Raw genomic sequence first — 115,343 nt, 5'->3', positions numbered from 1 at the left:
CGAGATGCACCGCATAACCGTACCCGATGAACAGGCTAATATGAAGGCCACTATTTTGGGTGCTATCTTTCATTTAAAGATGCACAAGGTGGGCAAACTGTTAGAGAACCTGCGTAAGGAGCTGCAGGTTGCCGAAACTGCCGAAGAACAGGATGTTTTGCTTAGCCAGTATATGCGGATGAAGAAGGTGGAGAAATCAATATCAGATTACTTAGGCTCTGTTATATTAAAATAATGGCAAGCCATAATGATCTCGGTCGCAAAGGCGAATTAATGGCTAAACTTTATCTGGAGCAGCAGGGTTACGAGATAATGGACGAGAACTGGTGCCACGGCAAAGCAGAAATTGACCTGATTGCCTATAAGGACAAAGTAATTATATTTACCGAAGTAAAAACGCGTACAGGTAACGGGTTTGGTGAGCCGGAAGACTTTGTGGACAACCGCAAGCAACGTTTGTTAGCAGATGCAGCCGATGAGTACATTTACCTGATGAACCACCAGGGAGAGGTACGATTTGACATCATTGCCATTTTATTTAAAAACGAAGAGAATTATAAATTAAACCATATCGAGGATGCGTTTTGGCCGTCCGCCACTTAATATTATGAAAAGAATACCCGCGCTTTATTTAGCTGCCGCATTGCTCATCATCTTTGCATGTAATTTTGGATGTAACGAAGAGAAGCCCAAAGGACAGGACATAACCATTTCGCCAGATGCCGGTACCACCATTAAAGCTGGAACTGATGTTACTGTAAAGTTAAATTACCCAACCGACATGGTGCCTGATTCCATTGTGTATTTTATTGAATCAACAACTGTAGCATTAAAAAAGGATGCTTCAGCAATTGTAATTAAAACCGATACTTTACCCCTCGGTCCAAAAACTATTACTGCCAAGGTATATAAGTTGGGAGAAAGCCAGGACATATCTACTAATATAGTGTTACTGGCTGCCAAAGCGCCCGAGAAGCTTAGCTTTACTGTAGAGAAGGTGTATCCGCATGATATTTCTTCTTATACAGAAGGTTTGCAGTATTATGATGGGTATCTGTACGAAAGTGATGGTGGTTATCTTGATCCACCGCCAAACGATGTTGTTTTAGGCCCTTCAAGTTTACGCAAAGTTGACCTTGTTAGCGGTAAGGTTTTACACTCAATACAAAATGACCCTAAAGTATTTGCTGAGGGAATAGCTATTGTGGGTGATAAGATAATTCAGCTTACGTATCGCGAAAAGATAGGTTATGTGTATGATAAAAGCACTTTTAAATTGCTTAATACCTTTGAAAACAAAGTTGGGCTTGAGGGTTGGGGCATGACGTTTGACGGCAAAAAACTTTTAATGGACGACAGTACAAACCGTATCTGGTTCCTGAATAAAGATACCTACCAGGAAAACGGTTTTATTGATGTATATGATGACAAGGGGCCGGTAGCCGAAATAAATGAGCTGGAATATGTCGATGGCAAAATATTCGCCAATATTTATCGAACGAATGATATCATCATAATTGATGCAAAAACGGGCGCTGTTTTACAAAAAATAGATATGTCTGGTTTATATCCGGAAAAGAAACGCAATAAGGAGGCTGATGTGCTGAATGGCATAGCTTGGGATGCAAAAGGCAAACGCATGTTTATTACCGGAAAGTTTTGGGATAAGTTGTTTCAAGTTTCCTTCTCAAAGAAATAATTTCTTACAACCGTACTCTTAAAAAAAGAAAAGCCGCTCATTAATTTGAACGGCTTTTCTTTATTGCTTGCTATCCCCCGTTAGAGGGTTAGGGGGCAGGGCCTATCTCCAGGCCTTATACTGGTTGATCAAACCATTTGTTGATGAATCATGCGACGATACTTCATCGTTATTTTTTAATTCAGGGAGTATTTTGCCGGCCAATTGCTTACCCAACTCAACACCCCATTGATCAAAACTGTAAATGTTCCATATAATGCCCTGTACGAATATCTTGTGCTCATACATAGCTAATAATGATCCTAAGCTGCGCGGCGTTATTTTTTTAACCAATATAGAGTTGGTAGGGCGGTTACCCTCGAAAACTTTAAACTGAGCCAATTTTTCAATTTCTTCTTCAGATTTTCCGGCGGCCTTTAGCTCAGCAATAACTTCTTCGCTGGTTTTGCCGTTCATCAACGCTTCTGTCTGCGCGAAGAAGTTTGATAGCAACATATTGTGATGTTCGCCAAGCGGATTATGAGATTGTGCAGGCGCTATAAAATCGCAAGGGATCAATTTTGTTCCCTGGTGGATTAATTGATAAAACGCATGCTGGCCGTTAGTGCCCGGCTCGCCCCAGATAATAGGCCCGGTAGAATAATCTACAGGCTCGCCGTTGCGGTCAACATATTTACCGTTGCTTTCCATATCGCCCTGCTGAAAGTAAGCAGCAAAGCGGTGCATGTACTGGTCATACGGTAATATAGCTTGTGTTTCGGCGTCAAAAAAGTTGTTATACCAAACACCTAACAGCGCAAGTATTACAGGTAGGTTTTCGTTAGCCTCAGTTGTTTTAAAATGGTTATCCATTGCGTGCGCCCCGGCCAGTAACTCTTTAAAGTTATCAAAGCCCACGCTTAAAGAAATTGATAAGCCGATAGCGCTCCATAAAGAGTAACGGCCACCAACCCAATCCCAAAACTCAAACATATTTTTGGTATCAATACCAAACTTGGCAACACCTTCAGCATTGGTAGACAGGGCCGCAAAGTGTTTAGCAACATCGCTGTCAGCACCGCCGCTTTTAATAAACCAATCGCGTGCGCTGTTGGCGTTGGCCATGGTTTCCTGCGTTGTAAAAGTTTTAGATGCAACAAGGAACAACGTTGTTTCTGCATTTAATCCTTTAAGTGTTTCGGCTATATGCGTTCCATCAACATTAGATACAAAATGCAGGTTTAAATGATTTTTGTAAGCTTTAAGGGCTTCTGTAACCATAACCGGCCCAAGGTCAGAGCCACCTATACCAATGTTTACCACATCGGTTATCGCTTTGCCAGTGTAACCCTTCCAACTACCCGAAATTATTGCCTCGCTAAATTCTTTCATATGTGCCAGTACACTGTTAACATCAGGCATAACGTCTTTACCGTCAACATACACGGGGGTGTTGCTTTGGTTGCGCAAGGCAGTGTGCAACACCTGCCTACCTTCGGTTGCGTTAATAATATCACCGTTAAACATGGCGGCAACTGCATCATTTAACCTACACTCATTGGCCAGTTGTAGCAACAGTGCCAATGTCTCGTCATTGATCCGGTTTTTTGAATAATCAAGCAGGATATCCTCAAATTGCAGCGAGAATTTGGCAAATCTTTGATTATCAGCGATAAAAAGATCTTTCATGCTTGCTGCAGCCATATCAATGTAATGATCTGTGAGATATTTATAGGCAGCTGTAGTGGTAAAATTAATGTTTGGCAACATAGTTGATTAAAGTTTAATAGAAGCAAAATTATAATTTAAAATTTAGCCCAAGGGTTAAATTTTATTTAATAGCCAATTATAATTCGAACACGTTTTCAAATGGTGCAGTAACGGCAAAAATAAATTGCTATATTTAAATTTAATGGCGATTTTATTGTCTTTTAAAAAATGTTTGTATAACGTATTTGCTTTGTTTTTAATAGAATAACGATTTTATTAATAATTTATAAATTACCTTTTAAAGCGGACTGGTTATGTTTGAAAAACTTTTTTTACTTGTTAAAAATAACGCCGGGACGGCCGTTATAGACAATCCTTTAATTCCTGCTAAGCATCATGAAGCTATTATTAATGATGCATCGAGTTCCATTATCGACGTGTTAAAAGGTCAGATAGAAACGGGCAAGCTAAAGGATATGATCAAGTACTTTCAGTTCCCGGGCATTTACGGCAGCAATCCGCTTATTAGCACTACGGTTAATAAGTTTGCCAATAAACTGAACAACTACTATGGCTTAGAGCCTGCAGAGGCTCTTAAAACTGCCAAAAAGTTAATTCCGCAGGTTATGCAACATCTTATTGATCAATCTAAAAACGAGAGTGATAAAGAGTTTTCGTTACGCCACCTGTTAGAGATGCTTGGCGGAAGCAATACTAAAGCTGTATTAAATCAGCTTACTGCAGCTTAAAATATTTTTTATACTAAAGAGGCCTGCCTGTTAAAAATGGGCAGGTTTTTTTATGCAGCCCCTGCTAAATCCTCCCCGGGAGGGAGGACTTTGATTGATGCATAAATAAAGTGTCTCCGCCTGCGGGAGATTTAGAGGGGGCTTATTATATTTGCCACATGACTAAAGAACAGATCCAGGATTTAAGGGATAGATTAATTTCCCTGAGGAGGCATCTTTGACATCGATAAGAAACTCGATGCGCTAAAAGAAGAACAGGAAATAACCATTGGCCCTAATTTTTGGGATCATCCCAAAGAAGCCGAAAAGGTTTTAGCCTCTATAAAAACAAAAAAAGTTTGGACAGACCAATACCAGAAGGTAGCATCGGTAATTGACGATGCCGCCGTTATGTTAGACTTTTTTAAAAGCGGCGACGCTACCGAAGCAGAATTTAAGGAGCAATATGATCTTGCCGTTAAGGTGATTGAAGAGCTTGAGTTTAAAAATATGCTCTCGGCCGAAGAAGATCAGCTGAATGCCGTATTGCAAATAACAGCCGGCGCGGGTGGTACAGAAAGCTGCGACTGGGCCGGTATGCTTATGCGCATGTATATTATGTGGGGCGAAAAGAACGGTTATAAAGTATCCGAGCAGGATTTTCAAGAAGGTGAATCGGCAGGCGTTAAAACGGTAACCTTACAGTTAGAGGGCGAGTTTGCCTACGGTTATTTAAAAGGCGAAAATGGGGTACATCGTTTAGTGCGGATATCGCCATTTGATTCTAATGCCAAGCGCCATACCTCGTTTGCATCGGTGTATGTTTATCCACTGGTTGATGATACTATCGAAATAGAAGTAAACCCGGGCGATATTGAGTTTGAAACTTTCCGTGCAGGCGGCGCGGGCGGGCAAAATGTAAATAAGGTGGAAACCGCAGTGCGTTTATATCACAAACCGTCTGGCATTATTATAAAAAACCAGGAGTCGCGCTCGCAATTACAAAATAAAGAGAATGCTATTCGCTTATTAAAATCGCAGCTATACGAAATAGAGATGCGCAAGCGCCAGGAAGCATCTAATAAGGTTGAGGGTAATAAAAAGAAAATAGAGTGGGGGTCGCAAATACGTAACTATGTGCTGCATCCCTACAAATTGGTTAAAGATCTGCGTACCGATCATGAAACATCAAACGCACAAGCCGTGTTAGATGGTGAACTTGATGACTTCTTGAAAGCTTATTTAATGGAGTTTGGCGGAGACAAATAATATGATCTATATTTTGCATGTTAAACAGCTTAGCATGCAAAACATAAACCGTAAGTTAGGGTTATCAATTTAGCTACACTAAACTTTAAATCATGCATATCAAAAAAGTAATTATCGGTATTGATAACAGCAAAATAGCCGAGCACGCCGCACAATATGGTTTTGAATTGGCCCGCGCCTTTAAAGGGCAGGTAGGGCTGGTTCATGTTATTGAGCCTACTGTAATGCCGCTAACCGGCAATGTGGACCCAATGCTTGGTGGCACCATGCAGGATATGACCGGGAACGATGTAGAATTAATGGACATACAAAACCAGGCGTCAAAAAGGGTTGTTGAACACATTGTCGAAAAATTTGGCCAAGGCATATCGATTACCCACTTTACTGAATTTGGCGATACAGCCGATGGCATAATAGAAGCGGGCAACGAGTTTAATGCCGACATTATTGTGGTGGGCACCCACAGCCGCACCGGCCTTGATAGGTTGTTGATGGGTAGTGTTGCCGAGCACGTGGTGAGGCATGCAACAATACCGGTATTTGTTGTTCCGCTACCGCATAATGATGAATAATAAAAACTCAGGTTGTTAATAAAGCAATCTGAATTTTATTGTATGCTCAATAGCTTTCAGCTCATTTAATATTTCCGGATCATAACCTGTATTCACATCCGTTATTACATAACCTATCTGCGGGTTTGTAACCAAAAACTCGCCTACTATATTAATATTGTGGCGGGCAAAAATCTCGTTTATTTTAGCCAGAATGCCCGGCACGTTTTTATGGATATGTATCAGCCTGTGGGCATTGCTTATGCGCGGTGGTTGCAGATCAGGGAAATTGCAGCTGGTATGCGTTTTGCCTTCATTCATAAAAGCAATAACACGTTTAGGCAAAAAATCATCGTTACGCGGGTTATGCTTGGGGTCGTCAAAAATTATCACTCCGTTATCGCATGCCGCTTCTGATAGTTTACGATTTACTTTACCAAAACATCCAATTACTTTAAGGCGCCCCGCTTGTATTATTTGCTCAGGGGTAGGCTGGTTTTGTTCATCGCAAAACAGTATTCCGGCCTCTTCTAAGTATTTTTCCTCAATGGTTTCGCGTACGCGTAAATTATAACCTTCTTTGCGCATCTGCGCCAGGGCTTCTTCTTCAATATCACCAACAACAAGGCACTTTATGCGGTTTTTAGGATATGATATAGCACGTGGCAGCTTATTGATGTACAAAAACTCGTCAAAGCTTGGCGTAATATGATCTGCTTTTTCGGCAACTGATTTTCTTTCTATATTCTCTGTAAAGGCAAAGAACTTTTTTATCATACCCGATTCCTTTAACTGGAAGTCTGAGTATCCATCCCCTATGCCGTATATATCACCTTCAAGTTTCAATTCCTTAAGCAGTTTTACTTTTCCACCTTCCTGCGATAGCGGGTTCTCACGATCGTATCCTACTATGTTACCATCATCATCAAACACGAAAGTGTTTGCATAAATATTTTCCTTCTTAATATGATACTCCGTAACTACGGGGATGATAAATTCTTTAAATCCTCCGGATACGATAAGTACCTCGTCCTGATGATTTTTAAAGAAAATAGTATTGCGCGAAAAGGAGGTAGAAACCTTTTTCTTCAGGTGGCTTATCAGCAGTTTTAAATGCTCGCGGTTGGCCTGTAAAAGTTTAACACGGTTCTCTAAACTCTGGCTGAAAGACAAGCGGCCTTCCATTGATGCATTGGTAAGATCCTCTATCTGCTGATATATATTTTCGCGGTCGGGATGATTTTTTAAGGATATTCTGGCAAGTTCGTCCAGCGCTTCAACCTGAGTAAATGTGCTGTCGAAATCTATTATAAAATACTGACTCATTTTTTTGGGATATGCAAAGGTGCAATTTTTGCTCGACGTTTTTTAGTGATTGTGGCTAAACTTATATAAATGTTCAGTTACACTTAAACCTTCGCTTATTCAATTGTCTAATCAGCATATAAAAAAGATGTATAGCTATGAAAAAATTGCTCTTTTTCGCATTGGCAGTTATCACTTTATCTGCATGTTCAACGCGTTATAACTATTATGTTGCGGGTTTAAATAGAACTAACCTTAGCGCTTACCGAACGTTTGCCTGGATGCCGCCAGAAAACGGCACCGCATCAGAAAACAACATAGTAGCCGATACAAAAATTAAAGATGCTGCAACACAAGCCCTTACCCAAAAAGGATTAAACCTGCGACAGCGCGACCCAGATTTGTTGGTGAGTTATACAAGCGTTGTAGGCAGAGGCAGCCGTACTAACTACTACACCAATTATTATGGCGGTGGTTTTGGTTATAACTATGGCGGCTGGGGTTATGGCGGTATAGCCTGGAATAACTGGTACAGACCTAATTATTATGCTTTCGGTGCGCCATTTGCTTATGGGGGTACTTCAATTGAACGCGAGCATTACAAAGAAGGTACACTGATAGTTGATCTGATAGACAGGCGTTCTCAGCAGGTAGTTTGGCGCGGCTTTGGTGTTGGCGAAGTGCATAAAGACCGCCAAAAAGATGTTGATGCCTTACCTGATGTTGTTGCAGGAATATTGAACCAACTTAGTTTAGCTCCTTCATCGGCGGCACCTGCGGGTGGGAGCGGTGTGCGATACAACCGAGATCGCGCCAGGTAAAGAATAGATAGGATTATGCAGAAAAAAGGAAGCTACGCAATAGCTTCCTTTTTTTGTTTGTTATGTAAATACCAGGTAGCCAATATCAAACCGCCAATAACCAAAATTATCAGCCAATTATCAAGGGGTACATTTGCGCAACCATTTGGATCATATCCCGGATCATCAGGATCTCCGGAACATGGGATGGGATCGCCTGCAAATGTGGCAAGGCTTATAAATATAAAACAACTACACAGCGCTAAGGCTTTCCAGATTTTTTGCATAAGATATATTTTAAAGCTTGATGAATTTTGAAGTAGCAATTACTTTATTAACGCCATTATCAAAAAGCTCAACAGTGTATGGGCCGGGTATCAGCGATGATAAATTCTCCTGTCCGGTTTTTGAACTAAATTGTGATGATCTAACTATCCTGCCTACCGAATTGTAAATTGACATTTTTATTGAACCTTTAACTTCCGCTTTTATGTTAAACTGCAGCATATCGCTAACCGGATTTGGAAACACGCTAAATGTTGCATTTTCTGTAGGTTGTACTACTACTATAACCGAAGAATAGGTCACCACGTCATAAATATCAGTTTGTTTAAGGCGATAATAAACTAAGTGATCTGTTGAAAGATCTGTGAAACTGTAATTTCCGGTCGATGCCGATATAGAATTGTCAATTCCCACAAAGTTTTTATTGTCTAAACTTTTCTCTACTTGAAAATAAGTATAATTATACTCGTTTTGCGTACTCCATTTTAACACGTTGCCGGTTAAGGCTCTTTGCCCGTTAAATGTTATCAACTTGTACGGAGGTAATGTTTTTACGCTTACAACAACCTCAAAACGATTGTTTCCAAAAGTTGCAGCGTTATTTTTATCAATATCAAAGTTGTAAGTACTGTTGGCTCTTAGGTCTAAAGAGTCTTTTTTGTAATTATCCTTTAGCCATACATCATATTTGTCAGGAATATCCGTAAGGTTCATTTTATTCAAGGTAAAGGCCCCGCTTGAGTCATCATCAACACTTAAAGAAACAGCTGTTTTTTTCTTGTTTAATGGTTGCGACGCTGTGCTTACCAGATGTTTATCGGCTGTCATTGCCCCTAAAAACACTGTCTGACCGTTTGCGCTTAAATCGTCCGCGTCTTCCGTGTTAAGGTAATTTTCGTTATAATCGTTAGAGAAACGTAGCAGCGTAACGTCATAGTTAGCGCTATCCTGTACCATTTGCATTGTTATAAAGCCTTCTTTTTGAATTACAGGCGAAGTGCTCATTAGTAGCGGTATCGGTTGCGTTGCAGTTTTCATCGCCTCCGTGAAATTCAAATTGCCCGCAGTGGTAGCCTTAACAAAAAAACCCTGCCCGCTTGCGAGGCTGACACTTGTAACCCCTGGCCCCATGCTACTACCACCTGGCGTATATAGATAAAAGAAACCAGTGGCGGGCCCGGCGCTAAGTGCTGCATTTGTAACAGTAATAGCCGAGGGATAAGGATTGCCCAAGAGATTATATCCTGTGTTTGTACCCGCAGCTGTAGCTAACAGCGGGTAGCTAAAATTTTGTTGGTTAATCGCGCCTGTTTGTAGCCCTACAACGCCCGCTTCCGGGGTAGCAAAGTTTCCGCCTGACTTAACCAGTTTACTAAGAGGACTACTATTGTTACCTCTAAAATAAAAGTAGAACCCTTGCCCGGCCTTGCTGGTAGTAGAAGCAAATGTAGTAGGTACAGTAAAACTACCGTTACCGGTGTTGCTGTAAAGTAAAATAGTTGGGCCATTGGCAGTATATCCACTTGGCTGGTCCCAACCACTTGCGCTTCCACCCAAACCTGTTATTATCAAGTTTGTTTTTAAACTGGTGAAACTCGAAACAGTGCTGCTGGTAGGAGGAATAGCATTTCCACTGGTGTTTACAGGAAAGCTCATTAATCTCCAGCCTCTGTTACTTAAAGCTCCGCCGCTAAAATATCGCTCGACCGTTACATTGCCCGTTACACTCGCACCTGATGGGATTTGAGCGACAGATGCCGTACCGGTAGCGGCTGACTTAAGCGTAAGCCTACCTGCTGCAGCTAATATGGCTGTTCCTGTTAAGGTTACAACTCCGCTGCTCCTAACATTAAATGTACCTGGGCCTCCTAAAGTTTTTGTACCTGAAGTGCTGACTATTAAATTGTTAAACGTAACCGGAGTCGTGCTGTTGGTATTGTCAATGGCTTGCGCACCGCCTAAACTCAAGTTGACTGTTCCTGCTGACGCTGTAAAAGTACCCGGGTTGGTATTGCTAATGGTAGCTGCAACAATATCTATGGTGCCGCCAGATTGAGTTATCGTACCGGTGTTTGTGAAAGTAGCACCGTTAAAATCCAATGTTCCTAATGATGCCGTAACAGTGCCTGAATTAGAGAATGCCCCGGTTACAACCACAGATCCGCTGCCGCTATTTGTCATGGTGCCGCTGTTGGTTAACGCTCCCGCGTAAGTGGCACCGCCCGTTCCCGTAATATTAACTGTTCCCGCATTTGTACTTGTCCCGGTATTAGGCACGGTGAGCGTGCCTGCATTGTCTATAATGCCCGTTGTAGCGCTATTGATGAGCGCAGTTGTTGCTCCCGTCAAAATCAAACTTCCACCGCTGGCAATATTCATGGTGGTTGAGTTAGTAATTGGAGCCGAAGACGTTAAGGTCGTACTTGCGGCTATGGACGAGATGGCTCCTGCGGGAATGGTTATCACACCCGTTCCTGTTATAGTTGGATTGCCGGCAGCACCAACATTTGTAGTACTAATACCGCTATTTAAGGTAAATAACCCGGTGGTTAATGAAGCTGCTTTAGTTTTTCCGAATATAATTTGACTTAAAGTTGTATTTGCAGTGAATACTGGTTGATTTGTAAAAGTTACTACGCCAACCTGAACTACATCAAAATTACTAATACTGGTTGGTGCAGGGCCGCATAATGTAGCAAAATTGGCCATGTCATTCCATAAACCGCCCGCTTGCCCACCTATCCAATTTATGGTTTTAGCGATATTAAAACTTGAACCAGTTATACCATTGCCCGACTGATAATTAACAGAACCTGGCGCGATTATAAATGCCGGGCTTTGTGCAGTACCTATTGCGAATTGGATGGTACTTGAAGCAGGACAAAGCTCTGTATAATCCATTGTCACAAAATAATTTACTGTAGTAGCGGCCCCAGGAAAATTTTCGGTACAGGAAAACCTTGTGTTTGTACTATTAATTACTCCATCCGCTATAGACGAGCCAAAACCTGTTGGAAAAGATGTTGACGTGGTGGACCTATATAATTTTGCGTTAGTAAAGATTGCTTGCGCGTTATTAGCACTTGTAATAGCAAATTGATCAACCTGTAAGGCACCGGTTACTGTTACCGAAAATCCAAAAACAACTATACCGGTTTGACCATTCACCAGCGTACCAGTAGTTAAACCGCCGGTTAAATTAGTTACCGAAACAATTGGCTTGGCTAACGAATAAGTAGTTCCTAAAGCCGCGCCGGATAAACTATAGCTGGGAAAATAACCCGGCCCCTTTACAAATGACATGCTAAACTGAGTAGTGCTTGGCAGCGTTGCATAAGATTGAAAAACGCAATCTGCCACTAAGTAAAAGGTATATGTGGTGCCTGTAGACATCGCCTGGGAAAATCCCGTAATGGTTATATCGTCTCCATTGATGACGACTGTGGCTCCTGATACATTAGTGGCAGTTGCGTACGAGCCGGAAGTTGACATTTTTAAAATACCTGAATCAAAATAAGAGTTAGCTTTATTATTGCTACTCGAAAACTGCAAAGTTCCCAATGTTAAATTTGACGATACGGTCATATTCACACCATATAAAACCTGCGAAGTTAAACCGTTTCTTAAAGTGGAACTTGTTGTGAAATCAAAATCACTGGTGCAGGTGATAGTTTGCCCCACCGCTCCGCTAAAGCAAAACATACATCCTAAGAATAGAGCAGCGGCAAATAATTTAAAAAGTATTTTTTTTACCATAAACAAGACTGACCGATACAATAAGCAAAAATAATGCTGGCATAGTTTTTAATCCAGAAAAACCACCTGTTGTTGTGATTTTAATTTAAGCGGTTTAAAATGTCGCTGTGTGCTGATTTTTAAAGGATTTTGCTAATAAAGATAGGTAAAGTTTTTAATTCATGTATTAACGAGCCAGGGTAATATTTTGCTCGTATTGAGGTGTTTATTGCCCGTAAATTTCCCCATTTTAACAGATTAAAAATTTCTTAATCTGATTTAAAATGCAGAAACTTGTTAACTCCCGCTTACATTATAAGTTGCGGTTAATATGGTGTATGATTAAACGTTACGTTGGGCTTTGCTTCTTAATTTGCTGTGTTTTATTTGAGCCCGCAATGGCCCAGCGCCCGCTGGTGACAGACGCTAACAGGCTGCAACTTAACGGCATTGCTGTTAATGCCAATAATAAATTTTTGCAGGGGCAGCAACGCGCATTAACCCTGGCGCCCAACAGGGGATGGGCAATAACCAGGCAGATCCCAAATGGCGGCATCGTTTCTCTTCAGGGCATTGATTCATTGGGCTTCCCTATTTACCTTGTCACACATAACAATACAATAGCCGCGGCTACAACCGGCACTAATCAAGTGCAGCCCGGTGGTTCATCAGGCTTAAATTTATCAGGATCAAGTACTTTTTTAAACAACAAGTTGGCCATATGGGATGGCGGCCGGGTGTTGAGCACCCACCAGGAATTTACCGGAAAAACCATCACGTTTGGCGATAATGCGGCTGTTATAGATCATGCAACGCATGTTGCAGGCACCCTCATGGCAAAAGGCATCTACGCGCCTTCGCGCGGAATGGCCTTTAACGCTAACACACTGTCTTCCTTTGATTTTAATAACGACGTTGCAGAAATGAGCGCCGCTGCGTCTAACTTGTTGTTATCCAATCACTCCTACGGTGAAGTAGCTGGCTGGAATTATAATACCACTGACCTGAGGTGGGAATGGTCTGGTTTGCCGGGCGATAATGTTGATTATAAGTTTGGTTTTTATAGCGCCCGCACCCGCGATTTTGACCAGATAGCCTACAATGCGCCTTATTACTTAATTGTTGAATCGGCGGGTAATAGCCGCGACAGTAACGGGCCTGCAGTTGGCCAAACTTATTACGGATATTCAAGCGCCACTAACCAAAGTTTTGTTAATAAGGGGCCGCGCCCGGCAACTATAAGCAGCAACAATGGATATGATATTATAAGTGTTACCGCAAACGCCAAAAATATATTGACTATTGGCGCCATTAACCCATTGCCGTTTGGGCCTACATCAAGCAGCGACATAAGCATAGCCAGCTTTAGCAGTTGGGGCCCAACAGATGATGGGCGGATAAAGCCGGATCTGGTGGGCGATGGTGTGAATATGCTGTCAACAAGCAGCAATGGCACAGCATCTTATAGTGCGCTGTCAGGAACTTCATTTGCGGCGCCAAATGTAACGGGGTCACTACTCTTGTTGCAAGAGTATTATGCGCAAAAAAATGCCGGTAATTTTATGCGGTCGGCAACTTTAAAGGGCCTTGCATGCCATACCGCTTTTGATGCCGGCAATGCCGGGCCAGATTATATTTATGGTTGGGGCCTGCTAAACATGCCTAAAGCTGCGCAGGCAATTACAGATAACGGCGCTAAAAGTAGTATTAGAGAGCTGGTACTTACGCAGGGCCAGCAACAAACATTTACCGTAACAGCATCAGGCAATGGCGAACTGATGGCAACTATTTCGTGGACTGATGTTCAGGGTACACCAACAGCTGATGGCACGGTAAACAATCGTACGCCTAAACTGGTAAATGACCTTGATATTCGTATTACAGACGGCGCAACTACATTCCGTCCCTGGGTGCTTGATCCTTTACAGCCAACATTAGCCGCCATAGCCGGAGATAACATTCGCGATAATATTGAGCAGGTATATATACCCGGCGCCCAACCCGGTAAAACGTATACCATAACCGTATCGCATAAAGGAACGTTACAAGGTTCGCAGCTCTACTCAATAATCATTACCGGTATTGGTGGCACCGCTTACTGCGCTTCGGCACCTTTATCGTCTGCAGATTCGCGCATTAACCAGCTAACATTATCCAATGTAAACTATGCTGCCGGGTCAGGCTGCACATCATACACAGATAATACAGGATTAACTGTACAGTTAGAACGCGGCAAAACTTATCCCCTGAATTTAACGCTGGGTACCTGCGGCAATAACTTTAACAAGGCTGCCAAAGTTTTTATTGACTGGAACGGGAACGGAATTTTTGAAACAAGCGAGCTGGCGGCCACAACTAACGTTATTAATGGTACCGCTACTTTTAATGGCAATATTACAGTGCCTGGTACCGTTACAGCAGGCAACTATAGTATAATGCGGATTGTTTTATCAGAAACTAACGATGCATCGTCCATACAAGCCTGCGGTAGCTATGCCAAAGGCGAAACACAAGACTATCGCGTTCAGTTTTTGCAAACCGCCAATGATGCCGGTATTACAGCAATTGTAAATCCTGAAACATCAGGCACTTGTAGCGGTACGACACTTGTTACCGTAAAGATCAAAAACTTTGGCAGCATGCCGGCAAGTAGTATCCCGGTAACGGTAACTGTTAAAACTGCCGATAATGTTACAACTACGTTTAACGAAACCTACCCGGGCACACTGGCCCCACTGGCTGAGGACAATTTTACCCTTAACAGTATATTTAATGCAGTGCCGGGAACCACTTATACTATTACAGCCGCAGCCAACTTGCCCAATGATATTATCATAACTAACAATAGCGCATCTGTAATTACGCAAACGCTTGTATCTCCGCCGCCAACTAATCTTTCTGCGGTATACTGTACTGATACAAAAAAGTACCTGTTAACGGGTGCCGGAAACGGGCAGCTTTTTTGGTACCTGAATGCCAATGATGCGATACCATTTGCTTACGGACAAAACCTTACTACCAGCCAGGCGCCTGCCAACGGCACGTACTACGCAGGTTTAAACGACTTTAAAGCGTCTGTTGGTCCGGCTACCAAGAATGTGTTTTCAGGCGGCGGTTATAATCAGTTTACCCCTTCGGTTTTTGTAACTACGGCGGTACCAGTTGTGATACAAAGTGCGCGACTGTATATCGGTAATTCAGGTTTAATAACCTTTAATGTAAGCAATACCGACGGGCAAATAGTATCAACCAAAACTATAAATGCTGCCGCTACACGCAGCAACCCTGCACCGGGCGAATTGGCTAATGATCCGAACGACCAGGGTAGAGTTTACAACCTTAATCTTACTCTGCCTGCAGCCGGTAAATACACCATTAGCGTTGTTTTTGAAGGGAATGCCACATTGTTCAGAAATAATAGCGGCATTACGGGCTATCCTTTTAAAGCAGGCGATATATTCAACATTACAGGTAATGATGCCACGCCTGCATCCAGTACAGATACTGAGTATTATAAAAACTTTTACTACTATTTTTATGATATGCGGGTACAAAGTACCGGTTGCGCATCTGATCAGCGTGTTGCCGTTAATTTATCTAAACCTGTTATAACACAAACTTCTACAGCAACATTAAGTTCAAGCGCTGCAACAGGAAATCAGTGGTATTTAGATGGAAAGTTGATTGAAGGGGCCACCGGGCAGACATATAACCCCACTCAGAGCGGGAGTTACACCGTTAGTGTGCTGCTAACCAGCGGATGCACCTTGTTGTCTGATAATTTTGTGTTTGCACTAAAAGCCTTAAATCCTGATAAAAGCACGGAGATTGGATTGGCCACCTTCCCGGTGCCGGCAAGTAAGTTTTTGAATGTATTATTCGAAACAAAAGCCGCGGAGCAGCTTACCCTTAACCTGATTAACAGCGCCGGTAAAATTGTATATACCCAGTTAAAAACTATAGCTGCCGGTAGCTTTAGCACTTCAATAGATGTGTCACACCAGTCGCCGGGGACATACACGGTAAGGGTGATACTTGGGCAAAAAAGCTACAGCCATAAAGTGATAATAATTCCTTAATATTTCGGATTTCGGATATTCGATTTCGAATTTGTTTTGATTTATTATTCGAATCTCCTGTAGACAACAAGAAATTTGATTGGAAGCAAACTCTTGTGCCCACCCAAACATCCGAAAATCGAACATCGCAATTCGAAATTAAAAAGTGTATTTAACTCCCAGTCCGGGTGCAATGTCAAAAAATGGTCCTTTGGCTAATTCAACACGCGGATTAAGATCAAGGCTAACTGCTATAGGCGATTTTGGAATCACATACTCCAAACCTAAAACAGCATCGGCTCCTACCAATAAAGTGGCATCATAATATTTATTTTCCGCGCTGGCAAAAAAAATGTTCTCCCGTCTTCCGACAGAACCAAAGTGGGCACCAAAACCATAATAAAATTTTAATTTATCAACGCTAAATGCCGGTTGATGAATCTCGTAAAGGCCGGTTAATACTACGCCATGACTGCGGAAACCAATAATGCCTTCAAGCGCTACCCTGCTCTGCATAAAATATTTACCTGATATGCCGCTTTCATAGCCGCCAAATTTTAAGCCGGCGGCCCATTTATAATCCTGCGCATTTGATTTTGTAGTGATGAATAACAGGAATAGCGAAGTAAGTAGAATATAAAAAGCTCTTTTCATGCTGGTATAACGTCGTTTTTTTCAATTTATGGTAATTTATATGAAAAATTGGGGCAATCCTGCTGTGGCGAGATTTAAACGGCCGATATTTTTTATATTGCAGAAGCTTTAAACAACTGTTATAATGGGATTTTTTTTGCGCAGGCTTTTCATAATTTTTATAGGGGTTTTGTTGTTGAATTCGGTTAAAGGGCAGCAAAAAAATGAAGCGTACGCCAACGGCATGGTGGTATGCGCTTATCCCGATGCTGCCAAAGTTGGCCTTGATATTTTGAAGAAAGGCGGCAACGCTGTAGACGCAGCTGTAGCGGTACAATTTGCGTTAGCCGTTACCTATCCTCAGGCCGGCAATATTGGCGGCGGTGGCTTTATGGTGTTCCGGTCGGCTAAGGGAGAAACAAACACGCTTGATTTTAGGGAAAAAGCACCGGCGCTGGCATCTGTAAATATGTATCTGGATGCTTCAGGGAATGTTATTACAGGGTTAAGTTTAACATCACATAAAGCATCAGGTGTACCGGGATCGGTTGATGGTATGGTAGAGGCGCATCGTAAATACGGCAAATTAAAATGGGCCCAACTTGTACAACCGGCTGTAGACCTGGCGCAAAAGGGCTTTAACATTACCCGGCGCCTGGCAGGGGACCTGAATGGTTTGCAAGCATCTATTACAAAGCAAAACCCCGGTAAGAAATATTTTATAAAAGATACCCCCTGGCAGCAAGGTGATTTGCTGATACAACAAGATCTGGCCAAAACACTGACGTTGATACGCGACAAAGGCAGGGCGGGCTTTTATTACGGCACAGTTGCAAACGAGATTGCGGATGAAATGAAACAAGGCGGCGGACTAATTTCAAAAGCCGATCTTGCTGCCTATCACTCGGTTTGGCGTAAAGCCATTAAGGGCACTTACAGAAAAGAATACACCGTTATTTCTATGCCACCGCCATCAAGTGGCGGAATAGCGTTACTCCAACTGCTTAAAGCTGTAGAAAAATACCCTTTGCACAACTGGGGTTATAATGCAGATTCGACGGTGCAACTGATGGTAGAAGCGGAACGACGCGTTTATGCGGATCGATCTAAATATTTAGGCGATCCTGACTTTTACAAAGTACCTGTTGATAGCCTGTTGAAACCCCAATACATAACAATGCGTATGGGCAGTTTTACCTGGAAAGAGGCTTCAACAAGCAGCAGTATACAACCCGGGACATTCGCCGGCTATGAAAGCGACCAAACCACTCACTATTCTATTGTTGATAAAGAGGGTAATGCGGTGTCTATAACAACTACTTTAAATGGTACGTTTGGCTCAAAAATAGTGGTAAACGGGGCAGGTTTTTTATTGAATAACGAAATGGACGATTTTAGTTCAAAACCCGGCACGCCTAATATGTACGGCCTTGTGGGCGGAAAAGCTAATAGCATTCAGCCCGGTAAAAGAATGTTGTCGTCAATGACGCCGGCGATAATTGAAAAGAATGGAAAACTGTTTATGGTGGTAGGCACGCCGGGTGGCTCAACCATAATTACCTCGGTTTTTCAAACTGTATTGAATGTTATTGATTTTAATATGGATATGCAGGGAGCGGTTGCGGCACGGCGTTTTCACCATCAATGGCTGCCGGATAAGGTTGATATGGAGAAAGACGCCCTAACACCAACAACTATTAAAACGCTGGAGCAAAAAGGATATAAAATAGTTGAGAAAGGCTCACCGGGCCATGTCGACGCTATTTTAAAAACACAAAATGGCTACCAGGGCGGCGCAGATCCGCGTGGCGACGATACTAAGTTGGGCTGGTGATAAAAAAGTCATAAAAATTTGCCTACAATTGTGTGTTGCAAATCTGTCTATAACATCACCCATGCCTGCCAGCAAAAATAACCAGGAAACCATTGATTATTTGTTGAAAATTGTTTGGCAATCCATGGCCAATAAATACAACCTTATTGTAGCTGATTTTGGTATAACGCAGTCTATAGGTTATTTACTTATTAATATTGATGAGCATGAAGGCACCACTGTTTCGCAGGCAGCGGCTTTGCTTGGGCTTAAATCTACCAGCCTTTCGCGAATGCTGAATCAGTTAGAACAAAACGGATTAATTTACCGCGAGTTAAATAAGGGCGACCGTCGCTCAGTTAAAATCTATCTAACACCACTGGGAATTGAGAAAAGGAAACAGGCGCGTGTAGTGGTAAAGCAGTTTAATAATTATTTGAACAAGCACATTAATGAGAGCGACAGAGCGTATCTGATGAATATGCTAAAAAAGATAAATCGCCTTACCCTGAATTATAAACCAGAAGAGCCATTATAGCGTTCTAAATAGCCTTAGGTTAAGCGTTATGATGGCTTGTAAATGTTAAAAAGTGTTAACCCGCTGTTTTTGCGATATAAAAGAATAAATTTGCAGTCGGAAAATTGAGATGAACAGGGTAGCAATAATAATAGCAGTGTTGTTTTTTTGCTTTACTGCCTGCAAAAAATCTGATTTGGGGTCTGCGGCTGAAAAAGCCCAGGCTGCTATTGACGATAAAATAATCAGTGATTATCTGGCAGCTAATCCGGGCCTGGCGGCTAAAAAAATTGACACAACCGGCGTTTATTATATTGTAAACGACCCAGGGAGTGTAAATACCATTTTTACCAACGCCACCCGTATTACTATTGGATATACCGGAAGGATTTTAACCACCGGGCAGAAATTTGTAGAGTCTGGCGACTTTAACCCTACGTTTGCGCTTGGCGAAGTAATACGCGGCTGGAGGTTGGGCATACCGCAAATAAAAAAAGGCGGATCGGTACGATTACTGTTGCCTTCGCGTTATGCGTACGGGCCATATCCGCAGCCTCAGTTAGGCGCAGCGTTCGGTTTAAAAGACGGATTACCAGGCAGCGCAGTGCTTGATTTTGATATCAACCTGTACGATGCCGTAAATTGATGAATACTAATAAACGGAACTTTGGGCTTAAGCCGGAGAGTACCGGTAATAATAACAAATGAAAAAAATAATTCTTTCTGTATTAATTGCAATTGTTGCCGGCTTTGTATCATGCCGCAAAACAGCCACGGACCCTGATATAAACCAATATGATGAAGAACAAATACAGGCTTATATTAAGAGCAACGGCATCACCGGTATGCAACGCGATGCGTCTGGCGTTTATTATAAAGTTTTAAAAACAGGTACCGGAGCACGCTTTAATTATCCGGATAGTATTGGTCTGGTTTTTACCCTACATACTTTTGACGGACAATATGCGTCTGTTGATACTTTCGCTAATCATTATACAGGTTATCTTGGTCATATATCTGATTCGGGGTATCCTTTGCCTTTGGCATTACAGACCGCTATTTATGATCTTGTAAAAAATTACGGCGGTAAGATAAGGTTGCTTATTCCATCGCACCTTGGTTACGGAGCAAAAGGGATAGGTACTGGTAGCAGTACTACCGTTAATACCCGTATAACCGGTAACCAATGCCTTGATTATTACATAAACGTAATGAACAACCAACCCGGTGATAATCAAAGCACTTATGATGACCTGGTGATAAGAAATTATCTGACAGCCAACAATCTGACTGGCTTTCAGAAAACAGCGTCGGGAATATATTATCTTATTAGACGCCCCGGGGTTGGCACAACGCCCGTTACCGATAATTCTTACGTAAACTGTAACTATACATTTTTACTGCTTAACTCTTTTATTTTTAACCAGTATAATACAGGATCAACAGGCGCTCAGCTTGAAGTTCCCGATGTGATTCCGGGTGTTAGAGAGGCTTTTAAAAGTTTTGTAACTACAGGTACTAATATGACGGTTATTATACCCTCTACACTGGCCTATGGCTCCGCGGGTATTAAAAGCCAGGGCTTACCGGGAAACAGCTGCGTACGTTTTGATGTGCAGGTTTTTAACGTTGCACCGTAATTATTTACTTAGTGCCGTTTTAAAAGCCTTTAGGCAGCGATCACGCGCAAAGGCATGATCAATAATGGGTTTAGGATATTTGCTAAAATCGGCATATTCCGGAACCCATTTTTTTATGTACTTTAATTCGGGATCAAATTTTTTTGTTTGCGCATCAGGACTAAATATCCTGAAATAGGGTGCCGCGTCCGTACCAGATCCCGCCGCCCATTGCCAACCACCCACATTGCTGGCCATTTCGTAATCTAATAGCTTCTCAGCAAAATAACGTTCTCCCCAACGCCAGTCTATCAGTAAGTGTTTTGATAAAAAGCTTGCGGTAAGCATACGTATGCGGTTGTGCATAAAGCCCGTCCCATTCAGCTCGCGCATACCCGCGTCAACCAAAGGGTAGCCCGTTCGGCCTTTGCACCAGGCTTCAAACTGATCTTCGTTATTGATCCATTTTATCCTGTCGTATTCGGGCCTGAACGCATGGTCGACTGTTTGAGGAAAATGGTGGAGTATCATCATGTAAAACTCGCGCCATATCAACTCATTTAGCCATGTTTTCTCTTTCGCGCTATTAGCTTCGGTTGCCAATTGCCTTATGCTAACAGTACCAAAACGCAGGTGAATACCAATGTGCGATGTGCCTTTTATGGCCGGATAATCTCTTTTTTCAGCATAGTTGTCAATAACATCCCTGTATGTTTTACCCGGGATAGTTTGGTCGCTTCTTTCAAACCCGAGCGATTTTAATGCGGGTAGTTTTAATGCATTTGTTGGATAAAGATTTTTTAAATACTTTTTAATGGGATAAGAACTGAGATAAAAACTATTAAGCTTTGCCCGCCACTTACGACTGTATGGGGTAAAAACGGTGTAAGGCTTTCCGTCATCCTTTACCACCTCATCCTCTTCAAATATTACCTGGTCTTTATAAGTATTAAATGATATGTTGTGCTTAGCCAGCAAAGCGCGTATATCTCCATCGCGCCGTCTGGCGTAGGGTTCATAATCATGGTTAGTGTAAACTTCGGCAACATCAAAATCTTTAAGTACAGCTTGCCATGCGTTTTTGGGCGTATCATGTAGCACCAGTAAACTACTGCTGTGTCTTTCCAACTCGGTTTTCAAATCTGCAATTGCATCATAGATAAAAGTTACGCGCGCATCTTTTTCGTTATTCAGTTGCTCCAATATTTCCTTATCAAAAATAAAAAGGCACAACACCGGATACCGGCCTTTTAAGGCATGATACAAACCCGCATTATCATCTAAACGCAGATCGCGCCTAAACCAGAAAATATTAATTTTTTTGTTTGTCATGATTTGAAAAGGAATGGCTCAGAGCCGGGTGAGCTACCTGCATTATGCTTTTTTATAAAGATCCTTCAATGCATCACTTAGCTCTGGATAGCTAAAACTAAAGCCAGCTGCCTTAATTTTTTTTGCTGATGCATTTGTACTCCCTAAAACCACGGTACTCATTTCGCCCAAGGCTAATTTTAATGCCAACGCAGGCACATTAGGCATCCAAAAAGGCCTGTGCAGCACCTTTGCAATGGCTTGTGTAAACTGTTTATTGGTAACCGGTTCGGGCGCTACCATGTTGAAAGCGCCGCTTAGCTCTTCGTGTTCAAGGGCAAACATATACATGTAAATTACGTCCTGCTCATGTATCCACGGCATCCATTGTTTGCCGCTGCCCAATGCCGCACCAACACCCAACTTTACGGGTGCGGCTATTTTGGGCAATGCGCCGCCGTCTTTGCTCAAAACAACGCCTGTTCTGAATTTTACTATGCGCAATCCCAATTTTTCGCCTTCTGTAACAGCGTTTTCCCAAGCCACGCAGCATGTGCCCATAAAATCATGAGTCGGAGCGCAGGTTTCATTCATCACATCATTGCCTCTGTCGCTATAATAGCCAACCCCGGAAGCTGATATTACCGATTTAACATGGTGTGAATTCTTCTTCAATAAGCCATAAACCAGTTCTATTGATTTGGTACGGCTTTCTATGATCTCTTTTTTACGCTCTTCTGTCCAGCGTCCATCGGCAATGGCGCTGCCCGCCAAATGGATGATGGTGTCTACACCGTCAATACAATGCTCATCTATCTGTCCCTTTTCAATATCCCATAAATAGGTAGCTACGCGCGCATCGGTGCCGGGTTTTCGGCTTAAATGACTAACCTGATAACTTTTGCTTAATAAGTGCTCAGTTAGTTGTTTGCCTATAAGGCCTGTTCCGCCGGTTAACAAAATATGTTTGCTCATAAAGGCCGTGTTTGTTTAATAAAAGTTTACAGTAAAAGGTTCTTTGTTAATTGTTTTCAATACAAGTCTTTAAATCATTTAGCCTGATTTTTACATTGCGTTTTAGTATTTGTTTTATTGATGCAGCAGCAATATTAAACGGAAAACGTAAAGTAAACGAATAAAGAAAAACAACCTCAGTTATATGCGGGCCTAAAGTTTTAAAAGTCCAGGAGCCCAGAAACGCGCTGAACATATAGGGCCCTTTGGTCATTTGTATGGCTGTAGCTTTTGGGCGGTTAAAGGTAATGTATTCAGTAACCATGCCTAACCCATTCTTTGCCTCGCAATAGGCTTTAACGCCTTTGGCGGCACCGGCCGCACCATTCATTAAGTCGGCTTTTCTCAAAAATGTATCCCAGTTTAAGCGTGTTGAATAATCCTGTGTAAAGTCAAAAACCACATCGGCCGGCTTGTCAATTACAATCGTCTCTGTGAATTTTATCGACTTCATCTTTATTTAACAGGCACCACTTTATAATTCACTATTTGGTTAGCCATGCCTTTAAATATAAAAAAATGAAACGGAAACATGGTATACCAATATATTCTTCCCCATAAGCCATTGGGGCGAAAGGTGGCTATCTGGCTCAGATTGCGTTCGCCATCCTTATCAATTATAATAAATTCCAACCAGGCCTCGCCGGGTAGTTTCATTTCTGCGTATAGTAAAAGCCGGCGCGCCAGCTTATCTACCAGTAACACCCGCCAAAAATCTATGACATCGCCCGGCGAAACACTGATGTTGCTGGTACGCCCGCGACGCAGCCCAACGCCACCTACTATACGATCAAAGAAACCGCGCATACCCCAGATCCAGTCCCAGTAATACCAGCCACGCGAGCCGCCTATAGCCATAATATTATTAAGCACATCAACCGGATCGCGCTTAAAGGGCAGGCATACTTTATATTCAAGCGTGCCGTTTTGCGGCACCTTTATCTGGTCCATAAAATCAGAGTTAAGGTAGCCGTTATTTAATGCATCGCGCCAGCTGGACACAATAGAGTTTTGCTCAATCTTTTCAAAAGCAAGCTCCAGCGCCTCCCGATAGCTGAGGCAGTCACGTTTTACTACATCATCAATGGCGTGATCCTTCATTATCGTTTCGTTCTTCATGCTGTCAACCAGGCTTTGGGCCAACGAGTAACTTACCGATGTGACAAAATATAACCAATACGAAGACAGCTTGGGGGAGAGAAACGGAATAGTAATTATTTTTCGTTTAAGATGCCTTACAGCTGCGTAATTAAGCATCATTTGTCTGAATGATAATACATCAGGGCCACCTATGTCAAAGGTTTTATTATACGCCTTTTCGTTTAGCTTTACGCCGCTCAAATAAGCCAACACATCCCTAATGGCAATAGGCTGGCATTTGGTATCTACCCATTTGGGTACCGTCATAATGGGTAGTTTTTCTGTCAGGTCGCGGATGATCTCAAATGATGAACTGCCCGAGCCGATGATGATAGCAGCGCGCAATACAGTTAGTTTTGCTTTTGCCTCGCGTAAAACATCCTCCACATGGCGGCGGGATTTTAGGTGGTCCGACAGGTTATCATCGTTGGTTATACCGCTTAAAAATATCAGTTGTTTGCAGTTGGTTTTATCCAGTTGCTTAACAAAGTTTTCAGCAGACTGCGCCTCCAGTTTAGCAAAATCCTTGTCCTGCGACATGCTGTGAACCAAATAATAGGCCACATCAATGTTTTTAGGGAAAGGTTCGATATCTTCCTTTATTAGATCGCCTTTTAATAGCTCAACCTTATCGCTAAACTCGCTTTGCTCATGGAAACGGCGCTTATCGCGCACCAGGCAAACCAAATTATGATCTTCCTCCAGCAAAACCGGGATCAATCTTGTACCTATGTAACCGTTAGCGCCGGCAAGTAATATTTTCATATTGAGGTAACAAGAAAGGGGGGAGGGTGTTTTAGCCCCTCTAAATCTCCCCCGGAAGGGGAGAATTTAAAAAGCCCTACCTTACGGGGAGGGTTGGGTGGGGCTTACCCCAAGATCTCCTTAATATCCTCCGCCGTCAGCGATTTGATAAAGCTATCCTCGGTAGTAATTAGTGCGCGGGACAAACTTAGCTTGCGCTGTTGCAGTGCCAGGATCTTCTCTTCAACGGTATCCTTAGTGATGAATTTATAAATAAATACGTTTTTAGTTTGGCCTATGCGGTGCGTACGGTCTATGGCCTGCTGCTCAACAGCAGGGTTCCACCACGGGTCGAGGATGAAAACATAATCAGCCTCGGTAAGGTTAAGCCCCACGCCACCGGCTTTTATGGAGATGAGGAACACGCGGGTGTTTTTATCTTCCTGAAACTGCTTTACCACGTCGCCACGGTTTTGCGTGGCGCCATCAAGGTATACATAAGGAATTTTCTGTTCCTCCATGTGGTTACGGTATATGGTAAGCTGCTTTACAAATTGCGAAAAGATCAAAACTTTGTGGCCTCCGTCAAGCACTGTAGAAAGCGTATGTGTTACGTTTTCAAACTTACCCGAATCACCCTCGTATTCCTGGTCTATCATGGATGGGTGGTTGGCTATCTGCCGCAGCTTGGTCAAACCCTGCAATACCTGGATCTGTGTTTTGGCAAAAGTACCGTCTTCCAAACTCTTCAGCAATTCGTTTCGGTATTCTGATTTTACTTCTTCGTAAACAGATGCTTGTTCTTCGCTCATCTGGCAGTAGAACAAGTTCTCGGTTTTAGGTGGTAATTCCGTTGCCACCTGCTCCTTGGTACGGCGCATTACAAATGGCTTAATCAGTGCCTGCAATTTGCGGGCCTTATCCTCATCTTTTTTCTTTTCTATAGGTGTTACAAACTCGTTCTGAAAATATTGCTGAGAACCCAACAAACCAGGGTTAATGAACGACATCTGTGTCCACAGATCATTTACTGAATTTTCTACCGGCGTACCGCTCAGTATCAATTTATAGCGAGACTTTAACTGTTTAACCGACTGGAATGATTTTGACGAAGCATTCTTAATATTCTGACTTTCGTCTAATATGATGTAATCAAAAAAGTACTGTTTTAGCAGATCAATATCTATCCGGGTGATGCCATAAGTAGTAATCACTACATCATAGTTAGCAAATACCTCTGCAGATTTATAACGGAAAGTGCCGGTATGCACCATCAGTCGTAACTGTGGAGCGAATTTTTTAGCCTCATTAAGCCAGTTGTAAATAAGCGAGGTAGGCATAATAACCAACGATGTGCTTTTGCCTCCATCAGCCTCGGCATCTTCTTTATGTTTTTGCAGCAGGGCCAGCGTTTGTATAGTTTTACCCAAGCCCATGTCATCTGCCAAACAACCGCCAAAATTATAATTCTTTAAAAAGTGGAACCAGTTATAACCCGCCTGCTGGTAATGCCTAAGCAAGCCGTTAAAGTTGACGGGCATAGGTAGGTCTTCCAAAGCTTCAAAGTCAGTCAGTTTTTGCAGCTTGCGGCTCATGGTTACTTCGGCCATTTCGCCTTCTGCCAGGCTGTTTACCAACCCTATATGATGGCGGCGCAGTTTAAGCTTCTCGCCTCCTTCGCTAAAATGCAGCAGGTTGCCGTATTGCGAAAACCATTTTTCGGGAATAACCGCTATTTCGCCGGATGGCAGTGTGAATTCTTTTTTATGATTAAGGATATGATTGCGCAGTTGTATAAACGGAATTTGATAGGGGCCGAAGTGTACCACCGCATGAATATCAAACCAGTCGTTGTTTTCTTGAACCTGCAGATCAATTTTGCTTGAGCCGAAAACGTAACGCTTTTGTCCCTCGGGTTGATCTATCTCAAAACCCTCGTCTATTAATTGCTGATGGTGCTGGTTAAGCCACTCAAATACCGAGAAAGGATGATCGTCCTCATCGCTTACAGATGCAACCTCCAGATTTTGAAACAACGATGAAGCCGTTTTTAATCCTAACGATTCCAGTAGCTGCAATTTTCCCTTCTCCCAGCTAACGGAGCGTTTTATGCGATGGAAAGTGTAATCATCGTCTTTGCGCTCTATCCGTACAGAAATATGCCTGCCGTCACCATAGGGGAAAACATAACCCGCGTATTTAAAATAGAGCTGCAGCTGTGATGTGCCGCCCTCAACATATATGGGTTTAAGTACGGGCCGGGCATCATACTTTTCTGTGTTGATAGTAAAGCCTTCGGCATAAACGTTGTGCTTCTCAATAAGAGGCGCCACAAACTTTTCAAAGTAAGATTGCTCTGATGATTTTGGGATAGCTATGTAGCGCTTGTTTAAAAATGGCTGTAGTTTTTTACCTTCAATCTCTTTATCAAAATAGTAAAGCGTGTCGTCCATCAGCATCCATGCGGGATGGTTGCAAATAATCTCGGCATTTTTAAACATAAATTCAATGCGCATTCCCTTGTATTTAATAGTGGGGAAATAGCGAATTTCCTCCTCATTTCGCCTGAAATGGAACAGCACCGATGCCGGTTCTTCAGCAATTTGCAGCCTGCGCTCGGCGGGATAGCCCTCTTTGCTCATCAGGTAAATCTGTTTGCTGCCCATCAAATTAAAGGCCTCGGCTAAGCGCTTTTCTATTTTCGGTCTTATCGTCTCAAAAAGCTGCTCAGAAAATACTTTGGCAAAAAATTCTGACGGGCGAATCAGCTTTTTATAGTAGCGTTTTATAACGCTGCCCTGCTCAATTTCCTCCAAAAGCTTAATTAACTTCAGATCTGTATCGGCCAAACATTGACCAAATTCTGTAGCTGTATTAGAAAATAAACGCTGGTGGGTTAAAGAAAATTCGCCGTTGGGGTTAAGCTGAACTATGTGTGGTTCAATTACATAACCAAGATACTCATGCTTAGCAATGGAGTAAATTATCTGGCAAGGTTTTGAACTATCAACACGTAACATAGGCTTCTAACAAAAAATATTTAGAAGCTACATCAACAAAAAATTCAAACGTACTCAGAATTTGGGGTAATTAAAAGCGTTTGGGGTTAAATAATTGTTAAGTGTGAGCTTTAAGCTCGTTTACGCTTTCACCTCCACTTCCCCTCCAAAAACCAACTTAGCCGGCCCCTCTAAAAATATATCAGTAAACACCTTGCCATTGTAATTAAAGCGGATGTTCAGATCGCCGCCTAAAACTTTAACAGGCGTTTCAATGGTGCCGGTTTGGTTGTTGTGTTGAGCCATGGCTAAGGCTACAGCCGTAACGCCCGTACCGCAGGCGTAGGTTTCGTCCTCAACGCCGCGCTCAAAAGTGCGCACAAAGTAGCCTTTATCGGCAGGCTCAACAAAGTTTACGTTGATGCCCTTAACCTTGTAAGTATCATTATTACGGATGGCGCGCCCTTCGTGGTAAACATCTTTATCTTTCAACCCATCGGTAAGTGCTACATAATGCGGCGAACCGGTATTCAATATATAGGCGTCACCATCGCGGTTAACAGTATCAACATCAATCATTTGAAGGCTCACCCAATCTCCCTCTGCTGAAATTTTGGCATGGTGCGGGCCATCTACTGCCAAAAAATCGGTTTCTGTGTCAATAACACCTAAAAATTTTGCAAATGCTACAATGCAGCGTCCGCCGTTGCCGCACATGCTGCTGGGCTGGCCATCAGCGTTGTAATAAACCATCTCAAAATCGTAGCCTTCAACGTTCTGCAAAAACATCATACCATCGCCGCCAATACCAAAGCGTCTGTCGCATAAGCGCGAAATGAGCTGAGGATCAGTATGATTTACGGTTTTTTGACGATTATCCACCAAAATAAAATCATTGCCGGCACCCTGGTACTTATAAAATTGTATTTTCACGATGTAAAGTTATTGAAGGCTGCGCGTAAACAAGTATTTAAAATGTCAGATTAAATTTTAACATTTTTTAACAAAAGTTACTATAACTTATTGTTGCAATTGCCGTCTATATGGTATTAAATTTGAAGTTGAAATTAGGACAAAGCTAAAAAATATAAAGAGAGTAAATAATATGAAAAAGATAGGTTTAACATTATTGACCGCATTTGTTGGCGGTGCAATGGCACTGGGCACCTATAAGGTGTTTGAGAGTAAGTATGCTGATAACATGAGTCTGGAAGACAAGCAGAATGTTTATTTTGCCAATAACAAAGCATTGTCAAACATTACGTCGTCTGCAGGCGAGGCTGATTTTACACAGGCTGCAGCAGCGGTAACACCTGCGGTGGTTTATATCCGTACTACTTATGCTGCCAGTGCCAGTAATAACAGGCAGCAGGACATGATGGATCAGATGTTTGGAGATATGTTTGGTCAGCGCGCACAGCCGCGCCAAAACACGCCTAAAATGGCATCAGGTTCGGGCGTTATCATTTCGCCTGATGGCTACATTGTTACCAATAACCACGTGGTATCAAAAGCTGATAAAATTGACATTACCTTAAATGATCACCGCCACTTTAAAGCTAAGGTGATAGGTACAGATCCTAACACGGACCTGGCTTTGATAAAAATTGAAGGCACCAACCTGCCGGTTGTTAAGTTTGGTAACTCTGATGACGTGCGCGTAGGCGAGTGGGTATTGGCTGTTGGTAATCCGTTTAATTTAACCTCAACGGTTACAGCGGGTATAGTTAGCGCTAAGGGCCGTGGTATAGGCATACTTGACAGCCGTAATAACGACGAGGATGATGATGACATGGGCGGCAACCCTTTTGGTATGCGCATGCAACAACGCAGCCAAACCGCTAAAGCTAATACAGGTATTGAGTCTTTCATTCAAACAGACGCAGCCATTAACCCTGGTAACAGCGGTGGTGCCTTAGTTAACACCAAAGGCGAATTGATTGGTATTAACTCCGCTATCGCTTCGCACACCGGATCATACGAAGGTTATGGTTTTGCCATACCTGTTAACATGGCCAAGAAAATTTTAGGCGATATCCAAAAATTTGGCGCGGTAAAACGCGGTTATGTGGGCGTTCAATTTACTGAGTTGAGTGCAGACAATGCAGAGTCACTTAAAACAGACAAAACAGTTGGACTGTACGTACAGGAAGTATTGGCAGGTAGCGGTGCCGAGGCAGCCGGTATTAAAGTAGGCGATATCATCAGTAAAGTTGAAGGTAATACGGTATATGAATCATCAGATCTGCAAGAACGTGTTGCCCGCTTAACACCTGGCGACAAGATCAAACTTACCGTACTGCGTGATGGTGCTCCAAAAGACTTTGTGGTAACGCTTAAAGGTGAAGCTCCGGTAGCTAAAAAGACCGAAGTTGCAAAATCAGCAACCGAGTTATACAATAAATTAGGTGCCAGCTTTATTCCGCTGTCTGCCGAGCAGAAAGCCAAATTTAAGGTAAACGGCGGGGTATTAGTAACACAGATCCGTCCGGGCGGCTGGTTTGATCAAACTGATATGGCCACAGGTTCTGTCATCACCAAGATCAATCAGCAATCTATTAACAGCGTAGCAGATATTGATAAAGCTATAACCAACATTAAAGGCAGTAATTTGGTAATATCAGGTGTTAGTCCGGATGGCTATATGTTCACCAACACCTTTATGGTTAAATAACAATTGATTAAATATAAAATGAGGTAACAGGCTCCCCGATTTCGGGGAGCCTGTTTTGTTCAGCCCCCTCTAAATCTCCCCCGGCTGGGGAGACTTTTTTGATAATTAAGCTGAAACGGCCCAAGTCGCCCAGCGCGAATAGGAAATAAATCAGATAAAATTTACTTTTTTATTTACATACATAAGAAAATTATGTATACTTGTGGCATGAGTAACAACCCGTTATTAAAAGGCACCTTGCAAACCATTATTTTAAAATTACTGGCAGACCATACAGAAATGTACGGTTACGAAATTACCCAAATGGTAAAGGAAGTTACTGATGGCGAAATTATGATAACAGAGGGAGCCTTGTACCCCGCCTTACATAAATTGGAAGCCGAGGGCCTCCTGGAAACCTTTACCCAGATAGTTGATAACCGCGTGCGCAAATATTACCGCCTTACAGAGCATGGCGGGCAGCAGGTGTCTGACAAGCTAAGCGAAGCCGCTGCTTATATTAATCAATTGCAACTTTTACTAAACCTTAAACCTGCATCAAAATGAAACTTAGCAAGGACGATGTTGTCTACCTGAATAATTTTTTAAATAAAGAACTGGTATACCGCGAAACCTATAACGAAATGCAAGATCATATCCTAAGCGCGTTAGAAGAATACCCCGACAATGCAACGTTTGAAACGGCGTTCCACGATATTATAAACACACAATTTAGCGGAATTGCCGGCTTGCGCGCCATAGACAGGCAGTACCGCAAACACGGCGTTACCGAAATGCGTAAAAAGTATCTCAATCACATAGCAAATATGTTCAAGGCACCTTCGGTTTTTTGGCTGTCTATAACGTCAATAAGCGCATATTTTCTTTTTAATTATTTACAGAAATCCTCGTATTGGACTGTCTTTTTATGTGTTGCAGTTGTACCGGGGCTCATCAATGGTTTCAGATACATCAGAATGGGTTACTTCTACGGCACTATTAAACGATCAGTTTCTGACGACGGTTTCAGGCTGTTAAAATACTTGCCGGGGTTATTATTCACCTTTTTTATGTTTTTCCATTTTGTATTGCTGAATGAAAAGCCTAACGTTTGGATAAATACCGTACAACCGGGTGCTGCAAGCATAGTGTTTATGATTTATTTTCTGCATGCGGTATTTTTCTTTAAAATGTATAAAGAGGAGTTTAAGGTTAATATTGCCAGATAATTTATACAGAATAACTTAAAGCATGCTTTAAAAATGATACTGTCAGACGGAGATTTAAACTGGGTAAAAGATCGTATGGCCATATACGATATAAAATATCAGGAGATATATGACGAGCTACTGGATCATATATTAACCGCCATTGAGGGCAAGCGCAAGGCGGGTGATGTTAAAGAGATATCGGTGCTTTTTCAAAACGTGGTAGATGAGCAATTTGGAGGATATGCAGGCATTGAAGACTTGGCTCAAACGCAAGAGAAAATGCATCAAAAAAGCATTAGGCAGATTTTTTTTAACAGTCTAAAAAGCAGGTTTAACTGGCAAACGCTGCTCATTACCATAGTTTTGCTGGCCGTATCAGTAAAAATTCCGCACAGCAGGCCCGTGCATATCTTCTTTGGCTTAACTGTTTTTTTTCTTGTGGTTTCGCCGGTTTTATATGCCTATAGTTTGTTAGCGGGCAAAATAAAAACCATTAAAGGCAAAAGGTCATTATTTAAGGGCCATTTATTAACGCAAATGGCTGTGCCGTTAATGTTGCTGAACTCGTTTATATATATCCCTAATTTATTCGACGAAGCAAGCGGCCGTAAAGAATTCTCATCAGTAAAAAGCCTTAGCCCCATGGCCATGATGGGTATAATTATATTTTTAGTAATTGTTAACCTGAGTTATATACAAACCTGCCGCCAGATAATTGAAAAGAAACTTAATTCATTGAGGGTGTATTAACATCTTAAGCAGGGTATATTGCTGCATACGGCATCCTTTTTATAAGATGTTAGTAGTTTTTAGCATCAAAGTAACTTTAAAAAATATTTAACATTTTTTAACAAGCCTGCAATGATCTTATTATCAGCTATATATTTTATGTAAACGTAAATTTACGTTGTAGCACTAAAAAAATAGTTGCTTTTGAATAGTAAACCTGTTATGTTTGAGATGTACTTATTGCAAAACAATGCAGTGGTACAATAAAACCTTAGACAGACCGTTTTTACCGAACTTATAAACGCTAAACCTTATCACACATGAATATCAAATCTTTGATATTATTTGCATTTTGCTTGTGCACATTATCTGCTTTCGCACAAAATAACCACAGTATTAAAGGTATCACTGTTGATACTACTTCAAAAAGCAGAGTAAGCGGTACCATTACCATTCTTCGTCCCGATTCAATTATGCAGGCATTTGGGTATGCCGGCAATGATGGTTCTTTTACCATTAGCGGCCTGCCGGCAGGTAAATATGTTCTTTTAGCTACTTTCCCTGAGTATGCAGACTTTTCGCAGGAGTTTTCGGTAAGCCCTGCAGAGCCTGTGCACGATTTCGGAAACATCAATATGACGCTTTTGTCAAAATTATTGAACGAAGTTGTTGTTAAAGGGAATATAAACGCCTTAAAAATAAAAGGCGACACATCTGAATTTAACGCTAAAGCATTTGTAATACAACCCAATGCCAAGGTTGATGACCTGCTTAAGCAGATCCCCGGTATGGAGATAGATCAAAATGGTAATATCAAATTCAGGGGCGAGGCTATTAAGAAAATAACAGTTGACGGCGAGGAGTTTTTTAGCGATGACCCGGTGCTGGTGAGCAGGACCTTACGTGGCGACATGATAGACAAAGTGCAGGTTTTTGACAAGAGGAGCGATCAGGCCACTTTTACCGGTGTTGACGACGGACAGCGGACAAAAACGATTAACCTTAAACTGAAGGAAGACAAAAAAGTAGGCGTTTTTGGTAAGGTAGACCTGGCGGGCGGGCGCAGCAGTGATCAACGCGGCATGTATGCCGGGCAAGTGCAGTTTAATCGCTTTAGAGCTAACGAGAAATTATCTCTTTACGGCACTATGGCCAACACGGGTAAGGTAAATCTTAGTTTTTCTGATGCCAGTAACCTGGGCACCCAAAACTTAACTGCCCTTGGCGACGGCGTGTTCCTGGTAAACGGGATATCAGATGAGTTTGACAATGCTTCTTTTAATGGAAGGGGTTTCCCTACGGCTAAAACCGGCGGAGTGCACTATGATGTTAAATGGAGCGAGGGTAAACAATTAATCAATACTAACTACCGCATAGGGTCTATATCTAATGATCTGTTTCAAAACTCTATCACAGATCAGCTTCTTTCCAACCAAAGATCAAACAGAACCACCAATAGGTCAGAGTCTCACACATCTGCATTCAGGCAAAAGTTGGATGTAGGCTATCAAAAAAATACTGCTACTACCAATTTAAGGATAAATGTTGATGCTGCGTTGCGCAATAATGAATCGTCAACGGCGGGCAATAGTTTCCAGGTAGACCAGGACAATAAATTTGTTAACCGGTCAAGCACCAGTAACAATAGCACCGGCGAAGTCAGGTTGTTTAACGCCAGCGTGTTTTACTCAAAAAAGTTTGCTAAACCGCGTCGCACCATTAGCTGGAACCTTGCCGAAAACTATAGCGAAAATAAAGTTGAGCGTTATGCTAAAACAAATATAGAATACGCCAATTTGCCTGCCAGCGTGGTAGACCAGTATAAACCAGAAAGAAGCACCAGTACTGTGTTAAGTAGTAATTTTACGTACACCGAGCCACTTGCCGAAAAGTTAACGCTTACATTTAACTATCTGTTGGGCATCAACAACAGCATATCACGGCTTGAATCATACAATAAATCGGCATCAGGTAATTACGATCAGATAGATGAAGTGACAACGAATGATTATAAGTACAACATATTGACCAACCAGTTTGGCGCAACGTTTGGCTATGTTACCGCAAAAACCAATCTAAATTTTGGCACACGTGCATCTAATATCAATTTTAACCAGATTGATGAAAGAAGAATGCGAAAAATGAACAGGAGTTATCTAAACTGGATGCCTCAGGTTAATTATCAATATAGAATAAGCCCCGCCAAAACCATAAGTATAAACTACAGCGGTAATACCCAACAGCCTTCGCTTAACCAAATACAGCCGGTTGTAAATAATCTTAACCCCTTGTATGTTACTGTAGGCAACCCTAATCTTAAACCATACTTTTCGCATTCTGCGCGCCTATTCTATTCATCGCAATCAACACTAACCGGGTCGTCTTTTTCAATTAACGGTTCTTATGGCTTTACTGCCAACGCTATCATCAGCAGCCTTACATTTAATGCTGATAGTGGTAAAACAACCACCCGGTATGTAAACCTTACAGATAGAACGCCGCGTAATTACAGCGTAGGTTTGCAAATAGGGCGTAAAATACAGGGTTGGGATATGAATATTTACCCGCAGTTTTCTTTCTCGGGCTCTACTTCTTACACGTATACAACCGATGCCGGAATTGTTGGTTTAAATGAGTCTAACGGTAATTCTTTTTCTGCCGGACTGCAATTTTCAAAAAGCAAAATAAAAAAGTACACACTTAATCTTTCCGGGGCATTAACTGGTAACAGAAACCGTAATTCGTTTACAAAACGTAGCGACTATAGTGCAATGGGGGCCAACGTGTTTGGATCAGGTACTGTGTATCTGCCCGGCAAGTTCGAGATGTTCTCATCGACCTCTTATTCCTACACAGGCCCAAGTAACGGTTTTGGCGGAATACATCGTACCATCTGGAATGCAAGCGTGAGCCGCACCTTCTTAAAAGGAAATAATTTAAAACTATCCATAACCGGAAACAACCTGCTTGATCAGGATCAGAACACCCGGAGTGCGAATGGTAGTACCATTACACAAAACAGTTATAATGTTATAAAAAGATACTTTATGTTAAACCTGGTGTGGGATTTTACCAAATTTGGCACCATGCCATCAAAAAATTAACAGCTATGAAAACTATAATTACATCCTTACTTTGTTTTTTAATTGCCGGTAATTTATCAGCGCAAGACAATAAACTTGTGTTAAACGGAACTATTGAATATACCAAGACCATCAACATACATGCTATAACTAAGCAGGAAATGGGACCAAAGCCCGATGCGCTTTCAGTGCAAATGTTTGATGAATATAAAAAAAGCAAACCCCAGTTTATAAATTTAAAAAGCACGCTGGTATTTGATAAAGGCAAAACCCTTTTTACGCCAATACCGCCAACAGAACGTATTTATACATTAAATAATAACCCTATGGGTACGCAATTTAATAAGGTTTATACAGACCATTCAAAAAAAGCCGTAACCACTGCAAAACAAATTTACGCTGATGAGGTGTTGGTACAAGACAGCGCACGGAAGGTTACATGGCGCTTAACCAACGAAACGCGGGAGATAGCTGGCTATAACTGCCGCCGTGCAAACGGACTTTTTATGGATTCAATTTCGGTAGTGGCTTTTTATACTGATAAAATACGGGTGAGCGGCGGCCCTGAATCATTTGCGGGCTTGCCGGGTATGATACTTTGTTTAGTTGTACCGCACGAAAACGTGCGATTTGATGCCACTAAAATAACAGTTAACACTGCTGATGCTGCTAAGATCGTTCCGCCGGCATCTAAATCAAAACCAATAACCTACAAGCAGCTGGATGCTTTATTGCAGGGAATGGTAAAAAATTGGGGTGCCACAGGTATTTACGAGAAAAAGGTTTATTCTTTGTGATGTGTTAAGATGTGGCTTTAAGACGATGTAAAGCATAGTAAGTCGGACGACCATTATAGGCGGTAAGTTTTTAAAAAATTGGGACAAAAAATGCTGATTTGATTTGACTGCTGATAATGAGTTGTTTAACTAATATCCACAGCTAAATTTCCTGACTTATAAGTAGTCTCAGTTTGTCCCACGCTGAAAGTTCAACTTTTTAATTGTCAGGTATTTACAGAAAACACTGTCCCATTATGTTTCACACTGTCTCACACACACGTGGGACAGTAGCAGCCTAAAACGGATAGCCTATTGCCAGGTTAAACACCAAATTCTGGCCTCTCCATGCACTGCTGCCAAAGTCTATCTGGTTGATCACCCAGCGCTGGCCGTCGGGCAGCCAGGGCTTGCGCAGCGGGAAGCCCAGGTCAGTACGCAGCACCAGCACGGTAAGGTCAAAGCGCAGACCTACGCCGGCGTCAACAGCTATCTCCTTTAAAAACGTCTTACCGAATGCGCCGCCGGGGAGGCCATCATGCGGCCTTACATTCCAGATGTTTCCGGCATCAACAAACACGGCGCCGTTCACTATGCTAAACAGTTTGGGCCGCCACTCAACATTGGCCTCTAACTTAATATCACCCGATGCATCAGGCAAAAAGCCGGTTTTAGACCGAAGCTGGTCGGGGAAGTAGTAAGTACCCGGCCCAAAGGAGCGCGCCCTGAAACCCCGTAAACTATTGGTACCTGCAATAAAGAACTGCTGGCTATAAGGCATTATAGTTGAGTTACCGTAAGGCAGACCCGCGCTTGCTATAAAACGCGCTGCTAAGGTGCTTTTTGGCCCCAGTTTATGATAATAACGGAACTCGTTCTCCAGCTTTACATACTGGTTAAAAGGCGTACCGAATACGGTACGTACTTTACCCGCCAACGTATCAGCACCGGTTATCAGACCCAGCAAATTGGCAGACAAGCTAACCTCTGTATTATAGTACCACGTGTTGGTACGATTGGTCTCCATGGTGTTGGTATAGGTGTAGCTATAGCTGGGGCCAAACGTAAGCTGGGGATCAATAACATGGCCAAGGGTAGGGTTGCCTGTTTTAGCTATGCTGTCGCGATATTGCTGCGTTACATTTTCGGGCCGTACATAGTTGATGTTGGTAAGGTTAAGATCATGCTGCCTGTATGCATCTGATTTCCACGAATAACCAAACGATCCATTGAACGAACTTAAGGTGTATAGGTTGGTACGGTTAATCAGCGTGTAGCCTAACGTTAAGTTGGTACGCGGTATATAGGCATTGTCATTTTTGAAATCTTTAGGGCTTATAAAACGCGGCCACGATAGGGTAGCGGTACCACCCAACTGATAAACATTATAACCACTGTTCTGCCCGGAAAACTGCACATCCGAACTACCGAATGCGGTTAGGGTTAGGGTTTCAGCGCCTTTAAAGGCGTTCCGGTTTTTCCAATTGATACTTACCTGTGTACCGGTAAAGTTGGCCGATGTGGTGCGACCCAATACGTCAAACTGTAGGGACTTCTTAGGGTACTTGGTCAGGAAGTAAAACACATCCAGTTTAGATGAGTCGGCTGACACATCTTCAAAACGGTTCTTAACATACCTGAAAGGCCCCAAATTAATGAAACGATTCAGGCTGTTGGTGTGCTTGGTTCGGTTATATACCTCGCCGGGGCGCATCAGTACCGTATTTTTGAAGGCGTAAGGCGTAACCGATTTTCGTGGATCAACCACATTATACCAGCGATATTTCACCGCCGAGTCAAGCTTAAGCGACGTGTCGCGAAGTGAGTAGCTTGGGTATACGTACAAGTTGTTGATGGTGTAAACACGGCGTGCCCTATCGGCCGTTGTAGGTTTTACTTTAACAAATACATCTACCTGATGGCTCTTTCCTGAGCTGTCCACCCGCATTATCAGATCATCGTCAGAAAAGTAAAAGAAGCCCTTTTCTTTTAGTCGTGTATCAATACGCAGGCGCTCTGTTTTGATAACGTCCAGACTATATTTTTGGCCGGGCTTGAGTAAGGTTTCATCGGCGGTAGCGGCAACTGCGGTATCAAGTATAGCGCCTTCCAAAGGGAATATCACTTTCCTTATCTTGTATCCCGGGCCGGGTTGTACTGTAAAAACGGCTTTTGCCGAACGGCCTTTACTCACAGTATCGCCATTTACCTGGGATTGGAAATAACTTACATTCTGCAAACGGTTTTGCATTATACTGCTGTTCTTCTCCAAGTCAACCTGGCTCACCAATACCGGTGGTTCACCAAATTTGGTATTGATCCAATGCTTTAATCCTTTTGTTTTGGTGGTACGCGTTTTATTATAGATCCAAAGTTTAATGCGTAGACCTAATATAGAGGAGTTGGGCTTTGGCCTAACTAATGACTTCAGATCATCGGTTAATACGGTCCGTTCGTTCTTGGTGGTATTGCTGTCTGCCGCAATATCAACCTTGGCCCCGGTGTATAACTTCTCGTTTTTAGGCAGATATTTAGTATTGCAACAAGCGTGAAGCGCCAGCGCGACAATTAAAAAGTATCGTAATTTTTTTATCATAGATCACACTATAGTTTAACAGCCTTTGGCTGTCTTGTTATTGTTGGCCGCTTCTCACAGAATCTGCCTTAACTGCCTCGTTCTTTTGTTGCTGATCGCGGCGCTCTTCCATGTTTTCGCGACGATCTTCCTGTTCTTTGTATCTGCGTCTTGCCTCTCTGTCTTCCCTGCTTCGCCTAAATATCTGTATAAACTTGTTATAGTCTACCGTTAGTGTAAAGCCAACGCCTGTTTCCACAATCTGCCCCTGTATAACTACATACTGCTCACGACGGTAGGCACGTAAGGTATACCTTCCGTCTTTACTTAACTTATAATTTACCGAAAGGTTTCCGGCTATATTGGTGGTTTTCTCGCCCTGTTGCGCACCCTCCAGGTTAAAGTTATTGCCCACCGAAACTGTCAATCTATCGTCAAGGAAACGTTTTGAAAATCCAAGGTTAAGGTCCGTTCGGTTAGTGGCCGTGCCCGATGAATAGTCTTCCCCGGATGTAAGGCCAAAGTCCAGGTCAACCCCTTGTATCAGATCCCCCGCTAACTTGTTTAACTGATCAGAAAGTAAACCGCTAACACTATTACGTACAACGCCGCTTACCGTGGTGCTGCCGCCCTGGCTGGACAGTGGGTTATCGCCAATAAAGTGCCCGAGCACCAGAACGCCCAATACTTGTTTATTGAGTTCATTAGGGTCCTGTCGTATTTGGCTTAGCCGCGCGTTAATGGTAGTAACAACCGTTGGTGATACCGTGTAAGTACTATCTGGCAATACAATATCAAAACTGATATCAGGTTTCATTAACTCGTTCTTTAAGTTAAGGTTTACGTTAAATGGCAGTTTTTGCTTGTATTGCACCTGGTTCTCTGATCCGGCTAACTGATCTGCAACCAGATCAATCGGCGGAACGTTTGCCACATAAGTAGCAGTAAGATCTACATTAGCGCTGGTTGGATCGCCGGTCCAGGTAATGGTGCTTCCTTTCTTAAAAATAAAGGTTCGTTTTACGGTAGCGTATGACAGGTTGTACGATCCCTGCTCAACCTCGTAGGTTCCGGTCAGGCTTATCTTTCCGCTTTTATCAATGCCTCCGTTCAGGTTGGCCGATCCGCGCAAGCGCACCACATCACCGTTCCGTGGGTCAATAACGATATTAAAATTAGCTTCTTTTTTTATAATGACAGTTGCTGTAACATCCATGCCGGTAAGCTCTGATTGTTTGAGCGAATCCAGTTGCCGCGCTATGAGGATGGAATCCAATTTTTCAGAACTCTCATCAAAAAACTCAACTACCCCTTTACGGTCTTCAACCCCCGGGTCGTTACTTGGCAATACAACGGTAAGGTCCGTCTGTTCATTCACAGTAATGCGCGCGTCGACTACTGGTAGAGACTGTGTACCTCGAATTTTGATCTCGGTATCTAAAAATAACTTACCATAGTAAAGCTTATTATCAGCGCGGGTAGAGTTCATCACCCTAAAATTTCTTGAGCTGATATCCAAGCCGAACCTAAAATCGGTAAAGGTTTTGGTGAAAAGTTTTCCGCTGATTACAGCTTTATTATTGGTTGAATCTACCAGCGTAAATTCATTAAATACTATACCCTCTTCATTAAAAGTTATACTCTCCCGCGGCATGGTGAAATACGAATTGAGCATGGCTACATTGAAACCAACGTTATTGAAATTAACGTCGCCACGTACCGCTGGTGCATCCGTTGTTCCGGTTATACGCAAGGTGCCGGTAACATCCCCTTTTGAGTTGCGGATAGCACCGAAGCTGAAACCCTCTACGCTTTTCACATTAAGCTTTACAATATTAAGCGTCATATCCAGCTTACCTGCCGGTTCGGTATAATACAAGCCGTTCAGATCAACCTGATTGCCTTTACCTGTTATGCTTGTGTTAACAGCGTAAGCATTTGCTGTTTGGTTGTTTACTTTTAGGGCGATATTGCCTACAGTATCACCTTTAAAACTAAAATCGGCTATGTTCAGGTCGGCAGTAAACTGCGACGTAGCTGCCTTAAAATCGCTTACACGCGCTTCGCCATTTATTACGCCGCCAACCTGTAAAGAGTCTTGTTGGGCAATGGTTGTAAGCGTTTCTATATGAAAATTACGGAAGTTGACCGTAATAGGCGAATTCATTTCTACAGAACTACTGTTTACGCTCAATACCTGGTCGGCATTTGTCAAGTTTAAATTCCGGGCGTTTATACCTTTGTTTCCAAATAGTAAAGCATTATCAGCGTTGACTGCCCAGGCCACGTAATTAAGCAGTAATCCGTTTTGCTCAAAGCTGAATTGGTACTGGTTAGGTAAAACGTTCAATGCTCCCGCTATGCGATAGCGCTCTTTTTTGTCAATATCCCTTACTTGCAAATTAACATTCAATTTATTGTTTTGAGCGAAGCCGGTAACGCTGGTATTCAACAGGTCGATAGATGAAGATGCTTTTATTTCGTCGGCTGTTAAACTATAATTCAGCGCATTGTTTGCCGTATTAATATTCAATTTTGTGTTATTGATAATATTACTGCCGTACACAACTTTGGGTATAGCGCCATTAACTATCAATTCGCCGGTAGCGCTATTAAATCTTCCAATAATATTAACAGGTTCAAGCTGTTTTAAATCTGGTGCAAATTGCTCAAGCAATGGAGTTTTTACTACCCGTATGCTGAACCTTGCCTGTTGAGGCTGGTAACCCGGTTTAGCTGCTATAACGGTTGGCGTACCTGTGGTTGCCAAGCCTGTATCAAAATATTTGTTAATAACATCCTGCACTGCCGTACCTATTTGAGTAAGCTGATATTTGCCACTCATGTTAACACTAACAATTGATGATTTAAGCGCAAGTGTACTGCTATCGGCATTAGCGGTAGATATAAGGCTTATCGTATCCATCCTGATGCGCTGGTCTTTGTTTACCACCAATAGGTCAGTAGCTTTTATTGTAGCATTCAGGTAGTCAGGATCTGCCGTTGGTACATCAGCAATTATTTTACCATGCAGGCGTAGTACATCTTTTGTAAAACCCAGTTTTTGCAGGTCAAGGCTATCTATATTAAACGTTCCGCTAACCGACGGATATTTTTTGTTCATGTTTGCTTTGGCATCCATTGCGAAGGTAATATTAGGATCGCGCATGGTTGCCTTAGCCGTGTAGCTGCCATTGGTACCGGTAGCTTTGACAGCGAGGTTTTTGTAAGTGTAGCCCTTAACATAAGCTGATGCCACATTACCGTCAAGGTTTATGCTGGCAGTTTTTGGGTCCAATCCCCGGCCTTTTACTTTCGCGGTCATGGTAACCATACCCACCATTTGTGGTTGCTTGGTTAGCGCGCCAATATTTAATTGGTTGGCCCTTATGTCGGCAGCGTAAGTGGCGTTTTTCTTGCTGCTGCCGTTTTTCATGGCAGCTATCAGGTCAACCGCGCCGTAACTCGAGCGCAGGTTAAGCTTGGTGTTAAAGCTATTCATGCTGCCCTTAAAAGTGCCTTTAAGATTCATAGCAGCAGGTATGCTTATATTGGATGGTATTGTTCCAGCCGGAACCAGTTTGGCAATATCGCCGCTGGTGGTCCTCAAATCGGCAATGTTAACATCAAAGTATGCCTTATTCATATCGGGTAAACCTTTAAGTCGTGCCGATGCTTTGATATGCGTGTTGCTGAACCCGCTGATCTCTAATTGTGGAATGTTAAGATTATTAACACGACCCGCAACTCGCCCGTCAATACGGATAACTGCATTTGGAGAGCTTTTAAAAGGCTCCATGCTACGCATGGTTGGCATAAGCAATAAAACGTCTTTTAAAGCCAATTTACTGCCGTTAAGGTTGGCGTTGATATATAACTGACCAATGTTTTTGCTGATGGCTGCAATTGAAGAATAAGTAACCTGCACTTGTTTTTGGATAACTGTTTGCGGTGTTTCAAATAAAAGGTCGTTCATGTAGGCACTCCTAGGGCCGTATAAAAACGCGGTACGGAAATTTTTAACTATTAATCCGCTTTGTTCATTAAAGCTTACCTGGTTAACCTTACCTGATATAGTATCCGGACTGTAGGCCAGATCGGTAAGGTTTACATTGAGGTTGCGCAGATGCATGTGGGCAAAATCAAGTCCTTTGCGTAAAGGAGCCTGGGCGTCGTTGTCAAATGCAATATTGTTATTCACCACGCTAATTTTACCCAGCGATGCGCGCCATGCCGATTTATTAGGGTTGGAGGCAAGCGTATCCAATTTTTTAACCGCTTGTTCTACCGCTTTTGTTACTGTTTTGGGTTTGGCAAATCGTAATGTAGTACTTGAGCTGTTTAGCTCTATGTTTTTTACAGCTATGTTTTGATTTTTAAGATCGATCTTATCCATCTCAACCAAGAACTGACCCATATCAACGCTGGCATCCATTTCGGTACCGCGGTAGTCTACCTTTATCTTTTTAAAATCTATTACCCCTAAACTCAGATCAAGATTTAACGGCTTTACTGCAGTATCAACAGATGCAGTTTGCATTACAGTTGATCCTGCCGGCGTTTGTATAATTTTAGCATTGACATTTGAAAGGTTGATACGTGGGATAGTGAACTTCATCTTGTCCATATCAAAATCTTTAATACGCGTATCAAAATGGCCCAGGCTGAATTTAACATCATTACCGGTGGTAAGGTCCTTATAGGATACGTTGATACGATCCAGTATGATCTTATCAACAGAAAATTTCATAGTAGAAGTTGTGTCAGCGGGCCCGGGTTCTTTCTTTTGTTCGCCCGCGAAAGCTTTTACAATATAATCGAAGTTAAATACGCTGTCTCTGCCCCGGTATATTTTTGTGGTGATGCCCTCCAGGTTTATCTCATTTATTTCCACCTGGCTGCTTAATAGTTTAAGCATGCTGATATCAACCTTCAGCTTATCGCCGGCTAAAAGGGTGTCTTTTTTTTGATCTTCAAAATAAACATCTTCTAATACCAGCAACTTAGGCAGACCCAGGCTGATGTGTCCGATTTCGACTTTTGTATGAATTTTATTTTGTAAAAAACTTACTGCCCTGTTTTTTACAAAGTTTTGTACGGCCGGTACTTGTATTAAAACAACTACAAGCAGCACCAAAATAATTACACTTGCAATTATCCAAAGAATGGTTTTTAAAGCTATACGTCCAAATCGTCCCAATTTTGTGGCTATTTCAAGGGTTAAGTACTTTATGTGTAATATAAACAAAAAGTATGCTAAAAGTTTGTGCGATATGCGTTGTTTATACTTAAAGAATAGCGAATTCGTCAAATGGCAAACAAAATCCACCCAAAAGCATATTTATAACCTCAAGAAATAAAAAACAAATATTAGTAATACTCACTTCAGGAAAATTTGATATTTGTTACCTTAGTCAAAAAACAGCTTTTATGTCTAAAACATTGTATCCTTTAAAATTTAAAACTATTTACAAAGACAAGATCTGGGGAGGCCAAAAGATCAAAACTTACTTGCATAAAGACTTTGGCAACCTGCCCAATTGCGGCGAAACCTGGGAGATATCGGGTGTTAAAAGCGATGTTTCTGTGGTGGATGGGGGCGCATTGGATGGCGAATCACTAGCCGACCTTTTGGAGCAGTATGGTGCAGAATTGGTAGGGCAGAAGGTGTATGATCATTTCGGTAATATCTTCCCGCTGCTGGTAAAGTTTATTGATGCCAATGAGGATCTTTCCATACAGGTGCACCCTGATGATAAACTGGCCAAAGAGCGCCACAATTCTTTCGGGAAAACGGAGATGTGGTATGTTATTGAAGCGGATCCGGGTTCTACTTTAATTGCTGGTTTCAATCAGGAGCTAACGCAGGAAAAGTATCTTGAGGTGTTTAACAGCGGCCATTTAACGGATGTGCTGAACAAAGAGGATGTAAGCGCGGGCGATGTTTTCTTTTTACCTGCCGGAAGGGTGCATACCATTGGCAAGGGATTGCTGATTGCTGAAATACAGCAAACATCAGACATCACTTACCGCATTTATGATTTTGACCGTGTTGACGATAAAGGCAACAAGCGCGAGCTGCATGTTGAAGAAGCGTTGGCGGCTATTGACTATAAATTCTATCCTGAATATAAAACCAAATATCAGCCTGAAAAGAATGAGACAGTGCATTTGGTTACCTGCCCTTATTTTACCACCAATATTTTAGATTTCACAGAGAATATCGCTAAAGATTACAGCAACCTTGATTCCTTTGTGATACATGTTTGTGTAGAAGGCGCATACAACATTAAATGTAATGGCGAGACCTACACGGTTAAAATGGGCGAGTGTATATTACTCCCAAAAACTATTGATAAGATAGAACTGGAAACTACCGCCGGTTTTAAAATATTGGAAAGTTACATTGAGTAAAAACTCAATTTGTCATTCCGAGCGATAGCGAAGAATCTGGTAAACGATGCAGGGCCTGCGCTCAGTTGCAAAGCTTATAAGATGCTTCGCTATCGCTCAAAACGACAATGATGTAGATAGCAATCTATTTATACTTCCAATGTCTTGACTTCCCCTCTGATAGCCATTCCAACGCAGTGGCTACTCGTTTTTCGCGGGTGGCATCTGTTTTGGCTTCGGTTATCCATTCCAGGTATTCTCTTTTATGAGATGGGCTAAAATTTTCAAATGTGGTTAACGCTTTGGAATCATTAGAAAGCGCCTCGGCGAAATAAGCCGGCATGGGTATTTCAGCTTTTGGCGTGCCGGCGGCTGTTTTCATATTTCCTTTAACACCGCTCTCGTTCAATTGGATGGCCTGGTTAATAAAATCAACAAGCACCTCATCAGATGGCAGGTCAGACATTTGGGTAAGCTTTCCAAAACTACCGGCTGCTGCTTCGCCGGGATTTATAAGGCCTTGCGGATCATTTAGCGAGGTTGCTTTCCAAAATCCAAAAGCACAATGCTGCTTAAAGGATGCAATCTGGCAAACCGGGCCTTTATAATCAAAAAAAGGCATTCCCCATTTTACGGTTTCCGTTATTTGCGGGGCAGCGCCATGCACCAGCTGACGGACGTGCAGCAGGATAGGTTTGGCAAAGTCGGCAGCCTTTTCTATATAGGCGTCAACGCGTGGGTCGTATTTTTCCATGATACCAAGATAAGAGGTTTTTAGAAAAATAAGAAAAGCAGCTGCAATAATTGAAAAATCCGCAACGAGCGGTAAAATTCTTCTGAAAAACGCGGTGTTGCAAAAAATATGCATCACCAAAAAATGAAAATATAATTAGTTGAATATCAATCCATTAGATGATCTACACCCACTTACTTAGTCGTCAGGAAAATCAGCTGTAAATTGATTGTAAATGTTTGATTATAAGGCTTCTGTAAAAACTAAAAATTGACGCTTTTTTGGCTTTTTATGCAACACTTTAACAACAGAAAAGCAACACTTTTGCAACAGCTTGGATCAGTGATATTCTTTCTGCGTAATTAAAAAACCGGCCCGCTCTTCTTTATGGAGTGGCACGTCCCAATTACCCTGGTAACTGATCTTAGCGGGAAGTAATTTATCACGAAAGGGAACAAGCTCAATATTCATCTTCACATCAAAATCAAACAGCAGGTTGCTGTACTTCATATCCACATAACGGCCAAGTATCTTAAAATCGCGTACATCAAATATAGTGGTGAGCTCATTTATCATCACGTCATCATCATCAATGCTGGGCTTACGGATTACCTTAAAGCGATAAACAGGAATAGAATCCAGATAAGTACCCCGCGAGAACTGATAAAAATAAAACTGGCGCATATCTTTACCAAAGATCTCTGTCTTTTTACTTAAAAAGGGGATCCCGCTTATTTTCCGTCCCGGCTGAAAGATCAGCAGTTTCAGCTTATCCTTATACGATCCATTTTTACCATTTGTAGCAGGCAATGATTCACCGTTGGTAAAGTCGGATTTATAAGCGTTATCAAAAATATAATCAAACATCTCTAAGGTGTAAAGATCATATTTGCCATTCTTTTTATACAATTTACCTTTATCCTGTTTTACAAGGTACTCCACTTTTGCTTTATTACCCGTCATGGTGCGGCGTACCTTACGGTAAATTTCGCCCTCAATTTTATTCTTTTTATCGTAAGTGTAAAGGTGATTTTCGGCCAAAAAGCTATACCGTTTCATATCGCGGAACGCTTTATAAAAGCCTGTATCTGCTACCACAGCATCGATAAAATCCTGTTCTGTAAGTTTATGTGCTTTGATGTTGACTACCGCCGTATCTATAACAATGGTAAGTGTAGTATCCGGATTATAGCGCCCCGTTTCCTGCGCATTTGAGCGAAAAGCTAAAAGCAGAAAGACTAAAGCTAAAAGGTGTCTTAATTTCATGCTATTTTTCCATGATCTATTAACCATGAACTATGATCTATCAACAACGAACCAGCAATCAATTGCCCAATTGTTTTACTGCAAGGTAGGCCATCAGCCCAACACTGGTTTCCAATGCGGTTTCTTCAACATCAAAAGTTGGGGTGTGTACAGACGAGGTAATACCCCGGCTTTCGTTACGGGTACCTAAGCGATAAAAGCAGGCATCAGCCACTTGCGAGTAGTAAGCAAAATCTTCTGCCGCCATCCATATATCCAGGTCAAGCACATTCTCTTTGCCTAAATAATCTTCGGCAAAACCGCGCACGTTATTGGTTAGCACGGGTTCGTTTATCAGGAAGGGATATCCCTTAACAATGTTAAAATCAACAGTACCACCCATGCTTTCCACCAGGCCTTTGGCCATTTTTTTCATTCTCACATGTGCTTCGGTACGCCATTCCTCATCCATTGTACGGAAGGTACCTTCAAGGTAAACCTCGTTAGGGATAACATTGGTAGCGCCGTTGGCGATAACTTTTCCGAACGACAATACACAAGGGCTTTTGGGATCAGAAAAACGGCTAACTATTTGCTGCAGCGCCGTAAGCATGTGAGCAGTAATTATTACCGGATCAATATTTTGCTGTGGCTGAGCGCCATGGCCGCCTTTGCCCTTTACGGTAACATATAACTCATCTGTTGAAGCCATGTACTTGCCTGCGCGGAAACCTACTTTACCGGCATCAATTAATGGCATAACATGCTGACCAATTACTGCCGATGGTTTTGGGTTTTCCAACACGCCTTCTTTTATCATGAGACTTGCGCCGCCGGGCAGCTTTTCTTCAGCCGGTTGAAATATCAGTTTAATGGTGCCGCCAAATTCGCTTTTGAGTTCAGTTAGTATAGATGCTACGCCTAATAACGATGACGTATGCACATCATGTCCGCAGGCGTGCATTACGCCTGCATTTTGCGATTTGTAGGTTACATCGTTAGCTTCGGTAATAGGCAAGGCATCCATATCGGCGCGTAGCGCAATCACTTCGTCTGATGGCTTTTCGCCTTTCAGCAAAGCAACCAAACCATTATCAGCCATTCGCTCATAAGTCAGGCCAAGGCTGTCTAAGTGTTTTGCAACAAAAGCAGAAGTTTCCACCTCGTGAAAAGATAATTCTGGGTGGCTGTGTAAGTGGCGGCGATTGGCCACTACATCATTAAAAATGTTCTTCGCAATCTGTTGTATCTTATCCTTGATCATGGTGTTTCTGCTTTAGGCGGATTAATTCTTGCCGGGGTTATAAAAAGGCGTTGGTAACGGTATTTCATATCCTGTACCTGTTTTTCAGCCTCAAGGCGGGTTCTGAAATCGCCTGCGTGTACTTTAAAATCTGGTGTTATGTAGGTTATGTACGTACGCATCCCGGGATATTCTTCCAGAAAACGTGCCTGTATACTGTACGCGTCCCGGCGGCTTGCCCCACTAAAAATTTGAATGCGGTAACCTTGGGAGGAAAACTTTGCAACCCCGCTGCCTTTAATACTTTTAAGCCCGTTACGGTGCGCAATTAAGCTATCAATGCGTGCATCTTTAAAAACCTTTACCGTACCGCGGGTTTGCGCGGTACAAAATGCCGGAATAAAAATACATATAAATAAAAAGCATCTGATCATAAGGCTAAATTTTGCTTTATTAACAGATGCTTTCTTCATTTTGTTATTTGTCTGAACTATGATTAAAGGATTATTCAAGCTAATCGCAGTATCCTTTAATCATGGTCCGGCTTTACGCCATACCTACACCGTGGCAGTTTTTATATTTTTTCCCGCTACCGCAAGGGCAGGGGTCATTTCTGCCAATTTTCTGCTCAACTCTTACCGGCGATGCTTTTTGCATTTCACGCAGTTCGTCAGGTAAGCCGCCACCATCACCTTCGCCAACCAACTCAGGTTTTGAGGTGCGCATTTTACGCATATCTGTTTTAGGCTGAGGCTTTGCTTCCTGTACCTGATCCGGCTCTTGTTGCGAAGCTATCCCGCCTCTGAAAAGGAAACTCACTATTTCTTTATTTACAGTAGCCAGCATCTGACGGAAAAGTTCAAAAGCTTCAAACTTGTAAACCAATAACGGATCCTTTTGCTCATAAACGGCGTTCTGTACAGATTGTTTCAGTTCATCCATTTCGCGCAGGTGTTCTTTCCACGCATCATCTATCAGGAACAGGGTAACATTTTTTTCAAATGATTTTACCACTTCCAATCCGTTGTTATCTACCGCTTTTTTAAGTGGAACAGCTACCTGTATGCCGTGCACACCGTCAGTAAATGGCACCATAATGTTTTCTATAACGTTACCGCGCGATACAAACACATCCTTTAACACCGGGAAAGCCTGGGCAGCTATAGCTTCTGATTTACGGCTGTAAAAATCAGTAACTTCTTCAAAAACCTTATCTAGCAGCTTATTTACAGGTGTTCCTGTAAAATCATCCTGACTAAGGTCGGTATCAACAGAGAACAGGCGGATCAACTCCAGCGTAAAGCCTTCATAATTGTTTTGTTCTTTGTATTCTGTTACCACATCCTCAACCACATCAAACACAGTATTGTTCAAATCCACATCCAAACGCTCGCCAAACAAGGCGTTTTTACGTTTAGTGTAAACAACGGTACGTTGCGAGTTCATTACGTCATCATACTCCAGCAAGCGTTTACGTATACCAAAGTTGTTTTCTTCTACTTTTTTCTGTGCGCGCTCAATTGAGTTAGAGATCATGGAGTGCTGTATCACCTCGCCCTCTTCAATGCCCATACGCACCATCAGATTTGAGATCCGCTCTGATCCGAATAAACGCATCAGGTTATCCTCTAACGACACAAAGAACTGAGATGAACCCGGATCGCCCTGACGACCTGCACGGCCACGCAATTGGCGGTCAACACGGCGGCTCTCATGGCGCTCTGTGCCCACAATGGCTAAACCACCGGCTTCTTTAACGCCGGGGCCTAATTTTATATCTGTACCACGGCCAGCCATGTTGGTGGCAATGGTTACCGTTCCGGTTTTGCCGGCTTCTGCAACTACATCAGCCTCTTTTTGGTGCATTTTGGCATTTAACACGTTGTGTTTAATACCACGCAGCTTAAGCATGCGGCTTAACAATTCTGATATCTCTACCGAAGTTGTACCTACCAGTACCGGTCTGCCCTCGGTAGTTAATTTAACTATCTCGTCGGCAACGGCATTGTATTTTTCGCGAACGGTGCGATAAACCAGATCCTGCAAGTCGGCACGACTCGTTGGTGTGTTAGTTGGTATCTCCACTACGTCCAGCTTGTAGATTTGCCAAAACTCACCCGCTTCTGTAACTGCAGTACCCGTCATACCGCAAAGTTTGTGGTACATCCTGAAGTAGTTTTGCAGGGTGATTGTAGCGAAGGTTTGGCTCGCGTCTTCTACTTTAACATTCTCCTTAGCTTCAATAGCCTGGTGCAAACCGTCAGAGTAGCGACGGCCATCCAGCACACGGCCGGTTTGTTCGTCAACTATCTTTACCTTGCCTTCATCAAGGATATACTCGGTATCTTTTTCAAACAGCGTATAAGCTTTCAGCAATTGATTAACCGAGTGGATACGATCAGACTTGATTGAAAAATCGCGCATCAACGCATCCTTAGTCGCCAGTTTTTCTTCGGCAGAAAGGCTTGATTTTTCAATCTCAGCAATCTCTGTACCCACATCAGGCATGATGAAGAAGCTTGGATCTTCGCCAGAGGCCGTGATCAGCTCTATACCTTTTTCGGTCAGTTCAACCTGGTTATTCTTCTCGTCTATAACAAAAAACAATTCGGCATCAGCTTTAGGCATTTCCTTGTTTTGGTCCTGCATGTAATAACCTTCCGTTTTTTGCAATAAGCTGCGATTACCGCCCTCGCTTAAATATTTTATTAAGGCTTTGTTTTTAGGCAAACCGCGGTGCGCACGCAATAAGGCCAAGCCACCTTCCTCTACACCGGTATTACCGGCAGCAACGGCTTTTTTAGCTTCGTTTAATACACCCGTAATGTAATTACGCTGTGCGTTAACCAAACGCTCAATACGTGGTTTCAATTCGTAAAATTCATGCTCATCACCGCGCGGTATTGGGCCAGATATGATCAAAGGTGTCCGGGCATCATCAATTAAAACCGAGTCAACCTCATCCACCATTGCGTAATGCAATTTGCGTTGTACCAATTCTTCTGGGCTGCGTGTCATATTGTCACGCAGGTAATCAAAGCCAAACTCGTTGTTGGTACCAAAGGTAATATCAGCTAAATAGGCTTTGCGGCGTGATTCCCCGTTAGGTTCGTGTTTATCAATACAATCAACAGATAAACCGTGGAACTCGTACAAGGGCCCCATCCACTCAGAGTCACGACGTGCCAGATAGTCATTCACCGTTACAATATGCACACCCTGACCGGCAAGCGCGTTCAAATAAGCAGGCAAGGTAGCTACCAAAGTTTTACCCTCCCCAGTTGCCATTTCTGATATTTTACCCTGGTGTAATACCACACCACCAATCAGCTGCACATCATAATGTACCATGTTCCAGGTAACTTCATTGCCTGCCGCCAGCCATTTATTATGGTGGATAGCCTTATCGCCTTTTATTATAACGTTTTGTTTACGGCCGGCCAAATCGCGGTCAAATTCAGTAGCGGTAACTTCAAGTGTTTCGTTCTCCTTAAGCCTGCGGGCAGTTTCTTTAACCACCGCAAATGCCTGCGGAAGAATATCCATTAATATTACTTCCAGTTCTTTATCCCTGTCTTTCTGTAGCTTATCTAACAGGGTGTATAGCTCAACTTTCTCGCTTACTTCCAGTTTAAGATCTTCTTCACTGCGGGTTTTTACCTCCAGTATTTCAGCATCTATTTTAGCCAGACCTTCTGCTATGGTTTCTTTAAAATATATGGTTTTGGCCCGCAGTTCGTCATTGCTTAACTGATCAAGCTTGGCAAACTCAGCCTTTATTTTCTCTACTATGGGCGCAATAGCCTTTACGTCCCGTTCTGATTTGCTTCCGAAAAGCTTACTGATAAAATTTAACATATTATTTGGTTGTTGCAGCAGCTAACTCAATAACTGCGCCATTGGTAATCAAAAAGTCATTATGGCAGGCAAAGATAAAATTAATGTGCAGATGTGCGAATATGCAGATGTTAATGATGTGCAAATATGCATATGCGAAGATGTGCAGATGTTTGTTAATTCAGATATCAATGCCGAGCTGTAAAATAGTAATTGTGAACTGAACGATAACGGTATTTTCCAAAATTTCTTATTTGCACATCTGCATATCTGCACATCCGCTCATCTGCACATCAAAAAATTATATATTTGCCGCCATGAATATCCTCATCATCGGTTCGGGCGGCCGCGAAAGCGCTTTTGCCTGGAAGCTATCACAAAGCCCACAATGCAGCCAAATTTTTATTGCCCCCGGTAATGCCGGCACGGGCCGGTATGGCACCAATGTTAATATTGCTGTTACTGATTTTGAGGGCCATAAGCAATTTGCTTTGGCTAACGCCATTGATATGGTTTTGGTTGGCCCCGAAGAGCCTTTGGTTAAAGGTATACATGATTTTTTTCTGGCTGATGAGCAGATCAAGCACATCCCGGTAATTGGTCCGCAAAGCGAAGGTGCGCAATTAGAAGGTAGTAAGGATTTCTCTAAACAATTCATGACCCGCCATAATATTCCTGCGGCAGCTTCAGAAACCTTTACTAAAGATACCCTGCAGCAAGGCTTGGAATATGTAGCTACCATCGGTTTGCCTGTTGTTTTAAAAGCAGATGGTTTAGCCGCGGGAAAGGGAGTGTTAATATGCCTTACCGTTGAGGAAGCACAGTTAGAATTAATTGAAATGCTGAGCAACGCCAAATTTGGCGCGGCAAGCGCTAAGGTAGTGGTTGAACAGTTTTTGCAGGGTATTGAGCTATCCGTTTTTGTACTGACCGATGGCAACAGTTATAAAATACTACCATCAGCCAAAGATTACAAACGAATAGGAGAGGGCGATACCGGTTTAAATACAGGCGGCATGGGTTCGGTTTCGCCGGTACCTTTTGCTGATGAAGCGTTTATTAAAAAAGTAGAAGACCGCGTTATCATCCCGACCATTGAGGGTTTGAAAAAGGACGGCATATCCTACAAAGGCTTTATTTTTATTGGCCTGATGAACTGCGACGGCGACCCATACATGATTGAATACAACTGCCGCATGGGCGACCCGGAAACCGAGAGCGTACTGCCACGCATTGAAACCGACCTTGTTGAACTGCTAAAAGGTGTTGCAGATGTTAATCTGCACGAAAAGGAAATTGTAATATCCAATAAAATTGCTGCTACGGTTGTTTGTGTTGCAGGCGGTTACCCCGGTGAGTATTTAAAGAACAAAGTTATATCGGGCATTGACAATGTTCGCGGTTCGCACGTTTTTCATGCCGGAACATCAAGTAATGCCGATGGGGAGGTTGTAGCTACCGGGGGGCGTGTATTAGCAATTACTTCTTTGCAGGATAATTTGTTTGATGCCTTACAGCAAGCCACCGCAGATGCCAGTCGTATTTATTATGACGGTGTTTATTTTAGGAAAGATATAGGGTTTGATCTGATATAAATTTCAGTTTGTCATTGCCGTAAAGGTCAGATAATTCTGTTACAGATTTATCTGACCTTTACAGCAATGACAAAAAATAGTTAAACTGAAACCTGTTTAGCAGCCTTCTTTTTTCTATAAGCGAGTATCGCAAAAGTACCCGCGCCTATAGCTATAATAAACGGCCATAAATGCAGCACGCCGATACCTAATTCTGTAAAGTAGAACCAGCCGGCTGTTAAGGCCAAACCTATGCGCTTAAATAAAGGCAGGCTGTAAGCACTTAAATCCTCATTAGGTAAAACCTCGGCCTTTACTATGTTATTCTCGTACAGGTTAAGTGTTACGGTGCTATAATTTGCAGCTTGTTCCGTCCGCAGGTTGTTTATCTGCCTATCTACAATATTATCCTCCACACGTAATATGCTGTCTGTACCTTCATGGGTAGTTGGTTTTATCTTCTCGCGCAGCTTTACAGATTTTTCCCTGTTTTCGGTTTTTAAAATTTCAGCTACGTGGTCAATGGTCCGGTCCTCAATATCCATGCTGCGTGTGTCGACATAAGTACTCAAATGATTTACTGAATCCATAAATGCTTCAATAAAGCGGGAGGGTATTTTAACGGTCATATCCGCATTGGCATTAAAAACTGTCAGTTTCTTTACTGAGTCGTCGCTCAATTTTATTTCGCGGCTGCTAACAATTTCCGATTTCATGTTGTGGTGCATCACCATGCCTTCTTTTGCGGCAACCAGTGTTGATATTTTCTCTGCGGCGTGCTGCACGTTTTTTACTTTAAGGCGCATATCCGCAGTTTTAACCAGCATGGTATCCTGCATAAGGCTGTCTAATGCTATTTCTGTTTCTGAACCTTTGCATGCGGCGAGCATGGCGATGCCGGCCAGCATCACAAATAATTTTGCTTTCATAATGTTTAAGATTTTAATGTAGGTTTAAAAATCCCTTATGTACCGGCCGGTCTTTTTGGGTTGTTGTCCGTTTTTTAATTGATACCGCAGAAGGATAAAAAGTAACCCTATAACCATTAAATAAATTACTATACAACAAAAAAGGCTTCCACATCGGAAGCCCTTCTTTTTCAATTGGTAGATAGAAATAAGTTACTTAGGCATTAATACAGCGTTCACTACGTGTATTACGCCATTACTTTGAAAAACATCAGCAATGGTTATCCATGATTTTCCGCCTTTTTCATCAACCAGGTACACTTTGCCGCCTTCTTCTTTTGCCCAAAGTTTACCGCCTTGTACAGTTGTTATTTCAAAAGAACCTTTACCGGCTTTAATTTTTGCAGCAACTTCTGCAGCGCTCCATTTACCTGCCACAACGTGGTAAGTTAAAATTTTGGTCAGTGTAGCTTTGTTTTCTGGTTTTACCAAAGTTTCAACAGTTCCTTTTGGTAATTTGTCAAATGCCTCGTTAGTTGGCGCAAAAACTGTGAACGGCCCTTTGCCTTTTAACGTTTCTACCAAACCTGCAGCTTTAACGGCAGCAACAAGCGTAGTGTGATCTTTTGAGTTTACAGCGTTATCAACAATATCTTTTGTTGGATACATGGCCGCGCCGCCAACCATTTTAGTTTGAGCGAAAGTTTTTGGGCTAATTGCAATAGCTGCTAAAGCAAACGCCGCGATAAATAATTTTTTCATAGGTGTTTAATTTCTTATTTGTTAGCAGATACGACACATATGCAGAACGCAGTTTTTTTGAAGCTCATGTTTCGCAGAGCAAAAGGGATTAAGTTTTTTTAAACCAAACAGTCATTAAATGCGTACGTACGCGCACTTTATCAAGTAATTGGTTAACAGTGGTTTGATTAAAAAAACAGGTCTGCCGCAATAGCGTCCGCGTAGAGTTTACCGGTTTGGGTGAGGTAAATAATATTTTCTTTTTGGGTTATCCATCCCCTGTCAAAATAAGAATAGGCGGCTTTTAACAGCACCGTTGCCGATGCCGGAGCTATTGCGTTCAGTTTTTCCAGATCCAGCCCCCACATGGTGCGTAAGGAGGTCATGATATACTCGTTCAAGCGGTTTTCTTCTGTTAATACTTCTACTTCCGCAGGGATAATGTTATGTTCAATAGCGTGAATGTACTTAGCATTATTAGCCACGTTCCACTGGCGGCTATCGCCGTTATAGGCATGCGCCGACGGCCCGATGCCCAGATATTCTACCCCGCGCCAGTAGTTAGCGTTGTGCCTGGAGTAGTGCCCCGGTTTGCAAAAATTAGAGATCTCGTAATGCTCAAAACCATGTGTAGCCATGGCATCTGTAAGTTGTTCAAACTGCCGGGCGCTTTGCTGCTCATTCAATGGGGGGTAAACTTTTTTGTTGATGAATGACGCAAGCGCGGTTTTTGGCTCAACCGTCATAGAATAAGCCGAAACATGGGGTACGCCTAGCTCGAACGTTTTATCTAAATTGGTTTTCCATTTATATTCGCTTAGCAAAGGGTAGCCGTATATCAGGTCAATGGTTATGTTTTCAAAACCCGCATCCTGTGCTCTTTTTACCGATTCTTCTGCTTCATCGCCGCGATGAACCCTGTTCATCCACAACAGATCATCATCAAAAAAAGACTGGATCCCAATACTGAACCGGTTTATAGGCGTTTGCCTAAGGGCGTTAATCTTTGCTTTATCCAGGTCATCAGGGTTAGCCTCTAACGTTATCTCAGCGCCGGATACTATTAAATGGTTGCTCTGTATGGCATCTAAAAGCCTGTTAAGCTCGCTTTCATGCAGAATAGAAGGTGTGCCGCCGCCAAAGTAAATGGTCTCTATGGTTTGGCCCTGCAGGTAGTTTTTTTGCAATGATATCTCTTTAATAAGCGCCTGCAAAAGTTCATCCTTATATTTTAAAGAGGTGCTGAAATGGAAATCACAATAATAACAAGCTTGCTTGCAAAACGGAATGTGTAGGTAAATACCGGCCATTGCGGCAAAGGTAGTATAATGTGCAGATGTGCTGATATGTAAATGTGCAAATGCTTGCCCGATAAGAACATAATTTAGGTATTTTTGCGCCAAATTGCTTCTAAGGCTTGCAAATGCGTATCATTCTCTTTTTTCTGTTGTTTACTGCTACTGCATCTGCAACTTTTGCACAACGAGACACGCTGCGTGCCCGCAGAACGTACAGAAGTTTGATAACAGATACAGGAGGGCTTTCTGTGCTCGACTCGATGGTGTTAGCCAGCCAGAACAGACAAAACCTTATTGCGGATTCAATAGCCATGCAGTACGTACGACTGCCCAGCGAAAGTACCACCAACAGGTACGTAGCTGAATACTTGAAAGAAAAGTTATACCACGGCCGCAATTTTTTAGATCTGTCTTATAAAAGTAAAAGCAGGTTAGGCATGGGCCACATCCGCTATGCGCGGGATAAATGGGTAATAATAGTTTTGCTGGCGCTTTTACTTTACGCGGCAATGCTCAACTTAATATGGAATGCCGAAATAAAACAGGTGTTTCGGTCATTTTACAGCAAGCGCAGTTTATCGCAAGTAAGCGGTAAAGAAGAAAGTACAATAAGTGCAGGGGCGTTTATAGGCTTATTTGTTTTGTTTGGATTAACGTTTGGTTTGTTTCTATACCAGTTGGCCAGTTACAAAAGTGTTTATTACAGCATAAGCGGCCTGGGGCTGTTTTTATGGCTGGCAACCATTATAGTGATATTGTTTGCAGCCAAATTTGTGGTGCTGAAAGTGTTGGGTTTTATTTTCGATGCAAAAAATGTAGTAAAAGAATACATATCCCTACTATACCTTACTTATTTTAACGCCGCCTTTGTTTTTTTACCTGTAACACTGTGTTTCAGCTTGTTAGCTTCTGTATTTATACCCGTATTATTAACAATAGTGTTTGTTTTATTGGTTGTGGTTTTTGCCTGGCTTTACCTTAGAAGCAGCATGAATATTATTTCAAATATTCGATTTCATAAATTTTATTTATTTATCTATCTTTGTGCCCTCGAAATTTGCCCTATTTTAATTTTGATCAAGGCGCTAAAATATAACATTTAAGAATTGGAAGAGAGAAAGAAAAAGGTAAAAAGCATATTGGTTACATTATCAAAACCCGAAAATGATAAGAACCCTTATGCCGAGCTTGCTAAGAAGCATAATCTGAAAATTGATTTCAGATCTTTCATACATGTGGAAGGCGTACCAGCTAAAGATTTTAGAAAGGACAAGATAAACCTTGCTGATTTTACGGCGGTTATTTTTACCAGCCGTAATTCGGCTGACCATTTTTTTCGCATTTGCGAAGAAATGCGTTTTGAAGTGCCGGTTGATATGAAGTATTTCTGTCTTTCGGAAACAATTGCGCTTTATCTTCAAAAATATATCCAGTACCGCAAGCGCAAAATATTTTTCGGTAAACAAACAGCGAGCGATCTGGCCGAAGTATTGAAAAAACATTCTGGCGAGAAATTTTTATACCCATGCTCTGATGTAGCAGCCGAAGAAACCCAAAAGTTTCTGTTAGAAAACGGTTACGACTTTACACCTGCGGTGCTTTTCCGTACTGTTTGCAGCGATCTGTCAGACCTTGCCGAAGTTTTTTACGATATCATAGCTTTCTTCAGTCCGTCAAGTATTCAGTCGCTTTATAAAAACTTTCCTGATTTTAAACAAAATAACACCCGTATTGCAGCTTTTGGTGCTACTACACACAAAGCTGTTTTAGAGGCTGGTTTAATATTGGACATACCTGCACCAACTCCGGCCGCGCCATCAATGACCATGGCAGTAGAGCAATATATTAAACAGGTGAACAAATAATTCCGCTAATTTTATACCTTGCACAAACTTTTTGGCGTGTTTCTCGTATAAATGGTAGACATTAACGCTTAAAGAGTTGATAATAAGCAAAGGAAAACCTTGCTCATATGTTTTAAATGCAAAACATATTTAGCTGTTAAAATGATAAATTATGTTATTTTAGCAACGATTTTGCGTTTGAGTAAACTATTTTAATATATTAGAGGAGCCATTAACAATAACGGTTGTTATTTAACGGTTTGATTTGTTAGAAATGAAGCACATTTATTTTTTGATTGCTGTTTTATCTGTTGGTGCGTTGGCCGGATGTACCCGTGGCGGCGCAGATCGTGGTGAAGTAGTCGGGGTCCCGGCCAGGGCTTTTAGGGCCGAGGTGCCATATGGCATGGTGTATGTACCAAGCGGCAGCTTTTTAATGGGCCAGACCGATCAGGATGTTACATTCGCGCAAATTGCCCAAACAAAGCAGGTTACTATACCTGCCTTTTTTATGGACCAAACCGAAATAACCAACAGCCAGTATCGTCAGTTTGTTAATTGGGTTCGCGATTCCATCGCTATAGTCAATTACCTTCAAGATCCTAAATACTATATAACACCCAAGGGCGCAACGGCTCCTACCGTAAGCACGGGTGGCAAGCAATATATCAATTGGGAGTATGTACGCAGAAACCCTATCTGGGCTGCTGCGCGCAAGGGGCAAGTTGATAACAGGCAAAAACTACAAGCCATGTTTTATCAGGCCGACGACAGGATCTTTGACAGAGATGAGTTGGACGTAAGATTGGTTAAATACAACTACGCCCTGCCGTTGTTACGTGAAGCTGCCAATAATAAAAATGATAAAACCAAAAGACGCTCAGACTTTATAATGCGCGACACAGTAGCTATTTACCCTGATACGTTGGTTTGGCTGAGCGATTTTTCGTATGCGGCTAATGAGCCAATGGTTGAAGGTTATTTTTCTCACCCATCTTTTCGAGATTACCCGGTAGTAGGCGTAACATGGCGCCAGGCACGTGCTTTTACAGTGTGGCGCACCCGTTATAACGAAGCGTATAAAGATTCAAGACACCAGCCTAAACGCTCGGCTTATGATCTGCCTACCGAAGAAGAATTTGAGTACGCCGCACGTGGCGGCAGGATAGGTACCGCCTACCCATGGGGGGGGCCTTACATAAAGAATGCTAAAGGCTGTTTGCTGGCCAACTTTAAACCCGGCCGTGGTAACTACTCTGACGATGGCGGTACTTATACCGTTAAGGTGCGCTCTTATTTCCCGAATGATTTTGGCTTATATAATATGGCAGGCAACGTAGCCGAGTGGACATCGTCAGCATATGATGCTTCTGCATCTACATTCGTAAACGACGTTGCACCTACATTCCATTATGATGCTAAATCCAATGACCCTGAAGTGATGAAACGCAAGGTGGTTAGAGGTGGCTCATGGAAAGATATAGGCTACTTTCTGCAAAACTCATCGCGTACTTACGAGTTTCAGGATACTGCAAAATCATATATCGGATTTCGTTGCGTAACACACTTCCAGGGCCGCGACCTTTTGGACAGACGATAATTTAAAAAACCTAAAATTTCAACTACTCAGTATTTTATTATGGCAGGAAAAAAACAACCATACGGAATTAACAATATAGTTTCTTGGGGTGCATCAATAGTAATTGTTGGTTTAATGTTTAAAATTCTACATTGGCCTAATTCAACCTACTTTATTGCAGGCGGATTAACTGTAGAGGCCATTTTATTTTTCCTGCTGGGTTTTCAGCGTGAAGAAAAGGAGATAGACTGGACGCGCGTTTATCCTGAGTTAAATGAAGATTTTAGCGGCGAATTGCCTAAATCGTCAGCAAAAGTAATTAGTGGCGGCGACAGTTTCTCAAATACAGCAGCATTGGATAAAATGCTTGCCGACGCTAAGATTGGCCCGGAGTTGATAAGCAGTTTAGGCGAAGGTTTAAGAACTTTCGGCGACAAAGTTAAAGGCATTGCTAAGGTTACAGACGCTGGTGATGCTACTGTAGCTTTTACAGAGAAAGTAAAAAGCGCCACTGCTGGTTATGATAAGTTAAGCGTTGCCTTTGAAAAGGCTTCAACAAATTTAACAGACCTTGCCGGATCTGAAGGCGACTCAAAGGCATACCATGAACAGGTAAATAATTTAGCTAAAAATCTTTCTGCATTAAACGCTGTGTACGAACTGGAATTACAGGATTCAAGCACTCATCTAAAATCAATGAACAAGTTCTATCAGAACCTTTCATTAACGATGAACAACTTCAATGAATCATTAGAAGACTCTAAACAGTTTAAAGACGAGGTAGGCAGGTTAGCTAAAAACCTGGCATCATTGAATGCCATTTATGGCAACATGCTGACGGCTATGAATCAGCCCCGCGTTAATTAACAAGACCATTATTCACTTATATAGTATAAGATCATAACACATGGCGGGAGGCAAACAAACCCCAAGGCAGCGAATGATAGGCATTTTGTACCTGGTTTTACTGGGACTTATTGCTTTAAACGTGCCTGATAGTTTATTGGACGCTTTTAAGAATATTACAGATAGTTTAGATAAATCAAGAAGTAATGTTACTACAAGTATTGAAAATACCTATAGCGCTTTTGAGCAAACTAAGTTAAAAGAGCAACCGGAGCGCGCTAAACCCTTTTACGCACGGGCAAAAAGTGCCAGCCAGGTAGCCGAGGAATTGAATGCTTATATTGAAACATTAAAAAAGAAACTGATTGAAGAAGGCGGTGGCATAAATGAAACAACAGGTGATGTTGACTCACGCGACAACCTGGATATTTCTCCTCGAATAATGATCAATCAGAAGAACGGGGCAACCTTACAGCAAAAAATAGACGAAACCCGCGACAAGTTATTGCAATTACTGGACCCTAAGGACCGCGCAGGTATAAACTTTTCGCTTAGCGCTGTCGATCCGCCAAGGCATGGTGATATTAAGAAAAGCTGGGAAGAAGCCTATTTCGGCGAAGGTATTCCGTTGGGAGCTTCGTTAACTACATTAGCTAAGATACAGGCAGATGCAAAAAATGCCGAGAGCGAAGTAGTTAAAAAGATTTTAGGAAAGGTTGATCAGGCTGTAGTTAACCTTGATCAGTTTTCGGCGGTAGCGGTTGCACCAAGCAGCTATGTGTTGGTAGGCCAGCCTTACACCGCACAAGTATTTTTAACTGCATCTGATTCAAAATCTTCTCCGGATATTACGGTAGGCGGTTCAAGACTGCCCACAGCAGAAGGAAGAGGAACATATCAAGGCAGCACAAGCAGCGAGGGCGTACACACCTGGATAGGTGAGATAGCCGTTAAGCAAACAGATGGTAGCATAAAAAATTACAAAACACAGCCACAAACTTATACTGTTGCGCGGCCGTCAGCAGTAGTATCGCCAGATAAAATGAATGTGTTTTACATAGGCGTGTCTAACCCGGTTTCGGTATCGGCACCCGGAATAGCAAAAGACAAGTTAAGACTAAGCATAACAAGCGGAAGCATAACAGGCAATAACGGCCAATATACCGTTACGGTAAGCAACCCAGGCACAGCTACAGTTAGTGTATCTGGCGAGTTAGCCCCGGGTAAAACATCAGTGTTAGGTTCAACTTTGTTCCGTGTTAAGCGTATACCGCCGCCTAAAGCGCAGTTTGCAGGAAAATCTGGCGGAACAATGAGTGCCGCGAATATAAAAGCACAAGATTACCTTGTAGCCAAGCTTGACGGATTTGATTTTGATGCCAAATTTAGGGTTACGCGTTTTACTTTACTGATAGCCAAGCCAAGACAGGATCCTATTAAGCAGGTAGCCACCGGCGATGAATTGACGGCTGCAATGCACCAGGCAATGAATAGTGTTACGCCGGGTACCACGATAGTATTTATGGATATACTGGCAGTTGGGCCGGATGGCGTGACAAATGGCTTGGATCCTATAGTTATAAATGCAAATTAAAAAGCATATGAGAAAGAGATTATTAATAGGAGTGCTGTGTTTAGCTTGTGTAACTTCTTTTGCTCAAACTAAAAAGAAAGCCGCAAAGCCTGCTCCTAAAAAAGATACGCCCGCAGCAAGGGTTGCCGCCGGCGCCTCGCAACGTGACAATACCATAGCGCCGCTTGACACTACCCCCAAAGTAGCTATAACACCTGTAACTGCCCAACCGCCAAAACCATTTGACAGGCCGGTAGACGGCTATTATAAAAAAGAAAGTTTTGCACAGGCCAGGGCAACTCCTTATGCTAACTTGCGCGAATCAGACGTAGCATTTGCCAAACGTGTATGGCGCGAAATTGATGTGCGCGAGAAAATGAACCAGTATCTGGTATCGCCAAAAGCAAGGTTGATAGATGTTTTAATGGACGCCATAAAAGCAGGAGAACTTACTGCTTATTCGCCTATTCCTACTAAAGAAGATCCTAACGGTGATAGTTTTTCTGTACCGTTGACGCCTGAGAAAGCCTTTTCAACAATGGCCGATAGTAGCTTGGTTGAAAAAAGAGACAGAGACGGTAATATAATAAGCTCAGCTATGGTTGCCGGTGAGTTTAACCCTGACAGTGTAATAAGGTTCAGAATTAAAGAGGATTGGATATTTGATAAGCAACGCGGCGTTATGGAGCCTCGCATTATCGGTATTGCCCCTATGATAAAAGAAAAAGCGGCGGGTCTTAACCTTGGTTTGGATTACCAGCCTGCGTTTTGGGTATACTTCCCTGCTGCGCGCCAAATTTTGGTTACTAAAGAAGCCGTTAACCGTAATAACGATGCTACCAGCTTAAGCTTTGACGATATGTTTATGAAACGCATTTTTACCAGTGTTATTGTTAAAGTTTCAAATGAAAGGGATGAGCGTATAAAGGATTACGCTGTGGGCATAGACCGCTTGTACGAATCTGAACGCCTTAAAAAAGAGCTTCACGATTGGGAACTTAACCTTTGGCAGTATTAGGATTAAAGAAACTTTTTATAATATTAGAAAGCGATGGGTTTAAACCTGTCGCTTTTTTATTTTAGCTCCCCAATATTAACCATATCCATATCGCTGTAGTCCTGGTTTTCGCCGCCCATGCCCCATATAAACGAGTAATTGCTTGTTCCGCAGCCTGAGTGTATAGACCACGGCGGACTGATAACCGCCTGATGATTATGCACAGTTATATGTCGCGTTTCCTGTGGCTGACCCATAAAATGGAAAATAGTTTGGCCATTCGCTACGTCGAAATAAAAATAAGCTTCCATTCTGAGGTCGTGCGTATGGGCGGGCATGGTGTTCCAAACGCTGCCGGTGTTTAAAACGGTTAGGCCCATTACCAGCTGACAGCTTTTTATACCATCAATAAAAATGTATTTGTATACCGTGCGGTGGTTAGATGTTTCTGCTGATCCTACGGTCATGAGGCTGGCATCTGCCGCTTTCATTAACCGTGTAGGATAGTCCATATGTGCAGGTGTTGATAGGATATAGAACACAGCGGGTTCGTCTGCGTTAGCCGAAACAAAGCTTACATCCTTGCTGCCTCTGCCAATGTACAGACAATCTTTTTTTTCGAGATCGTATTGAGTTCCGTCTACTTTTATTGCGCCGGCACCACCCACGTTAATAACGCCCATTTCGCGCCTTTCCAAAAAATACTCAGCCTTTAGCATCGCTACGTTTTTGAGCGGCAGGGCTTCAGCCTCAGGCGTGGCACCACCAATAATTACCCTGTCGTAATGGCTATACGTAAAGCATATTTTGCCGGGCTTTATCATGTCTTCAATCAAAAACTGTTCTCGCAGCTCGGCGGTGTTCATACCCTTTACTTCGTTACTGCTGTTGTGGTATCGCTGTTGCATAACAAAAATTTTAATAGGTAGATTGTAGATTGGCTTATGTAAAGTTACAACTATTACAGAAGCAGTTATTTTGACTATAGAATTTTATTTTATTTTCAAGACTAACTATAACCTATATTGTAACCATGATACCCAGAGGTAAGCTTTACATTAGTTACAGCGAGTTGTTAACCGGTCTTTACTATTGTTTAAAACCCGGCAGCGAAAAGGCGGTTCAGCCAGAAGATAATAACCTGGTTTGCCTCTCTGTGCGTACGGGCTTTGATATGTTGTTAAGTGTGCTAAATTTTGCGCCGGGATCTGAGATGTTAGTCACTGATATCAACATACCTGACATGTTCCGCATCATAGCAGCGCATGATATTAAAGCGATTGGCCTGGCGGTTGAGAAGCATACGTTGAATATAGCTGCCGCGCAGTTTGAAGCCGCCATTACACCCAATACAAGGGCTATTTTGATCACTCATCTTTTTGGCGGGATAATGGAAACGGATGAGATCATCGCGATAGCAAAAAAGCATAAACTGATAATATTTGAGGATTGCGCGCAGGCCTATGCAGGCGATGTTTATAAAGGCAACCCGGCGTCGGATATAGTGATGTTTAGTTTTGGTTTTATTAAAACTAATACTGCGGTTAGTGGCGCTGTCATTAAAATAAACGATGAAGAATTGTATACCAAGGCAACCGCATTAAATGAGCAATACATCAGGCAGAATACTTCTCGCTACTTTAAAAAACTGCTAAAAGTATCTTTTGTTAAACTACTTAACAGCAAAGCAATATACACGCTGTTTTATAAGTTGGTGATGGCGCTGGGTAAGAATTTTGAACAAGTGCTCAGCGGTTTCACAAAAGGTTTCCCGGGCGATGATATTTTTACGCAGATAAGATTCCGTCCCTGTATAGCCAACAAGCTGCTTCTTCAAAGAAAGTTGAAAGGCTTTAGTCAGCACAGTATTACTGAAAGAATGCAACTGGCGAATGATGTGCTAGAAAACATTCCGGATCGCTATAAGATAGGGTCAAAAAATATAAAACAAACTTACTGGGTGCTACCCGTTGAAACCAATGATCCGGATGGTTTGATAAATTACCTCCGCAGCAACGGTTTTGATGCATCGCAAAAAGCATCCAGTTTAGTACATCTTGAGTCGGCCCGCAATACTATCGGCCCTGATGATCTGAATTTGGAGAAACTCGTTTATTTACCTTCTTATCCAGCCATGAGTAGAAGTGAACGCAAAAGACTAGGAGAACTAATAAGCAATTTTGCTTAACAAAAGGAAAGATCGGCGTAAAATCACTCCCCATTTTTGCCTCAAAAATCGTATTTTTGCGGTCTTATGAGTATTGTTAAAACCTATTCGCCAAAACAGGCCGAAGAAAAATGGTACAGTTACTGGCTGCAACATAAATTTTTTAAATCGGTGCCTGATGGGCGCGAACCTTATACCATTGTAATGCCTCCGCCTAACGTTACCGGGGTGCTGCACATGGGCCACATGCTTAACAATACCATACAGGATGTACTGATACGCCGCGCGCGCATGAAAGGCAAAAATGCCTGCTGGGTGCCGGGTACAGACCACGCCAGCATAGCTACCGAAGCCAAGGTTGTTGCCATGCTTAAAGAAAAAGGCATCAGCAAAAAAGACCTTACCCGCGAGGAGTTTTTGGCTTACGCCTGGGAATGGAAAGAAAAATACGGCGGCATTATACTTGATCAGTTAAAAAAGTTAGGCGCATCATGCGATTGGGACCGTACCCGTTTTACAATGGACCCTGACCTGAGCGATGCCGTGTTGGATACTTTTATCCACCTGTACAAAAAAGGCCTGATTTACCGAGGCATCCGCATGGTAAACTGGGACCCGCAAGGCAAAACCGCGGTGAGTGACGAAGAGGTTATCCGTAAAGAAGTAAATCAGAAACTATATTATATTAAGTATCAAGTAGCGAGTAGCAAGTATCAAGGCGAAACAGAAAGTTCTGGCGGTTTGATACTTGATACTCAATACCTAATAATAGCTACTACCCGTCCTGAAACCATAATGGCTGACTCGGCTATATGCGTTAATCCTAACGATGAGCGGTATATGCATCTGCATGGTCAATCGGTTTTTATCCCATTGATCAATCGCGAGATACCTGTTATACTGGATGATTATGTAACAATGGATTTTGGTACAGGCGCACTAAAAGTAACGCCTGCTCATGACCTGAATGACTATGAGCTTGGCCAAAAGCATAAACTGCCGGTAATTGATATTTTAAGCGATGACGGCACGCTGAATGATAAAGCACAAATACTGGTTGGGGAGGATCGTTTTGCGGCGCGCAAAAAAATCGCGGTGATGTTGGAGGAAGCGGGAGCTTTAGAGAAGGTTGAGGAATATAAATCGCAGGTGGGTTTTTCTGAGCGTACCAATGCGGTTATTGAGCCTAAGCTATCTATGCAATGGTTCTGCAAAATGGGTGATATGGCCAAACCGGCCTTGGATTATGTGCTAACCGGCGAGGTTAAGCTAATACCCGAAAAATTCACTAATACTTACCGCCACTGGATGGAAAATGTGCAGGATTGGTGCATAAGCAGGCAACTATGGTGGGGGCAGCAAATACCCGCCTGGTATTTACCAACCGGAGAATATGTTATTGCTAAAACAGCCGAAGAGGCATTAGAAGAAGCTATAAAGCTGAAAGGTGAAAGCGTAGAGCTGAAAATTGAAGATCTAACACAAGAGGAAGACGTTGTTGATACGTGGTTCTCATCATGGCTATGGCCAATTTCTGTTTTTGATGGATTTAAAGATCCGGAGAATGCGGATATAAAATACTACTATCCCACTAATGACCTGGTAACGGCGCCCGAGATATTATTCTTTTGGGTAGCGCGGATGATCATGGCGGGGCACGAGTTCAGGGGCGATCTGCCTTTCCGTAATGTTTACCTTACCGGTATTGTTCGTGATAAACAGGGCAGAAAAATGTCAAAATCATTAGGTAACTCGCCTGATCCCTTAGATCTGATAGATCAGTACGGTGCAGATGGTGTACGCGTAGGCATGCTTTTAAGCTCGCCTGCCGGCAACGACCTGATGTTTGATGAAAAGGACTGTTTGCAGGGCCGAAACTTCTTTAACAAGGTCTGGAACGCTTTTCTGTTGATAAAGGGCTGGGAGGTTGACGAGACTTTACAAAACCCGAATACGGTAACCATTAATTGGTTTGAAAGCCGCTTTAACCAGGGGCTGCAGGAAATTGAAGATGCCTTTGCACAATATCGTTTATCAGAAGCTTTAATGGCCACGTATAAGCTGGTTTGGGATGATTTCTGTGCGTGGTATCTGGAAATGATAAAACCCGCTTATCAGCAGCCAATTGACCGGGAAACCTACAATCAAACGATCAGTTTCTTCGAGAAAATATTAAAGATACTGCATCCGTTTATGCCATTCATAACCGAAGAGCTATGGCATGATGACCTGTTTGCTGAACGTTCTGCCGGCGATTGCTGCATCGTTGCTCAATTACCAACAATTGGGGAAATTAATTCCCGCCTGTTAAGCGACGTTGAGCTGGTAAAACAAATTATTGCGCAGGTTAGAAATATTCGTCAAAATAAACAAATATCGCCTAAAGAAACTTTACAGCTTTTAGCAAAGTCAAATTCTGGGGTTGATTATAATGCCTATAAATACATTATTGTTAAGTTGGCCAATTTAAGCGAGCTATCATTTGTAAACGAGAAGGTTAGCGACGCAGTGGGCTTTTTGGTATCAACAGATGAGTTTTTTATACCGATGGAACAAACAGTTGATGTTGAAGCGGAGAAAGAGCGTTTAGGAAAAGAGAAGATCTACCTGGAGGGTTTCCTTAAATCTGTTGACGCAAAGCTCTCTAATGAGCGCTTTATGGCCAACGCCAAACCCGATGTAATTGATAACGAACTGAAGAAAAAAGCCGATGCAGAAGCTAAATTGAAAATAGCTAATGATAACCTGCGCGAATTGGCAGGCTAATTGCCTTATCTTAAACGCTATAATTCGAAATTAATAAGTATATGATTGTATATTTTATTAGTTTTAGGAAACAATATTTATAGCATAAAGCTAAGCCATTGAAAATGAGCCATACCGCAAGTTTTTTTAACTTTTCTATAAATAACATATTGTCGGACAAACAGTCTACAATGGACAGTGCCCGCATAAAGCTTTTATATTACGGTTTAGCGCTTTCTTTCTTTACCTCGTTAATGTTATTTTTCGAGGTCCTTCAGAACCAGTATTTTATTATAAGTATTATAATTGGCAGCTTAACGCTCGTATCGGCTATTTTATTTAAATATTTTACCTATAGACCCAATTATCGTGTTGTCTCTCATATCGTACTTGTTACAGGTACAATTGCTTATTTAGTAAATATCTATGTGGCCAAGCAAAATGCAGATGCAATAAGCATAAGTGTAATATTGCTAATGGTTTTGTTTAGTTTTAACATGCTGGGCCAAAAAATGGGCTACATATATTCAGCTTTAAATATTGTACCAACGTTGCTGTTACTGCTGTTACAACACGGCAATAGTTTCCTGATAACACTTAAGCCGGAAAAAGTTGATGAGGCTACATTCATAATGAGCTTATCGGCCTGTTTGGTGTTAATAATATTTGTTTACAGCCACTTTTATACCTCGTTTAAAAAGGCCCTGACCCAACTTTCTGATACTACCGAGCAACAGGATGCTCTCGCTGCTAAGTTTGAAAAGGCAATAGAAAAAGCTAATAAATCTTCTGAAGCTAAATCAGAGTTTCTTTCTACTATGTCTCATGAGATACGGACGCCGCTTAACGCTGTTATTGGTATGACCGATCTGTTGATGATGGGCGGACCGCGTCCTGATCAAAAGGAAAATCTTGAGGTGCTTAAATTTTCTGCGGGTAACCTGCTTTCAATTGTTAATGATGTACTTGATTTCAACAAGATCGAATCGGGTAAGCTGATATTTGAAAGAGCACGTTTAAACCTTTACGATCTGATGAATAGCATTTGTGGAGGTCAAACCATTATAGCCAGGCAAAAAGGACTGAAGTTTACACTTGACGTTGACAATGCATTGCAGAGGAAAACCTTATTTGGCGACCCTACCCGTATTACGCAAATAGTTTTTAACCTGGTAAGTAACGCGATTAAATTTACTACGCAAGGCGATATACTGGTTAAGATAGCCTGCGTTGAAGACCGGCACGACCGGTTAACCGTTAATTTTATGGTGAAAGATACCGGTATAGGTATCCCCAAGGATAGGCTGGATGCTATTTTTGAACCGTTTACCCAAGAATCTGTAAGTACTACCAGACAATACGGGGGCACAGGTTTGGGTCTGGCTATTGTTAAGCGCCTGCTTGAATTGCAAGGGCTAAAGATCAGTGTAAATAGCAGGGTTAACAAAGGATCTGAATTCTCATTTAACATGGAATTCCCGGTGGCAACCGAGAAGCAAGTAGTTGTAAGCAAAAAAACACCAACAGTTATTCAGACAGAAGCAGAGGCTTTCAGTGCTATGCGGGTGTTAATTGCCGAGGATAACCCGGTTAATGTAATGCTGATGAAGAAACTGCTGTCTAAATGGAACATTTCGCCGTTTATTGCAGAGAATGGAGAGCGCGCCGTTGAGTTTATGCAGTACGGTAACTTTGATATTATTCTAATGGACCTGCAAATGCCGGTTATGAATGGTTTTGACGCCGCTATTGAAATACGCAAAATGGCCGATCCTAAGAAAGCTAATGTCCCTATTATAGCGTTAACTGCGTCGGCACTGTTTGATATAAAGGAGCGTGTATATAATTCAGGGATGAATGATTACGTTTCAAAACCGTTTAAGCCGGATGAGCTTTACGATAAAATATTAAATCTTGTAAGGTTAGCCCCCGATGTTAAATACCCGCATATTCCGGTAGCTCTGTAATAAACCGGTAGCTCTCTTCCTCAAAATTAATTGTACAGAAATAATGTTGTAGCCCGTTGGTAACCGCCAGCAGTTCAATTTTATGTACCATGTTATAACGGGCTATTTGATCAAACACCTTTTGATCAATGGCTATCCCAGGGGCTTTACATTCCACCATTAAAATTTTGCGTCCTTCTTTATTAAAAATAATGATATCTGATCGTTTAGGCATTCCATGTAGTTTATGGCCGCCTTCAAGCTTTATAAGTGTCTTAGGATATTTTTTCTCTTTAATAAGGAATTGAACAAAGTGCTGGCGCACCCACTCCTCGGGTGTTATAATGATGGTTTTTTTCCGTATTTCATCAAATAGCGTTAACTGTCCGTTAAACTCCGTTATTTTAAATGGATGCGGTGGCAGATTAAGCGGCTGGAGTTGATGCATTAAAAGTCAAAAGTCAAAAGTAAAAATTCAAAACCAATAACATCTTAAATTTAATTCTCCTGCACAAGCTTTTTGCCTTTTGAATTTTTACTTTTGACTTAAATGACCGTTGCTGATATTCTAAAAGATTTAAAAAATCGAAAGTATAAACCTGTATACCTTTTACATGGCGAGGAACCCTATTTCATTGATCAGGTAAGCGATTTTGTTGAGCATAAATTACTGCCCGAGGCCGAGCGTGGCTTTAATCAAACTGTGCTGTATGGAAAAGATACCGATGTAATGACCGTGCTTAATGCTGCCAAACGCTACCCCATGATGGCGGACTACCAGGTAGTGTTGATAAAAGAGGCACAGGACATGAAGTGGGGTAATGACAGTGATGATAAAAAGGGCATTAACCCGTTTTTGAGTTACCTGGAAAACCCGCTGCCAAGCACTATGCTGGTTTTTTGTTATAAATACGGAAAGTTTGATAAACGTAAGAAAACCTATAAAGCGATAGAAAAGCACGGACTGGTATTTGAGTCGGCCGCGATGTATGATAACAAAATACCTGCCTGGGTTGAAAGTTATTTAACAGATGCCGGCTACCGTATAGGCCAGCAAGCCACATTGATGGTAGCCGAATACTTAGGTAACGATCTATCGAAAATTGCAAACGAACTGGATAAACTAATGCTGAATGTTGCCAAAGGGCAGGAGATCACCTTAAAACACATTCAGGACAATATTGGCATCAGTAAAGAATATAATGTGTTTGAGCTGCAAACAGCACTTGCTAAAAAGGATGTTTTTAAAGCTAATCAGATAGTTAATTATTTTGCCGCTAACCCGAAGAACAACCCAATAGTATTGGTGTTGGGTAATCTGAATAACTATTTTACGCGAGTATTGCTGTACCACTATGTAAGAGACAAGTCGCCGCAAAATGTGGCTAAAGAAATAGGGGTAAACCCGTTTTTTGTAAAGGATTACGAGCAGGCGGCGCGTAGCTACAACTACGCAAAGTCGATACAGATAATCAGTTATCTGCGCGAATATGATTTAAGGAGCAAAGGGGTTGATTCAATCACAGATCACGGTGAACTGTTGCGCGAACTGATGTTTAAGATACTGCATTAGAATCGTATGTTAAATTTTCAAAACCACATCATCGCTTACCGGGTGCCCCGTACAAGTTAACACCCAGCCCTCGGCCAGGTCGGCCTCCAGCAAAACATCGTTTACAGACATTTCCACTTTACCCGAAATGCATTTTGCTGTACAGGTTGAGCACATACCGGCACGGCAGCTATAGGGCAAAGCAATATCATTTTGTAGGGCGGCCTGTAAAATAGATTGATTTTCGCCAACGGCAATACTATACACCTCGCCCTTAAACTCGAGCTTAATATTTTGCGGTGGATATATAATTGAAGTATGAGCAACCGGGATTGTCTCTAATACAAAATTTTCCTTACGAATCCTGGCCGATTCAACACCAAGAAACGACAACGTGAGGCGTATCATCCGCATATAAGCAAACGGACCGCACATGTAATATTGCGCCTTGCCGATGCCGTTCTGTAAATGCTGTTTCAACAATGCTTCAAGGTTGACGTTGGTAAGCCGGTTGCCTTGATTACTGATTAGGTATACAACTTTAAGCCTATTAGGGTTTGCATTTTGAAGTGCGTTTAATTCTTCATTATAAAGGATATCCGAAGAATTATTGTTACTATAGAACACAACCACTTTGCTATCACCGGGTCTTGCCAAAAGATACTTTATTTGAGCGTATATAGGTACAATACCGCTTCCGGCAGCAAAGTATACAAGGTTAATTGCCGTAAACGCATCACTACTTAAAGTGAATTTTCCGGCCGGTGGTACGGCATTGAGTATGTCGCCTTTTTTTACTTTTGCCAGCATAAAGCGCGATATCTCCCCATTGTCTACACGTTTAATGGTAATAGCCGCGCACTTTTCATCCGGCGATGAACTGAGCGAATAGGAGCGTCTCGTCTCTTCATCGTGATGATTAAAAATCAACGTAAGGAACTGACCTGCCAGATATAAAAGTTGCTTACCGCTTACATCTGATAAATAGAAGGTAGCGGTATCGGTAGTTTCTTGTTTTATATCTTCAACTCGCAGTTGTAGCATAGCTATGCTCTAAGTACCAGTTTCCCAAATTGTGGCGAAGTTCCCATTTTTTGTACAACTTCTCCTGCAGTATGTAATGGATAAACCTCATCAACTACGGGGACAATATTGTGTGCGTTCATCATGCTTAACATCCCTTCAAAATCAGATCTGGTGCCCATGGTGGTACCCAGCATCTGCAATTGCTTCCAGAATATCTTGCGCCCGTTTATTGCCGGTAAATCGCCCGCTGTTCCGCCGAAGAAAACTATTCGTGCACCGGGTTTACAAATGTCGGGGAATTTGGCAAAACCCTCGCCTAAAGCGCTGTCTATTATTACATCAAACCCACCCGACAAATGGAGCAATTCTTCGGCCCAATCCTGTGCCTTATAATTCACCCCTGCCAACGCGCCAAGTTGCCTTGCCTTTTCAATCTTTTCGCCTGTGCCTGATGTTACAAAAACTTTACAGCCCAGTGCTACCGCCCATTGCAACGCAAATGTGCCCGCACCGCCCCCAACTCCTGATATCAACACCGTGTCGCCTTTTTTTGCACGCCCTTTAACTAACAGCGCGCGGTAAGCCGTTACACCAGCAAGCGGAAAAGCAGCGGCTTGTTCCCAGGTTAAATAAGCGGGTTTCTCAAATAAATACTCAGCACCTATTTTAACATATTCGGCAAAGGTACCATCTTCGGGTAGGCCCAGTATTTTAAAGTCCTTCCCCTGAAACTCTTCACTATCGCCCCAATTAGTGGCAGCATTAATTACTACCTCCTTATTCAGCCAGGCTTTGTCAACGCCGTCGCCAAGCTCGACAACAATACCTGCCCCGTCTGAACCTAAAATTGTGGGATATTTTATCCCTGCATACTTGCCAATAGTTATCCAGTAGTCGCGGCGGTTAAACGCAGCTGCTTTAATTTTTACTAAAACTTCGCCCGGGCCGGGAGTAGGGGTTTGTACCTCTTTCCAAACCAATGGCTTGTCGGCGGCTTCTAAAATGTTAGCTTTCATAGCGAGTAGTGTTATAACAAAAACGGCGGCAATTAGCCGCCGTTCTCAAATATAAATTTCAATTACAAAATCGAATTCCGAATTGCACATTCGAAATCCGAAATCAATTATACCGCTTTTGCGTACAACTCAGCAACGTGGTTCCAGTTGATCACGCTCCAAATAGCAGCTAAATAATCAGGACGACGATTTTGGTATTTTAAATAGTAAGCGTGTTCCCAAACGTCAATGCCTAAAATTGGAGCACCTTTCACCTCAGCAATGTCCATTAAAGGATTATCCTGATTAGGAGTTGAAGTTACAGCCAGTTTTTTATCAGCAGTAACAATTAACCATGCCCAACCCGATCCAAAACGGGTAGCGCCGGCGTCAGACATTTTGGTTTTTAACTCAGCAAATGATCCGAAAGTGCTTTTGATAGCATCGCCTAAAGCGCCTGTAGGTTCGCCGCCACCGTTTGGAGATAAAAGTGTCCAGAACAGCGTGTGGTTATAGTGGCCACCGCCGTTGTTACGCACAGCAGGGGGGAATTTAGAAATGTTTTTTATAATGTCGTCAATGTTGCCATCAGCTTCAGGTTTACCTTCTAACGCTTTGTTAAGGTTGGTTACATAAGCCTGGTGGTGTTTTCCATGGTGAATTTCCATGGTTGCTTTATCAATGTGCGGTTCCAATGCATCAGTTGCGTAGGATAACGCCGGTAGTGTAAATGCCATAAAATTATTTTTAAAGTTTAATGATCGTACAGCAAATATAAGTTGTAAAGGCGGATATTGTTCTAAATAAATCTCAAATTTTGCGTGTTGAAAGTCATAAAAATTCCGGGCCGGTATTCTTATCTGTTCCTTAATTCGCGCAGCGCATCTGTCGCTATCCATTTAGCGGCCCTACTGTTCTGTTGTAAAATGCGTTCTGTGGTAGCAATAGCCAGGGGCTTTAGCGTATTGTTACGCTTGCCAATTTGCCGTAGCGCCCAGTTAACGGCTTTTTTTACAAAATTTCGCTCATCACGGGCTTCGCGTTCTATAATTGGAAAGAACTGTAAAAACACCATATCGTCTGCCTTTTTATCATGTATTGCTAGTTCCGCCATCAAAACAAAACCGGTGCGCTTAACAAATTCCTCCTCACGGGCACTAAACTCAAGCGCTTTTTCTACGGCAAAAGGTGTCCTGTCGAACAAGTTGCCGCAGGCCTGGTCGCATAAGTCCCATGTTTCAAAATCAAGTACCCATTTATCAATTTGTGTTTTGGTTACCTGTTTTGGGTCGTCTATCATGGTGGCAAGCAATCGCGCCTCATGTATGTCAGTATCCCAAAGCTGTTGGGCAAGGTGATGATCCTTTTTTATTTCCTTAGCCAGTTTGCGCAGCTGCGGTACTTTTACGCCCAATGCTTTATGGTTGGCTATGCCAAAACGAAGCATTCCTTCGCGGTAAACCGGCGAGGCCATTTGTTTTAGCCTATCAATAACAATAGATGCGTCCATATTTCAAATCACAATTATGTTAAATTTAACCGAACTTTGAGGCGTTAAGATCGTTATTCCTCTAAAAAACGATGTCTATGCTGAAAACCTTATTTTTTTCGTCGATGCTTATGTATAGTACTGCGGTGTACGCGCAATCAAAAACAGACAGTTCCGACACAAAATCTCCTGTGCGTACATTAACCCGCCAGCAGTATGACGCATATTTAAAGGGTGATGCCGCTAACGAAATGGGCGCTGTAGGCGAACTCAACCATTACCCTATGCCCGATAAGGTGTTGAAACTAAGCAATCAGCTTGACCTAAGCCAGGCGCAGATACGGAAGATAACAGATATAAACACCATTATGCATCGTCGCCGGCTACAGATAGGTGGCTCAATCATCAGCAACGAAAAGATGCTGGATAGCTTGTTTAAGTATAGAAAGGTAAGCGATGGCAATCTGATCTTCTATACCAACCGCCATGGTCTGTACCAAGGCGAACTGAAGAACGCTATTTTACAAGCCTGTTTGGCTACAGAGAAGTTGCTTTCGGCCCAGCAAATAGCAAAATTAGAAGCGCTGCAAAAAAAATAGCTTGTTGTTAAGGCAGTATGACGTGATTATTAACATGGAAATTGCCGTTTGATTTGTTTATTTTAGCGCCCTCATTAACAGATATGAAAATAACGTTTGATTTTGAAAAGCCTTTGGCAGAGCTGGAGCAGCAGATAGAGAAGGTGAAGCAGATGGAAGACAAGAACAAGCTGGACATGTCTGCCACTATTAACGAACTGCAAACCAAGCTTGACGAGGCACGCATTCAGGTATACGGCAACCTTAACGGCTGGCAGAAGGTACAAATTTCACGTCACCCTGAGCGGCCATATACTTTGCAGTATCTTGAGCTGATGTGCGACGATTTTATTGAGCTGCACGGCGACCGTACCGTTGGTGACGATAAAGCCATTATAGGTGGCTTTGGAACGCTTAACGGGCAAACGGTTATGTTCATTGGTCATCAAAAGGGCCGCAACACTAAAGAGCGCCAGTACCGTAATTTTGGGATGGCCAACCCAGAAGGTTATAGAAAAGCCTTAAGATTAATGCGTTTGGCCGAAAAGTTTAATAAACCCGTAGTTACGCTGATAGACACACCGGGAGCATTTCCGGGTTTGGAAGCTGAAGAACGCGGTCAGGGTGAAGCTATAGCGCGCAACCTGCTGGAAATGTCAATATTAAAAGTGCCCATCATTTGCGTTGTTATAGGCGAGGGGGCATCTGGCGGTGCGCTGGGCATTGGAATTGGAGATAAGGTAATGATGTTGGATAACTCCTGGTACTCTGTAATATCGCCTGAGAACTGCTCGACCATTTTATTTAAAACCTGGGAGCAAAAAGAACGCGCAGCCGAAATGCTGAAACTAACATCAACAGAAATGTTGAAGAATAAATTGATAGACGGCGTTATTAAAGAACCGCTGGGCGGCGCTCATCAAGACCCGGTTGTTATGGCCGCCACGTTAAAAAAACAGTTGTTAAAGGATCTGAAAGTTTTAAAGGATCGGAATATTGACGAGCTTGTAGCAGAGCGTATTGAAAAATTCTGCTCTATGGGTGTGGTTGTAGAATAAAGCCCCCTCTAAATCTCCCCCGGTAGGGGAGGCTTTTTTAACAATTTTAAAAAATGAAAAAGCGAAGTGACCCAATGGCACTTCGCTTCTTTTAAATAACAAGCTTTTTAAAGTCTCCCCTACCGGGGGAGATTTAGAGGGGGCCGGGGCTTACATTCCTAAACCAAACTTGGCCGAGAAATCTTTAACCTGCGCGGCGTATTTGGCGCTCAAACCGGTTTTATTACCTGTTTTGGCAACACCTACCATGCCGTTAAGCAATGATAGACCTAATTGGATATCATTATTGTCAAGCCCGGTTTTGCCAGCCTTAAACAAGCCATAATTAAAGTTTAACGAGTTAACAAGATAATTATCTATCAGGGTAAGCAATTTATCGCCGGTTGCGGTTTCGCCTAATTTATAAGCGGCATCAGCCAAATAGAATTTCCTAATAGCGGCTTCCTGCACAGGTATAGTGTTGGGTAGCTCATTCATATATTTATTCAAAGCCAGTTTCGCTTCGGCTGTTTTTCCTTCTTTCATCTTACTTTCTATCAGACTAAGATAAACACGACTTATAAGCGGATAAAACATAGTTAACGATTCATGATCCAAATATTTAGCTTCTTTCAACTTACCCCATTTAAATTTGTTCATCACGTTATCATACATAGCCGTTGGATTAACATTTTCCGAAGCATTGGCAGATGTATCAGGTTTTAGAGGCATTAATCGCGAGGCAAAACCTTCGTTATATAGATACTTGTCTAAACCCATCATAACACTGCTTGGCGCAGTTACAGTAAAGTAAATAGGGCGTTTCCAGTTATTATGCACCAGTATATCCATCAGCGCAAGGTTATCCTTTGCCACATAATTACCGGGGTAGTTAAATGTCATGGTGTCAGTCAAACGGTTCTGCATGTCTGCAGATACGGTATTGTTTTTCAATACATCGGCCTTGTTTACCGTAATTTTTAAATTCTTGGTAGGCAAATAATTGGTTTCATCGCCGTTTTGATATTGGAGTTTGGTTTCTTTTCTGTCTGACAGCATAAAGTCAAACACTTCCTTCAATTCAACAGCACCCGCAATCTTTTCATCGTTATAATAAAGCACATCGCGCACACCGCTTTTAAACTGTTCGTTAGACATGGTAAGCGGTAACGGAGCCGAATCGTTCATCTTCTCTTTCATTTGCCTGATGTACCAATCAGTACCCAAAAGGCTCAGGTTAACAATACGCACATCAGGGCGTACGTTTTCAACTTCTTGTATGTACCAAAGCGGATAAGTGTCATTATCGCCATAAGTAAACAAAATTGCATTTGGCGCACACGAGTTAAGATAATTATAAGCCATATCGTGCGGGGTAAGTTTAGTTGAGCGATCATGGTCGTCCCACTCCTGGTTGGCCATTAATATTGGGCCAACAGCCAAACATACCACAGTAGCCAGTATGGCGGCATTCTTTGTAGCTGCTTTTTTGCTCACCAGTTCAACTATCGCGGGTACTGCCAAACCTATCCATATGGCAAAGGCGTAAAACGAGCCCGCGTAAGCATAATCACGTTCACGTGGCTGTAAAGGATCCTGGTTAAGGTATAATAAAATAGCAAAACCTGTAAAGAAGAAAAGTACACCCACAACTCCCGCATCGCGCTGTTTTCTTTTAAAGTGATAATATGCGCCTAACAAACCTAAAATAAGAGGCAAAAAGAAAAGGCGGTTGTAAGACTTGCTTTCTGTAACCGAGTAGGGGAGTTCTTTGCTAAAGTTCCATCCGCTTATCCAATCGCCGTCAATACCACCCTGTTGCCCATCCATTTCGTTGGTGCGGCCCACAAAATTCCATAAAAAGTAGCGGGTATACATTTGGTTAACCTGCCAGGTAAGAAAAAAGCCCAGGTTGGTTGCAAATGTTGGCTGCTGACCTTCGGCTAATTGCGACCAGCTGCGGTAAAACTCTGGGTGCCCGGCCTTGTCGCTAAACATGCGCGGAAAAATTGTATTCCGGTCATATTCGGTCCTTAATTTTTTACCTGCAACTTCGTATTTGGTTAAGCCGCGTCTGTAAAGATTAGCGCCCTCTGTTTGATCGGTTGGTTTTGAGTCGAAAAACTGGCCGTACATTAATGGTGTATCGCCGTACTGGTCGCGGTTAAGGTAGCCGTTTAATGCAAAGGCGTCCTGCGGATCGCTATTGTTTAAGTTAGTGCCAGCCTTGGCTCTTATAACAATCATTACAAAAGAGCTGTAACCAAAAAGGATAAAGGCTGTGCAAATTAAAAACGTGTTAAGCGCAAAACGCTTTTCGCGAATTTTAACAATGTATTCTAACAAAGCAACAATAGCAAGCGCAACAATAAAGCCTACTATACCCGCGCTTATGGTAAGCGCTAATATGAAGCATACTGCAGTAACTATAATAGCAATGGTTGATGGTTTTACCGTATAATAAATACCTGCCACAATGGTACCTGTAACCAACAGGAAGAACACTACTGCACCACTACCGAAGCCCATGCCCAGTGTGTTTACAAAAAGCAGATCAGAAAAGGCTGCACCTTTAACTGTAAACTGTATAATACCCCATAAAACGGTACCTACTATTACTACACCCAACAGGAATGACCATACCACGCCACTTGCTGTAATGTTTTTTGACCTGCGGAAGTATATAACCAGCGCTATGGCCGGTATAACAAGCAAGTTTAGTAAGTGGATGCCTATAGAAAGGCCCATTACGTAGGCTATAAATATTATCCATTTATCAGAACCAGGCTCGTCAGCATGAGCATCCCACTTTAAAATGGCCCAAAAAACTATGGCAGTACACAATGATGATAAGGCATAAACCTCAGACTCAACTGCCGAGAACCAGAAAGTATCAGAAAAAGTGTAAGCTAAAGCCCCTACTAAACCGGCGCCTATAATGGTAATAACGTTAACAAGTGTAATCTCTTCGCCCTTTTTTACCAATATTTTTTTAACCAGCGCTGTTATGGTCCAAAAAAGGAACAGAATTGTAGCAGCACTTGCCAGCCCTGAGCCCATGTTGGTCCAATAGGCAACTTTTGTATTATCGCCTAAAGACAGAAGGGAAAAAACCTTACCTATCATGGTAAAAAGCGGCGCGCCGGGTTGGTGGGCAACTTCTAAGCGATAGATACAGGCAATAAATTCGCCGCAATCCCAAAAGCTGGTTGATGGCTCTAACGTTAAAGTGTAGGTTATGGCAGCTATGGTAAAGGCCAGCCAGCCAAAAATATTGTTGATCTTATTATAATTCATTGCAGAAATTTACAATTGATGACGATTTAATGAGCCGAAAATAGTAAAACTATTAGGATGTATTAAAACAAAGGACAGTAATTTAACACAATTTAACGCAATTGGCAGCGTTCAAGCGCTTTATATACTTTTTTGAATTTTGATTTTGATTTGGAAAATTTCGTCTTATATTTGCATTCCTTTTCAGAGCGTATGTTTTGAAGGTGGAGATTGCCTGATAGTATAATGGTAGTACGACGGTTTTTGGTACCGTTTGTCTAGGTTCGAATCCTGGTCGGGCAACAATTCAATTTCGGATTTCGAATTTTAATTTCGGATTTAGGTCTGATAACTAAAAAAAGGAATCCGAAATTGTTTTTTTATAGCACAGCCATAAAATAAATTCGAAATCGAAATTTCGATATTCGAAATAAATAAAAATGCCACAGCAATCCAATCCGGTTAAATTGTTTTCAGGTTCAGGCTCAATAGCTTTGGCCGAAAAAATTGCTGATGCTTATGGCCGCGATCTTGGCGATTATTCACTATCGCGCTTTAGCGATGGCGAGTTTCAGCCTCACTTTAACGAGTCTGTACGAGGAAGTGACGTTTTTTTGATCCAGTCTACACACCAACCTACCGATAATTTAATGGAGTTACTAATGATGGTAGATGCCGCTCGTCGTGCATCGGCTCATTACGTAAACGCTGTTATACCTTATTTCGGGCTGGCTCGTCAGGACAGAAAAGATCAGCCACGCGTAGCCATTGGCGCAAAGCTGGTTGCTAATTTATTGGTTGCTGCGGGTATTAACCGCATTATGACCATGGACCTGCATGCTGCGCAGATACAGGGATTTTTTGATGTACCGGTAGATCACCTGGATGCATCAATAATATTTGTGCCTTACATTAAGAGTCTTGGGCTGCAGCATTTAACCATCGCATCGCCAGATATGGGCGGCTCATACCGTGCCCGCAGCTTCGCGAAGTTTTTTAATGCCGAGGTAGTAATATGTGATAAGCGCCGTAAGCGTGCTAATGAGATAGAATCAATGACCCTGATAGGTGATGTTGTAGATCAGGACATTGTTTTGATAGATGATATTTGCGATACCGCGCGCACCTTGGCTAAAGCTGCTGCTTTGATTATGGAACGCGGTGCACGCAGTGTAAGGGCAGTTTGTACGCACCCGGTTTTATCCGGCGATGCTTACGAAACTGTAGAAAATTCAGCTTTAACAGAATTAATAGTAACAGATACTATCCCGTTAAAGCGCCAGAGTGATAAAATAAGAGTACTGTCAACTGCCGATCTGTTTGCCAAAGCTATCATTAACGTGAATGAGCATGGTTCAATAAGTCAGCTGTTTCAGGTATAGGGTTTAGGGTCCATGGTCAATAGTCCATGGTCAATAGCAACTGTTCTTTGATAATAATTAATATTCTATGGTCAATGGTCTATCGACTATGGACTTTTTAAAACAAATAAATTAAAACAAATAAAAAATGAAATCAATTGCTATTAGCGGTTCTCCAAGAGAGAACGTAGGGAAACGCGACGCTAAGGAACTGCGTTATGACGGCAAAGTGCCTGCAGTACTTTATGGTGGGGCTACTCAAACCCACTTTGCAGTGTCCGCAGCTGATTTGAAACCCGTAGTTTATACTCCGGATGTTCATTTCATCGACATTGAGGTTGCTGGTGTTGTATCACAAGCTGTTATTCAGGATATCCAGTTCCATCCGTTAACTGAGAAGATTTTACACGTTGACTTTTTGGCTTTAGATCCAAACAAACCTATCGCCATAGAAATTCCTGTTAAATTAACCGGTACTTCTCCGGGTGTTAAAATGGGTGGTAAATTAGTTCAAAAACTAAGAAAATTGCGCATTAAAGGCTTGCCTAAGGATCATTTAGACACAATTGACGTTAGCATTGAAGGTTTAGAAGTTGGTAAATCTGTACGTGTAGGCGAGATTAAATTGCCTAACCTTATAATTACCAATGCAGCCGAAGATACTATCGTATCTGTAACCACTTCACGTGCGTTGCGTCAGGCTGAGCAGGAAGCTGCTTCAGGCAAAAAATAATTGAGGATTCCACTGATTTTTTAGTGATTTCACCGATTGAAAAAGCGACAAGTTTTATACTTGTCGCTTTTGTTTTTTTAAGAAGTTATATATTCGCAGCAGGAGTGCAACCGGTGAAATCACATTTTAATCGGTGTCATCAATTATAAAATGAAATATCTGATAGTGGGATTAGGAAACATCGGGCCCGAGTACGCCGATACACGGCATAACATAGGTTTTATGATACTGGATGAACTGGCTAAACGCGAGGGTGCCAAATTCAGCCATATGCGCCTTGCTTACTATACCGAAGTATCGCACAAAGGCCGTATGTTATGCCTTATAAAGCCTACTACTTACATGAACTTAAGTGGTAAGGCGCTTAACCATTGGATGAAGGACCTCAAAATCCCGATAGAGAATGTACTGGTTTTGGTTGATGATCTGGCCCTGCCTTTAGGCACGCTTCGCCTTAAACCTCAGGGCAGTGCAGCGGGGCACAACGGCCTTAAACATATAGAAGAAACTTTGGGTAATAACAAATACGCGCGCCTGCGTTTTGGTATCAGCGATAACTATCCCAAAGGCCGCCAGGTTGATTATGTATTAAGCGGATTTGACGATGATGAATTGCCGGAGTTACCTGCTTTAATTGACAGATCCATCGAAATGATAAACAGTTTCGCTACTATTGGGACGGAACTCACCATGACTAAGTTTAACAAATAGCTCAGTATTAGTTAAATGATGTTAAACAGCGTTAAATAACTGTTAAATCTTCTTTTTTATGTAACGGTTTGGGCAACTTTGAGTCTTATACCCGAACATATTACGCTATGAAAAAAATTATACTGATTCTTATCACCCTGTGCTTTTCTATTTCCTTATCCGCACAAACCGTTCCTAACTTAATTACTGTTAAAGGCATTGCCATTGATTCAGTCACTAACAAGCCGCTTGACTTTGTTACAACTGCTTTGCAAGATCCGCAAACAAAGGCGCCGGTTAAAAGCATGCTTACCAAAGAAGACGGCAGTTTTGAACTTTCTGCACCTGCCGGCAAAAGCTATCAACTTGTTTTAGCATTTGTTGGGTATGGAACAAAAATTATCAATATCACTAAAACCGATGGCGATACAGATGCGGGCAAAATACTATTATCTGTCACCACCAGCACATTAAACGAAGTATCTATTACAAGTGTTAAACCTTTAGTAAAGCGCGAGGTTGACCGCATTGCTTACAACGTACAGTCTGATCCTGAAAGCAAAGCCATAACAGCGCTGGATATGATGCGTAAAGTGCCTATGCTATCTGTTGATGCCAACGATAATATTAAGCTGCGCGGAAGTGGCAGTTATAAAATATTGATCAATAATAAAGAATCTGCGCTGATGGCGCGTAATCCGTCTGATATACTGAAGGCCATGCCAGCCAGTAATATTTTACGAATAGAAGTTATTACAACGCCTCCTGCCAAGTACGATGCGGAAGGGTTGGCTGGTATAATTAACATTATCACCAAAAAAGATGCGGCTCAGGGATATAATGGCTCGGTTAATACCGGTTACAATACTGTTTGGGGTTATCGTGCCAATTTAAACCTTACTGTAAAGCAGGGCAAATTTGGTTACAACGGCTACGTTGGCTTTAACAAGCGCAGGGCGCAAACATCACCGTTTGAAAATGGTAGCACCTTTTATGAAAAAGGTACAGAAAAAATTATCGGAACATTAAGTCAAAACGGTACCCGCACCAACAGCAACCGTAACGTTTATACCGGCAACGAGCTGAGTTTTGAATTGGATACCCTTAATTTATTTACCGGTACATTTAACCTGTATGATGGCGGCAATAATAGCGGCAATATGCAGAGCACAATTGAGTATGATAAAAACCAAATACTTAAAAGCAACTACAGTACGCAGAACGATGGTACAAGTAGCTGGAAAGGTGTTGATGCAGGTGTAAACTATCAGCATGGTTTTAAGCGTAATAAAGAGCAGTTGTTAACGCTGTCTTATAAATACAGTAATTCGCCCAGCGAGCAGCAGAGTTACATTACATCAAACGGTGGCTTGGGTAGCAGACCCAATTATATGCAGTATAATAGTAACGGCACCAAAGAATATACTACTCAGGTAGACTACGTGCACCCGATGAAGGCTTTAACAATTGAAGGTGGCGGTAAAATGATATTGCGCAACAGTTTCAGCAACAGTACAGCTAATATTACACAGGCGGCTAATAACTTTCTTTATCACCAGGATGTATATGGCGTATATAACACCTATTTGCTAAAATATACTAAGTGGTCTTTAAAAGGTGGGTTGCGTTTTGAGCGCACAAACGTAAACACCGAAGGAGGCTCGGTAAATCAGGCTTACAATAATTTGGTGCCGTCATTTTCTGCGCAAAGAGTATTAGATAGTGTAAGCAGTCTTACTTTTGGCTTTACGCAACGCATTCAGCGCCCAAGTATCTACCAGCTTAATCCTTTTATTGATACGTCAAACCCGCAATATTTGTCTGGAGGTAACCCTGATCTGCGCCCGGCAGTTAATAACAATTTCGAGCTGGCTTATTCAAAAACAGGTAAAGGCTCGCTCAACATCACCGCGAGCTATTCTTTCGCCAATAATACAATAGAAAACGTAGCAACTGTTAATCCTAACACAACTATAACTACAACAACGTTCTCTAACGTAGGGCAAAACCGCAGATTGGGCATAAATACCGACTTTAATTATCCTATAACCAAAAAATTGAACATTAATATTAATGCACAATTATTCCGTGTATGGTTGAGAGGTACATACAACGGCGACTTTTATTCTAACAGCGGTTATCAAGGATACATTTTTACATACACCAGTTATAAATTTGACAACGGGTTACGCATTGGTACCAACTTAGGATTTGATAGCCGCTACGTTATGCTGCAAGGCACGGACAACTACTGGATAGACTACTCGTTTAGCGCTCAGAAAGAATTTTTTAAGGGTAAATTAAACGTTTCGCTTTCTGCAAATGATCCATTTAAGAAATTTATCAAACTTGATTTCTCTACCAGAACGCCTGATTTTCATAACTATAATATTAACTACAACTTTTATCGCACATTCAACTTTGGCTTAAACTACAAATTTGGAGGCTTAAATGGTTCTATTAAAAAGAACCAGCGAGGCATTAGTAATGATGATACAAGCAGCGGTAGCAAATCTCAATAATGTTTTTTAGCTACAGGTATATATTGCGGCTATTATAGTAAATTTGCAGGTATGAAAGTTTATGGGATACCCAATTGCGATACGGTGAAAAAAGCATTGAATTGGTTTAAGGCCAATAATGTGATGTATGAGTTTTACGATTTTAGAAAATTGGGACTTACAACACAAAAGCTGGAGGAGTGGGACGAGAAAGCAGGTTACGAGAAGTTTTTAAACAAGCAATCAACTACCTGGAAAGAACTGGATGACCATGTGAAAGATAGTATAAAAGCCAGTGCCGACGCCTTACAATTGCTTCAACAAAAAACAAGCATCATAAAAAGGCCGGTTATTGAAGATGGCGATTTTCTCCATTTTGGCTTTGACGAAAAGGTTTATACCGAACATTTTAAGGCATAATTTAAAAACCATGCAATGAAAGACACCAAAACGGTGTCTTTTTTATTTAAAGGCGAATATTATGCGCCATAATTTTTAATTTAGAGCTTTTAATAAAAATATTAACTGATGAGATTGAAACTAATTGCCGGGTTAAGCCTGGTTGTGTTTGGCGTTACTACCGCCATTGCGCAGCGCCCAACGCTGCAAGCTCCTGATCCGAATGCTCCACCAACTAAGTATGATTATCACGAGACATTCGGCCCCAATTTTTATACAAAGAACGGAAACGAGTATCGTGCGGCTACCGGCGAACCCGGCCCTAAATACTGGCAAAACCGCGCCGATTATCAATTAGACGTAAAGCTTGATGAAGAGAAGAACGAGATAAGCGGCAGTGTAATACTTGCCTATACCAACAACAGTCCGCAAAAGCTTGATTTTATTTGGATGCAGCTTGATCAGAACCTGTTTAAACAGGAATCAAGAGGTACAGCGATAGTTGCGCTTCAAAATGGCGTTCCTGTGAGCCGCAACTGGGGCAGGGGACAGGCATTTGATGCCGGCTATAAGATCAAATCTGTTAAAATGTTAAGCGGCGCTAAAGATGAAAAGGCCGTTGATGTTAAGTATTTGATAGATGATACCCGCATGCAGGTGTTTTTGCCAACCGGTGTTGCACCATCAGGTGGCAAGCTTAAGCTTAAAATAGAATACTCTTTCGTATCTCCGGAATATGGATCAGACCGCATGGGCGTAATGAACACTAAAAACGGGAAGATATTTAATGTAGCGCAATGGTACCCACGTATGTGTGTATTTGACGAAGTAATGGGTTGGAACACCCTGCCATACAGTGGCCCGGGTGAATTTTACCTGGAGTACGGCAGTTTTAATATTAACATTACTGCACCAGCCAAAGTTATTGTGGTTTGCTCCGGTCAACTGCAAAACCCTGCTGAGGTTTGGACCGCTGAGCAAATAAAACGCTGGGCGCTGGCAGAAAAAAGCGACAAAACTGTTATCATCCGCTCGGCTGAAGAAGTTACAAGTGCAGCATCTCGTCCGGCCGGCAAAGCAATGCTTACCTGGAAATATAAGATTGAGAACGCACGCGACGTAGCCTGGGGTGCATCAGCATCATTTATAATTGATGCAGCAAAAATGAACATGCCAAGCGGCAAACAGGGTATGGCCATATCAGCGTATCCGGTTGAAAGTGATGGCGTTGGCGCCTGGGGGCGTTCAACCGAGTATGTAAAAAAATCAATTGAATATAATTCAGCCAAATGGTTTGAATTTCCGTATCCTAATGCTACAGCAGTTGCAGGTAATGTAGGCGGTATGGAATATCCCGGTATTGTTTTTTGCAGTGCACGGTCTGCGGGCAGATCTTTATGGAGCGTTCACGATCATGAATTTGGCCACACCTGGTTCCCGATGATTGTTGGCTCTAACGAGCGCATGTACGGCTGGATGGACGAAGGTTTTAATACTTTTATTAACACCCTATCTACCGCCAGCTTTAATAACGGCGAATACAAGCCGGCTGCTGCGGTGGATTTTGAGCGCACCTCGCAAACTTATACCCGTCCGGGTTTAGAACCTATGATGAGCCAGCCAGCCAACCTTAAAGAACCAAATACCGGTACACTATTATACAGCAAGCCGGGCGCCGGACTTACATTATTGCGTGAGCAGATACTGGGCCCTGAGCGCTTTGACTACGCCTTTAAAACCTATATTAAACGCTGGGCATTTAAACACCCTACGCCTGATGACTTTTTCCGCACCATGGAAAATGCCGCGGGCGAAAACCTGCAATGGTTTTGGAGGGGATGGTTTGTTAATAACTGGCGACTTGATGTTGGCGTGCGCGAAGTGAAGTATATTGACAACAGCCCTGCTAAAGGCGCGCTGATAACCATTGATAACCTGGAGAAAATGGCTATGCCGGTTGTTTTAGATATAAAAACTAAAAGCGGCAAAACCGACAGGGTTAAACTACCTGTGGAGATATGGGAACGTAATACCAGTTGGCAGTTCAGGTACCCATCAACAGAAGAAATTGAATCGGTAACTTATAACCCCGACAAACAACTGCCCGATTTTAATGCGGCAAACAACGTTTGGAAGAAATAAAATTAAACAACCCCTGAAATAGTTCAGGGGTTGTTTTTTATACACTCTTGCCACCTCACTCTCTCAGATGCTTGGACCTTGACCGGTAGACATAGAGTAAATTCTCCAATTGATCCATTTCTATGTCAAATGAATCAATGATGATGGCTACCTGTCCGTGGGGACATTCATAATTGAAATACGTTACCACGCTTTTTCCTTCACGTTTTCTTTCAACTACATCATTTGTTATAAAATGCCATTCATAAAATGGAGCTTTAGCGGTTTGAATTCCGTTGTTATCAATTATAATTTGTGGTTTATTGTTTCTTATCTTCAAGTAACCTGTAACCGATACATATCCCCCTATTATAAGAAAAATTAAGCTAGACGCTACGTTTTCAGATAGCAAGAAATAGATTGACGCGCAAATTATAAGACAACCAATAATGCACCGATTTACGGATTTGTCTTGCGAGTAATGTACTATTGTTTTCAACGGCACAACATCATTTTCAATGAAAATATCATCCCTGTCAAATTTGGCGGTTAACTCCTGCCATTTTTGGCGTTGATTTTTAGTTCGTATTTCGGTTTTCTCAAAGAAATTGCCGTCCGGCCATATGAGTTTTTTCCTTATAGCTCGTTCTTTTAACTCGTGTACATTTCGTACATTTTCAAACGCCCACAACCTCCAGTGTGTAATAGAAATACTCCAATATAGCCATGCTAAACCGATGGCCAATGCAGCTGTAACACCTATGGCCCAACCAGATAGCCAATTGTTGGTTAATATTATAATGCCTAAGGCCAAAAGGCCATACATTATTGCAAGCACAGGTAAGTTTACTATTCGCTGTCCTTTTTTTATAGCGTCGTCAACAGAGACAGTTTCTTGGATCATGGTATATAAGGATTAGTTAATCAATTATAAAAAAAAATATTTTCAGAACGTTGATGACCTAATTTTTTAGATAGTTAATCTTAGTGAGTAACAAGCACGTTCACAATTGCAATAATCCCCTCTAAATTTTACCTTCGCAATTATAATCCTCAATAAAAACCTCTATTATGAAACATCTTTCAAAAATTTGCTTGTCAGCATTGTTAGCAGCAGCAACTTCGGCGGCAGTAGCACAGCATAAAGTAGACAAAATATGGGAAACTGAACCTTTGTTAAAAGTGCCTGAGTCGGCTTTATTTACTAAAAACGGCATTTATGTTTCAATTATTGACGGCCAGCCATGGGAAGCTGATGGTAAAGGCGGCATAGGCAAAGTTGGTAAAGACGGTAAGATAATCAGTCTGGATTGGATAACAGGTTTAAGCGCTCCAAAAGGAATGGCTATTGTGGGCGATCTGCTTTATGTTGCCGATATTAAGGATGTGGTAGCTATCAGCATCAGTAAAGGAAAAATAGACCACAAAATTACAGTTGCTGATGCAGGTGGATTTAATGATGTTTCGGCTGATAAAAATGGCGTAGTTTGGGTAAGCGATTCGCAAAAAGGACAGATCTATAAAGTTGAGGGTAAAACAGCAACTTTATTTATGGATAACATACGCGGTATTAACGGCATTAAGGCAATTGATGACAAGCTTTATGTATTAAACGGAAAAGAAATGTTTGTTACCGATGCTTCAAAAGCAAAGACTACAATAGTAGCGCTGGAAAAAGGCGGAGATGGCATAGAGCCGGTTGGTAACGGCGATTATATTGCTACTGCTTGGGCAGGTTATATGTATTATATAAATACAGCTAAAGGCACTAAAGATCTATTGCTGGATACACATGAAAAGGCAAACACCGCCGATATAGGTTTTGACCCGGCTACTAAAACTATCTATGTGCCTACATTTTCTGGCAACTCAATAGCTGCTTATAAGTTGAATTAGTATTTCATATTTATATAGAAAAAATGCCTGGTGTTGCCAGGCATTTTTGGTTTCAAGAATTAGTTTAAGATAATTGATGATTGTAAATAGAATTTGCCAAAGATTCCAATATAGCTGTAGGTATAACCTTGCCATATTTTTTCATCAACCGTAGTGCCTCCGGATTGCGAATAAGTACTGAATATAAAATAGTTTTCTCTGCGGATAGTTTCATGAGAAGATCGATTGGAATCTTTCTTTTTGAGGTACTCAGTAAAACTCTGCGTGCTTGGATTAGTACAGGCTAGAATTATCGAAATCAATACAAGGACTATGGCTATTCCATAAAGTATCTTCTTCATTTAGTAAAGTTATTTTGTTTGATTGTATTTCCAACCTTGTGTTAAGTACTTAATACAACAAGGGTGGCTCAGAGCCGGGTGAGCCACGCTGAGCCCTGTGAGCCATCCCACAAATTCAATGCACAATTCGCTGCGAAAAAGCCTGCCCACTTCCAACTAAAAACTGCCAACTTTTTCGCCCGCCAAGCCAAATTTAGGCAGAATTCCGGCTACTTGTTATGCATGCATAAAAATCATACTGAATACCGTTTTGAACTTTGGTATAGTATGATACAAATTATATTCTTATAACATGTGTTTTTTAAGAATTTATAAATTGTTTTGTTCGTTATTTTGAAATAATATTAGTATTTTAAATTTATATTTCTGGCTATTGCCAGTTTATAAGGCTATCTCTATCTTACAGAAACAGAATTTAAGGGTTTTATACCCCAAGCCTAAAGCGAATAAAATTTTAATAAGAATGAGTTTATCTAACATCAGTAACGGAGTGGAATTGAATAAGTATAGCAAAACCTTTACCCAGGATCCAACACAACCTGCGGCTCAGGCTATGCTTTACGGCATTGGTTTAACTGATGAAGATATGCAAAAAGCCCAGGTTGGCGTTGCCAGTATGGGTTATGATGGTAACACTTGTAACATGCACCTTAACGATCTGGCTAAGATAGTTAAACAAGGTATTTGGGCCGAAGATCTGGTTGGATTGATCTTCCATACAATAGGTGTTAGCGACGGCATGAGCAACGGTACCGAAGGTATGCGCTACTCGTTGGTTAGTCGTGATGTTATTGCAGATTCAATTGAAGCTGTTACGGGCGCCCAATATTATGATGGCTTAATTACCCTGCCGGGCTGTGATAAAAACATGCCGGGTTCTATTATGGCTATGGGGCGTTTAAATCGTCCATCTATAATGGTATACGGTGGTACAATAAAACCGGGTCATTGGAAAGGCGAGGACCTTAACATTGTATCAGCATTTGAGGCTTTAGGTAAAAAGATAGCCGGCCAGATCACTCCCGAAGACTTTATAGGTGTAATTAAAAACGCTTGCCCCAGCGCGGGTGCCTGCGGTGGTGTTTATACCGCTAATACCATGGCTGCTGCTATTGAGGCTTTAGGTATGAGCTTGCCTTATTCATCAAGCAACCCTGCTTTGAGCGAAGAGAAGAAAGCAGAGTGCTTAGCGGCAGGTAAAGCCATTAAAATACTTTTAGAGAAAGACATTAAGCCAAGTGACATAATGACCCGCGAAGCATTTGAAAATGCTATGGTGATAATTATGGTATTAGGTGGAAGTACCAATGCGGTATTGCACATGATAGCCATGGCAAAAAGCATTGGTGTTAAGTTAACGCAGGATGATTTTCAGACAGTAAGTAACCGGATACCGGTACTGGCAGATATGAAGCCAAGCGGTAAATACATGATGGAGGATCTGCATAATGTAGGCGGTGTACCTGCTGTAATGAAATATTGCCTTGCACAAGGTTGGTTGCATGGTGATTGCCTTACCGTTACCGGCAAAACCATTGCAGAGAACCTTGCAGAGGTGCCTGAGCTATCATTTGATGCACAAAAAATTATATGGCCGGTTGAAGCGCCTGTTAAGGCTACCGGTCACCTACAAATACTTTATGGCAATATCGCCATAGGTGGGAGCGTAGCCAAAATAAGCGGTAAAGAGGGAACTCATTTTGAAGGGCCCGCCCGTGTATTTGATGGTGAGTTTGAATTAATTGCAGGCATATCAAGCGGCCGAGTCAAAAAAGGTGATGTGGTGGTTATCCGCAACGTTGGCCCTAAGGGCGCGCCGGGTATGCCAGAGATGCTTAAGCCAACATCAGCCATATTTGGCGCAGGTTTAGGCAGCTCGGTAGCATTGATCACCGACGGCAGATTTAGCGGCGGAACACATGGGTTTGTGGTGGGCCACATCACCCCAGAGGCATATGACGGTGGGGAGATAGGTTTAATAAAAGACGAGGATAAGATTATAATTGACGCAACAACCAATCAGATCAATGTGATACTATCTGACGAAGAAATGGCCGCCCGTAAAGCTGCATGGCAGCAACCGGAACTAAAAGTGAGCAAAGGCTTGCTTTACAGATATGCCAAAACCGTAAAATCAGCAGCAGAAGGTTGCGTTACGGATGAGTTTTAATTGAGGTAAAAGGTTAAAGCTGAAAGGTAAAAGACTTTAATAAATTGATAGGAAAACAAATTCGAAATTGAACATTCGATATTCGAAATAAAAAATAGAGGTATGGAAGTTGCACAACAGGAAATACTAAACAAACCGGCTAAAGAGACTGTAAACATTACAGGATCGGCAGCGGTATTAGAAGCATTAATAGCAGAGGGAGTTGATACCATTTTTGGTTATCCGGGCGGGGCAATTATGCCTATTTACGATGCTTTATATGATTATAACGAAAAGCTGAACCACATTTTGGTTCGCCACGAGCAAGGTGGTATACACGCCGGCCAGGGTTATGCGCGTACATCAGGCAAAGTGGGTGTGGTATTTGCTACCAGCGGACCCGGTGCTACTAACCTGGTAACCGGTTTAGCCGATGCGCAGATAGACAGCACGCCTTTAGTATGCGTAACCGGTCAGGTTTTTGCGCATTTATTGGGTACCGATGCGTTTCAGGAAACAGATGTAATTAACATCACTACCCCGGTAACCAAATGGAACTACCAGGTAACTGATGCTACAGAGATCCCCGAAATAATGGCCAAAGCTTTTTACATAGCAAGAAGCGGCAGACCCGGCCCGGTATTGATAGATATTACCAAGAATGCTCAGATCCAACTTTTTGATTACGAAGGTTACACGCCATGTCACCACATCCGCAGTTACAGGCCAAAGCCAATAGTGCGGTCGCAATATGTAGAGCAGGCAGCGGCATTGATCAACCAGGCTAAAAAGCCATTTATTTTATTTGGTCAAGGTGTTATTTTAGGTAGCGCCGAGCAGGAGTTTAAAGTTTTTGTTGAAAAAAGCGGGATCCCCGCTGCATGGACAGTGTTGGGCGCAGGTGCTATACCAACTTCACATCCGCTTAATGTAGGCATGTTGGGTATGCACGGCAATTATGGCCCTAACGTTTTAACCAACGAGTGCGATGTTTTGATCGCTATCGGGATGCGTTTTGACGACCGTGTTACCGGCCGTTTAGATAAATATGCTAAACAAGCACAGGTAATTCACCTGGATATTGACCCTGCCGAGATTGACAAAAACGTAAAAGCAACCGTGCCTGTTTGGGGCGATTGTAAGGAAACCTTGCCAATGCTTACTGCTTTGGTTGAGGAGAAACAACATACTGAATGGGTGAATCTGTTTAATGACTACACCAGGAAGGAAGTTGAGGCCGTTATCCATAAAGAATTGAACCCTGCAGAAGGTGAGATGACAATGGGCGAGGTGATAAAACAATTAAATGATCTTACCCATGGCGAAGCGATTATAGTAACTGATGTGGGCCAGCACCAAATGGTTGCCTGCCGTTACGCTCAGCTTAATAAAACGCGTAGCAATGTTACAAGCGGTGGTTTAGGTACTATGGGTTTTGCACTACCTGCTGCTATTGGTGCCAAATATGGCGCGCTGGATCGTACGGTAGTTGCTATTACAGGAGATGGCGGTTTCCAGATGACTTGCCAGGAATTAGGTACCATAATGCAAAGCGGTGTTGATGTTAAGATCATTATCCTTAATAACCATTTTCTGGGTATGGTGCGGCAATGGCAGGAGTTGTTTAACTCGCGTCGTTATTCATTTGTAGACATTGAAAGCCCTGATTTTGTTGCCCTGGCTGCAGCTTACCGGATCCCGGGTAAAAGCATAACAGAGCGCGAAGATCTGCAAGGTGCCTTAAAAGAAATGTTAACCACAAAGGGTTCATTCCTGTTAGAGGTTAATGTTTTGAAAGAGAACAACGTGTTCCCGATGGTACCACAGGGATGCAGTGTAAGTGAGATAAGACTTAAGTAAAGTAGAATGTGGTTGATTAGGTTGATTAAGTGAGTAGTTAACCTAACCATCCTAAGATTGAAAGTAAATTAAGAGTATTAGTGAGGGTAAATTTGACGAAATAACTTAATCAACCCAATCAACCACTCACCATTTAACTAAAGAAACAATGAGCGATCATCAGGATATAGAACAGAAAGAGTTTAATATTACCATCTATACAGAAAATCAGGTAGGGTTATTAAACCGTATTGCTATCATATTTACGCGCCGTAAGATCAATATAGACAGCTTAAACACTTCGCCATCTGAAGTGGAGAGCATACACCGCTTTAATATAGTTATTACCGAGTCTGAAGAAGTGGTGCGTAAACTTACCCGCCAGATAGAAAAGCAGGTAGAGGTATTAAAAGTTTATTATAACACTAACGAAGATATTATCTGGCAGGAACTGGCACTTTACAAAGTGTCTACCGATGTAATTGCCGAAAAGGTAAGTGTTGAGCGTTTGCTGCGCGAAAATGGCGCACGTGCGGTAGTTATCCGTAAGGACTATACTGTGTTTGAAACAACAGGCCATCGCGAAGAAACTGATAACCTGATAAGCATATTACAGCCTTATGGCTTAATAGAGTTTGTACGCAGCGCAAGAGTAGCCATCATTAAAAATAGCGAGGGCTTTAACACCAAGCTGCGTGAATTTGAAAGAATGGAACCGGGCGAAGATGCAGTGGAGAATGAATATTTGAACAAAGGGCAGAAAGTATTTACCATGTAATGCAATGGAGTTTTTACTTGAAATAGCAAAACATACCCGCTTAAACTTCATCAAACTGATGGATGGTTTAACCATTGACCAGTTGAATGTTATACCGCATGGTTACAACAACAACATAGCGTGGAACTTTGCGCACATTGTGGCAGCTCAGCAAACCCTCTGCTATATACGGGGCCATGTTGATGCGCGTATACCTTTAGATATGATTAGTAAGTATCAAAGAGGCACCAGCCCGCAAGGATTAATTAGTAAAGAGGAGCTTGACTTTTATAAAGAGCATGCCTTTACACTACTTGATGAGGTAAAGGCTGATGTTGATGCGGAACTATTTGGTAACTATGAGGAAATAACAACCATGTTTGGCGTAACGCTAAGCAACGTTAAAGATGCCATAGCTTACTTTGTGACGCACGACAATTTGCACTATGGTTATGCTTTGGCTTTACGCAGAGCAGTTTTAGCAGAGAGTAATGCTAAACAGAATGAAACAACGGAATTAGAAAACACAATTAATAATAATTAAACCAAAATCAGTGAGGTCACAATAAGATCAGTGAAATCACAATAAAAACAAAAACAATGGCAAAATTAAATTTCGGTGGTACTGAAGAAAATGTAGTAACCCGCGAGGAGTTTCCTTTGGCAAAAGCACAGGACATCCTTAAAAACGAAACCGTAGCAGTTATTGGTTATGGTGTTCAAGGTCCTGGCCAAGCGCTAAACCAAAAAGACAATGGCATTAACGTAATTGTTGGCCAACGTAAAAATTCAAAAACATGGGATAAAGCCATTGCTGATGGTTTTGTACCTGGAGAAACCCTTTTTGAAATTGAAGAAGCTTTAGAAAGAGGAACTATAATTTGCTACTTGTTGAGCGATGCTGCTCAAATAGCTTTGTGGCCAACTGTAAAAAAACACTTAACCCCGGGTAAAGCATTATACTTCTCTCATGGTTTTGGCATCACTTTTAACGAGCAAACAGGTATTATTCCTCCTGCTGATGTTGACGTGTTTTTGGTTGCTCCAAAAGGATCTGGTACTTCATTGCGCCGTATGTTCTTGCAGGGCCGTGGCTTAAACTCAAGCTACGCTATCTTCCAGGATGCTACTGGCAACGCTTTTGACCGTGTTATAGCTTTAGGTATTGCTGTAGGTAGCGGTTATTTATTCGAAACTAACTTCAAGAAAGAAGTATATAGCGATTTGACCGGCGAGCGTGGTACACTAATGGGTTGTATCCAGGGTATCTTCGCTGCTCAGTACGAAGTATTACGCAGCAATGGCCACTCACCGTCTGAGTCATTCAACGAAACTGTTGAAGAGTTAACTCAATCATTAATGCCATTGGTTGCAGAAAATGGTATGGACTGGATGTATGCTAATTGCTCGACTACTGCTCAACGTGGTGCTTTAGATTGGTGGAAAAAATTCCGTGACGCTACTAAGCCTGTATTTGAAGACCTGTACAAAAGTGTTGCAACAGGTGTTGAATCGCAACGTTCAATTGATTCTAACAGCAAAGATGATTACCGCGTAAAATTAGATGCTGAATTAGCAGAGCTACGCGAAAGCGAATTGTGGCAAGCAGGTAAAACAGTACGTAGCTTACGCCCTGAAAACCAAGCTGTAGAAGCATAAATTTTTAGTAGCAAGTATTTAGTAGCAAGTATCAAGACACTTGTTGCTGAATACTTGCTACTTGCTACTTGATACTGAAAATAAGGACTCGTTATTATGCAAACAGTTAATAAAGACATCAAACGAGATCCGGACACGAATAAGATCTTCGACGCGCGTAATCTGGATAATGATTACGCAACGTTGAAGAGCCTGTTAAAACCGGGCATGCAGGTTTTAGATGTTGGATGCGGAACAGGCGCAATATCAAAAGACATAGCAAAAAAGGTAGGGCCGCAAGGGCATGTTACCGCGATTGACAATACGGAGCATTTTATTATCAGCGGAAAAGAAACTTATAGGGAAGTTGAAAACCTGGAATTGATCCATACTGATCTGTTTGAGTTTGATACCGATAAAAAGTTTGATCTGATAGTAACAGCCAGAACCTTGCAGTGGTTAAGTAACCCCGTACAAGCGCTGGCTAAAATGAAAAGCATGCTTAAGCCCGGCGGATGGTTATCTGTTTTAGATTACAACCATACGGCGATAGAATGGCAGCCTGAACCGCCGGCAAGTATGTTGGTATTTTACGCCGCATTTTTAAGGTGGCGCAACGATGCCGGAATGAACAACCGCGTAGCTGATGATGCTGCCGGATATTTTGATGAATTAGGCATTAAAGGCGTTGAGGTATTTGATGCTGCCGCAACTTATAAAAAAGGCGAAAGCGATTTTGCAAGTAAAATAGGAATATGGTCAAAAGTGGCCCAATCAACTCAAATGGTTGATGAGGGCTATATTACCAACCAGGAGCGGTTAAAGGCTATTGAAGATTACGATAATTGGATAGCAACTGATGCCGAGCTAATGGTAATGAAATTAAAAGAGACAAGAGGCCAGGTTTAAACGCCTGTTAATAATATTAAGGACAATAGAGAAAAAGATATGTTACACGATCCCAACCGAGTCTACGTTTTTGATACCACGCTGCGCGATGGCGAGCAGGTACCGGGTTGCCAGTTGACAACCCCCGAGAAAATAGAAATTGCCCGAGAACTGGAGGCGCTGGGCGTGGACATTATTGAAGCAGGCTTCCCTATATCAAGCCCGGGCGATTTTCAGAGCGTGGTAGAAATATCAAAAGCTGTAAAAAACCCAACGGTGTGCGCACTTACCCGCGCTAATAAAGGCGACATTGACGCCGCTGTTGCAGCACTGCAGTATGCCAAACACCCCCGCATACACACGGGCATAGGCTCATCAGATATGCACATCAAACACAAATTTAACAGCACCCGCGAAGAGATCTTAGAGCGCGCTGTCGAAGCTGTTAAGTATGCTAAAAAATCAGTTGAAGATATTGAGTTTTATGCCGAAGATGCCGGCCGTGCAGATGTTGTTTTCCTTGCACAAATGGTTGAAGCTGTCATTGCAGCAGGTGCTACAGTAGTTAACATTCCTGATACGAATGGCTATTGCCTGCCTGATCAATATGGCGCTAAAATAAAGTTTCTGAAAGAGAACGTTAAAAATATTGATAAAGCCATTATCTCCGTTCACTGCCACAATGATTTAGGCTTAGCTACAGCTAACTCTGTAGCGGGCTTGCAAAATGGTGCCCGCCAGATTGAAGGCACCATCAACGGTATTGGCGAACGCGCAGGTAACACTTCTATTGAAGAGGTGGTGATGATCTTAAAAACGCATGGTACATTGGGCCTGCATACCAACATCAACAGCAAGAATTTTTATGAGATAAGCCGCATGGTAAGTATGCAAATGCGTATGCCTGTGCAGCCAAATAAAGCCATTGTTGGCAGCAACGCCTTTGCGCACAGCTCAGGTATTCACCAGGATGGTTTCCTGAAAAACAGGGAAAATTACGAGATCATCCGTCCGGAAGACGTTGGTTTCCCAAGTGCGACTATCGTACTTACTGCACGCAGCGGAAGACACGCGTTAAAGTACCATCTTGAACGTTTAGGTTACAACCTGAACAAGGAAGAACTGGCTGATGCTTACCATCGTTTCCTGACACTGGCAGATGGCAAACTGGATATCAACGATGATGATCTGGTTGCCTTGATGGCTGGTGAAAAGGTGAATGGTTGATCGAGTTGGTTAAGTGAGTTAACAAAGTCAATCGTTGAATTAAATTTGAAATTAAATAAGTGAGTATTGTAAGGCAAAATAGGGCAGCCTAATCAACCCAATCAACAACTCACTAATAACTATAAAAAAGATGAGCACAACATTATTTGATAAGGTTTGGGACAGCCACGTAATACGCAAAATTGAAGGCGGCCCAAGTGTGGTTTTTATTGACCGCCACCTTATCCACGAGGTTACCAGTCCCGTAGCGTTTTTAGGTTTAAAAAACCGTGGCATTAAGGTTTTATACCCGGAGCGCACATTTGCAACTGCCGACCACAACACACCTACTATTAACCAGCACTTGCCGGTGGCAGATCCGCTATCAGCTAACCAGTTACACATGCTGGAAGAAAACTCTAACGAGTACGGCATTAGCTACTGGGGATTAGGTCACCAAAAGAATGGTATCGTACACGTTGTAGGACCAGAGTATGGTATCACCCAACCTGGTGCCACCATAGTTTGCGGTGATTCGCATACTTCAACGCACGGTGCTTTTGGCGCTATCGCGTTTGGTATTGGCACATCAGAGGTCGAGATGGTATTGGCATCGCAATGTATTATGCAGCCTAAGCCTAAAAAAATGCGCATTAATGTTACAGGTAAGCTGGGCAGAGGTGTTACACCTAAGGATGTGGCTTTGTTCATCATCTCTCAGTTGACAACATCAGGCGCAACAGGTTATTTTGTTGAGTACGCCGGTGAGGTGTTTGAAAACATGACCATGGAAGGCCGTATGACGGTTTGTAACCTAAGTATTGAAATGGGCGCTCGCGGCGGCATGATAGCTCCTGACGAAACGACCATCAATTATGTAAAAGGCCGTGAGTTTACCCCTAAAGGCGAAGCATGGGATAAGGCAGAGGCTTATTACAGAACGCTTAAAACAGATGCCGACGCGGTATTTGATAAAGAATATAATTTTGATGGTTCTACCATTGAGCCGATGATAACTTACGGTACCAACCCGGGTATGGGGATGGGCATATCGCATGATATTCCTGATGCTGACCAGGTAGAGGGCGGTGCTGCAACTTACGAGAAATCATTAGGCTATATGGGCTTCCATGAAGGCGATAGCATGATTGGCAAACCGGTTGACTATGTATTTGTGGGCAGCTGTACCAATGGCCGTATTGAAGATTTCCGTGCTTTTACATCCTTAATTAAAGGGCGCCATAAAGCAGATAATGTAACAGCGTGGCTGGTTCCCGGATCGCACATTGTTGAAGCGCAAATTAAAGAAGAAGGATTGCTGGCTATATTGAACGAAGCAGGTTTTGAATTACGTCAGCCGGGTTGCTCAGCCTGTTTGGCCATGAATGATGATAAAGTTCCTGCCGGAAAATATGCTGTAAGTACATCAAACAGAAACTTTGAGGGCCGTCAGGGCCCGGGTGCACGCACTATGCTGGCCAGTCCGCTGGTAGCAGCAGCAGCAGCCGTAACCGGTGTAGTAACCGATCCGAGAACATTATTAACAGAAGAATACGCATAGATAGATGATGGTTCATAGATCATAGTTCATAGTAAAATTTGCCGTGAATTATTTTCTATCAACTATGACCTATCAACCATGAACCAAAAATATGGCATACGATAAATTTACAGTATTGAGAAGCACGGCAGTGCCGCTTCCGATAGAGAATATAGATACCGACCAGATTATCCCTGCTCGCTTTTTAAAAGCTACAGAGCGTGTTGGTTTTGGCGATAACCTGTTTCGCGACTGGCGCTATAATCCAGACAATTCCCCTAAAGCGGATTTTGTGCTGAACAACCCTACCTATAGCGGTAAGATACTGGTTGGGGGTAAAAACTTTGGCTCGGGCTCATCGCGCGAGCATGCAGCCTGGGCGGTTTACGATTACGGTTTCCGTTGTGTAGTATCTAGCTTTTTTGCGGATATTTTTAAAGGCAATTGCTTAAACATTGGCGTATTGCCGGTACAGGTAAGCCCTGAGTTTGCTGACAAAATATTCTCTGCGATCCATGCTGATCCGAACACTGAGCTGGAAGTAAATCTGAATGATCAAACAATCACCTTGCTTGCAACCGGCGAAAAGGAATCATTCGATATTAACTCCTACAAAAAGAACAATATGCTAAACGGCTTTGACGATATTGATTATCTGTTGAGCCTTAAGCCGGATATTGAGACCTTTGCCGAGGCAAGGCCATTTTAACCGGCCCCTCCTAAATCCTCCCCGGAAGGGAGGACTTTAAATATCAAATTAGCGAGTCGCTTAATCGGATAACTGAATGTTTTTAAAAACTTACCAAAATAAGTCTCCCCTTCCGGGGGAGATTTAGAGGGGGCTCATGGAAAAAAGAAGAATTGAGATAATGGATACCACACTCCGCGATGGGGAACAAACATCGGGGGTATCGTTTTCCGTATCAGAAAAATTGACGATAGCACAACTGCTGCTGGAGGAACTGAAGGTAGACCGCGTAGAGGTTGCTTCGGCACGGGTATCTGATGGCGAGTTTCAGTCTGTTAAAACCATTACCGCCTGGGCGGCAGAGAACGGCTATTCAAATAATATTGAAGTTCTTTCTTTTGTTGATAACGGTGTATCTGTAGACTGGATGTTAAGGGCGGGCGTGAAAGTGCAAAATTTATTGACCAAGGGCTCGCTTAATCACCTTACCCATCAGCTTAAAAAAACGCCGGAAGAGCATTTTGCAGAGATTAAACATGTTATAGACTTAGCTGCTGATAATGGCATTGCTACCAACGTATACCTGGAGGATTGGAGCAATGGTATGCGCAATTCGCCTGATTATGTGTTTCAGTACCTTGATTTTTTAACACAGCAGCCTGTTAAAAGGATCATGCTGCCTGATACATTGGGGGTTTTAACACCATTAGAAACCTTTCTTTTTATTAGTAAAATAAAAGAACGCTATCCTAAAATTCACTTTGATTTCCATGCCCATAACGACTATGATTTGGGGACGGCCAATGTGCTGGAGGCGGTAAAAGCCGGCATTAACGGGCTGCATTTAACCGTAAATGGTATGGGCGAACGGGCAGGCAATGCCCCGTTGGCCAGCGCAATTGCGGTTTTGCATGATTTTGTGCCCGATGCAGTGGTGCAGATAGCAGAATCGTCTATTTATACCGTAAGCAAGCTTGTTGAAACCTTCTCAGGCGTACGTATCCCATCTAACAAGCCAATTGTTGGCGATAATGTGTTTACGCAAACGGCTGGTATCCATGCCGATGGCGACAACAAGAACAACTTGTATTTTAATGATTTGCTGCCAGAGCGTTTTGGCCGCAAACGCGAATACGCTTTAGGTAAAACATCCGGCAAAGCCAACATAGAAAAAAACCTGCAGGAATTGGGCTTGAAGTTGAATGATGCCGACCTGAAGAAAGTTACCCAACGAGTTATTGAGTTAGGCGATAAAAAAGAGACAGTTACCAAAGATGACCTGCCGTACATCATCTCTGATGTGCTGGATAGCAATTTGTACGAAGATAAGGTAAAGGTAGAATCATACGTAATGATGCATTCAATGGGCTTACGCCCATCAGCCACTATTTCTGTACAAATAGACGGCGAGCGCTTTGAAGAGAACGCACAAGGCGACGGTCAGTTTGATGCCTTTATGAATGCTTTAACTAAGGTTTATAACAAAAAAGAGAAAGAATTACCAAGGCTGATAGACTATGCCGTGCGTATAGCGCCGGGCAGTAGCTCAGATGCATTATGCGAAACCATTATTACCTGGGAAACTGCCGAGCGCAAATTTATTACCCGCGGCCTGGATTCAGACCAAACGGTTTGCGCCATAAAGGCTACGCAGAAAATGCTGAACATTATTTGAGAAAGAGATTCAAGAACCAAGATTCAAGAACCAAGATAAATCATTCAATAAATCATAATTAACCGGTGAAATCAAACAACATCGCTGAAATCAAAATCTTACAATGAAATTAAACATAGCCCTTTTAGCAGGAGACGGAATTGGTCCTGAGGTTATAGATCAGGCCGTAAAAGTATCAAACGCGGTTGCAGCAAAGTTCGGTCATGAAATTGCATGGACCGCCGGATTAACTGGTGCTGCCGCTATTGACGCGGTAGGCGAGCCTTACCCGGACTCAACACACGAAATTTGTATGGCGGCTGACGCAGTATTATTCGGCGCTATTGGTCACCCGCGTTTTGATAACGACCCAACCGCTAAAGTGCGCCCTGAGCAAGGTTTGCTAAAAATGCGTAAAGCTTTAGGATTGTACGCTAACGTACGCCCAACATTTACTTTCCCATCGTTAATTGATAATTCACCATTAAAACGCGAGCGTATTGAAGGTACGGACCTTATCATTTTACGCGAGCTTACAGGCGGTATCTATTTTGGCGCTCGTGGTCGTTCAGAAGATGGTAACACCGCTTTTGATACCTGTACTTATACCAAAGACGAAGTAACCCGCTTAGCTAAATTAGGCTTTGAACTGGCCATGACCCGTAGCAAAAAATTGTGCTGCGTGGATAAAGCTAACGTGTTGGAAACATCACGCCTTTGGAGACAAACCGTACAGGCAATGGAAAAAGATTATCCTGAAGTTACGGTAAGCTATGAGTTTGTTGATGCTGTAGCTATGCGTTTGGTGCAATGGCCAAACAGTTACGATGTATTAATAACAGAGAACCTCTTTGGCGATATTTTAACCGACGAGGCATCAGTTATTTCCGGTTCAATGGGATTGATGCCATCGGCATCAAAAGGCGTTCATACGTCTTTATATGAGCCGATACACGGTTCATATCCGCAGGCTGCAGGTAAAGACATCGCTAATCCTTTAGCAACTGTATTATCAGCTGCTATGATGTTTGAAGATGCGTTCGGTTTGACAGAAGAAGCTGAAGCTATCCGCGTAGTGGTTAATAAATCATTAGCAGAGGGTGTAGTTACCGAAGATTTATCAGGTACCAACAAAGCTTACAAAACCAGCGAAGTTGGCGATTGGCTGGCTGCGAATGTATAATTAGAGATTAGGCGAGGCGCGATATTTTAGCGAATTGAAAGCTTGTCCCGGAACTTTTTATTTATCAGTGCCGGTATAACAGGAAGAACGGTTAGCATGGCCATTGCATACTTTTGCTGAGATATGTGAAAAATAGTAGCAACTAATACAACAACAAGACAAAAGTTTAGCAGCCAGGGATTTATTTTCATAACGAGGATTATCTGCTCAAATATATCACATTTGAACTAACAACAAACCGTTACCTTTGATGGGTAGCGGTTTTTTTTTATAACACAAATATTTTAATGGAGAATAAATTAGATTCTAAGGCGGCAGCGCAAAGATTAAGGGATATTGCCAAACATACGCCGCTTATTTATCATCCAAAACTGTCGGCTAAATACAATGCCGAAATTTATTTAAAACGTGAGGATCTGCAAGTAGTACGATCTTACAAACTGCGTGGCGCTTATAACATGATCAGTCAGCTTAATACTGATGAGTTGAACAGGGGCGTGGTTTGCGCAAGTGCAGGTAATCATGCGCAGGGCGTTGCGTTTTCCTGCAAAAAAATGGGCATTAAAGGCGTAATATTTATGCCCGAAATAACTCCCCGCCAAAAAGTTAAACAAACCGAAATGTTTGGCGATGGCAACGTAGAAATAATTTTAGTAGGTGATACTTTTGATGATTGCCTTGCCAAAGCTCTTAAATATACTGCCGAAAACAACATGACCTTTGTGCCACCATTTGATAACCTGAGCGTTATTGAAGGCCAGGGAACCGTTGGAGTCGAGATATTTGAGGATCTGCCAGATGTTGAAATAGTGATTATGCCCGTTGGTGGCGGCGGGATTTCTGCAGGCGCGGGTACGTTTTTAAAGAGCCAAAATCGTGATATAAAGATAATAGGCGTGGAACCCGAAGGTGCTCCCTCTATGCTTAAGGCACTTGAAAACGGTGCCCCGGTTACCTTAGATACCATTAACCGTTTTGTAGATGGTGCCGCTGTTAAGCGGGTAGGCGATATTACCTTTAATATTTGCAAGACGGTATTAGACGATATTTTCACCGTTCCCGAAGGTAAAGTTTGCACTACTATATTGACTTTATATAACGAAGATGCCATCGTAGTTGAACCTGCCGGCGCGCTATCTGTAGCCGTGCTTGATGCCTGTGCCGATAAGATCCACGGTAAAAAAGTGGTGTGCGTTATTAGCGGGGGCAATAATGATATTGACCGCATGGCCGAGATAAAGGAAAAATCACTGCTGTATGAAGGACTGAAACACTACTTTATAGTTCGTTTCCCGCAGCGACCGGGTGCTTTGAAGCTTTTTGTAAACAATGTACTCGGAGCTCATGATGATATTACGCGCTTTGAATTCATAAAAAAGACAGAGAAGGAGCAAGGCCCCGCCCTGGTGGGTATTGAACTATCTAACCGCGAAGATTACAACGGCTTACTACAACGCATGAAAGACTACCGCTTTGAAGTAATAGAGCTTAACCGCGATCAAACGCTGTTTGAATATTTGGTGTAACCGATAGGCCTTATTTGCTTAACACTTACTGACCAATCAAGCTGCTCTTTTTGCGTTGCTCGGGTGTAAGGGCTTTGTATTTTACATACGAGTCGTTAATATAGGATGCCAGTGTAGGGCCACTGTTGCTCTGAATAAAATCATAGTTGGGGCGATAAATGGCCATAAAGGTCTGCAGTTCATTGCCCCTAAGCGGTATAAGGCTGCTTACATAAGCTATGCTGAAAGCCTGGTCAACAGCCCGTTCTTTTTCTTCCTGTGCAAAATACTTTTTAAGGCGACGCGCATTTTTAGCCTCTTTAGAGAAAATGGTGCTTGGCGAAAGAATATAGACCTTGCTTTTGGTGTATATTTCAGGGTATTCAGTATGCGGGTCAAAGCTCCTGCTCGAGTTAATATTTACCTCGCTTAAAAGAGCAGGGTTTTCTTTTAGCCTGATGTTTAAAGTGCGCGTATCAACAACCACCAATGTATCAGATATATAACCCGGTGATGTAAAAATAAGCAGGTTGCCCACCGTACCCTGAATTTCAAACTTACCGTCATCTTCGGTTATGGTGATTTTATTTTTGGTTATGTTCTTTACAAATACATTGCCCAGGCCCTTGTCGTTGCTCGAGTCAACAACCTTACCTTTAAAATAATCCTGGGCACTGGCAGTGCCTGCAATAAGTAAAAACAATAGAGCGGCAATAAAAAAATTTGGTCTCATAGGGCAGACAATTTTATGTGGTGAAAATAGCCATTATTTTAATGGCAAGCCATCGGTAATAGAAATTTAACAAATGGCGTACCAATATCAGCAGCCAGGGGTGGGTGACGAGTTGTAGGACTAAAGGTGAAGTTGCGCATAATGCAACAAAAAAGCCTTTCCGAATCCCGGAAAGGCTTTTTTAATATTTTACCAAACTCCCCTTAAGAAAGCTGGAGATATTACTTGTGTTCTATCCCTTCGGCTAAAACAACCACTTTATTGTTTGATGCTTCAACAACGCCGCCTTTAATAAAAAAAACGTCCTCCTGTTTACCGGCACCACGAACGGTTAGTTTACCATCCTTTAAAGTAGAGATAATAGGAGCATGGTGATTCAATATTTCAAAAAATCCCACTGTGCCAGGTAAAATTACCGAGGTAGCTTCGCCTTCAAACACTTTTTTATCGGGAGTAAGAATTTCTAATGTCATTTTTTTAGTATTGAGTAGTTAGTATCAAGTATCAAGTAGCCAGATCAATTTGTCTTGCTACTTGATACTAAGTACTTGCTACTAATTAAGAATTAGCTTCTGCTAACAATTTCTTGCCTTTTTCAATAGCATCTTCAATGCCGCCTACAAGGTTAAATGCTGCTTCAGGATATTCGTCAACTTCGCCATTCATGATCATGTTAAAGCCACGGATGGTTTCTTTAATATCAACCAATACACCTTTTAAGCCTGTAAACTGCTCGGCAACGTGGAACGGCTGAGAAAGAAAACGCTGAACACGGCGTGCGCGCGATACAACTAATTTATCCTCTTCAGAAAGCTCATCCATACCTAAGATGGCGATGATATCTTGTAACTCTTTGTAACGTTGTAAGATCTCTTTAACACGTTGAGCAGTGTTGTAGTGCTCATCGCCTAACACAGCAGGGCTAAGGATACGTGAAGTTGAATCCAATGGATCCACCGCAGGATAGATACCTAACTCGGCAATTTTACGTGAAAGTACAGTAGTAGCATCTAAGTGGGCGAAGGTTGTAGCCGGCGCAGGGTCGGTCAAGTCATCCGCAGGTACGTAAACCGCTTGTACTGATGTAATAGAGCCACGTTTTGTTGAAGTGATACGTTCTTGCATCACACCCATCTCTGTAGCTAATGTTGGTTGATAACCTACCGCCGAAGGCATACGGCCTAACAACGCTGATACTTCAGATCCTGCTTGTGTAAAGCGGAAGATGTTATCAATAAAGAATAATATATCACGGCCTTTACCGTCAGCATCGCCATCGCGGAAATATTCTGCAATAGTTAAACCTGATAGCGCCACACGTGCACGTGCACCCGGAGGCTCGTTCATTTGTCCGAAAACGAATGTTGCTTTTGACTCTTTAAGAGCAGTAGCATCAACCTTTGAAAGGTCCCAGCCGCCTGCTTCCATTGAGTGCATAAAGGCATCACCGTATTTGATAATGCCAGACTCCAGCATCTCGCGCAAAAGGTCATTACCTTCACGTGTACGCTCGCCTACACCGGCAAATACAGATAAACCATCATATGCTTTCGCAATGTTGTTGATCAATTCCTGGATCAATACGGTTTTACCAACACCGGCACCACCAAACAATCCAATTTTACCACCTTTAGAGTAAGGCTCTAAAAGGTCAACTACTTTAATACCGGTAAACAGTACTTCAGCCTCTGTTGAAAGGTCCTCAAAACGAGGCGGCTCATTGTGAATAGGGCGGCCGTTTGATTTATCAAGATCAGGGATACCATCAATAGCATCACCAACCACGTTAAATACACGTCCTTTAATATCATCGCCTACAGGCATTTTAATAGCCGTACCTAAGTCTACAACGTCCATACCGCGCAGTAAACCGTCGGTTGAATCCATTGCGATAGCACGAACACGATCTTCGCCCAAGTGCTGCTGAACCTCAAGAATTATCTTTTGGCCTGTAGATTTGGTGATCTCTAATGCGTTATAAATTCTGGGAAGGTGAGCATCAGCGAAGCTGACATCGACTACCGGACCGATGATCCGTGATATTTTTCCAATGTTTGGCATATATTACCTGGTATTTTTTAAATAACTCTTTTTAAAATAGGATAATGTTAAGTACCCGCTATTTCAGGGCGCAAAGTTAAGATTTTTAACAAGATTTAAAATAGGTTTTCAGAGATTTTTTTGGGAATAGTAAATTAATGTTAACAATTGAACGGAGACGCTAATTGCCGAACTGACAGAATTTATTTTGATATTTTTTTTCTGCTTAAAAACTCGCATATTTAAAAACCAATTTAACCAATGCACAACAAAATCGAGTTTGTAAAAATCACCTCCTGGGTAATAATTGCAGTTTCTTTAGCCTCAGTTGCCGGGTGGATGCTGGATGTTGAGTTGCTTAAAACGGCACTGCCTGGTTTACCCAGTATTAAGATAAATACGGCCATATGCCTTTTACTATGTGGAGTTGTAGCTCTTTTTTATATTGATGATGCTCAAAAGCATTTTAATATAATAATTCCGCTTAACCTTATAGCCCTGATATTGTCGGCACTCACGCTGTTTGAGCATGTGTTCAATGTGAATTTAAGAATAGACGAATTTTTAGTTAAAGAAAGTGTAGCTGACACCGCGCCCGGGCGTATGGCATTAACATCAGCATCGTGCCTGGTAATGCTTACCGTCGGCTTTGCATTTGTTACCGCGCAGGCGCCAAAAATGTTTAGTATGGCCGCACAAGTGTTTTTTACTATTGTGGCGCTCCTGGCAATGCTGGCTATAATAGGATACATTTTTGATGTTCCCTTACTGCATAATTTATCCATGTCTAAATCCATGGCCCTGTTAACAGCGGTTTTACTATTGCCACAGTCATTGGTGTATATGGCTCTTTTACAGGTTAGTAAAGTCGAAAGCATTCATAACACAAGGAGATAGCAAGCTGCCAAATGGGCTATAAACTAAAACTCAGCACAATCTTACCCATATGTTCCCCGGCTTCCATTAATTGATGTGCCTCCGCAGCTTGTTCGGCCGGGAAAGTTTTAAAAACCAAAGGTTTTATTTTACCCGATGCTAAAAGGGGCCAAATGTTTTCCTCGAGTTTACGCGCTATTTCGCTTTTAAACGCAACCGAGCGTGGGCGTAGGGTTGATCCGGTTATCAGCAACCTTTTACGCATAATTAGGGATAGGTCAACTTCGGCATTTTTGCCTTTAACCGCGTTTATAATAACCAGCCGTCCATCTTCTGCCAGCAACTGTAAATTAAGCGGTGTATAATCGCCGCCAATGCTGTCCAATACCAGGTTTACGCCTTTGCCGTTGGTGAGCTGTTTAATAACGTCTAAAAAGTTTTCGGTTTTGTAGTTGATGGCCCTTTCTGCACCCAGGCTTTCGCAAAAGGCACATTTCTCTGCCGATCCTGCTGTAGTATAAACTATAATACCCAATGCCTTGCCTATTTGTATAGCCGTACTGCCAATGCCGCCCGAGCCGCCGTGCACTAACATACTATTGCCTGCCTTTAAAAAATCATTATTAAATACGTTGCTGTAAACGGTAAAGAATGTTTCGGGTAACGATGCTGCCTCCGTCAAACTTAAATTATCCGGCACAGGCAAGCATTGCCCCTCGGGTACATTGCAATATTCGGCATAACCGCCACCTGCCACCAAGGCGCACACCTTGTCGCCAACTTGCCAGCGGGTTACGTTGCTGCCTATAGCTGTTATGATGCCGGCAATTTCCAATCCGGGTATATCCACAGGCGCGCCTGCCGGTGGAGGATAGTTGCCTTTGCGCTGAAAAATATCAGGCCGGTTTATACCTGCAGCAGCTACTTTTACCAGCACCTCGGTGTCGGTGTATTGCGGTATTGGTCGCTCTTCGAGCTGTAAAACTTCCGGTCCGCCGGGTTGGGTTATGATAATTGCTTGCATAGGATAAATATCGGCAGAAAATAAACTAAAATCTAACGAGCGTAGGCGCTGTGCGATTCCCTCCCCACGGGAGGGTGTAGAGAGGGGTTTCACAGGCGATTACTCCTTCCTTATGGAAGGAATAGCATGGGCCCTATGTAATAAGTAAAAAAGTACATAGAAGTTCATAAAATTTCACATTTTTGCACTCAAAGTATAGTTATACACTATATTAAATAGATTTTTTTGATAATGACCGCTAACGATATACGCCAGGCTTTTCTTGATTTTTTTGCTTCTAAAGGGCACACCATTGTTCCCTCTGCACCAATAGTTGTTAAAAACGACCCTACACTGATGTTTACCAATGCAGGTATGAACCAGTTTAAGGATATATTTTTGGGCGAAGCGCCGGCTAAATCGCCACGCGTGGCAGATACGCAGCGTTGTTTGCGTGTGTCCGGCAAGCATAATGATTTGGAAGAAGTAGGTATTGATACCTATCACCATACCATGTTTGAAATGCTGGGGAACTGGAGCTTTGGCGACTATTTTAAAAAAGAAGCCATTGAGTGGAGCTGGGAGCTGTTAACAGCAGTTTACGGGATTGATAAGGACCGCCTATACGTTACCATTTTTGAGGGTGATGAAAAAGAAGGTTTACCAAAAGACCAGGAAGCTTATGATTTTTGGAAGCAACAGGGCGTGCCCGAAAGCCACATATTATTAGGCAACAAAAAAGATAATTTTTGGGAAATGGGCGAGACCGGTCCGTGTGGGCCATGTTCTGAGATCCATTTTGATAACCGCACCAATGCCGAAAGAGCAGCGGTTGACGGCGCTAAATTGGTTAATGCCGATGACCCGCAGGTGATTGAGATCTGGAACAATGTGTTTATGCAGTTTAACCGCCTTAAGGACGGTTCATTGCAGGAGCTGCCCGCCCAGCATGTGGATACAGGTATGGGCTTTGAGCGTTTGGTGCGTGTGCTGCAAGGGAAATCATCAAATTATGATACGGATGTTTTTACGCCGATAATTGAGTTTATTGCTCAAAAATCGGGCATAAAATATAACGCTGCCGCCGAGCCGGGTGATACCGACTGGGGCACAGCCGTAGCCATGCGCGTACTGGCCGATCATATTCGTGCCGTAAGCTTTGCCATTGCTGATGGGCAATTGCCATCAAACAATAAGGCGGGTTATGTTATCCGCAGGATTTTACGCAGGGCGGTTAGATACTCTTATCAAAATTTAGGCTTTAAAGAGCCTTTCATTAACCAATTGGTGCCTTTACTGGCAGATCAGTTTAATGGTGTGTTTGATGAGTTGTATAGTCAAAAGGATTTTGTACAGAAGGTTGTTTTGGAGGAGGAGTCAAGCTTTTTGAGGACATTAGAAAATGGTATTAAGCGTTTTGATGAGATAACATTATCAGGCGAAAGCACCTTATCAGGCGGCCTCGCTTTTGAACTATCGGATACGTATGGCTTCCCTCTTGACCTTACGGAGCTAATGGCTCGTGAAAAAGGCTTAAATGTTGACATAAAAGGCTTTAATAATGCCCTCCAACAACAAAAAGCCCGTTCTCGTGCTGCATCAGCAGTTGATACCGGCGATTGGGTAGTTTTAAAAGCAGACGATAACGTTGAATTTACCGGTTACGACGAAACAGAAACTGTTGCCCACATTGTAAAATACCGAAAGGTAACGGCAAAGGGGAAAGACCAGTACCAGATAGTATTAGATAAAACACCTTTCTATGCCGAAAGCGGTGGCCAGGTGGGGGATAAGGGCGAACTGGTTTTCCCGGATGGTGAGGTAGTTTATGTTACCGATACCAAAAAAGAGAACGGCCTTATTGTTCACTACGTAGATAAACTGCCTGATGATATTGACGATGCCTTAACCGCCATTGTTGAAAAGAACATGCGTACCAGCATCATGAATAACCATAGCGCCACGCACCTGCTGCATGCCGCCATGAAAAACGTTTTGGGTACGCACGTAAACCAAAAAGGATCGTTAGTAAATGCGGAATATCTGCGTTTTGACTTTTCGCATTTTGCCAAAGTTACCGATGAAGAACTGGCGCAAATTGAAGCTATAGTTAACGAAAAAATCCGCGCTAACATCGCCTTAAAAGAAGAGCGCAATGTGCCTTATGACATTGCAATCAGCAGTGGTGTAACCGCGTTGTTCGGTGAAAAATACGGCGACTATGTTAGGGTGATAACCTTTGATGAAACCTTTAGCAAGGAACTTTGCGGTGGTACACACGTGCCAGCAACAGGGGCCATAGGTTACTTTAAGATCATATCAGAAAGTGCTGTAGCTGCCGGCGTACGCCGTATTGAGGCCATAACAGGTATAGCAGCAGAGCAATACATCATTGCCCAAAGCAAGCTTTTAAATGATCTGAAGGAACTGCTGAAAAATCCAAAAGACATCAGCAAAAGCGTTGAGGGCTTAATAGACGAGAACAATCGCCTTAAAAAAGAAATAGAAAAAAGCATACTTGAAAAGTCATCGGGCTTAAAGGATGAACTGGCTAAAAAGGTTGAAAATATTAACGGCATAAATTTCATCGCCCAAAAAGTTGACCTGCCCAATGCCGATGCGGTTAAAAATCTGGCTTATCAACTGAAAGATATCGTGTCTGATCTGTTGCTGGTGCTGGTTGCTGTTAATGATGGCAAGCCCGGCATAACAGTAATGATAGCCGAAAACCTGGTTAAAGAAAAAGGACTGGATGCAGGCAAAATAGTACGCGAACTGGCTAAAGAAATTCAGGGCGGCGGTGGTGGTCAGCCGTTTTTTGCTACTGCAGGCGGTAAAGATGTGAGCGGGTTGGATAGAGTGTTAGAGAAAGCGAAAGGGATTATATAGACCCCCTCTAAATCTCCCCCGGTAAGGGAGCCTTTTCATAAAGGTTTTAAGTCCTCCCTACCGGGGAGGATTTAGGAGGGGCTTTTTAAGCTGTTTATATCAGAAATTTATATATTTGAAGCTTATTGACAATAATATTGTCGATATTTTATTTTATGACGATTTTGACAGGCGAAACAGGCGAAAAATATGAATTAGTTGTCGGATTAGAGGTTCACGCGCAATTATCAACGCAAAGCAAGGCTTTTTCATCAGATTCTGCTGCATTTGGCGCCGAACCTAACCACCACGTAAGTGCTATTTCATTGGGCCATCCGGGCACTTTGCCCCGCATCAACAAGCGTATGATTGAATATGCTGTAAAGATGGGTTTGGCCTGTAATTGTACCATCAATCTTAATAACCACTTTACCCGTAAAAACTACTTTTACGCTGATCTGCCCAAGGGATACCAGATCTCGCAGGATCAGCAGCCTATTTGTTTAGGCGGGGCGGTAACGGTAAAATTATCAGATGGTACGGTAAAAGACATTGCCATTCACCACATCCACATGGAAGAGGATGCGGGCAAGAGCATGCACGACAGTGTTTGCGATGATTCCTTCATTGATCTTAACCGTGCGGGCGTTCCATTGCTTGAAATTGTGTCAGAACCTGATATGCGCAGCGCCGAAGAAGCAGGGCAATACTTAACCGAAGTGCGCAAATTGCTCCGTTATCTTGACGTTTGCGATGGCAATATGGAAGAAGGCAGCATGCGCTGCGATGCTAATATATCTGTGCGCCTTAGAGGCGCTACCGAGTACGGTAACCGCTGCGAGGTAAAGAATTTAAACTCTATCCGCAATGTGCAGCGCGCCATTGAGCACGAGTTTGAGCGCCAGGTGCGCGTTATTGAAGCAGGTGGCCACATAGACCAAAACACGCTTAACTTTAATGCCGATACCGGCGAAACGTCTGTATTGCGCAGTAAGGAAATGGCTAACGATTACCGCTATTTCCCCGAGCCTGATTTGATGCCATTGGTGTTGGATGAGGCTTTTGTTGATAGCATTCGCCAAACGTTGCCTGCTTTGCCGCACCAGTTGCATAAAAAATATACTGAGCAGCTGGGTTTAAGCGAGTACGACGCATCTGTAATTACGGCTGATAAAGAGCTGGCCTTATACTTTGAAGAATTGATAAAGCATACAGCTAATTATAAGGCTGCGGTGCACCTTTTAATGGGCCCGGTTAAATCACATTTGAACGAGACAGGGCAACATATAGGTAACCTGCACGTTAAACCTGAGAATTTGGCGGGGATAATTAAATTGATAGACGCCGGATCAATAAATAATACTGTAGCTTCGCATAAATTGTTCCCGGCTTTGCTGGCATCGCCGGGTAAAACGGCACTGCAACTGGCAACAGAACTAAACTTATTGATAACTGCCGACGGCGATGACGTTAGCGAATTTATCCGCGAAGCCTTAGCTAAGTTCCCAGATAAGGTTACAGAATATCAAAAGGGGAAAAAAGGCGTTTTAGGTTTGTTTATGGGCGAGATAATGAAACGCTCAAAGGGCAAGATCGATCCGCAGAAAACAAACCAGCTGTTAATAAAAGAATTAGAAACTAAATGAAGATCCGCCACCTCATCTGCCTGTTAACCGTTTTAAGCTTTTGCTCTGCCTGTGTGCAAAACGCTGATTTTACGCTTTCGGGCGAGATAAAGAATGCTGGTGATGTGAAGAAAATTTATCTGTTAGAAGCCGGTACCACCCGCGTGGTTATAACAGACTCGGCAAGTTTAGACGAGCAGGGAAAATTTCAGTTTAAACATTTTACGCCTTATGCTAACCTGTATAAATTACGCATTGGCGGTTTCTTTTTTGACCTGATAGCTGCTAACGGCGATAAAATTGAGTTCATCACCGATTTGAAAGACGAGAAGCATATTTATATCGTAAAGGGCTCTGAAAACTCAGAAAAAATACAGGCGTTTAATAAAATAAGCGCTTTTTATGGCGATAAGAACACCAAATTAGACGAGCAGTACCAGGCAGAGGTAGAGCAAGCCGGTAAAGAAAGTGTGGAACTGTCGCAAAAATTTATTCCCCTTTATCGCCAAAATATTGCAGACTACAGCAATGCATTAATAGATTTTAAGAAC

The 115,343-nt window shown here is 42.3% G+C and carries 89 protein-coding genes and 1 tRNA gene (2 of these 90 only partly in view); 57 read left to right on the top strand and 33 right to left on the bottom strand.

The window, feature by feature from the left end; translation table 11 throughout:
• The 3 genes in view from dnaG to ACVW2L_RS11485 are tightly spaced (at most 4 nt apart) and all read left to right on the top strand, a layout consistent with a single transcriptional unit that may run on beyond the window.
• Positions 1-235: the end of a DNA primase gene (gene dnaG / locus ACVW2L_RS11495; protein WP_457128111.1), read on the top strand. Its footprint begins 1,691 nt before the window's first position; the window shows 235 of its 1,926 coding nt (coding positions 1,692-1,926); its start codon lies beyond the left edge, outside the window; its stop codon occupies positions 233-235.
• Positions 235-603, top strand: coding sequence for a YraN family protein (locus tag ACVW2L_RS11490; protein WP_457128110.1), 369 nt, complete (start codon positions 235-237; stop codon positions 601-603). The genes dnaG and ACVW2L_RS11490 overlap by 1 nt, the downstream gene beginning before the upstream one ends.
• A 4-nt stretch (positions 604-607) precedes the next feature.
• Complete coding sequence (locus tag ACVW2L_RS11485; RefSeq protein WP_457128109.1) at positions 608-1,699, top strand: glutaminyl-peptide cyclotransferase; 1,092 nt, start codon at positions 608-610, stop codon at positions 1,697-1,699.
• Positions 1,700-1,801: 102 nt separating this feature from the next.
• On the opposite strand, the gene pgi is transcribed toward ACVW2L_RS11485, so the two are convergent.
• Positions 1,802-3,448, bottom strand: a complete 1,647-nt coding sequence (pgi, locus tag ACVW2L_RS11480; protein WP_457128108.1) for a glucose-6-phosphate isomerase — start codon at positions 3,446-3,448, stop codon at positions 1,802-1,804.
• Positions 3,449-3,702: 254 nt separating this feature from the next.
• Between pgi and ACVW2L_RS11475 the strand changes: the two genes are divergently transcribed.
• The 3 genes from ACVW2L_RS11475 (at position 3,703) to ACVW2L_RS11465 (ending at position 5,957) form a co-directional block, all read left to right on the top strand.
• Positions 3,703-4,137 (top strand): hypothetical protein, encoded by a 435-nt coding sequence (locus ACVW2L_RS11475; protein WP_457128107.1) that lies wholly within the window; start codon positions 3,703-3,705, stop codon positions 4,135-4,137.
• 158 nt (positions 4,138-4,295) lie between these two features.
• Positions 4,296-5,385, top strand: a protein-coding gene (gene prfB, locus ACVW2L_RS11470; protein ID WP_457128106.1) for a peptide chain release factor 2 whose coding sequence is annotated in 2 segments (ribosomal slippage) — positions 4,296-4,355 and positions 4,357-5,385 — 1,089 coding nt in all. Because the reading frame shifts where the segments join, the coding sequence is not laid out codon by codon here.
• A 92-nt stretch (positions 5,386-5,477) separates the two neighbouring features.
• Complete coding sequence (locus ACVW2L_RS11465; protein ID WP_457128105.1) at positions 5,478-5,957, top strand: universal stress protein; 480 nt, start codon at positions 5,478-5,480, stop codon at positions 5,955-5,957.
• Positions 5,958-5,972: 15 nt separating this feature from the next.
• On the opposite strand, the gene ACVW2L_RS11460 is transcribed toward ACVW2L_RS11465, so the two are convergent.
• Entirely contained in the window at positions 5,973-7,262 is a 1,290-nt protein-coding gene (locus tag ACVW2L_RS11460; protein ID WP_457128104.1) for an HAD-IB family phosphatase, read from the bottom strand.
• A 137-nt stretch (positions 7,263-7,399) separates the two neighbouring features.
• Between ACVW2L_RS11460 and ACVW2L_RS11455 the strand changes: the two genes are divergently transcribed.
• On the top strand, positions 7,400-8,062 hold the full coding sequence (locus ACVW2L_RS11455) for a DUF4136 domain-containing protein (RefSeq protein WP_457128103.1): 663 nt from the start codon (positions 7,400-7,402) through the stop codon (positions 8,060-8,062).
• A gap of 32 nt (positions 8,063-8,094) precedes the next feature.
• Here ACVW2L_RS11455 and ACVW2L_RS11450 read toward each other — a convergent pair whose 3' ends face one another.
• Together ACVW2L_RS11450 and ACVW2L_RS11445 are read right to left on the bottom strand one after the other, a co-directional pair.
• Complete coding sequence (locus ACVW2L_RS11450; RefSeq protein ID WP_457128102.1) at positions 8,095-8,328, bottom strand: hypothetical protein; 234 nt, start codon at positions 8,326-8,328, stop codon at positions 8,095-8,097.
• Between the two features lie 10 nt (positions 8,329-8,338).
• A complete protein-coding gene (locus ACVW2L_RS11445; protein WP_457128101.1) occupies positions 8,339-12,082 on the bottom strand; it encodes a T9SS type A sorting domain-containing protein in 3,744 nt (1,247 codons plus the stop codon).
• A 377-nt stretch (positions 12,083-12,459) separates the two neighbouring features.
• Here ACVW2L_RS11445 and ACVW2L_RS11440 point away from each other — a divergent pair, with 377 nt between their 5' ends.
• Positions 12,460-16,140, top strand: coding sequence for a S8 family serine peptidase (locus tag ACVW2L_RS11440; RefSeq protein WP_457128100.1), 3,681 nt, complete (start codon positions 12,460-12,462; stop codon positions 16,138-16,140).
• Positions 16,141-16,278: 138 nt separating this feature from the next.
• On the opposite strand, the gene ACVW2L_RS11435 is transcribed toward ACVW2L_RS11440, so the two are convergent.
• Positions 16,279-16,773, bottom strand: coding sequence for a hypothetical protein (locus tag ACVW2L_RS11435; protein WP_457128099.1), 495 nt, complete (start codon positions 16,771-16,773; stop codon positions 16,279-16,281).
• 124 nt (positions 16,774-16,897) lie between these two features.
• Here ACVW2L_RS11435 and ggt point away from each other — a divergent pair, with 124 nt between their 5' ends.
• From ggt to ACVW2L_RS11415, 4 genes are all read left to right on the top strand, one after another.
• Positions 16,898-18,586, top strand: coding sequence for a gamma-glutamyltransferase (ggt, locus tag ACVW2L_RS11430; protein ID WP_457128098.1), 1,689 nt, complete (start codon positions 16,898-16,900; stop codon positions 18,584-18,586).
• 61 nt (positions 18,587-18,647) lie between these two features.
• On the top strand, positions 18,648-19,103 hold the full coding sequence (locus tag ACVW2L_RS11425; protein ID WP_457128097.1) for a MarR family winged helix-turn-helix transcriptional regulator: 456 nt from the start codon (positions 18,648-18,650) through the stop codon (positions 19,101-19,103).
• A gap of 109 nt (positions 19,104-19,212) precedes the next feature.
• Positions 19,213-19,728, top strand: a complete 516-nt coding sequence (locus tag ACVW2L_RS11420; protein ID WP_457128096.1) for an FKBP-type peptidyl-prolyl cis-trans isomerase — start codon at positions 19,213-19,215, stop codon at positions 19,726-19,728.
• Between the two features lie 58 nt (positions 19,729-19,786).
• Positions 19,787-20,722 carry an FKBP-type peptidyl-prolyl cis-trans isomerase gene (locus ACVW2L_RS11415; protein WP_457128095.1) on the top strand — a complete coding sequence of 312 codons (936 nt, stop codon included), beginning with the start codon at positions 19,787-19,789 and terminating at the stop codon, positions 20,720-20,722.
• On the opposite strand, the gene ACVW2L_RS11410 is transcribed toward ACVW2L_RS11415, so the two are convergent.
• The 6 genes from ACVW2L_RS11410 to dapF form a co-directional block, all read right to left on the bottom strand.
• Positions 20,723-22,033, bottom strand: a complete 1,311-nt coding sequence (locus tag ACVW2L_RS11410; RefSeq protein WP_457128094.1) for a cryptochrome/photolyase family protein — start codon at positions 22,031-22,033, stop codon at positions 20,723-20,725.
• A 42-nt stretch (positions 22,034-22,075) separates the two neighbouring features.
• The gene (locus tag ACVW2L_RS11405; RefSeq protein WP_457128093.1) at positions 22,076-22,987 is read right to left on the bottom strand and encodes a TIGR01777 family oxidoreductase; all 912 of its coding nucleotides are present in this window, start codon (positions 22,985-22,987) and stop codon (positions 22,076-22,078) included.
• Positions 22,988-23,033: 46 nt separating this feature from the next.
• The gene (locus ACVW2L_RS11400; RefSeq protein WP_457128092.1) at positions 23,034-23,480 is read right to left on the bottom strand and encodes an SRPBCC family protein; all 447 of its coding nucleotides are present in this window, start codon (positions 23,478-23,480) and stop codon (positions 23,034-23,036) included.
• Between the two features lie 2 nt (positions 23,481-23,482).
• Positions 23,483-24,931: an SDR family oxidoreductase gene (locus ACVW2L_RS11395; protein ID WP_457128091.1), complete on the bottom strand. Its 1,449-nt coding sequence runs from the start codon at positions 24,929-24,931 to the stop codon at positions 23,483-23,485.
• A 104-nt stretch (positions 24,932-25,035) separates the two neighbouring features.
• Positions 25,036-27,930 carry a DEAD/DEAH box helicase gene (locus ACVW2L_RS11390; protein ID WP_457128090.1) on the bottom strand — a complete coding sequence of 965 codons (2,895 nt, stop codon included), beginning with the start codon at positions 27,928-27,930 and terminating at the stop codon, positions 25,036-25,038.
• Positions 27,931-28,050: 120 nt separating this feature from the next.
• A complete protein-coding gene (dapF, locus tag ACVW2L_RS11385; protein ID WP_457128089.1) occupies positions 28,051-28,842 on the bottom strand; it encodes a diaminopimelate epimerase in 792 nt (263 codons plus the stop codon).
• Between the two features lie 172 nt (positions 28,843-29,014).
• Between dapF and ACVW2L_RS11380 the strand changes: the two genes are divergently transcribed.
• The 6 genes from ACVW2L_RS11380 (at position 29,015) to ACVW2L_RS11355 (ending at position 36,382) form a co-directional block, all read left to right on the top strand.
• Positions 29,015-30,583, top strand: a complete 1,569-nt coding sequence (locus tag ACVW2L_RS11380; RefSeq protein ID WP_457128088.1) for a trypsin-like peptidase domain-containing protein — start codon at positions 29,015-29,017, stop codon at positions 30,581-30,583.
• Between the two features lie 207 nt (positions 30,584-30,790).
• Positions 30,791-31,129, top strand: coding sequence for a PadR family transcriptional regulator (locus ACVW2L_RS11375; RefSeq protein ID WP_457128087.1), 339 nt, complete (start codon positions 30,791-30,793; stop codon positions 31,127-31,129).
• Entirely contained in the window at positions 31,126-31,791 is a 666-nt protein-coding gene (locus ACVW2L_RS11370) for a hypothetical protein (RefSeq protein ID WP_457128086.1), read from the top strand. The genes ACVW2L_RS11375 and ACVW2L_RS11370 overlap by 4 nt, the downstream gene beginning before the upstream one ends.
• A gap of 33 nt (positions 31,792-31,824) precedes the next feature.
• Positions 31,825-32,523, top strand: a complete 699-nt coding sequence (locus ACVW2L_RS11365) for a hypothetical protein (RefSeq protein ID WP_457128085.1) — start codon at positions 31,825-31,827, stop codon at positions 32,521-32,523.
• 299 nt (positions 32,524-32,822) lie between these two features.
• Complete coding sequence (locus tag ACVW2L_RS11360; RefSeq protein ID WP_457128084.1) at positions 32,823-35,606, top strand: TonB-dependent receptor; 2,784 nt, start codon at positions 32,823-32,825, stop codon at positions 35,604-35,606.
• Between the two features lie 5 nt (positions 35,607-35,611).
• Positions 35,612-36,382, top strand: a complete 771-nt coding sequence (locus ACVW2L_RS11355) for a GLPGLI family protein (RefSeq protein ID WP_457128083.1) — start codon at positions 35,612-35,614, stop codon at positions 36,380-36,382.
• Positions 36,383-36,659: 277 nt separating this feature from the next.
• Here the strand turns inward: ACVW2L_RS11355 and tamL are convergent, their stop codons facing one another.
• Entirely contained in the window at positions 36,660-38,957 is a 2,298-nt protein-coding gene (tamL, locus tag ACVW2L_RS11350) for a translocation and assembly module lipoprotein TamL (RefSeq protein ID WP_457128082.1), read from the bottom strand.
• Positions 38,958-38,994: 37 nt separating this feature from the next.
• Positions 38,995-44,136 (bottom strand): translocation/assembly module TamB domain-containing protein, encoded by a 5,142-nt coding sequence (locus ACVW2L_RS11345; protein ID WP_457128081.1) that lies wholly within the window; start codon positions 44,134-44,136, stop codon positions 38,995-38,997.
• A gap of 230 nt (positions 44,137-44,366) precedes the next feature.
• Between ACVW2L_RS11345 and ACVW2L_RS11340 the strand changes: the two genes are divergently transcribed.
• Positions 44,367-45,350: a type I phosphomannose isomerase catalytic subunit gene (locus ACVW2L_RS11340; RefSeq protein ID WP_457128080.1), complete on the top strand. Its 984-nt coding sequence runs from the start codon at positions 44,367-44,369 to the stop codon at positions 45,348-45,350.
• 124 nt (positions 45,351-45,474) lie between these two features.
• Here the strand turns inward: ACVW2L_RS11340 and ACVW2L_RS11335 are convergent, their stop codons facing one another.
• The 5 genes from ACVW2L_RS11335 to secA form a co-directional block, all read right to left on the bottom strand.
• On the bottom strand, positions 45,475-46,083 hold the full coding sequence (locus tag ACVW2L_RS11335) for a YdeI/OmpD-associated family protein (protein ID WP_457128079.1): 609 nt from the start codon (positions 46,081-46,083) through the stop codon (positions 45,475-45,477).
• A gap of 318 nt (positions 46,084-46,401) precedes the next feature.
• A complete protein-coding gene (locus ACVW2L_RS11330; protein ID WP_457128078.1) occupies positions 46,402-47,328 on the bottom strand; it encodes a hypothetical protein in 927 nt (308 codons plus the stop codon).
• A 58-nt stretch (positions 47,329-47,386) separates the two neighbouring features.
• The gene (locus ACVW2L_RS11325; protein ID WP_457128077.1) at positions 47,387-48,571 is read right to left on the bottom strand and encodes a M20 metallopeptidase family protein; all 1,185 of its coding nucleotides are present in this window, start codon (positions 48,569-48,571) and stop codon (positions 47,387-47,389) included.
• Positions 48,568-49,023 (bottom strand): SPOR domain-containing protein, encoded by a 456-nt coding sequence (locus ACVW2L_RS11320; protein WP_457128076.1) that lies wholly within the window; start codon positions 49,021-49,023, stop codon positions 48,568-48,570. The genes ACVW2L_RS11325 and ACVW2L_RS11320 overlap by 4 nt, the downstream gene beginning before the upstream one ends.
• 73 nt (positions 49,024-49,096) lie before the next feature.
• Complete coding sequence (gene secA / locus ACVW2L_RS11315) at positions 49,097-52,408, bottom strand: preprotein translocase subunit SecA (protein WP_457128075.1); 3,312 nt, start codon at positions 52,406-52,408, stop codon at positions 49,097-49,099.
• A 61-nt stretch (positions 52,409-52,469) separates the two neighbouring features.
• On the opposite strand from secA, the gene ACVW2L_RS11310 reads away from it, so the two are divergent.
• On the top strand, positions 52,470-52,592 hold the full coding sequence (locus tag ACVW2L_RS11310) for a hypothetical protein (RefSeq protein WP_457128074.1): 123 nt from the start codon (positions 52,470-52,472) through the stop codon (positions 52,590-52,592).
• A 112-nt stretch (positions 52,593-52,704) separates the two neighbouring features.
• On the top strand, positions 52,705-53,982 hold the full coding sequence (gene purD, locus ACVW2L_RS11305) for a phosphoribosylamine--glycine ligase (protein WP_457128073.1): 1,278 nt from the start codon (positions 52,705-52,707) through the stop codon (positions 53,980-53,982).
• Positions 53,983-54,062: 80 nt separating this feature from the next.
• On the opposite strand, the gene ACVW2L_RS11300 is transcribed toward purD, so the two are convergent.
• From ACVW2L_RS11300 to hemW, 3 genes are all read right to left on the bottom strand, one after another.
• A complete protein-coding gene (locus ACVW2L_RS11300; protein ID WP_457128072.1) occupies positions 54,063-54,890 on the bottom strand; it encodes a DUF4349 domain-containing protein in 828 nt (275 codons plus the stop codon).
• A 192-nt stretch (positions 54,891-55,082) separates the two neighbouring features.
• Positions 55,083-55,631 carry a fasciclin domain-containing protein gene (locus tag ACVW2L_RS11295; RefSeq protein WP_457128071.1) on the bottom strand — a complete coding sequence of 183 codons (549 nt, stop codon included), beginning with the start codon at positions 55,629-55,631 and terminating at the stop codon, positions 55,083-55,085.
• Positions 55,632-55,798: 167 nt separating this feature from the next.
• Positions 55,799-56,920 carry a radical SAM family heme chaperone HemW gene (gene hemW, locus ACVW2L_RS11290; RefSeq protein ID WP_457128070.1) on the bottom strand — a complete coding sequence of 374 codons (1,122 nt, stop codon included), beginning with the start codon at positions 56,918-56,920 and terminating at the stop codon, positions 55,799-55,801.
• Positions 56,921-57,033: 113 nt separating this feature from the next.
• On the opposite strand from hemW, the gene ACVW2L_RS11285 reads away from it, so the two are divergent.
• The 6 genes from ACVW2L_RS11285 (at position 57,034) to porN (ending at position 63,768) form a co-directional block, all read left to right on the top strand.
• The gene (locus ACVW2L_RS11285; protein WP_457128069.1) at positions 57,034-58,011 is read left to right on the top strand and encodes a DUF4271 domain-containing protein; all 978 of its coding nucleotides are present in this window, start codon (positions 57,034-57,036) and stop codon (positions 58,009-58,011) included.
• Between the two features lie 3 nt (positions 58,012-58,014).
• A complete protein-coding gene (locus ACVW2L_RS11280) occupies positions 58,015-58,773 on the top strand; it encodes a uroporphyrinogen-III synthase (protein WP_457128068.1) in 759 nt (252 codons plus the stop codon).
• A gap of 253 nt (positions 58,774-59,026) precedes the next feature.
• Positions 59,027-60,352, top strand: a complete 1,326-nt coding sequence (gene porK / locus ACVW2L_RS11275; protein ID WP_457128067.1) for a T9SS ring complex lipoprotein PorK/GldK — start codon at positions 59,027-59,029, stop codon at positions 60,350-60,352.
• 39 nt (positions 60,353-60,391) lie between these two features.
• Complete coding sequence (gene porL / locus ACVW2L_RS11270; RefSeq protein WP_457128066.1) at positions 60,392-61,198, top strand: type IX secretion system motor protein PorL/GldL; 807 nt, start codon at positions 60,392-60,394, stop codon at positions 61,196-61,198.
• Positions 61,199-61,238: 40 nt separating this feature from the next.
• Positions 61,239-62,771 (top strand): type IX secretion system motor protein PorM/GldM, encoded by a 1,533-nt coding sequence (gene porM, locus ACVW2L_RS11265; RefSeq protein WP_457128065.1) that lies wholly within the window; start codon positions 61,239-61,241, stop codon positions 62,769-62,771.
• Between the two features lie 7 nt (positions 62,772-62,778).
• The gene (porN, locus tag ACVW2L_RS11260; RefSeq protein WP_457128064.1) at positions 62,779-63,768 is read left to right on the top strand and encodes a type IX secretion system ring subunit PorN/GldN; all 990 of its coding nucleotides are present in this window, start codon (positions 62,779-62,781) and stop codon (positions 63,766-63,768) included.
• 56 nt (positions 63,769-63,824) lie between these two features.
• Here the strand turns inward: porN and kduI are convergent, their stop codons facing one another.
• A complete protein-coding gene (gene kduI / locus ACVW2L_RS11255) occupies positions 63,825-64,655 on the bottom strand; it encodes a 5-dehydro-4-deoxy-D-glucuronate isomerase (protein WP_457128063.1) in 831 nt (276 codons plus the stop codon).
• 125 nt (positions 64,656-64,780) lie between these two features.
• Between kduI and ACVW2L_RS11250 the strand changes: the two genes are divergently transcribed.
• The 3 genes from ACVW2L_RS11250 (at position 64,781) to ACVW2L_RS11240 (ending at position 70,626) form a co-directional block, all read left to right on the top strand.
• Entirely contained in the window at positions 64,781-65,935 is a 1,155-nt protein-coding gene (locus ACVW2L_RS11250; protein ID WP_457128062.1) for a DegT/DnrJ/EryC1/StrS family aminotransferase, read from the top strand.
• Positions 65,936-66,001: 66 nt separating this feature from the next.
• On the top strand, positions 66,002-68,680 hold the full coding sequence (locus tag ACVW2L_RS11245; RefSeq protein ID WP_457128061.1) for a valine--tRNA ligase: 2,679 nt from the start codon (positions 66,002-66,004) through the stop codon (positions 68,678-68,680).
• A gap of 104 nt (positions 68,681-68,784) precedes the next feature.
• Positions 68,785-70,626, top strand: a complete 1,842-nt coding sequence (locus ACVW2L_RS11240; RefSeq protein WP_457128060.1) for an ATP-binding protein — start codon at positions 68,785-68,787, stop codon at positions 70,624-70,626.
• Here ACVW2L_RS11240 and ACVW2L_RS11235 read toward each other — a convergent pair.
• Complete coding sequence (locus ACVW2L_RS11235; RefSeq protein WP_457128059.1) at positions 70,595-71,053, bottom strand: type I restriction enzyme HsdR N-terminal domain-containing protein; 459 nt, start codon at positions 71,051-71,053, stop codon at positions 70,595-70,597. The genes ACVW2L_RS11240 and ACVW2L_RS11235 overlap by 32 nt on opposite strands.
• A 102-nt stretch (positions 71,054-71,155) precedes the next feature.
• Between ACVW2L_RS11235 and holA the strand changes: the two genes are divergently transcribed.
• A complete protein-coding gene (gene holA, locus ACVW2L_RS11230; protein WP_457128058.1) occupies positions 71,156-72,178 on the top strand; it encodes a DNA polymerase III subunit delta in 1,023 nt (340 codons plus the stop codon).
• A 9-nt stretch (positions 72,179-72,187) separates the two neighbouring features.
• Here the strand turns inward: holA and ACVW2L_RS11225 are convergent, their stop codons facing one another.
• The 4 genes from ACVW2L_RS11225 to ACVW2L_RS11210 form a co-directional block, all read right to left on the bottom strand.
• Entirely contained in the window at positions 72,188-73,201 is a 1,014-nt protein-coding gene (locus ACVW2L_RS11225) for a 2Fe-2S iron-sulfur cluster-binding protein (protein ID WP_457128057.1), read from the bottom strand.
• A 2-nt stretch (positions 73,202-73,203) separates the two neighbouring features.
• Positions 73,204-74,199, bottom strand: a complete 996-nt coding sequence (locus ACVW2L_RS11220) for a quinone oxidoreductase family protein (protein ID WP_457128056.1) — start codon at positions 74,197-74,199, stop codon at positions 73,204-73,206.
• 107 nt (positions 74,200-74,306) lie between these two features.
• A complete protein-coding gene (locus tag ACVW2L_RS11215; protein ID WP_457128055.1) occupies positions 74,307-74,915 on the bottom strand; it encodes a superoxide dismutase in 609 nt (202 codons plus the stop codon).
• A gap of 119 nt (positions 74,916-75,034) precedes the next feature.
• Complete coding sequence (locus tag ACVW2L_RS11210; protein WP_457128054.1) at positions 75,035-75,688, bottom strand: DNA alkylation repair protein; 654 nt, start codon at positions 75,686-75,688, stop codon at positions 75,035-75,037.
• Positions 75,689-75,765: 77 nt separating this feature from the next.
• Here ACVW2L_RS11210 and ACVW2L_RS11205 point away from each other — a divergent pair, with 77 nt between their 5' ends.
• The gene (locus ACVW2L_RS11205) at positions 75,766-76,266 is read left to right on the top strand and encodes a hypothetical protein (RefSeq protein ID WP_457128053.1); all 501 of its coding nucleotides are present in this window, start codon (positions 75,766-75,768) and stop codon (positions 76,264-76,266) included.
• Between the two features lie 83 nt (positions 76,267-76,349).
• Positions 76,350-77,303 (top strand): acetyl-CoA carboxylase carboxyltransferase subunit alpha, encoded by a 954-nt coding sequence (locus tag ACVW2L_RS11200; protein ID WP_457128052.1) that lies wholly within the window; start codon positions 76,350-76,352, stop codon positions 77,301-77,303.
• 150 nt (positions 77,304-77,453) lie between these two features.
• Here ACVW2L_RS11200 and ACVW2L_RS11195 read toward each other — a convergent pair whose 3' ends face one another.
• On the bottom strand, positions 77,454-80,579 hold the full coding sequence (locus tag ACVW2L_RS11195; RefSeq protein WP_457128051.1) for a protein O-mannosyl-transferase family: 3,126 nt from the start codon (positions 80,577-80,579) through the stop codon (positions 77,454-77,456).
• 211 nt (positions 80,580-80,790) lie between these two features.
• On the opposite strand from ACVW2L_RS11195, the gene ACVW2L_RS11190 reads away from it, so the two are divergent.
• From ACVW2L_RS11190 to ACVW2L_RS11160, 7 genes are all read left to right on the top strand, one after another.
• Positions 80,791-80,861, top strand: a tRNA-Gln gene (locus ACVW2L_RS11190).
• A gap of 137 nt (positions 80,862-80,998) precedes the next feature.
• On the top strand, positions 80,999-81,940 hold the full coding sequence (locus ACVW2L_RS11185) for a ribose-phosphate pyrophosphokinase (RefSeq protein ID WP_457128050.1): 942 nt from the start codon (positions 80,999-81,001) through the stop codon (positions 81,938-81,940).
• A 127-nt stretch (positions 81,941-82,067) separates the two neighbouring features.
• On the top strand, positions 82,068-82,652 hold the full coding sequence (locus ACVW2L_RS11180) for a 50S ribosomal protein L25/general stress protein Ctc (protein WP_457128049.1): 585 nt from the start codon (positions 82,068-82,070) through the stop codon (positions 82,650-82,652).
• 150 nt (positions 82,653-82,802) lie between these two features.
• Positions 82,803-83,363, top strand: a complete 561-nt coding sequence (pth, locus tag ACVW2L_RS11175) for an aminoacyl-tRNA hydrolase (RefSeq protein WP_457128048.1) — start codon at positions 82,803-82,805, stop codon at positions 83,361-83,363.
• A gap of 107 nt (positions 83,364-83,470) precedes the next feature.
• Positions 83,471-85,864 (top strand): TonB-dependent receptor domain-containing protein, encoded by a 2,394-nt coding sequence (locus ACVW2L_RS11170; protein WP_457128047.1) that lies wholly within the window; start codon positions 83,471-83,473, stop codon positions 85,862-85,864.
• Positions 85,865-85,915: 51 nt separating this feature from the next.
• The gene (locus tag ACVW2L_RS11165) at positions 85,916-86,263 is read left to right on the top strand and encodes a Spx/MgsR family RNA polymerase-binding regulatory protein (protein ID WP_457128046.1); all 348 of its coding nucleotides are present in this window, start codon (positions 85,916-85,918) and stop codon (positions 86,261-86,263) included.
• Between the two features lie 108 nt (positions 86,264-86,371).
• Positions 86,372-88,384 carry a M1 family metallopeptidase gene (locus ACVW2L_RS11160; protein WP_457128045.1) on the top strand — a complete coding sequence of 671 codons (2,013 nt, stop codon included), beginning with the start codon at positions 86,372-86,374 and terminating at the stop codon, positions 88,382-88,384.
• A gap of 55 nt (positions 88,385-88,439) precedes the next feature.
• On the opposite strand, the gene ACVW2L_RS11155 is transcribed toward ACVW2L_RS11160, so the two are convergent.
• On the bottom strand, positions 88,440-89,267 hold the full coding sequence (locus ACVW2L_RS11155) for a hypothetical protein (protein WP_457128044.1): 828 nt from the start codon (positions 89,265-89,267) through the stop codon (positions 88,440-88,442).
• Between the two features lie 167 nt (positions 89,268-89,434).
• Between ACVW2L_RS11155 and ACVW2L_RS11150 the strand changes: the two genes are divergently transcribed.
• From ACVW2L_RS11150 to ilvA, 13 genes are all read left to right on the top strand, one after another.
• Positions 89,435-90,259 (top strand): ATP-binding protein, encoded by an 825-nt coding sequence (locus tag ACVW2L_RS11150; RefSeq protein ID WP_457128043.1) that lies wholly within the window; start codon positions 89,435-89,437, stop codon positions 90,257-90,259.
• 804 nt (positions 90,260-91,063) lie between these two features.
• A complete protein-coding gene (gene ilvD / locus ACVW2L_RS11145; protein ID WP_457128042.1) occupies positions 91,064-92,770 on the top strand; it encodes a dihydroxy-acid dehydratase in 1,707 nt (568 codons plus the stop codon).
• 102 nt (positions 92,771-92,872) lie between these two features.
• The gene (ilvB, locus tag ACVW2L_RS11140; protein ID WP_457128041.1) at positions 92,873-94,609 is read left to right on the top strand and encodes a biosynthetic-type acetolactate synthase large subunit; all 1,737 of its coding nucleotides are present in this window, start codon (positions 92,873-92,875) and stop codon (positions 94,607-94,609) included.
• Positions 94,610-94,757: 148 nt separating this feature from the next.
• On the top strand, positions 94,758-95,366 hold the full coding sequence (gene ilvN, locus ACVW2L_RS11135) for an acetolactate synthase small subunit (protein ID WP_457128040.1): 609 nt from the start codon (positions 94,758-94,760) through the stop codon (positions 95,364-95,366).
• Between the two features lie 4 nt (positions 95,367-95,370).
• On the top strand, positions 95,371-95,889 hold the full coding sequence (locus ACVW2L_RS11130; protein WP_457128039.1) for a DinB family protein: 519 nt from the start codon (positions 95,371-95,373) through the stop codon (positions 95,887-95,889).
• Between the two features lie 56 nt (positions 95,890-95,945).
• A complete protein-coding gene (ilvC, locus tag ACVW2L_RS11125) occupies positions 95,946-97,004 on the top strand; it encodes a ketol-acid reductoisomerase (RefSeq protein ID WP_294795782.1) in 1,059 nt (352 codons plus the stop codon).
• A gap of 96 nt (positions 97,005-97,100) precedes the next feature.
• Entirely contained in the window at positions 97,101-97,892 is a 792-nt protein-coding gene (locus ACVW2L_RS11120) for a class I SAM-dependent methyltransferase (RefSeq protein ID WP_457128038.1), read from the top strand.
• 39 nt (positions 97,893-97,931) lie between these two features.
• Entirely contained in the window at positions 97,932-99,098 is a 1,167-nt protein-coding gene (locus ACVW2L_RS11115; RefSeq protein ID WP_457128037.1) for a 2-isopropylmalate synthase, read from the top strand.
• Positions 99,099-99,228: 130 nt separating this feature from the next.
• On the top strand, positions 99,229-100,638 hold the full coding sequence (gene leuC, locus ACVW2L_RS11110; RefSeq protein ID WP_457128036.1) for a 3-isopropylmalate dehydratase large subunit: 1,410 nt from the start codon (positions 99,229-99,231) through the stop codon (positions 100,636-100,638).
• A gap of 91 nt (positions 100,639-100,729) precedes the next feature.
• Complete coding sequence (leuD, locus tag ACVW2L_RS11105; protein ID WP_457128035.1) at positions 100,730-101,326, top strand: 3-isopropylmalate dehydratase small subunit; 597 nt, start codon at positions 100,730-100,732, stop codon at positions 101,324-101,326.
• A 136-nt stretch (positions 101,327-101,462) separates the two neighbouring features.
• Positions 101,463-102,980: an alpha-isopropylmalate synthase regulatory domain-containing protein gene (locus tag ACVW2L_RS11100; RefSeq protein ID WP_457128034.1), complete on the top strand. Its 1,518-nt coding sequence runs from the start codon at positions 101,463-101,465 to the stop codon at positions 102,978-102,980.
• 103 nt (positions 102,981-103,083) lie between these two features.
• On the top strand, positions 103,084-104,142 hold the full coding sequence (leuB, locus tag ACVW2L_RS11095; protein WP_457128033.1) for a 3-isopropylmalate dehydrogenase: 1,059 nt from the start codon (positions 103,084-103,086) through the stop codon (positions 104,140-104,142).
• A 287-nt stretch (positions 104,143-104,429) separates the two neighbouring features.
• Positions 104,430-105,668, top strand: a complete 1,239-nt coding sequence (gene ilvA / locus ACVW2L_RS11090) for a threonine ammonia-lyase IlvA (protein WP_457128032.1) — start codon at positions 104,430-104,432, stop codon at positions 105,666-105,668.
• A gap of 25 nt (positions 105,669-105,693) precedes the next feature.
• Here ilvA and ACVW2L_RS11085 read toward each other — a convergent pair whose 3' ends face one another.
• The 3 genes from ACVW2L_RS11085 to atpD form a co-directional block, all read right to left on the bottom strand.
• Positions 105,694-106,380 (bottom strand): hypothetical protein, encoded by a 687-nt coding sequence (locus tag ACVW2L_RS11085; protein ID WP_457128031.1) that lies wholly within the window; start codon positions 106,378-106,380, stop codon positions 105,694-105,696.
• 221 nt (positions 106,381-106,601) lie between these two features.
• A complete protein-coding gene (gene atpC / locus ACVW2L_RS11080; protein ID WP_457128030.1) occupies positions 106,602-106,853 on the bottom strand; it encodes an ATP synthase F1 subunit epsilon in 252 nt (83 codons plus the stop codon).
• An 85-nt stretch (positions 106,854-106,938) separates the two neighbouring features.
• Positions 106,939-108,441: a F0F1 ATP synthase subunit beta gene (atpD, locus tag ACVW2L_RS11075; RefSeq protein WP_457128029.1), complete on the bottom strand. Its 1,503-nt coding sequence runs from the start codon at positions 108,439-108,441 to the stop codon at positions 106,939-106,941.
• A 240-nt stretch (positions 108,442-108,681) separates the two neighbouring features.
• Here atpD and ACVW2L_RS11070 point away from each other — a divergent pair, with 240 nt between their 5' ends.
• The gene (locus tag ACVW2L_RS11070; RefSeq protein WP_457128028.1) at positions 108,682-109,317 is read left to right on the top strand and encodes a hypothetical protein; all 636 of its coding nucleotides are present in this window, start codon (positions 108,682-108,684) and stop codon (positions 109,315-109,317) included.
• Between the two features lie 16 nt (positions 109,318-109,333).
• On the opposite strand, the gene ACVW2L_RS11065 is transcribed toward ACVW2L_RS11070, so the two are convergent.
• Positions 109,334-110,413, bottom strand: a complete 1,080-nt coding sequence (locus ACVW2L_RS11065; RefSeq protein ID WP_457128027.1) for an NAD(P)H-quinone oxidoreductase — start codon at positions 110,411-110,413, stop codon at positions 109,334-109,336.
• A 138-nt stretch (positions 110,414-110,551) separates the two neighbouring features.
• Between ACVW2L_RS11065 and alaS the strand changes: the two genes are divergently transcribed.
• The 3 genes from alaS to ACVW2L_RS11050 form a co-directional block, all read left to right on the top strand.
• Positions 110,552-113,188, top strand: a complete 2,637-nt coding sequence (gene alaS, locus ACVW2L_RS11060; protein WP_457128026.1) for an alanine--tRNA ligase — start codon at positions 110,552-110,554, stop codon at positions 113,186-113,188.
• Between the two features lie 155 nt (positions 113,189-113,343).
• Positions 113,344-114,813, top strand: a complete 1,470-nt coding sequence (gene gatB / locus ACVW2L_RS11055) for an Asp-tRNA(Asn)/Glu-tRNA(Gln) amidotransferase subunit GatB (protein ID WP_457128025.1) — start codon at positions 113,344-113,346, stop codon at positions 114,811-114,813.
• A protein-coding gene (locus tag ACVW2L_RS11050; protein ID WP_457128024.1) for a redoxin domain-containing protein crosses the window boundary here: on the top strand, positions 114,810-115,343 show its beginning. The gene runs 594 nt beyond the window's last position; the window shows 534 of its 1,128 coding nt (coding positions 1-534); its start codon is at positions 114,810-114,812; its stop codon lies off the right edge, out of view. Before gatB ends, ACVW2L_RS11050 begins: the two co-directional genes overlap by 4 nt.

This window comes from Mucilaginibacter sp. HD30 (assembly GCF_054061755.1).
This window is presented reverse-complemented; position numbering and strand designations above follow the sequence as displayed.

Coding starts and splice junctions, on each gene's coding strand:
- ACVW2L_RS11085 (WP_457128031.1), bottom strand. CDS start 106,380: ATGAGACCAAATTTTTTTATTGCCGCTCTATTGTTTTTACTTATTGCA.
- ACVW2L_RS11485 (WP_457128109.1), top strand. CDS start 608: ATGAAAAGAATACCCGCGCTTTATTTAGCTGCCGCATTGCTCATCATC.
- ACVW2L_RS11435 (WP_457128099.1), bottom strand. CDS start 16,773: ATGAAAAGAGCTTTTTATATTCTACTTACTTCGCTATTCCTGTTATTC.
- leuD (WP_457128035.1), top strand. CDS start 100,730: ATGGCATACGATAAATTTACAGTATTGAGAAGCACGGCAGTGCCGCTT.
- ACVW2L_RS11215 (WP_457128055.1), bottom strand. CDS start 74,915: ATGGCATTTACACTACCGGCGTTATCCTACGCAACTGATGCATTGGAA.
- ACVW2L_RS11180 (WP_457128049.1), top strand. CDS start 82,068: ATGAAATCAATTGCTATTAGCGGTTCTCCAAGAGAGAACGTAGGGAAA.
- leuC (WP_457128036.1), top strand. CDS start 99,229: ATGAGCACAACATTATTTGATAAGGTTTGGGACAGCCACGTAATACGC.
- ACVW2L_RS11220 (WP_457128056.1), bottom strand. CDS start 74,199: ATGAAAGCTAACATTTTAGAAGCCGCCGACAAGCCATTGGTTTGGAAA.
- ACVW2L_RS11225 (WP_457128057.1), bottom strand. CDS start 73,201: ATGCTACAACTGCGAGTTGAAGATATAAAACAAGAAACTACCGATACC.
- leuB (WP_457128033.1), top strand. CDS start 103,084: ATGAAATTAAACATAGCCCTTTTAGCAGGAGACGGAATTGGTCCTGAG.
- ACVW2L_RS11300 (WP_457128072.1), bottom strand. CDS start 54,890: ATGAAAGCAAAATTATTTGTGATGCTGGCCGGCATCGCCATGCTCGCC.
- ACVW2L_RS11440 (WP_457128100.1), top strand. CDS start 12,460: ATGGCCCAGCGCCCGCTGGTGACAGACGCTAACAGGCTGCAACTTAAC.
- ACVW2L_RS11235 (WP_457128059.1), bottom strand. CDS start 71,053: ATGCATCAACTCCAGCCGCTTAATCTGCCACCGCATCCATTTAAAATA.
- ACVW2L_RS11395 (WP_457128091.1), bottom strand. CDS start 24,931: ATGAAAATATTACTTGCCGGCGCTAACGGTTACATAGGTACAAGATTG.
- ACVW2L_RS11285 (WP_457128069.1), top strand. CDS start 57,034: ATGCGTATCATTCTCTTTTTTCTGTTGTTTACTGCTACTGCATCTGCA.
- ACVW2L_RS11100 (WP_457128034.1), top strand. CDS start 101,463: ATGGAAAAAAGAAGAATTGAGATAATGGATACCACACTCCGCGATGGG.
- secA (WP_457128075.1), bottom strand. CDS start 52,408: ATGTTAAATTTTATCAGTAAGCTTTTCGGAAGCAAATCAGAACGGGAC.
- ACVW2L_RS11360 (WP_457128084.1), top strand. CDS start 32,823: ATGAATATCAAATCTTTGATATTATTTGCATTTTGCTTGTGCACATTA.
- hemW (WP_457128070.1), bottom strand. CDS start 56,920: ATGGCCGGTATTTACCTACACATTCCGTTTTGCAAGCAAGCTTGTTAT.
- atpC (WP_457128030.1), bottom strand. CDS start 106,853: ATGACATTAGAAATTCTTACTCCCGATAAAAAAGTGTTTGAAGGCGAA.
- ACVW2L_RS11445 (WP_457128101.1), bottom strand. CDS start 12,082: ATGGTAAAAAAAATACTTTTTAAATTATTTGCCGCTGCTCTATTCTTA.
- tamL (WP_457128082.1), bottom strand. CDS start 38,957: ATGATAAAAAAATTACGATACTTTTTAATTGTCGCGCTGGCGCTTCAC.
- ACVW2L_RS11155 (WP_457128044.1), bottom strand. CDS start 89,267: ATGATCCAAGAAACTGTCTCTGTTGACGACGCTATAAAAAAAGGACAG.
- porM (WP_457128065.1), top strand. CDS start 61,239: ATGGCGGGAGGCAAACAAACCCCAAGGCAGCGAATGATAGGCATTTTG.
- ACVW2L_RS11355 (WP_457128083.1), top strand. CDS start 35,612: ATGAAAACTATAATTACATCCTTACTTTGTTTTTTAATTGCCGGTAAT.
- ACVW2L_RS11410 (WP_457128094.1), bottom strand. CDS start 22,033: ATGACAAACAAAAAAATTAATATTTTCTGGTTTAGGCGCGATCTGCGT.
- ilvD (WP_457128042.1), top strand. CDS start 91,064: ATGAGTTTATCTAACATCAGTAACGGAGTGGAATTGAATAAGTATAGC.
- ACVW2L_RS11475 (WP_457128107.1), top strand. CDS start 3,703: ATGTTTGAAAAACTTTTTTTACTTGTTAAAAATAACGCCGGGACGGCC.
- ACVW2L_RS11200 (WP_457128052.1), top strand. CDS start 76,350: ATGAAAATAACGTTTGATTTTGAAAAGCCTTTGGCAGAGCTGGAGCAG.
- ACVW2L_RS11130 (WP_457128039.1), top strand. CDS start 95,371: ATGGAGTTTTTACTTGAAATAGCAAAACATACCCGCTTAAACTTCATC.
- atpD (WP_457128029.1), bottom strand. CDS start 108,441: ATGCCAAACATTGGAAAAATATCACGGATCATCGGTCCGGTAGTCGAT.
- ACVW2L_RS11335 (WP_457128079.1), bottom strand. CDS start 46,083: ATGGAAAAATACGACCCACGCGTTGACGCCTATATAGAAAAGGCTGCC.
- ACVW2L_RS11415 (WP_457128095.1), top strand. CDS start 19,787: ATGAAAAAAATAATTCTTTCTGTATTAATTGCAATTGTTGCCGGCTTT.
- ACVW2L_RS11330 (WP_457128078.1), bottom strand. CDS start 47,328: ATGAAATTAAGACACCTTTTAGCTTTAGTCTTTCTGCTTTTAGCTTTT.
- ilvA (WP_457128032.1), top strand. CDS start 104,430: ATGGAGAATAAATTAGATTCTAAGGCGGCAGCGCAAAGATTAAGGGAT.
- ACVW2L_RS11320 (WP_457128076.1), bottom strand. CDS start 49,023: ATGAAGAAAGCATCTGTTAATAAAGCAAAATTTAGCCTTATGATCAGA.
- ACVW2L_RS11295 (WP_457128071.1), bottom strand. CDS start 55,631: ATGAAAAAATTATTTATCGCGGCGTTTGCTTTAGCAGCTATTGCAATT.
- ACVW2L_RS11170 (WP_457128047.1), top strand. CDS start 83,471: ATGAAAAAAATTATACTGATTCTTATCACCCTGTGCTTTTCTATTTCC.
- ACVW2L_RS11460 (WP_457128104.1), bottom strand. CDS start 7,262: ATGAGTCAGTATTTTATAATAGATTTCGACAGCACATTTACTCAGGTT.
- ACVW2L_RS11310 (WP_457128074.1), top strand. CDS start 52,470: ATGGCAGGCAAAGATAAAATTAATGTGCAGATGTGCGAATATGCAGAT.
- ACVW2L_RS11380 (WP_457128088.1), top strand. CDS start 29,015: ATGAAAAAGATAGGTTTAACATTATTGACCGCATTTGTTGGCGGTGCA.
- pgi (WP_457128108.1), bottom strand. CDS start 3,448: ATGTTGCCAAACATTAATTTTACCACTACAGCTGCCTATAAATATCTC.
- holA (WP_457128058.1), top strand. CDS start 71,156: ATGACCGTTGCTGATATTCTAAAAGATTTAAAAAATCGAAAGTATAAA.
- ACVW2L_RS11325 (WP_457128077.1), bottom strand. CDS start 48,571: ATGATCAAGGATAAGATACAACAGATTGCGAAGAACATTTTTAATGAT.
- ACVW2L_RS11400 (WP_457128092.1), bottom strand. CDS start 23,480: ATGAAGTCGATAAAATTCACAGAGACGATTGTAATTGACAAGCCGGCC.
- porK (WP_457128067.1), top strand. CDS start 59,027: ATGAAGCACATTTATTTTTTGATTGCTGTTTTATCTGTTGGTGCGTTG.
- purD (WP_457128073.1), top strand. CDS start 52,705: ATGAATATCCTCATCATCGGTTCGGGCGGCCGCGAAAGCGCTTTTGCC.
- pth (WP_457128048.1), top strand. CDS start 82,803: ATGAAATATCTGATAGTGGGATTAGGAAACATCGGGCCCGAGTACGCC.
- ACVW2L_RS11185 (WP_457128050.1), top strand. CDS start 80,999: ATGCCACAGCAATCCAATCCGGTTAAATTGTTTTCAGGTTCAGGCTCA.
- ACVW2L_RS11070 (WP_457128028.1), top strand. CDS start 108,682: ATGCACAACAAAATCGAGTTTGTAAAAATCACCTCCTGGGTAATAATT.
- ACVW2L_RS11455 (WP_457128103.1), top strand. CDS start 7,400: ATGAAAAAATTGCTCTTTTTCGCATTGGCAGTTATCACTTTATCTGCA.
- ACVW2L_RS11375 (WP_457128087.1), top strand. CDS start 30,791: ATGAGTAACAACCCGTTATTAAAAGGCACCTTGCAAACCATTATTTTA.
- porN (WP_457128064.1), top strand. CDS start 62,779: ATGAGAAAGAGATTATTAATAGGAGTGCTGTGTTTAGCTTGTGTAACT.
- ggt (WP_457128098.1), top strand. CDS start 16,898: ATGGGATTTTTTTTGCGCAGGCTTTTCATAATTTTTATAGGGGTTTTG.
- ACVW2L_RS11465 (WP_457128105.1), top strand. CDS start 5,478: ATGCATATCAAAAAAGTAATTATCGGTATTGATAACAGCAAAATAGCC.
- ACVW2L_RS11240 (WP_457128060.1), top strand. CDS start 68,785: ATGAGCCATACCGCAAGTTTTTTTAACTTTTCTATAAATAACATATTG.
- ACVW2L_RS11160 (WP_457128045.1), top strand. CDS start 86,372: ATGAGATTGAAACTAATTGCCGGGTTAAGCCTGGTTGTGTTTGGCGTT.
- ACVW2L_RS11120 (WP_457128038.1), top strand. CDS start 97,101: ATGCAAACAGTTAATAAAGACATCAAACGAGATCCGGACACGAATAAG.
- ACVW2L_RS11150 (WP_457128043.1), top strand. CDS start 89,435: ATGAAACATCTTTCAAAAATTTGCTTGTCAGCATTGTTAGCAGCAGCA.
- kduI (WP_457128063.1), bottom strand. CDS start 64,655: ATGCAACAGCGATACCACAACAGCAGTAACGAAGTAAAGGGTATGAAC.
- ACVW2L_RS11365 (WP_457128085.1), top strand. CDS start 31,825: ATGATACTGTCAGACGGAGATTTAAACTGGGTAAAAGATCGTATGGCC.
- ACVW2L_RS11250 (WP_457128062.1), top strand. CDS start 64,781: ATGATACCCAGAGGTAAGCTTTACATTAGTTACAGCGAGTTGTTAACC.
- ACVW2L_RS11405 (WP_457128093.1), bottom strand. CDS start 22,987: ATGAGCAAACATATTTTGTTAACCGGCGGAACAGGCCTTATAGGCAAA.
- ACVW2L_RS11165 (WP_457128046.1), top strand. CDS start 85,916: ATGAAAGTTTATGGGATACCCAATTGCGATACGGTGAAAAAAGCATTG.
- ACVW2L_RS11340 (WP_457128080.1), top strand. CDS start 44,367: ATGTCTAAAACATTGTATCCTTTAAAATTTAAAACTATTTACAAAGAC.
- ACVW2L_RS11420 (WP_457128096.1), top strand. CDS start 19,213: ATGAACAGGGTAGCAATAATAATAGCAGTGTTGTTTTTTTGCTTTACT.
- ACVW2L_RS11245 (WP_457128061.1), top strand. CDS start 66,002: ATGAGTATTGTTAAAACCTATTCGCCAAAACAGGCCGAAGAAAAATGG.
- ilvC (WP_294795782.1), top strand. CDS start 95,946: ATGGCAAAATTAAATTTCGGTGGTACTGAAGAAAATGTAGTAACCCGC.
- ACVW2L_RS11115 (WP_457128037.1), top strand. CDS start 97,932: ATGTTACACGATCCCAACCGAGTCTACGTTTTTGATACCACGCTGCGC.
- ACVW2L_RS11370 (WP_457128086.1), top strand. CDS start 31,126: ATGAAACTTAGCAAGGACGATGTTGTCTACCTGAATAATTTTTTAAAT.
- ACVW2L_RS11210 (WP_457128054.1), bottom strand. CDS start 75,688: ATGGACGCATCTATTGTTATTGATAGGCTAAAACAAATGGCCTCGCCG.
- alaS (WP_457128026.1), top strand. CDS start 110,552: ATGACCGCTAACGATATACGCCAGGCTTTTCTTGATTTTTTTGCTTCT.
- ACVW2L_RS11390 (WP_457128090.1), bottom strand. CDS start 27,930: ATGTTACGTGTTGATAGTTCAAAACCTTGCCAGATAATTTACTCCATT.
- ilvB (WP_457128041.1), top strand. CDS start 92,873: ATGGAAGTTGCACAACAGGAAATACTAAACAAACCGGCTAAAGAGACT.
- ACVW2L_RS11425 (WP_457128097.1), top strand. CDS start 18,648: ATGCCTGCCAGCAAAAATAACCAGGAAACCATTGATTATTTGTTGAAA.
- gatB (WP_457128025.1), top strand. CDS start 113,344: ATGACGATTTTGACAGGCGAAACAGGCGAAAAATATGAATTAGTTGTC.
- ilvN (WP_457128040.1), top strand. CDS start 94,758: ATGAGCGATCATCAGGATATAGAACAGAAAGAGTTTAATATTACCATC.
- ACVW2L_RS11205 (WP_457128053.1), top strand. CDS start 75,766: ATGCTGAAAACCTTATTTTTTTCGTCGATGCTTATGTATAGTACTGCG.
- ACVW2L_RS11450 (WP_457128102.1), bottom strand. CDS start 8,328: ATGCAAAAAATCTGGAAAGCCTTAGCGCTGTGTAGTTGTTTTATATTT.
- ACVW2L_RS11195 (WP_457128051.1), bottom strand. CDS start 80,579: ATGAATTATAATAAGATCAACAATATTTTTGGCTGGCTGGCCTTTACC.
- porL (WP_457128066.1), top strand. CDS start 60,392: ATGGCAGGAAAAAAACAACCATACGGAATTAACAATATAGTTTCTTGG.
- ACVW2L_RS11490 (WP_457128110.1), top strand. CDS start 235: ATGGCAAGCCATAATGATCTCGGTCGCAAAGGCGAATTAATGGCTAAA.